The 85,632-nt window shown below is 57.3% G+C and carries 70 protein-coding genes, 2 tRNA genes, 1 other RNA gene and 1 pseudogene; 43 read left to right on the forward strand and 31 right to left on the reverse strand.

Features of this window, described 5'->3' with window-relative positions; genetic code table 11:
- Positions 1-81: 81 nt before the first annotated feature.
- Positions 82-729: a hypothetical protein gene (locus tag GHO41_RS05050; RefSeq protein WP_153433100.1), complete on the forward strand. Its 648-nt coding sequence runs from the start codon at positions 82-84 to the stop codon at positions 727-729.
- 142 nt (positions 730-871) lie between these two features.
- Here GHO41_RS05050 and GHO41_RS05055 read toward each other — a convergent pair whose 3' ends face one another.
- From GHO41_RS05055 to GHO41_RS05080, 6 genes and pseudogenes are all read right to left on the reverse strand, one after another.
- Positions 872-1,927, reverse strand: a complete 1,056-nt coding sequence (locus GHO41_RS05055; RefSeq protein WP_153433101.1) for an AAA family ATPase — start codon at positions 1,925-1,927, stop codon at positions 872-874.
- Positions 1,927-2,142: an AlpA family transcriptional regulator gene (locus GHO41_RS05060; RefSeq protein WP_054881519.1), complete on the reverse strand. Its 216-nt coding sequence runs from the start codon at positions 2,140-2,142 to the stop codon at positions 1,927-1,929. The genes GHO41_RS05055 and GHO41_RS05060 overlap by 1 nt, the downstream gene beginning before the upstream one ends.
- A 431-nt stretch (positions 2,143-2,573) precedes the next feature.
- Positions 2,574-5,729, reverse strand: a pseudogene (locus GHO41_RS05065) (DEAD/DEAH box helicase family protein); the annotation flags it as partial.
- 140 nt (positions 5,730-5,869) lie between these two features.
- On the reverse strand, positions 5,870-7,075 hold the full coding sequence (locus GHO41_RS05070; RefSeq protein WP_153433102.1) for an integrase arm-type DNA-binding domain-containing protein: 1,206 nt from the start codon (positions 7,073-7,075) through the stop codon (positions 5,870-5,872).
- Between the two features lie 173 nt (positions 7,076-7,248).
- Positions 7,249-7,640: a transfer-messenger RNA gene (gene ssrA, locus GHO41_RS05075) on the reverse strand.
- Between the two features lie 72 nt (positions 7,641-7,712).
- The gene (locus tag GHO41_RS05080; protein WP_123751760.1) at positions 7,713-7,991 is read right to left on the reverse strand and encodes a hypothetical protein; all 279 of its coding nucleotides are present in this window, start codon (positions 7,989-7,991) and stop codon (positions 7,713-7,715) included.
- Positions 7,992-8,474: 483 nt separating this feature from the next.
- Between GHO41_RS05080 and GHO41_RS05085 the strand changes: the two genes are divergently transcribed.
- The gene (locus GHO41_RS05085) at positions 8,475-8,825 is read left to right on the forward strand and encodes a DUF6124 family protein (protein ID WP_153433103.1); all 351 of its coding nucleotides are present in this window, start codon (positions 8,475-8,477) and stop codon (positions 8,823-8,825) included.
- A gap of 146 nt (positions 8,826-8,971) precedes the next feature.
- Here GHO41_RS05085 and GHO41_RS05090 read toward each other — a convergent pair whose 3' ends face one another.
- The 5 genes from GHO41_RS05090 to GHO41_RS05110 form a co-directional block, all read right to left on the reverse strand.
- A complete protein-coding gene (locus tag GHO41_RS05090; protein ID WP_153433104.1) occupies positions 8,972-11,776 on the reverse strand; it encodes an FAD-binding and (Fe-S)-binding domain-containing protein in 2,805 nt (934 codons plus the stop codon).
- Positions 11,773-12,444: a lactate utilization protein C gene (locus tag GHO41_RS05095; RefSeq protein WP_153433105.1), complete on the reverse strand. Its 672-nt coding sequence runs from the start codon at positions 12,442-12,444 to the stop codon at positions 11,773-11,775. Before GHO41_RS05095 ends, GHO41_RS05090 begins: the two co-directional genes overlap by 4 nt.
- Positions 12,441-13,892: a LutB/LldF family L-lactate oxidation iron-sulfur protein gene (locus GHO41_RS05100; RefSeq protein ID WP_048385682.1), complete on the reverse strand. Its 1,452-nt coding sequence runs from the start codon at positions 13,890-13,892 to the stop codon at positions 12,441-12,443. Before GHO41_RS05100 ends, GHO41_RS05095 begins: the two co-directional genes overlap by 4 nt.
- Positions 13,889-14,713 carry a (Fe-S)-binding protein gene (locus GHO41_RS05105; protein WP_153433106.1) on the reverse strand — a complete coding sequence of 275 codons (825 nt, stop codon included), beginning with the start codon at positions 14,711-14,713 and terminating at the stop codon, positions 13,889-13,891. The genes GHO41_RS05100 and GHO41_RS05105 overlap by 4 nt, the downstream gene beginning before the upstream one ends.
- Before the next feature lie 144 nt (positions 14,714-14,857).
- Positions 14,858-16,552, reverse strand: coding sequence for a lactate permease LctP family transporter (locus GHO41_RS05110; RefSeq protein WP_048373229.1), 1,695 nt, complete (start codon positions 16,550-16,552; stop codon positions 14,858-14,860).
- Positions 16,553-16,812: 260 nt separating this feature from the next.
- Here GHO41_RS05110 and GHO41_RS05115 point away from each other — a divergent pair, with 260 nt between their 5' ends.
- Positions 16,813-17,580 (forward strand): GntR family transcriptional regulator, encoded by a 768-nt coding sequence (locus tag GHO41_RS05115; RefSeq protein ID WP_048373231.1) that lies wholly within the window; start codon positions 16,813-16,815, stop codon positions 17,578-17,580.
- A gap of 123 nt (positions 17,581-17,703) precedes the next feature.
- Here GHO41_RS05115 and smpB read toward each other — a convergent pair whose 3' ends face one another.
- The gene (gene smpB / locus GHO41_RS05120; protein WP_048373233.1) at positions 17,704-18,186 is read right to left on the reverse strand and encodes an SsrA-binding protein SmpB; all 483 of its coding nucleotides are present in this window, start codon (positions 18,184-18,186) and stop codon (positions 17,704-17,706) included.
- A gap of 233 nt (positions 18,187-18,419) precedes the next feature.
- Here smpB and GHO41_RS05125 point away from each other — a divergent pair, with 233 nt between their 5' ends.
- Positions 18,420-18,854 carry a type II toxin-antitoxin system RatA family toxin gene (locus GHO41_RS05125; RefSeq protein WP_048373235.1) on the forward strand — a complete coding sequence of 145 codons (435 nt, stop codon included), beginning with the start codon at positions 18,420-18,422 and terminating at the stop codon, positions 18,852-18,854.
- Complete coding sequence (locus GHO41_RS05130; protein WP_153433107.1) at positions 18,847-19,164, forward strand: RnfH family protein; 318 nt, start codon at positions 18,847-18,849, stop codon at positions 19,162-19,164. Before GHO41_RS05125 ends, GHO41_RS05130 begins: the two co-directional genes overlap by 8 nt.
- A 59-nt stretch (positions 19,165-19,223) precedes the next feature.
- Here the strand turns inward: GHO41_RS05130 and GHO41_RS05135 are convergent, their stop codons facing one another.
- A complete protein-coding gene (locus GHO41_RS05135; protein WP_048373239.1) occupies positions 19,224-19,757 on the reverse strand; it encodes an outer membrane protein assembly factor BamE in 534 nt (177 codons plus the stop codon).
- A 98-nt stretch (positions 19,758-19,855) separates the two neighbouring features.
- Here GHO41_RS05135 and fur point away from each other — a divergent pair, with 98 nt between their 5' ends.
- Positions 19,856-20,269, forward strand: a complete 414-nt coding sequence (gene fur, locus GHO41_RS05140) for a ferric iron uptake transcriptional regulator (protein ID WP_153334081.1) — start codon at positions 19,856-19,858, stop codon at positions 20,267-20,269.
- A gap of 96 nt (positions 20,270-20,365) precedes the next feature.
- Here fur and recN read toward each other — a convergent pair whose 3' ends face one another.
- Positions 20,366-22,048, reverse strand: coding sequence for a DNA repair protein RecN (gene recN, locus GHO41_RS05145; RefSeq protein WP_153433108.1), 1,683 nt, complete (start codon positions 22,046-22,048; stop codon positions 20,366-20,368).
- A 253-nt stretch (positions 22,049-22,301) separates the two neighbouring features.
- Between recN and grpE the strand changes: the two genes are divergently transcribed.
- From grpE to greA, 7 genes are all read left to right on the forward strand, one after another.
- Positions 22,302-22,868, forward strand: a complete 567-nt coding sequence (gene grpE / locus GHO41_RS05150; protein WP_048373243.1) for a nucleotide exchange factor GrpE — start codon at positions 22,302-22,304, stop codon at positions 22,866-22,868.
- 100 nt (positions 22,869-22,968) lie between these two features.
- Positions 22,969-24,885 (forward strand): molecular chaperone DnaK, encoded by a 1,917-nt coding sequence (gene dnaK, locus GHO41_RS05155; RefSeq protein WP_153334022.1) that lies wholly within the window; start codon positions 22,969-22,971, stop codon positions 24,883-24,885.
- A 319-nt stretch (positions 24,886-25,204) separates the two neighbouring features.
- Positions 25,205-26,329, forward strand: coding sequence for a molecular chaperone DnaJ (gene dnaJ / locus GHO41_RS05160; protein WP_048373247.1), 1,125 nt, complete (start codon positions 25,205-25,207; stop codon positions 26,327-26,329).
- A gap of 10 nt (positions 26,330-26,339) precedes the next feature.
- Complete coding sequence (gene dapB, locus GHO41_RS05165) at positions 26,340-27,146, forward strand: 4-hydroxy-tetrahydrodipicolinate reductase (protein ID WP_048385673.1); 807 nt, start codon at positions 26,340-26,342, stop codon at positions 27,144-27,146.
- Between the two features lie 260 nt (positions 27,147-27,406).
- Positions 27,407-28,543 (forward strand): glutamine-hydrolyzing carbamoyl-phosphate synthase small subunit, encoded by a 1,137-nt coding sequence (gene carA, locus GHO41_RS05170; protein ID WP_153433109.1) that lies wholly within the window; start codon positions 27,407-27,409, stop codon positions 28,541-28,543.
- 114 nt (positions 28,544-28,657) lie between these two features.
- Positions 28,658-31,879, forward strand: coding sequence for a carbamoyl-phosphate synthase large subunit (carB, locus tag GHO41_RS05175; RefSeq protein WP_153433110.1), 3,222 nt, complete (start codon positions 28,658-28,660; stop codon positions 31,877-31,879).
- Positions 31,876-32,352, forward strand: coding sequence for a transcription elongation factor GreA (greA, locus tag GHO41_RS05180; RefSeq protein ID WP_048373254.1), 477 nt, complete (start codon positions 31,876-31,878; stop codon positions 32,350-32,352). Before carB ends, greA begins: the two co-directional genes overlap by 4 nt.
- 292 nt (positions 32,353-32,644) lie before the next feature.
- Here the strand turns inward: greA and yhbY are convergent, their stop codons facing one another.
- Positions 32,645-32,953: a ribosome assembly RNA-binding protein YhbY gene (yhbY, locus tag GHO41_RS05185; RefSeq protein WP_048373256.1), complete on the reverse strand. Its 309-nt coding sequence runs from the start codon at positions 32,951-32,953 to the stop codon at positions 32,645-32,647.
- Positions 32,954-33,058: 105 nt separating this feature from the next.
- On the opposite strand from yhbY, the gene rlmE reads away from it, so the two are divergent.
- The 16 genes from rlmE (at position 33,059) to GHO41_RS05265 (ending at position 49,077) form a co-directional block, all read left to right on the forward strand.
- Entirely contained in the window at positions 33,059-33,709 is a 651-nt protein-coding gene (gene rlmE / locus GHO41_RS05190; RefSeq protein ID WP_019410404.1) for a 23S rRNA (uridine(2552)-2'-O)-methyltransferase RlmE, read from the forward strand.
- A gap of 190 nt (positions 33,710-33,899) precedes the next feature.
- Positions 33,900-35,813, forward strand: a complete 1,914-nt coding sequence (gene ftsH, locus GHO41_RS05195) for an ATP-dependent zinc metalloprotease FtsH (protein WP_048373258.1) — start codon at positions 33,900-33,902, stop codon at positions 35,811-35,813.
- 8 nt (positions 35,814-35,821) lie between these two features.
- A complete protein-coding gene (gene folP / locus GHO41_RS05200) occupies positions 35,822-36,673 on the forward strand; it encodes a dihydropteroate synthase (RefSeq protein ID WP_153327489.1) in 852 nt (283 codons plus the stop codon).
- Between the two features lie 16 nt (positions 36,674-36,689).
- Positions 36,690-38,027, forward strand: coding sequence for a phosphoglucosamine mutase (glmM, locus tag GHO41_RS05205; RefSeq protein ID WP_153433111.1), 1,338 nt, complete (start codon positions 36,690-36,692; stop codon positions 38,025-38,027).
- Positions 38,028-38,093: 66 nt separating this feature from the next.
- A complete protein-coding gene (tpiA, locus tag GHO41_RS05210) occupies positions 38,094-38,849 on the forward strand; it encodes a triose-phosphate isomerase (RefSeq protein WP_153390577.1) in 756 nt (251 codons plus the stop codon).
- Between the two features lie 4 nt (positions 38,850-38,853).
- Complete coding sequence (secG, locus tag GHO41_RS05215; RefSeq protein WP_048373267.1) at positions 38,854-39,237, forward strand: preprotein translocase subunit SecG; 384 nt, start codon at positions 38,854-38,856, stop codon at positions 39,235-39,237.
- 29 nt (positions 39,238-39,266) lie between these two features.
- Positions 39,267-39,352, forward strand: a tRNA-Leu gene (locus tag GHO41_RS05220).
- A gap of 97 nt (positions 39,353-39,449) precedes the next feature.
- Positions 39,450-39,526 (forward strand) — tRNA-Met (locus GHO41_RS05225).
- A 142-nt stretch (positions 39,527-39,668) separates the two neighbouring features.
- Positions 39,669-40,127 (forward strand): ribosome maturation factor RimP, encoded by a 459-nt coding sequence (rimP, locus tag GHO41_RS05230; protein WP_048373269.1) that lies wholly within the window; start codon positions 39,669-39,671, stop codon positions 40,125-40,127.
- Positions 40,128-40,174: 47 nt separating this feature from the next.
- Positions 40,175-41,656 (forward strand): transcription termination factor NusA, encoded by a 1,482-nt coding sequence (gene nusA, locus GHO41_RS05235; RefSeq protein ID WP_153433112.1) that lies wholly within the window; start codon positions 40,175-40,177, stop codon positions 41,654-41,656.
- Between the two features lie 27 nt (positions 41,657-41,683).
- A complete protein-coding gene (gene infB / locus GHO41_RS05240) occupies positions 41,684-44,203 on the forward strand; it encodes a translation initiation factor IF-2 (protein WP_153334002.1) in 2,520 nt (839 codons plus the stop codon).
- A 158-nt stretch (positions 44,204-44,361) separates the two neighbouring features.
- Positions 44,362-44,760: a 30S ribosome-binding factor RbfA gene (rbfA, locus tag GHO41_RS05245; protein WP_048373275.1), complete on the forward strand. Its 399-nt coding sequence runs from the start codon at positions 44,362-44,364 to the stop codon at positions 44,758-44,760.
- 3 nt (positions 44,761-44,763) lie between these two features.
- Complete coding sequence (gene truB, locus GHO41_RS05250) at positions 44,764-45,681, forward strand: tRNA pseudouridine(55) synthase TruB (RefSeq protein WP_048385660.1); 918 nt, start codon at positions 44,764-44,766, stop codon at positions 45,679-45,681.
- A gap of 162 nt (positions 45,682-45,843) precedes the next feature.
- Entirely contained in the window at positions 45,844-46,113 is a 270-nt protein-coding gene (rpsO, locus tag GHO41_RS05255; protein ID WP_048373279.1) for a 30S ribosomal protein S15, read from the forward strand.
- A gap of 225 nt (positions 46,114-46,338) precedes the next feature.
- Positions 46,339-48,444, forward strand: a complete 2,106-nt coding sequence (gene pnp, locus GHO41_RS05260; protein WP_178110033.1) for a polyribonucleotide nucleotidyltransferase — start codon at positions 46,339-46,341, stop codon at positions 48,442-48,444.
- 279 nt (positions 48,445-48,723) lie between these two features.
- On the forward strand, positions 48,724-49,077 hold the full coding sequence (locus GHO41_RS05265) for a BON domain-containing protein (RefSeq protein WP_048373282.1): 354 nt from the start codon (positions 48,724-48,726) through the stop codon (positions 49,075-49,077).
- Positions 49,078-49,502: 425 nt separating this feature from the next.
- Here the strand turns inward: GHO41_RS05265 and GHO41_RS05270 are convergent, their stop codons facing one another.
- The 12 genes from GHO41_RS05270 to dksA all read right to left on the reverse strand — a co-directional run bounded on the left by GHO41_RS05270 (position 49,503) and on the right by dksA (position 67,162).
- Complete coding sequence (locus GHO41_RS05270; RefSeq protein ID WP_153433113.1) at positions 49,503-52,427, reverse strand: DUF748 domain-containing protein; 2,925 nt, start codon at positions 52,425-52,427, stop codon at positions 49,503-49,505.
- Positions 52,428-52,535: 108 nt separating this feature from the next.
- On the reverse strand, positions 52,536-53,549 hold the full coding sequence (locus GHO41_RS05275; RefSeq protein ID WP_048373285.1) for a class I SAM-dependent rRNA methyltransferase: 1,014 nt from the start codon (positions 53,547-53,549) through the stop codon (positions 52,536-52,538).
- Between the two features lie 74 nt (positions 53,550-53,623).
- A complete protein-coding gene (locus GHO41_RS05280; protein ID WP_153433114.1) occupies positions 53,624-54,493 on the reverse strand; it encodes an oxygenase MpaB family protein in 870 nt (289 codons plus the stop codon).
- Between the two features lie 47 nt (positions 54,494-54,540).
- Positions 54,541-56,205 (reverse strand): glucose-6-phosphate isomerase, encoded by a 1,665-nt coding sequence (pgi, locus tag GHO41_RS05285; protein ID WP_048373288.1) that lies wholly within the window; start codon positions 56,203-56,205, stop codon positions 54,541-54,543.
- A 267-nt stretch (positions 56,206-56,472) separates the two neighbouring features.
- A complete protein-coding gene (gene panC / locus GHO41_RS05290; RefSeq protein WP_153327497.1) occupies positions 56,473-57,333 on the reverse strand; it encodes a pantoate--beta-alanine ligase in 861 nt (286 codons plus the stop codon).
- Entirely contained in the window at positions 57,330-58,130 is an 801-nt protein-coding gene (gene panB / locus GHO41_RS05295; RefSeq protein ID WP_153390583.1) for a 3-methyl-2-oxobutanoate hydroxymethyltransferase, read from the reverse strand. Before panB ends, panC begins: the two co-directional genes overlap by 4 nt.
- A gap of 206 nt (positions 58,131-58,336) precedes the next feature.
- Positions 58,337-58,837 carry a 2-amino-4-hydroxy-6-hydroxymethyldihydropteridine diphosphokinase gene (gene folK / locus GHO41_RS05300; RefSeq protein WP_153433115.1) on the reverse strand — a complete coding sequence of 167 codons (501 nt, stop codon included), beginning with the start codon at positions 58,835-58,837 and terminating at the stop codon, positions 58,337-58,339.
- A 3-nt stretch (positions 58,838-58,840) separates the two neighbouring features.
- A complete protein-coding gene (locus tag GHO41_RS05305) occupies positions 58,841-60,232 on the reverse strand; it encodes a polynucleotide adenylyltransferase PcnB (RefSeq protein ID WP_048385644.1) in 1,392 nt (463 codons plus the stop codon).
- A 755-nt stretch (positions 60,233-60,987) separates the two neighbouring features.
- Entirely contained in the window at positions 60,988-62,427 is a 1,440-nt protein-coding gene (locus GHO41_RS05310) for a sigma-54 dependent transcriptional regulator (protein ID WP_048385642.1), read from the reverse strand.
- A gap of 22 nt (positions 62,428-62,449) precedes the next feature.
- A complete protein-coding gene (locus GHO41_RS05315; RefSeq protein ID WP_162208453.1) occupies positions 62,450-65,404 on the reverse strand; it encodes a sensor histidine kinase in 2,955 nt (984 codons plus the stop codon).
- Positions 65,405-65,643: 239 nt separating this feature from the next.
- Positions 65,644-66,540, reverse strand: a complete 897-nt coding sequence (gluQRS, locus tag GHO41_RS05325) for a tRNA glutamyl-Q(34) synthetase GluQRS (protein ID WP_153433116.1) — start codon at positions 66,538-66,540, stop codon at positions 65,644-65,646.
- Between the two features lie 178 nt (positions 66,541-66,718).
- Positions 66,719-67,162 carry an RNA polymerase-binding protein DksA gene (dksA, locus tag GHO41_RS05330; RefSeq protein ID WP_048373305.1) on the reverse strand — a complete coding sequence of 148 codons (444 nt, stop codon included), beginning with the start codon at positions 67,160-67,162 and terminating at the stop codon, positions 66,719-66,721.
- A 320-nt stretch (positions 67,163-67,482) separates the two neighbouring features.
- On the opposite strand from dksA, the gene GHO41_RS05335 reads away from it, so the two are divergent.
- Entirely contained in the window at positions 67,483-68,655 is a 1,173-nt protein-coding gene (locus tag GHO41_RS05335; RefSeq protein ID WP_153433117.1) for a pyridoxal phosphate-dependent aminotransferase, read from the forward strand.
- Positions 68,655-69,362, forward strand: coding sequence for a DNA/RNA nuclease SfsA (gene sfsA, locus GHO41_RS05340; protein WP_153327504.1), 708 nt, complete (start codon positions 68,655-68,657; stop codon positions 69,360-69,362). The genes GHO41_RS05335 and sfsA overlap by 1 nt, the downstream gene beginning before the upstream one ends.
- On the opposite strand, the gene GHO41_RS05345 is transcribed toward sfsA, so the two are convergent.
- The gene (locus tag GHO41_RS05345; RefSeq protein ID WP_048373312.1) at positions 69,345-69,683 is read right to left on the reverse strand and encodes a Rieske 2Fe-2S domain-containing protein; all 339 of its coding nucleotides are present in this window, start codon (positions 69,681-69,683) and stop codon (positions 69,345-69,347) included. The genes sfsA and GHO41_RS05345 overlap by 18 nt on opposite strands.
- Before the next feature lie 173 nt (positions 69,684-69,856).
- Between GHO41_RS05345 and GHO41_RS05350 the strand changes: the two genes are divergently transcribed.
- The 3 genes from GHO41_RS05350 to GHO41_RS05360 are packed head-to-tail and all read left to right on the forward strand — an operon-like array spanning position 69,857 to position 72,533.
- Positions 69,857-70,732 (forward strand): hemin ABC transporter substrate-binding protein, encoded by an 876-nt coding sequence (locus GHO41_RS05350; protein ID WP_153327506.1) that lies wholly within the window; start codon positions 69,857-69,859, stop codon positions 70,730-70,732.
- Positions 70,733-70,782: 50 nt separating this feature from the next.
- A complete protein-coding gene (locus GHO41_RS05355; protein ID WP_174479346.1) occupies positions 70,783-71,766 on the forward strand; it encodes an iron ABC transporter permease in 984 nt (327 codons plus the stop codon).
- Positions 71,766-72,533, forward strand: coding sequence for a heme ABC transporter ATP-binding protein (locus tag GHO41_RS05360; RefSeq protein WP_153327509.1), 768 nt, complete (start codon positions 71,766-71,768; stop codon positions 72,531-72,533). Before GHO41_RS05355 ends, GHO41_RS05360 begins: the two co-directional genes overlap by 1 nt.
- 329 nt (positions 72,534-72,862) lie before the next feature.
- Here the strand turns inward: GHO41_RS05360 and GHO41_RS05365 are convergent, their stop codons facing one another.
- From GHO41_RS05365 to GHO41_RS05375, 3 genes are all read right to left on the reverse strand, one after another.
- On the reverse strand, positions 72,863-73,135 hold the full coding sequence (locus GHO41_RS05365; RefSeq protein ID WP_048373320.1) for a TfoX/Sxy family protein: 273 nt from the start codon (positions 73,133-73,135) through the stop codon (positions 72,863-72,865).
- Between the two features lie 247 nt (positions 73,136-73,382).
- On the reverse strand, positions 73,383-73,724 hold the full coding sequence (locus tag GHO41_RS05370; protein WP_048373322.1) for a pentapeptide repeat-containing protein: 342 nt from the start codon (positions 73,722-73,724) through the stop codon (positions 73,383-73,385).
- 90 nt (positions 73,725-73,814) lie between these two features.
- Positions 73,815-75,371 (reverse strand): bifunctional aminoglycoside phosphotransferase/ATP-binding protein, encoded by a 1,557-nt coding sequence (locus GHO41_RS05375; RefSeq protein WP_048373324.1) that lies wholly within the window; start codon positions 75,369-75,371, stop codon positions 73,815-73,817.
- A gap of 116 nt (positions 75,372-75,487) precedes the next feature.
- Here GHO41_RS05375 and mrcB point away from each other — a divergent pair, with 116 nt between their 5' ends.
- The 9 genes from mrcB (at position 75,488) to msrQ (ending at position 85,302) form a co-directional block, all read left to right on the forward strand.
- The gene (mrcB, locus tag GHO41_RS05380) at positions 75,488-77,812 is read left to right on the forward strand and encodes a penicillin-binding protein 1B (protein WP_153433118.1); all 2,325 of its coding nucleotides are present in this window, start codon (positions 75,488-75,490) and stop codon (positions 77,810-77,812) included.
- A gap of 16 nt (positions 77,813-77,828) precedes the next feature.
- Positions 77,829-78,554, forward strand: a complete 726-nt coding sequence (locus GHO41_RS05385) for a M48 family metallopeptidase (RefSeq protein ID WP_048373329.1) — start codon at positions 77,829-77,831, stop codon at positions 78,552-78,554.
- 7 nt (positions 78,555-78,561) lie between these two features.
- Positions 78,562-78,891 (forward strand): YqcC family protein, encoded by a 330-nt coding sequence (locus GHO41_RS05390; protein WP_048373331.1) that lies wholly within the window; start codon positions 78,562-78,564, stop codon positions 78,889-78,891.
- A gap of 431 nt (positions 78,892-79,322) precedes the next feature.
- Entirely contained in the window at positions 79,323-81,047 is a 1,725-nt protein-coding gene (locus tag GHO41_RS05395; protein ID WP_371928842.1) for an acetolactate synthase 3 large subunit, read from the forward strand.
- Between the two features lie 2 nt (positions 81,048-81,049).
- Complete coding sequence (gene ilvN, locus GHO41_RS05400; RefSeq protein ID WP_048373333.1) at positions 81,050-81,541, forward strand: acetolactate synthase small subunit; 492 nt, start codon at positions 81,050-81,052, stop codon at positions 81,539-81,541.
- Positions 81,542-81,591: 50 nt separating this feature from the next.
- Positions 81,592-82,608, forward strand: coding sequence for a ketol-acid reductoisomerase (gene ilvC, locus GHO41_RS05405; protein ID WP_048373335.1), 1,017 nt, complete (start codon positions 81,592-81,594; stop codon positions 82,606-82,608).
- Positions 82,609-82,753: 145 nt separating this feature from the next.
- Positions 82,754-83,611, forward strand: a complete 858-nt coding sequence (gene pssA / locus GHO41_RS05410) for a CDP-diacylglycerol--serine O-phosphatidyltransferase (RefSeq protein ID WP_048373337.1) — start codon at positions 82,754-82,756, stop codon at positions 83,609-83,611.
- A gap of 63 nt (positions 83,612-83,674) precedes the next feature.
- Positions 83,675-84,688 carry a protein-methionine-sulfoxide reductase catalytic subunit MsrP gene (gene msrP / locus GHO41_RS05415; protein ID WP_153433119.1) on the forward strand — a complete coding sequence of 338 codons (1,014 nt, stop codon included), beginning with the start codon at positions 83,675-83,677 and terminating at the stop codon, positions 84,686-84,688.
- Complete coding sequence (msrQ, locus tag GHO41_RS05420) at positions 84,688-85,302, forward strand: protein-methionine-sulfoxide reductase heme-binding subunit MsrQ (protein ID WP_153327514.1); 615 nt, start codon at positions 84,688-84,690, stop codon at positions 85,300-85,302. Before msrP ends, msrQ begins: the two co-directional genes overlap by 1 nt.
- Positions 85,303-85,632: the final 330 nt, after the last annotated feature.

Genomic DNA, 85,632 nt, shown 5'->3' on the forward strand with positions numbered 1-85,632 from the left:
GGTTGCTTGTCTTGCCATGATTCACCTCGTTGCAGTTTATCGCTTAACGGGGTGTCCACTGGGACTGGGCAAGATCATGAAATGGTTGGGAATGAAGCAGATAACCTGAGCGCGCCGCGGTCTTCGGAAGGTTCTGGAGGTCTAGCGACGGCAGGTTTGGGATACCTGTCACCTCCAACTGGGTTTAGCAGCGCAGGAGCAGCCTCTCTTGGCGTCGGGTTGTTCTTGCTGGGTGGTGGCCGCGCTGGCCCTGTCTATCATTACCAGGTTGCTGCATGGGTGCCTGAGGAACTCGCGTCTAACCCAAAGGAGGCATCTGCGTTGGTCAGGTCGGCCTGGCTTGATGCGAGAGAGAAATACTTCGGTGGAAAAATCTCAAAGTTGCGTCATGAGCCGGCTAAGTACGCTGACGGATCAGGCAAGAAGTACGACAGGCTTGCAGATTTGGCTGCTGGGAACCCCGCGCCGTTCGACGCTCCGACGAGCGCTGCGCCAGCGTTCATTTCGGCCGAGAAAGCCTACGGCCCGATTTTCCTGACCGATCCCTCAGGCGAGCTATTTGCTGACGCTAGCAGAGCTGATAAGGACGGCATGGATGCGCTGGAGGGTATTGCTCGTCACCTGCCCGAATGGATGTATGCATACTATCCTGGAAGGAATTGGCCTAAGGACTTTCGACCTGCCGCGATTTACAACAAGAACGGCAATCTCTATTTCATTGGGAAGTAGTCGTGGTCGACCTGTGCGACTGGCGTGCCGGGATTTTATCTGCGGAATCAGGCATACAGACTCTCTCGCGAGTCGAAGGCGTTCAATAAAAACGAAGGTGCTCAAAACAAATATTGAGCACCTTCGACGTCGTTGAGCGCCTTCAGGAAGCGGTGGGAAGCTCCCATGCCCATCCGCCCTGCATACCTGTTTTGTATGAACGTATACCTAGCTGTTTCTGGGCTCTGCGAAGTGACGCCGAAGAAATGCAACGTTCTTCAGCTAAAACCATCAACGCATTGATTGCAACAGGCCCAGCTTGCAACGTCTCCTCGAGAAAGCTGCACGCCTCTTGAGTAGCTGATGCTGGTCTTTCGCCGTGCGCTCGCTCGATATCCGCCAAAATAGTTTCAGCACTACCTTCGACGGCCTCTCCCCACCGGATGCAGGTTGTTTCCAACTGCTCGTTTATCACTAAGGGCTCAACGAAGTACTCTATCCCCCCACTATTAATGGAGACGTTGGATTTCGGTCGGACAAGCACTCGCGCTTCGGAATTTTGAGCTTTCCCAGCCACCAGTACCGTGCGAGCAAGCGCTGAGAATGCCTGGCTGCCGATTACGCGATCAGCTACGGATGACTGGGATGTACCTTTGCTCAGGTGAGATATACCGAGGACAGCGCAACAATGCTGCTCTGCGAAACCCACTACCATTTGTAGCCCCTGCCGAACTTCGTTTGCCCGGTGCATATCCCCACGAATGAGATTGATCAGTGGGTCGAAAATCAGCAATGAAACGCCGTCAATCCTTGCGGCTGCTTCATCCAAAAGGGAAAAGTTGGCTGCAGGATCAAACTGTCGTCTGTTCCCACGTTGATCTCTGAGCCCCTCGATAACGTGCACGCGGGTTAGGTCTGCATCTGCAGCCGTAAGGCGGGGAATGATCGTATCAGCGATACCATCCTCGCCGCTCCAGATTACGATGTTGCCTGCTGCCTCACATTTGCTGCCGTCTGGCCAGTCACCACCTCTGCTGAGCGTGGCGGCCAGCGAGATTGCCAGCGTGGTTTTGCCGCATCCACCTGCGCCGGCAAGAATGGATAACTTTGCCTTTGGCAGCCAGCCTGGCCAAATCCACTGGATTTTTTCCGCTGGAATATCGACCGCTGCTGTGAGTTCTATCGTCCAGCCCGGTTGTTGAGGTGTTCGGCGCTGCATTACAGCGCCTCCCTTTGCCGAATCCAAGCCTGGACTTCGCTGTTACGCCAACCGACGCTGGAGCCGCACAAAAGGCGCTGTCGCGGGAAAAGGCCTTCCGATATTTTCCGATAGATCGTTGAACGTTTTAGGCCGACGATTGCTTCGACATCGCGCAAACGAAGAATCTTGTCATCGTCGCCGACGTCGTCAAAGTTGCTAACGTGCTTTGCCATAGGTTTTGAGTCCGAGGTTCTGAAGCGTGGGGCAGCGTCCTCCGGCACTACTGCTAAAAAGGGTAAAAAGACGGGTATCGGCTGGCTATATAGCGAGCAGGGGCCTTTGCCACACGCATAGGTATATGCGCGTTTCCGAGATTCATGGTCGGTAGCGTCGGAGGTCGTTGTGGGCTACAGAAGTTCTAGGGCACTAAGGCTTCTAGGGGCAGAACGCACTGCGAGTGTTCTGACCAGGTACGCAAATCAGCCAATGGCAGCTGATGCGGCCCGTTCAGCTGATGCGAACGAGGCGAAAGCTTTTAACGTCGTTACCGGGGCGACGTGGCGGCCCGTTGCGGATCGATAGGGAACGCTTGGGACGGACACTATTTAACATGAGAGTGCCGGGCTGGCAATCAGCAGGTGCTCTACCTTGGTTGGGAAAGGGTGCGCTCATCCAGACTTGGATAAGGGACGTTAGCGTTGTTAGCGTTGGCGTCACCTTGGCCGACTGAATAAGGCGGATTGCCCACAATCACCCGTATATCCAAATCCTTCTGCCGCTTACGCCGGGCGCTGTTGTCCTCCAGCAGTGCGTCTACCAGGTCGTCCTTCTCATACATTTGGAAGGTATCGGTCAGGCAGATGCCTTCAAACGGGGCGTATTCGTCGATCACTTCACCATGGTAAGCCGCTTCGATATTGATGGCGGCGATGTAGTAAGCCAGTAGCACCAGCTCGTTGGCATGGATCTCGTGTCTGTACTTGTGCGGTAGCTCTTCCGGCTTGATCAGGCCCGACTGGATTAGGCGTGTGATAAAGGTGCCGGTGCCGGTGAACGGATCGATGATGTGAACGCCCTTACTGCCTAGGGTTTGGCCGAACTCCTGTAGCAGCAGGTGGTTGACGCTGTGGAGGATGAAGTCCACCACTTCGACCGGGGTGTAAACGATACCCAAGCGCTCGGTCATCTTGGGGAAGGCGTTGCGGAAGAATTTGTCGTACAGCTCGACGATGATCTTCTGCTTGCCCTGGGTGTTGTTGATGCCGGCAGCACGCTGACGCACGCTGGCGTAGAACTTCTCTAGGGTGTCGGCTTCCTTGGCCAGGTGGTGCTCATGAAGCGCGTCCAGCACGCTTTGCATGGCCTTGGACATGGGGTTGTGGCTGGCGAAGCTGTATTCATCGAACAGTGCATCGAATACTGGCTTGGTTACCAGATGCTGGGCAAGCATTTCGACGATCTCGCCATCGCTGATGCTGTCGTTGAGATCATCGCGTAGCTCAGCGGCGAAGGCCGCGAAAGTAGCTCTCTCCTGGGTGTATTCAGGATTCTCCAAAATACCCTGGATGCGGTCGATGTGGGTACGGGCGATCTTGGCGATGTCGTTGGCCCAGTCTTCCCAGTGGTGGCGGTTGCCACACTTATCGACGATCTTGGCGTAGATGGCCTTCTCGATTTCCCCGACCTCATAGGCCAGCTCGGCCTGCTGGGTCATCTGGCCTTCGACATCGTACTTAGCGCGTTTCTCACCAATGCCGTACTGGCCTTTGCCTGCCTGGCCGTTGCTGGTGCCGCTAGTTTTCCTTACCTTTTTATCGGCCTTGTCGGTGATAGCAATGACTTCCATCTTGCGCGGGTCAGAGCCGATCAGGTCGAGCTTGTTGACCATGGCGTCGAAGCTGTCGTCGTGCGAGCGCAGTGCCTGAAGCACCTGCCAGACCACCTTATAGGTCTGGTTGTCGTTGAGCGCTTCGTGGGGCTCCATACCGGCAGGAATGACCACCGGCAGCACCACATAGCCACGCTTCTTTCCCGGTGCGTTGCGCATTACCCTGCCAACGGATTGCACCACGTCGACTTGGGAATTACGCGGGGTGAGGAAGAGCACGGCGTCCAGCGCGGGCACGTCCACACCCTCGGACAGGCAGCGCACATTGCTGAGGATGCGGCAGGTATTCGCTGGCGGCTCTCCCTTGAGCCAGTTGAGCTTGGCTTCCTTGGCGCTGGCATTCATGCCACCATCGACGTGTGCGGCTTCGCATATGATGCGTGAGGCTTCATCGATGTTTTCTGACTCCTGATAAGCCTCCACCACCGATTGGAACATGCTGGCGATGTTGACAGAGCTGACCTTGTGCTTGGTGCCCTTGTAGTTGGGCGAGATGACCTGGCAGAAAGCTACAGCACGCTTCATGGGCTGATCATCACCCACCAGGTTTTCGGCCAGTCCCTGCTTGGCCAGCGCCTTCCAGCAACCGACTATCTTGGCGGCGTCGTCTACCTTGAGTTGGTTGTTCTCGTCCTTCAGCATCTCCTGAAGGCGGCGGCTGATGGTGCTCTCCTCGACGGTGAGTACTAGCACCTTGTAATCGGTGAGCAGGCCGCGCTGAACGGCCTCGGAGAAGTTGATGACGAACAGCTCTTTGCCGTAGAGCGCTTCGTCATCCATCGAGCACAGGGTGACTTCGCCAGACTCGGCCTTGAGCTTAGCGTTGTCACCATAGATGCGCGGCGTAGCGGTCATGTACAGACGTTTGGTGGCGCGGATGTAGTCGGCATCATGAACGCGCACAAAGTTGCTTTCGTCATCGTCGCCAAAGGTGGCACCCGTGGTGCGGTGCGCTTCGTCGCAGATCACCAGATCGAAAGCGGCCAGGCCATGATCAGCCTGGGCGCGGCTGATTACGTCGATGGAGTGATAGGTGGAGAACACCACGCTCATGTGTTCGGCATCGTGGCGCTTGAGCATTTCCGCTGCGAGGCGATCCGCCTTGGTGGTGGCCGGGTAGCGCAGCTCGTGGGTGAACACTTGAACCGCGTCATCCTCTGATTTGCGCTTCTTGCCTACATCGCTGTCGGAGCAGACGGCAAAGCTGTGGAGCGGGGTTGCGCTTTCCTGCGTCCACTCGGTGAGGGTTTGCGATAGCAGTGACAGGTTGGGCACCAGGAACAATACACGCTTGCCCTTGCCGGCCTGCTGCTCGGCAATTTTCAGGCTGGTGAAGGTCTTGCCGGTGCCGCAGGCCATGATCAGCTTGCCGCGCTCGGCGTCCTTGAGGCCAGCGGCCACGGCATTCAGCGCGGTTTGCTGGTGCTCGCGCAGCTGCTTCTTGGCCTTGAGCGCGACGGCTTGATTGGGCTGGTACTTGGCCCAGTCGATCTGGCTGTCTTCCAGGGCTTGCAGGTCGATCTTACTGACCGGGGGCTGCTGGCCCTGCAACGCGTCCTCGGCGTGCTCGCTCCAGTTGTTGGTAGTGGCTACGATGATGCGGTGCGAGAACGGCGCCTTGCCCGAGGCAGTGAAGAAGCTGTCGATGTCCTTCTTCTGAACGCGGTAATCCACGGCATACAGCTTACACTGGATGGCGTGGTACTCGCCGGTACCTTGGGTGCGCGCCACCAGGTCGATGCCCGCGTCCTTACCGCTAAGGCCCTGCTCCTTCGCCCACTCCGCATATGCCCATACCTTGTCGTACAGGTCGCGGTAGGTGGCTTCGTTGCGGAGGTAAGTGCAAATCAGCTCTTCGAAATAAGTACCTTTTTCGCGTTCGGTGACAGAAGCGCTGCGGTAGGTATTCAGCAAAGCTGATAAGGCTGACATCGGTAGGAATTCCTTTTGGACTGCGCCTGGCGCACTACAGGCGCCAAATCGGCGCAGTTTAGCAATTCAGCCAGTACTGGAGCGATAAGATAGTGCTTGTATTAGCTTGAAGGCTTGCTGGCTGATGGGGGCGCTTGCATTCAGCGTTTTATCGAGTCCAAAAAGTCGGCCCAGATCTGCATCATTTCACGCCGCTCCGGCAAAAAGGTGGTTCGATCGTACGCACGTCCCAGCGGATTTTTTACCGTGTGAGCAAGCTGATGCTCCAGAAGATCGGGGCGAAACCCCAGCACCTCAGCGCCTATGGTTCTCGCTGTCGCACGAAAGCCGTGCCCAGTCATTTCGTCGCCGCTGATGTCCATGCGGCGTAACGCGCTGAGTACGGCATTGTTGGACATCGGCCGGTCACCTCCCCGTGCCGAGGGGAAGGCATACCGATGTCTGCCGGTGAGTGGTTTCAGCTCGCGCAGAACAGCGATTGCTTGCTGGCTTAGGGGAACCAAATGATCCGGACGATCCTGTTTGGTGGCAGTGAGCCCTTTCATCTTGTGGCCGGGAATCAACCACTCGCCCGCATCCAGATTGACCTCCGACCACTCCATGTGGCGCAGGTCACCGGGCCGGCAGAACAGCAATGGGGCCAGTTTGAGTGCACAACAAACAGGCATTGTCCCCGTGTAGCTATCCAGTGCTTTGAGCAGTGCCCCGAGTTTTTCAGGATCGGTCACGGCAGCAAAGTGTTTCACCCGCTTGGCTGGGAGCGTACGTGAGAGATTGCCAATCTGGTTGGGCGGGGTGATACCGGCAGCTTCGGCGAACTCGAAAATCTGTTTGTAGATCTGGGCAACACGACGCGCCGTCTCGCGAGCGCCGCGCTTGATGATGCGCTGCAGGTTTTCGACCAGCATGGGTGTGCTGATGCTGCTGATCGGGAGTTTTCCCAACCAGGGGTAGGCATTGAGCTCAAGGCGCTGCCGTACCGTGCGGGTGTACTCCGGATTCCAGGTTGACTCGCGAATAGTGAGCCATTGCTTTGCGACCGATTCAAAGGTGTGTTGGTGATCGAGCTGGCTGACCACCTTGGCCATGCGTCTTTGCAGCGAAGGGTCTTGACCACCGGCAAGCTGAACGCGAGCGTCATCACGCTTGCGCCGGGCCTCCTGCAGGCTGACCTCAGGATAAACACCAAGCGCTAGGCGCTTTTCCTTTCCCAGAAAGCGGTACTTTACGCGCCAGTAACGGCCTCCGTTGGGCTGCACCTCTAAGTACAAACCTTGTTCGTCGTACAGGCGGTACGATTTCTCCTGGGGCTTAGCGTTGCGGCAGTTGGTGTCTTTCAGGGGCATTGGGGGCACATCCTCTACGAGCGAGCTGATGAGCGTTTTATGCCCCCATATATGCCCCCGTCAACTGTGGGATGCCCTGGGATTAGGTGGGAAAGCGCGGGCAAGAAAAAAGCCGTAAAGCTTTGATTTCTCTAGGCTTTACGGCTTTTCTGGGTCTTCCTGGGAAGAAGAAGTGGTGGAGCCGGGGGGATTTGAACCCCCGTCCGCCAGTACTCCGCTGTCGGTACTACATGCTTAGCCGTTTCTATTAAGTTAACCCTCAGCGACCCGAAGGGCAGGGTGCTTTGGGCGAGTTGTGTAAGTTTTAGCCGCTTCGTCCACAACGTACTGCACGGCGATCCTGTTCTATATGACAATCACTTCAGGTTTACAGGCATCCCCTAGTGATTGCTGGACCCGAAGGTACCAGGAGGATGGCTAAGGCAGCTTACGCTGCGAGAGCTTGACCCTCGTAGGTTTCGTCATTGGCAACTATAAGTAGTTGCAACAGTGGATTTACGAGTTCTGTTACCAACTCGGCATGCACCTAGAGTTTCGCAACCGGCGTCGAATCCTAAACGGCCCCGATGCTTGCTGGCCGTAACCAGCAAGCTGCGCAGTCTACGCCAATTCGGCGCAGAAGGCCAACCTCAAGGGTTTACTTATCGTCGCCGCCTTTGGTGAGGTTTTGCAGTTTCTGCAGGGCTTGGGTGGTGGTCGCGATGCAATCTTCTGTTTTACCCGCCGCTTGTTCGCCTTTGGCTTTTTCGACCAGGGCGTCGATGTCGCCTTTGGTGTTTTCGCTGGTGGCAATGAGGGTGGCTTGGGCATCGGCGATTTTTATCAGGTTGATCTGGCAGAGGTCATCTGCCGCAAACACCGGAGAGGCCAACATTGCAGCGGATACAAACAGACCAGCCAATGCGGTACGTTTCATAGGGTCAAGCTCCTTGTGCACAGTTAGGCCCGGTGGCTCCGGGCTCGGTTATATGCCCCAATCGTTAGGGCTCAAGCCAATTGACTATAGCCACGCTCTGGAGTTCTGCCTGTGTTTGGCCAGTATTTGATGAATTTTTTTGTGCCCAAAAAGGGGGCGTTTTCAGGCGGTTCGTAGGCCCGATCCCTTTCCTTCTTATGAAACTTCCTAGACACTCTCGTTCGCTTGCGCCTGTCCAGTTCGGGGCATAGTCTCGGCCCATCGCTGCACATCAGCGGTCGGGTTTAGTCGCCCGGCTTGTAAACTTGGCGCAAGGCGCTACCTCTACGAGGCCCTTTTCTAGGGCCTGCGTTTTATGGTGGCCGTGCGCAGGGCACTTTCGAGTGCGCCGGTTTCCAAGTTTGCCGGTCGACTAACCTGCGTACGGCTGCCTCCCCATCGTTAGTCGCGATTTAAGGCAGCTCCCTAAACTTGGAGAGCGCTATGAAAAAGATTGTCCCCGATCCACCTGTCTTACCCTCGCAAGAGGCTGTTCAGTGCGATGCACTGTCGTTAGACCGCGCGGCCACCGAGCGCGCCCTCAATTACTACCTGCACGACCATAAGCCTCCACGGCACGTGGATCAGGCCACGTATGCCATACCCGACAACGTCAATGTAGAAGCGGCTTTGGCCCAAGCGTCAGACTTGTTGCGCTGCGCGGGTGCTTCGGCGTGTGAGGCGGGGAATGGTTTGAGCGGGCATGCGCGCAGTTTGGTGTTGTCGAGCATGCATTTGGTGGAGTTGGCCAAAGCGTATGTGGATAAGTCGCTGGATGGGTTGACGACGCACTAGAGCAGCACGCGCCTGAGTGCAAGCAGGCGCGTCCTATTGACCTCATTTCTGTGGGAGCGGGCTTGCTCGCGATAGTGTCGGCGCGGTCTTCAGAACCACCGCGTCGTTTGTATCGCGAGCAAGCCCGCTCCCACATTGTTCACCGCTCAACGAGCGGTGCTGACGCGGTCTACCAGGTAGACAAGGCCGTGGTAGTCGATGCCGCCATGTTGGCTCAGGCCGATTTCACACGTGCGGCTGGTCGATATTCCTTCGCTGCAATGCTGCACGGCGTCTTTTAAGGTGCGCAGTGAGTGGGCGTTCAGTTCGGGGGTGGTAAAGCCCTTATCGCCCGCAAAGCCGCAGCAATGTATCCCTTCCTGTATCACCACCTCAGTGCTGCACAGCCGTGCGATGTCGATCAGCGCCTGGCTTTCGCCCAGGTGCTGGGTGCTGCAGGTGACATGCACGGCGATGGGGGCGGTTTGTGGGGTGAAGTTCAACTTATCCACAAGGTGGGTGCGGATGAAGCGCACCGGGTCGTAGAGGTCGAGGCGGGTTTCGCCCAGGTCCTGGACCAGGCGCAGGGTGCACGGGCTGGTGTCGCAGTAAATGGGGTCGACCCCGCCACGGCTGGCGTGCAGCAAGGCGCCGATGAGTTCCTGGCGTTTGTGTTCGGCCTGTTCGTTGTAGCCCTTGGAGGCAAACGGCTGGCCGCAGCACAGGCTGTCCATGTTCTCGGGGAAGACCACTTGGTAACCGGCTTTTTCCAGCAGGTTGCGGGTTTTGTCGAGCAACGAGGTTTGCTCTTTGTCGCCCGCCGCCGGGCCCATGACGCGGGACACGCAGGCCGCCAAATACACCACCCGCGGGCGAGCATCTTTAACCGGCGGGCTGAAGCGTATTGCTCGCTCGGGTTGCGGCATGGCGTTGGTCCAGAGCGGCACGCGGCCTTTGCTGGCTTTGGTCAGGGCTGCCGAGATTTTGCCCAGGCGCGGCGCACCCAGCAGGATGCGTGCGCCATTGGCCACGTGCAAAGTGAAGCGCGCGCCTTGCAGCGTGGTTGCAAAGTGGTTACCCAGCAGGTCGGCGGCTTTGAGGTGGTTGGCGCTGCGCGCACGCAGTTTTTTCACCAGTTCGCCGGTGTTGATGCCCACCGGGCAACGCTGGGCGCACAAACCGGTAGCGGCGCAGGTGTCGATGCCTTGGTAGGCGTAGGCGTTTTCCAGCTCGCGGGTGTCGACTCCGGCGCGCTTTCTGGCCTGAATGTCTCGCCAGATCACAATCCGTTGCCGTGGGCTAAGGGTCAGGCCTTTAGAGGGACACACCGGCTCACAAAAACCGCACTCGATGCACTTATCCACAATCTCGTCGGCGGCCGGCATCGGCTTGAGGTGTTTGAGGTGGATGTGCGGGTCTTCGCTGAGCACCACGTCGGGGTTGAGGATGCCTTGCGGGTCGAGCAAACGCTTGAGTGCCCACATTAATTGGTAGGCATCGCTGCCCCATTCCAGCTCAACAAACGGCGCCATGTTGCGCCCGGTGCCGTGTTCGGCCTTGAGCGAGCCGCCGAACTCCACGGCGATGAGCTGCGCCACGTCGTCCATAAACGCTTGGTAGCGGGCGACTTCTTCGGGGTTGTTAAAGCCCTGGGTGAATACAAAGTGCAGGTTGCCTTCCAGGGCGTGGCCGAACAGGATCGCTTCGTCGTAGTGGTGTTTGTCGAACAGTTCGATCAAGCGGTTTACGCCGATGGCCAGTTGCTCGACCGGGAAGGTCACGTCTTCGATGATCACCGTGGTGCCGGTTTTGCGCACCGCGCCGACGGCCGGGAAGGTGTCTTTGCGAATCGCCCAGAGTTTGGCGTTTTCGCCGGGGTTTTCGGTGAAGTCGACTTGTTTCTCGACCGCAAAGTCGGACAGCGACGCCATGATCTGCGCCAGTTGTTCGTGCAGCAAGGTTTGGCTGGCCGCGCGGGACTCGATCAGCAGAGCGCAGGCATTGGCCGACAGTTCTTTAACGAACGCGGGCATGCCGGGTTTGTCTTGCACCGAGCGCAGGCTGCGGCGGTCGAGCAGTTCGACGGCTGACACGGGCTGGCTTTTCAGCACGGTGACCGCGTTGCAGCAGGTCTCTACGTCGGGGAAGACGATCAGCGCCGAGGCTTTGTTGGGGTGGTCGATGACCGTGTCGTAGGTCACCGAGCTGATAAAGCCCAGGGTGCCTTCGCTGCCGACCAGCAAGTGGCTGAGGATATCCAGCGGGTCATCGAAGTCGACTAGGGCGTTGAGTGACAGGCCCGTGGTGTTTTTCAGACGATATTTGTGGCGGATTTTTGCAGCCAATTCAGTATTGGCGCGGGTCTCGCGGGCCAATGTCGCCAATTGGTCGAGCAGGGCGCCGTGGCTTTGACGAAAGGCGGCGATGTTGGCCGCGTCTTCGGTGTCTACCCGGGTGCCGTCTGCCAGTACCACGCGGATACCGGCCAGGGTGTGGTAGGTGTTTTGCGCAGTGCCGCAGCACATGCCGCTGGCGTTGTTGGCGACGATGCCGCCGATTTTGCAAGCGTTGATCGAGGCCGGGTCGGGGCCGATCTTGCGCCCGAACGGTGCCAGCCAGGCGTTGGCTTGCGCACCGATGACCCCCGGTTGCAGGCGGATTTGCGCGCCTTGCTCGCGAATGACTTTGCCGTTCCAGTTGTCGCCGAGCACGATCAGCACCGAATCGCTGATGGCCTGGCCCGACAGGCTGGTGCCCGCGGCGCGGAAGGTGACGGGCACCTGGTCGCGACGGGCAAGGTTGAGCAGTTCGACCACTTCGTCTTCAGATTCGACGCGGATCACCAGTTGCGGGATCAGCCGATAAAAGCTCGCGTCGGTGCCGAAAGCCAGGGTGGAAAGCGGGTCGGTGAAGCGGCGGTCGTCGGGGATCAGCCGCTCGGCATCACGGGTAAACGTCGCAGGCAGGCTCATGCGTCCTCCAGAATTAATACCACCAGGTCTTTCGGGCCGTGGGCGCCGTAGGCCAGTACTTGTTCGATGTCAGCGGTTTTTGACGGGCCAGACACCAACAATGCGTTAGTCGGCATGCCCGCGGTCCAGTTCATTTCACGTTGCACTGAATAAAAGTTGTCGCGGATTTGGCTGGCTTTGAGCAACGCAAAATGCACCGGCGGTACCAGGCTCATCAGGCGCGGTTCTTCTGGCGTTGGCCAGAGGATCAAACTGCCAGTGGCAGCAATCGCGCCCAAGGTGGTGGTGAAGCTGGCCGGGGTGTCATTGAACAGCTCGGCTTTCCATTCTTCCACGGGGCGGTCGTAGGCTTTGAGTGGGGGCAGCGCAGGGTTTTGTGCCCAATGCGCCGTCACTTTCTGCCCGTGCGCTGTGGTTGGGGCGATTAACAGGCTCGGCAATTGGCGGTCGCAGACTAATTGCGCCAGCAGGGCGGGCCAGTCGTGCTCGGTGGTGAGGTGGATTTCGGTGTGCACGGCTTCCATCAACTTGCGCAGTTGCGGGATGCGTTGCTCCGGGGTGTAGGTCCACGGTTCTGTCACCAATGCTTCGTCGAAGTTGTCAGGCACGGGTGTGGTGCCTGTCAGGCTTTTACGCAGTTTGTTGAGGATGTTTTGCTTGGCGCTCATCGCGAGGCTCCCGACTTTTTCGCCATGTGTTCGCGGGCCATGTCATGCAGCGAGCGGGCGGCAGGTGTGGGGGCGCTGTGGTTTTGGGTCCACGGGCCTACGTTGTTTGGCGTTAGCCCGCGCAGGCGGGTGGCAGCTTTGACGAACACGCGGTAGAGCGTGGGCGAGCTGTTGAGCTTGGCCCACAGGTTCCACATGAGGCGCTCTTTGCGAGAGTACTTGCTGCCTTGGCCGCGCATGATGCGTGGTACGGCATCGGGCGATTTTACGTTCTCTTCGCGTAGGCGACGCAACAACGCCGGGATCGGAATTTTTACCGGGCACACTTCGCCACAGGCGCCGCACAACGACGAAGCGCTGGGGTGATCCGGGACTTTGCCCAGGCCGACCATGTGCGGGGTGATGATTGCGCCAATCGGGCCGGGGTACACCTCACCGTAGGCATGACCGCCGATGCGGGTGTACACCGGGCAGTGGTTCATGCAGGCACCGCAGCGAATGCAGTTGAGGGTTTGGCGCAGTTCGCTGTCAGCAAACGCCTGGCTGCGACCGTTGTCGAGCAGCACCAGGTGGACTTCTTCAGGGCCGTCGAGTTCGCCGGGTTTGCGTGGGCCGGAGATCATGTTGACGTAGGTGGTGATCGGTTGGCCGAGTGCCGAGCGGGTCAGCAATGACACCAGCGGTACAACGTCACGCAGGTTTTCGACCACTTTCTCGATGCCGGTGACGGCAATGTGTACCGGCGGCACGGTGGTCGACATACGCCCGTTGCCTTCGTTTTCGACCAGCAGCAGGGTGCCGGTTTCGGCCACGGCGAAGTTGACGCCGGACACGCCGATGTCAGCTTCGAAAAACTTTTGGCGCAGCACGCGACGACCGATCTGGATCAGTTGGTCGACGTCTTTGGTGTATTCAACGCCGAGCTTGTTGTGGAACAAGTCGGCCACTTGCCCGGCGTTCTTGTGGATCGCGGGCATGATGATGTGGGACGGCTTCTCGTTGTCGAGCTGAACAATGTACTCGCCCATGTCGGACTCAAGGCATTCGATGCCCTGTGCGCCAAGCACGTGGTTCATTTCCATCTCTTCGCTGACCATCGACTTGCCTTTGATGACTTGCTTGGCGGCACGGCGGCGGGCAATCGAGAGCACGATGTCATTGGCCTGCTCGACGGTTTCGGCCCAGTGCACCTGCACACCGTTGCGGGTCAGGTTGGCTTCGAGGCGCTCCAGCAGGTCAGGCAGTTTGGACAGGGCGCGGGCGCGGACGGCATTGCCCAGCGCACGCAAATGCTCGCGTTCGTGGGCATCGCTGAAGGACACCGCGCGTTTGGTCATCAGCGAGTCCATGGCGTTGCGAAAGTTATTTCGCAATTGTTTGTCGGCCAATGCCTCGTGGGCGCGCTCGCGGAAGTCTTCTATGACGACAGCAGGGATCAACGCACTCATTGTGCACCTCCGGTGCGTTGCCACAGGAAGCTGGCCAGATGCTGACCGCGCAGGGCTTTTTGCTGTTTTTCGAGGGAGCCGTTGATGTTCATCAGGCAGCCGCAGTCGGCGGTTAGCACTTGGTGTGCGCCGGTTTCAATCAGGGCGCGGGTCTTGTCGGCGACCATGGCCCCGGAAATATCGGGCAGGCGTACGCTGAATGTCCCACCAAAGCCGCAGCATTCGCTTTCATGGCTGTGGTCGATGCGCTCGACGTTGCCCAGTTGCGCGAGCATTTCGCGGCCGTGCAGGTGGGTGTTCATTTCGCGGCGGGCAGAGCAGGAGGTGTGCAGCGCGACTTTGATCGGGGCGCCGCTGTCCTTGAAATGCACTTTGCACACAAACAGCAAGAACTCGGTGAGTTCAAAGGTGCGTTCGGCCAGGGCGTGGACCTTTTTCAAGGTGTCTGGCTCGTCTTTGAACAGGTCTTCGTAGTGTTCGCGCAGCATGCCGGCGCAGGAGCCGGAGGGCACGACCACGGGGTAATCTTCGGCAAACAGCGCCAATTGTGCGCGGGCCACTTCGCGGGCCTGGTCGGTGTAACCCGAGGTGTAGGCCGGTTGCCCGCAGCAGCTTTGGCCTTGCGGGTAGTCCACTTCGATGCCTTCGCGTTCTATCAGGTGGATCGCGTCCATCCCGGCTTCGGGGAAGAACAGGTCGACGACGCAGGTGCCGAACAGGTAGACCTTGCGGGGTTTGTGCGCAGGGTAATGGCGCGGGGTCGGAAGGGGTGGGGCGACACGGGTCGCGTTGGGCACGGCGTTGTAAAAAAGCTCGCTCATCAGGCGTCTCCGGGTGGTCCCGGTTATAGATCCACGGTAGCGGCTGAAAACCCTCTTCAGCCGCGAGGCAGACCGGGTAATAAAGTGTGGGCGCCGGGGACGTGCCCCGGCGCTTTTAACGTGGTGTAACCATAGCCCTGTTGCTTAATGCACCAGCATGCCGGTGAACCAATACGCCTGGGCGAGCGTGATCAGGCCAACGATGGTGGCGAAGAACAGGCTGTGCTTGAGGGTGAAGCGGAACAGGTCGGACTCTTTGCCCACCAGGCCGGTTGCCGCACAGGCGACGGCGATGGATTGTGGCGAGATCATTTTGCCAGTCACGCCACCGCTGGTGTTGGCGGCCACCATGAGGGTGTCGCTGACGCCGATCTGATGCGCGGTGGTGGCCTGCAACGAGCTGAACAGGGCGTTCGACGAGGTGTCGGAGCCGGTCAGGAACACGCCCAGCCAGCCGAGGAACGGCGAGAAGAACGGGAACGCGGCGCCCGTACCGGCCAATACCAGGGCCATGGTGGAGGACATGCCCGAGTAGTTGGTCACGAAGGCAAAGGCCAGCACCATGCCGATGGACAGGATCGGCCAGCGCAGCTCGTAGAGGGTCTCTTTGAAAGTGGTCAGACCGGTTTTGATGTCGATTTTCAGGATCAGCATCGAGATCAGTGCCGAGAAGAAAATCGCGGTGCCGGTGGCTGAAATCGGGTCCAGTTTGAACACGGCGGCAATGGCGGTTGGCGCGTTGACGATCGGCGCGGTTTTGATCACCAGTTGATCAAGGTGCGGGATCGCAAAGTTGAACACCCAGCCGTACATCGAGCCGCCTGGCGAGAACAGGGCCTTGAACGGTTTAAGGGTCCAGATGGTGACCAGTACGGTCAGGATCAGGAACGGTGACCAGGCCTTGAGGATTTGCATCAGGCTGTAAGGCGAAACCATCAAGTTGTTTGGTTTGCCGAAACCGCCTGCGCTGGCGGTAACAACTACGTCAGAGCTCACGCCCGGAATCTGCGCGCCGGCGGTGCGTTTTGGCTGCCAGATTTTCAGGAACAGGGTCAGGCTGATCAGGCTGGCCAGTGCCGAGGTGATGTCCGGCAGTTCTGGGCCAATGTAGTTGGAGGTGAAGTACTGGGTGACGGCGAAGCTCAAGCCGGCCACCAGTGCTGCCGGCCAGGTTTCACGCACGCCGCGCAGGCCGTCCATCATGAAGACCAGCCAGAACGGTACGAACAGCGACAGCAGCGGCAGCTGGCGACCGGCCATGGCGCCGATCTTGAACGCGTCGATGCCCGTGACTTGGCCTGCCACGATAATCGGAATGCCGAGGGCGCCGAAGGCCACCGGGGCGGTGTTGGCGATCAGGCACAGGCCAGCGGCGTACAGTGGGTTGAAGCCCAGGCCTACGAGCAGGGCGGCGGTAATCGCTACCGGAGCACCGAAACCGGCTGCGCCTTCGAGGAACGCACCGAAGCAGAAGCCGATCAGCAGCACTTGCAGACGCTGGTCATCGGTAATCGACAGGACGGAACTGCGGATGATTTCGAACTGGCCGCTTTTAACGGTCAGTTTGTAGAGGAACACCGCGGCAACGATGATCCAGGCAATCGGCCAGAGGCCATAAGCAAATCCATACCCTGCGGCGGCAATCGCCATGTCGACCGGCATCTGGAAGGCGAAGATCGCCACCAGAATCGACAAGGCAAGGGTAATGCTGCCAGCCACGTGCCCTTTGAGACGGAACACTGCCAAGGCCAGGAAGAAAAACACAATCGGGATAACGGCCGCGAGTGCGGACAAGCCGAGGCTGCCGAGCGGGCTGTAAAGCTGTTGCCAGGTTTGCATATGGGGTGGCCCCTAATTGTTATTGGTCGATGCTGCTGACTGCATTTGGGTAATTGGTAATACCAATTTACAATCGCTGTCGGCTAGGTTAAAAGCCTTGTATGGCGTGTGTCAATTTGCCGCTACTTAATCTTTAGTCGCGCTGTTCGTTGCCTGGGCAACTGATGGGGTAAAAGGCGGTTTTTCTGATAGGTGTTTGGCGAGCGCCAATCGGCGAGAATAGAGGGCCCGGCGCGTGGTCGGGTGCGTGGAGAGCAGTTATGGGGTTTGGTCAAATCCGTCAGCGCCGTTTGTCGGACGATATTGTCGAGCAGCTTGAGGGCATGATCCTTGAGGGCACGTTGAAGGCCGGTGAGCGCTTACCGGCCGAGCGTGCGCTGGCGGAGCAGTTTGGGGTGTCGCGCCCGTCGTTGCGTGAAGCGATTCAAAAGTTGGTGGCCAAAGGCTTGCTGATCAGCCGCCAGGGCGGTGGCAACTATGTGGCGACGTCGCTGGGCTCGACTTTCAGTGACCCGTTGCTGCAATTGCTGGAAAGCAACCCGGAGGCGCAGCGCGATTTGCTGGAGTTTCGCCATACCCTGGAGGCGTCTTGCGCGTATTACGCAGCATTGCGTGCGACCGAGATGGACCGTGAGCGGCTGCGGTTTGCCTTTGAGCGGTTGCAGGATTGCTATACGCGGGTGGATGAGGTGAGCCGGGCCGAGGAAGGGGAGGCCGATGCCAACTTTCACCTGGCGATTGCCGAGGCGAGCCACAACGCGGTGTTGTTGCACACGATTCGCGGGTTATTCGATTTGCTCAAGCGCAACGTGGTGACCAACATTGGCGGCATGTACAAGCAGCGCAGCGAAACGCGCGACATGCTGATTGATCAGCACCGCGAGTTGTATCTGGCGATTGTGGAGGGTCGGGCTGAGGATGCGCGGGGCGTTGCGAGCCGCCATCTCATGTACGTGCAGGAAGTATTGGAGGAGGTACGTCAGGAAGTTCAGCGCGTGGCGCGGGCAGAGCGACGTAATGGGCTGTGAACTGCTCTGTGGGAGCGGGCTTGCTCGCGATAGGATCAATGCGGTGTGCTAGAGACACCGCGTTGTCTGAATCGCGAGCAAGCCCGCTCCCACAGAATGTACGCCAACAGCCAGCAACAGGACTTAGTCGTCCTTGCCCTTGTTGCGCACCGCGCGTTGCAGCTCGCGATCAGAGTCGCGCTCACGCTCGGTATGGCGCTTGTCGTATTCCTTCTTGCCTTTACCCAGGGCAATTTCGCACTTGATCAAGTGCTTGCTCCAGTAAAGCGAGAGGCAGACGCACGCGTAACCCTTTTGCTGCACAGCGGCGGCCAGCTTTTCAAGCTCGCGCTTGTTAAGCAGCAGTTTGCGGCTGCGCACCGGGTCGGCGATAACGTGCGTGCTGGCGGTCGTCAGCGGCGAGATGTGGCTGCCGAGCAACCAGGCTTCACCGTCTTTGAGGAGCACGTAGCTGTCGACCAGCTGTGCCTTGCCTGCACGCAGACTTTTTACTTCCCAGCCGGCCAGGACCAGACCAGCCTCGAACCGATGTTCGATGAAGTAATCGTGTCGCGCTTTTTTGTTCTGCGCGATGGTCCCTGTGGGGTGCTTCTTCTGTTTAGCCATAGGGGCGGCATTATAGGCAGTTGCGAGCAAGTCGGCTACGGTCAACCTGTGTGCTTGAGCACGTAGTTTGATTCCCGGACAATACACGCTCATTTTTGAGTGCTTGGGCGTAATTTTCTTACCTCGCGTATCATGCTGCCCTTGTTCGTCCTGATTGTTTTCTTGATGCGCTTAAGCGGCGCCACTTGGCACCCCGAGGGTATATGCCGCCCAGCTGTGGAATTAACGCTGACATGACTACCCATATCCAACGTTCCGCCTTGCTGCCGTATCCGGCGCAGGCTTTGTATGACCTGGTTAACGACGTGGCGCGTTATCCGGAGTTTTTGCCGTGGTGTTCATCGGCCGAGATTATCGAAAGCACCGAGTCGCTGATGCGCGCCAGTCTGGGCGTGGCCAAAGGCGGCTTGAGCCAGCATTTTGTTACACGCAACACGTTGACGCCGGGGCAGTCGATTGAGATGAACCTGGAAGAAGGCCCGTTCACCAAGCTGCACGGCCTCTGGGTGTTCAAGCCGTTGGGCGAGAAGGCCTGCAAAATCAGCCTGGACATGACCTTTGATTACGCCGGGGCAATCGTAAAGGCGACCTTGGGGCCCCTGTTTAATCAGGCGGCCAATACCTTGGTCGACGCGTTTTGCCAGCGCGCCAAGCAGCTGTATGGCTGATTCTGTGATAGCGATTGAAGTGGTTTATGCGGCGGTTGAGCGTCAGCAATTGCTGGCGCTGACGGTGCCTGAGGGCACAACGTTGCGCGCGGCGGTGCTGGCGTCAGGGATTGGCCGGGCGTTTCCTGAACTGGACCTGGAGCATTGCCCTGTGGGGATCTTTGGCAAGCAGGTCATCGACCCGCAGGTGCGCGTGGTGCAGGCCGGTGAGCGGATCGAGATTTACCGCCCGCTGTTGGCCGATCCCAAAGAGATCCGCCGTCAGCGTGCTGCCAAAGCGGCCGAAGCCAAGCGATTGAGCGGGCTGTAAGTCGATTTTTTAGCAGGCAACAAAAAGCCCGGCATGCCGGGCTTTTTTGCAACGCGCGATTATTGGTCGCGGGTGTCCAGCGGTGTAGGCGTCGGGACGGGTACAGTTTTAACGCCGTCGACGTCTTTCTGGATTTGATCAAGCAACGAGCCCGGTTTGGCCGGCACTTCGCTCTTCTCGGCAGGTTCTGGTGCCGGATCCGTCGGTGAGATCACCTCGGTCGACCCTTCTTTGCCCAGAATCGCTTCGTCGCGGCTCACGCCCGGCTTGAAATCGCCTGACAGGCTGACGAGCTGATCGTTCTGGTTGAAGAACACACTGATGCGTTCTTGTTGGCGTTCACCGCCGCCGGGCTGCAGGCTATACAAATAATCCCAGCGATCAGGGTGGAATGTATCGGTCAGCAGGGCGTTACCCATAATAAACTTCACTTGCCGACGGGTCATTCCCGGGCGCAACTGGTTTATCATGTCCTGCGTGACGACATTGCCCTGTTGGATGTCGATTTTGTAAACCCCGGGGAATGAACAACCGGCGAGTGCGAGCAGTCCCACAAAGGTGAAACTGGTTAGCAAGAGCTTGGTGTTTTGCATCGGTGGGCGACTTCCACTATCTTGGCTGGGACAACGTAAACGCCGATCATACCCGTATTAAGAGAAGCTGCGAAGCCGCTTCCGCGAGAAAGCTAACCATGGTTGAAAATAGCGAACTACGTAAGGCCGGACTTAAGGTGACTCTGCCGCGAGTCAAAATTCTACAAATGCTTGACTCTGCTGATCAGCGTCACATGAGCGCCGAGGATGTTTACAAGGCACTTATGAACGCGGGCGAGGACGTCGGTCTGGCCACGGTTTACCGTGTGTTGACCCAGTTTGAGTCAGCAGGGCTGGTGATACGCCACAACTTTGATGGTGGTCATGCGGTCTTTGAACTGGCTGATGCCGACGGTGGCCACCACGACCATATGGTCAACGTGGACAGCGGTGAAGTGATTGAATTTTTCGACGAAGAGATCGAAAAGCTGCAGCACGCCATTGCCACTAAACATGGCTTTGAGTTGGTGGATCACAACCTGGTGCTGTACGTACGCAAGTCAGGTAAATAAGCATGTCGCGCGAATTTCGGTTCGCGAAACGATCGAAGGCGACCTCTGAGTCGCCTTCGTGCTGTCTGAAATGTAATTTTTTGTGACCGTTCGTCGCTAAGCGGCCAAATTCTTCGCCGTGACGACCATTTTCTTGGCGTGAGCCAACGATTCTTTGGTCAGGTCGATGCCGCCGAGCATGCGCGCCACTTCTTCTACGCGCTCTTTTTTGCTCAATTTTGAGACGGCGGTACGGGTTGTCTCGCTTTCGCGCACTTTGTGCACAAATAGATGTTGATGGCACTGCGCTGCCACTTGCGGCAGGTGAGTGACCGTCAGCACTTGGCCGCGTTCGCCCAAGCGGCGCAATAGCTGGCCCACGATCTCGGCGGTTGGGCCGCCAATGCCCACGTCCACTTCGTCGAATACCAATGTAGGGACACGTGAGGTCTGCGCGGTGATGACCTGGATGGCCAGGCTGATACGCGACAGTTCGCCGCCCGACGCCACTTTGGCCAGCGCCTTGAGGGGTTGGCCGGGGTTTGCACTGACCAGCAGCTCTACGTGTTCAAGGCCGTGAGGCATGGGGTCGCTGCTGCTCAGTGGGCGCAGTTCGATCACAAAGCGCCCGCCCGGCATGCCCAGGCGCTGGATTTCTTCTTCTACTGCGCTGCCCAGGCGGGTGGCGGCATGGCTGCGCAGGTCGCTCAGTTCACGTGCGCACTCTTGATAGTGGCGTGCGTAAGACGCCAGTTCATGGGTCAAACGTTCGATGTTTTCATCGTTGGCATTCAGGGTTTCGAGTTCATCGAGCAGGCGCTGTTGCAGTGCGGCGACCTCGGTTGGTTGCACACGGTGTTTGCGCGCCAGCGAGTAAATGGTGTCGAGCCGTTCTTCGAGGTACTGCAGGCGACCCGGGTCGGCATCAAAGTGATCAATGAAGCGGTTAAGTTCGCCCACGGCTTCTTCGACCTGAATTTGTGCGCTGGCCAACAGATCGGTGGCTTCGTTCAATGAGCCGGTATTGTTATGAATGCTCGCCAGACGGTTCAGGCTGACGGTCAGGGCGTTGAGCACATTGCCGGAGTCGTTTTCGCTGCACTGTTCAACAACCTGCCGGCAAATGGTCAGCAAGGTTTCGGCGTTGGTCAGGTTTTTGTGCTCCTGCTCCAGTTCTTCCAACTCGTGTTCACCGAGCGACAAGGTTTCGAGTTCTTCGATCTGGTAGCTCAGTAGTTGATGGCGTGCCCGCTGTTCATCACCCGAGTTGGACAGGTGTTCCAGCTCCTGGCGGGTCTGGCGCCAGCGTTGTGCGGCCAGTTGCACCTGACGGGCGAGATCGGTGGCGCCTGCGTATTCGTCGAGCAGGCGGCGGTGGGTGTCGGGCTTGAGCAGCGACTGGTGTTCATGCTGGCTGTGGATGTCGATCAGCAGTTCGCCCAGGGCCTTGAGGTCGCCTTGGGGGCATGGCGTGCCATTGATGTAGCCGCGCGAGCGGCCTTCGGCGGTAATGACACGGCGCAAGATGCACGGGCCATCGCACTCAAGGTCGCGCTCGGCCAGCCAGGCACGCGCTTCGGGAATGTCTTGCAGGTCGAAGGTGGCCAGAATGTCGGCTTTTTCAGCGCCGGGGCGAACCACCCCGTTGTCTGCGCGGTCACCTAAGGTCAGGCCCAGTGCATCGAGCATGATCGATTTACCTGCGCCGGTCTCACCAGTGATTACACTCATACCGCGATCCAGCTCTAGATCGAGATGTTCAACGATGGCGTAGTTATGTACGGACAGGTGCACCAGCATGGGAGCGGCTCCAAAACGTAATGTCTGGTTATTTATACAGTGTTTTGTTTCGTGCTGACAATGGCTGTGCTTAGTTCTATTTGCTTGGCATTGAGGCTTTTTTAGGCTGTTTTGTATGGGCGGGTGGGGTGCGCCGAGGCGTTAAAAGGCAATTGTTAGTGCTTTTTGGCTCTTGAACCTGAAAATTGCGACCCCATATACCGAGGCAGAAGCGCGAGTCGAGCTCGCGGACGAAGTTTGAAAGGAGAAATCTATGGCAGACGAACAGACTATGGATACGCAGAACCAAGACGCTAATCAGGCTGCTGATGTTGCAGGCGTAGATCTGGTGGCACGTGTGCAGGAGCTCGAAGAGCAACTGGCGGCAGCTAACGATCAAGCTTTGCGAGTGGCTGCTGATGTGCAGAACGTTCGCCGTCGTGCCGAACAGGACGTTGAAAAAGCACACAAATTTGCATTGGAAAAATTTGCTGGCGACCTGTTGCCGGTGATCGACAGTCTGGAACGCGGCCTTGAGCTGTCCAGTCCGGATGACGAAAGCATTCGCCCAATGCGTGAAGGGATCGAGCTGACGCTGAAAATGTTCCAGGACACCCTGAAGCGTTATCACCTGGAAGCGATCGATCCGCACGGCGAACCCTTCAATGCCGAGCACCATCAGGCAATGGCCATGCAGGAAAGCGCTGACCTGGAGCCAAACAGTGTGCTCAAGGTGTTTCAAAAAGGGTATCAGCTCAATGGTCGCTTACTGCGCCCGGCTATGGTCGTAGTCAGCAAGGCGCCAGCGCCGGTTTCGCCATCGATTGACGAGCAGGCTTGAAATCGGCCGCAAGGCCCCCATTTAGATGTCATGCGTTTAGAAATGCCGTAGTTGGTCATTACTGCTACGGCAAAAAAATTCAAATTTAGGGAGAGTGAAGATGGGCAAAATTATTGGTATCGACCTCGGGACCACCAACTCGTGCGTGTCGGTTCTGGAAAACGGTAAAGCAAAAGTTATCGAAAACGCTGAAGGCGCGCGTACTACGCCGTCGATCATTGCGTACGCCAACGATGGCGAAATTCTGGTTGGCCAGTCGGCCAAGCGTCAGGCAGTGACCAATCCGCATAACACCCTGTACGCGGTGAAGCGTCTGATCGGTCGTCGTTTTGACGAAGAAGTTGTACAGAAAGACATTCAGATGGTCCCTTACAAAATCGTCAAGGCAGACAATGGCGATGCGTGGGTTGAAGTGAACGGCCAGAAAATGGCTCCGCCACAAATCTCGGCCGAAATTCTGAAGAAAATGAAGAAAACCGCCGAAGATTACCTCGGCGAAGCAGTGACTGAAGCGGTTATCACCGTGCCTGCTTACTTCAACGACAGCCAGCGCCAGGCGACCAAAGACGCCGGCCGTATCGCGGGTCTGGACGTAAAACGCATCATCAACGAACCAACCGCAGCTGCTCTGGCTTACGGTATGGACAAAGCGAAAGGCGACCACACAGTCATCGTTTATGACTTGGGTGGCGGTACTTTCGACGTGTCGGTGATCGAAATTGCTGAAGTTGATGGCGAGCACCAGTTTGAAGTGTTGGCGACCAACGGTGACACGTTCCTGGGTGGTGAAGACTTTGACATTCGTCTGATCGACTACCTGGTTGACGAGTTCAAGAAAGAAACCGGCATGAACCTTAAAGGTGACCCGCTGGCGATGCAGCGTCTGAAAGAAGCTGCTGAAAAAGCAAAAATCGAGCTGTCTTCGAGCCAGTCGACTGACGTGAACCTGCCGTACATCACTGCAGACGCGACCGGTCCTAAACACTTGAACGTGAAAATCTCGCGCGCCAAGCTGGAATCGCTGGTTGAAGACCTGGTTCAACGCACTATCGAACCTTGCCGTATTGCGCTGAAAGACGCAGGTATCGACGTTGGCTCGATCAACGACGTGATTCTGGTCGGTGGTCAGACTCGTATGCCATTGGTTCAGAAGCTGGTGACTGAGTTCTTCGGTAAAGAAGCACGTAAAGACGTGAACCCGGACGAAGCGGTTGCCATGGGCGCTGCTATCCAGGGCGCGGTATTGGCCGGTGACGTTAAAGACGTTCTGCTGCTGGACGTGAGCCCGCTGACTCTGGGTATCGAAACCATGGGCGGCGTGATGACTGCTCTGATCGAGAAAAACACCACGATTCCTACCAAGAAATCGCAAGTGTTCTCGACGGCTGACGACAACCAGGGCGCTGTGACCATTCACGTGCTGCAAGGTGAGCGTAAGCAAGCGGCTCAGAACAAGTCGTTGGGCAAGTTCGACCTGGCGGACATTCCACCCGCTCCACGTGGTGTGCCTCAGATCGAAGTAACCTTCGACATCGACGCTAACGGTATCTTGAACGTCAGCGCGAAAGACAAGGCGACTGGCAAGTCCCAGTCCATCGTGATCAAGGCGAACTCGGGTCTGTCCGAGGACGAAATTGCTCAGATGGTTCGTGACGCTGAAGTCAACGCTGAAGAAGACCGTAAGTTCGAAGAGCTGGCAGCTGCACGTAACCAAGGCGACGCGCTGGTTCACTCGACTCGTAAAATGATCGTCGATGCTGGCGATAAAGTGACCGAGGAAGAGAAAACTGCAATCGAAGCTGCAGTAGTCGCATTGGAAGCCGCTGTTAAAGGCGACGACAAAGCCGCTATCGAAGCCAAGGTTGAAGAGCTGTCCAAGGTGTCTGCTCCAGTTGCACAGAAAATGTACGCTGAGCAAGCGAACCCGGCAGATGCAGCGGCCAAGCCAGCTGATTCGGCTGAAAAAGCGGACGACGTTGTCGACGCTGAGTTCGAAGAAGTTAAAGACAACAAGTAATCAGCTTGTTGGTCGGCCGGTTAACCGTGCATAAGCGGTGACTGGTAGGATGTCGCCGCGCGGGAGCTTGCTCCCGCGTTGGCGTGTCTGGAGCAAGGGAATTTTTACAGCATGCGACAAGCTCGGATGCTGGCGGTTGAGGCAGGGACTTCTTTGTGTTTCTGCCCGAGGTAACCGCTCCTGTCGGCCAATGCATTGGCTGTTAATCAGAAACCAATATCGTTGAAAAGACGTGAGTTGAGCCTTGTACGTTCAGGCTCAGCGGGTTTGGTGAGGCTCGGGAGGGTTCTTCCAAACGTCCTTGAGAGTGCAAAGAATTATGGCAAAGCGCGACTATTACGAAGTATTGGGTGTCGAACGGACCACCACTGTGGTCGAGCTGAAAAAAGCTTATCGTCGTCTCGCAATGAAACACCACCCGGACCGTAACCCGGGTGACAAGGCCTCTGAAGAGCTGTTTAAAGAGGCTAACGAAGCGTATGAAGTGCTGTCTGATACCAGCAAGCGTGCTGCTTATGACCAATACGGTCATGCGGGTGTTGATCCGCAAATGGGCGGCGGCGGTGCAGGTTTTGGTGGTCAGAACTTCTCCGATATTTTCGGCGATGTGTTCAGTGATTTCTTTGGCGGTGGCCGTGGCGGCTCCCGGGGCGGCGCGCAGCGCGGTAGCGATTTGCGCTATACGCTGGAGCTGAACCTGGAAGAAGCGGTGCGCGGGACTACGGTCAATATTCGTGTGCCGACGCTGGTCAACTGCAAGCCATGTGACGGTTCGGGCGCGAAGAAGGGTTCATCGCCTGTGACCTGTACCACCTGTGGCGGTATTGGCCAGGTGCGCATGCAGCAAGGTTTCTTCTCTGTGCAGCAGACCTGCCCGCGTTGCCATGGTCAGGGCAAGATCATTTCCGACCCGTGCGAAAGCTGCAATGGCGACGGTCGCGTAGAGGAATACAAAACCCTGTCCGTGAAAGTACCTGCGGGTGTTGATACGGGTGACCGTATCCGTCTGTCGGGTGAAGGCGAGGCGGGTGTTCAGGGTGGCCCGGCGGGTGACCTGTATGTGGTGATCGAGGTGCGTGAGCACGCGATTTTCCAGCGCGATGGCAAACATCTGTTCTGCGAAGTGCCTATCAGCTTTGCTGATGCGGCGCTGGGTGCAGAGCTGGAAGTGCCGACGCTGGATGGTCGGGTCAAGCTCAAAGTGCCTGAAGGTACACAAACCGGTAAGCAATTCCGTCTGCGTGGCAAGGGTGTATCCCCGGTGCGTGGCGGTGGCGTTGGCGACTTGATGTGCCGCGTCGTGGTCGAGACCCCGGTGAAGTTGAGCCGTCGTCAGCGCGAGCTGATGGAAGAGTTCCGCTCGACACTGGAAGGCGATAGCTGCCATTCGCCAAACGCGACCGGTTGGTTCGAAGGCGTGAAGCGCTTCTTCGGCGACTTATAAGGAGCGGGGCATGCGACGTATAGCTGTGATGGGCGCTGCCGGGCGCATGGGCAAAACCCTGATTGACGCGGTTCAGCAGCGCTCGCCGGTGTGCGGGCTGACGGCGGCAATTGTCCGTCCGGGCAGTTCGCTGGTGGGCGCTGATGCGGGTGAGCTGGTGTCGCTCGGGCGAATTGGCGTGCCGTTGTCTGCAAGCCTTGAAGACGTGGCAGATGAGTTCGATGTGTTGATCGATTTCACCCTGCCTGAGGTGATGCTCGGCAATCTGGCGTTCTGCCGTCAGGCGGGCAAGGCCATGGTCATTGGCACCACGGGCTTGAATGCTGCGCAAAAGCAGTTGTTGGTTGACGCAGCCAAAGACATCCCGGTGGTCTTTGCTTCGAATTTCAGTGTTGGCGTTAACCTATCGTTCAAGCTACTGGATATCGCAGCGCGGGTGATGGGTGATGATGCCGACATTGAAATCATCGAAGCGCACCACCGTCACAAAGTCGACGCGCCGTCGGGCACGGCCATGCGCATGGGCGAAGTGATTGCCGATGCGCTGGGGCGTGATCTGCAGAAGGTTGCCGTTTATGGTCGTGAGGGCCATACCGGTGCGCGTGAACACGAGACGATCGGTTTTGCGACCGTTCGTGGCGGTGATGTGGTGGGTGACCATACGGTGCTGTTTGCGGCCGAGGGTGAGCGTTTGGAAATCACCCACAAGGCATCCAGCCGCATGACCTTCGCCAAGGGCGCTGTTCGCGCTGCTCAGTGGCTCGATGGGCGCGAGCCCGGCCTGTACGACATGCAGGATGTACTCGACCTGCGTTGAATCATCTTTGTAAAATCGGGCTGTTGCAGCCGCAACAGTTCGATTTTCAACCGCTAAGCGATGATCTGTCGCATTCCTCTGCCTTTTGGGCTCTTTTAGCGGTAGACCAAAAAAGCCTTTTTCTGTAAGCTACAGCTTTAGTGTGTCCACTAAAAGCGCGCAGATAATTCGATGAAGAAGCGGGGTGACGTGTCCATACGTCACTCCGCTTTTTTACAACCTGCGATCGCCCTTTCAGGCTTTATTTACGGGAGGTCTTCTTGACTAAGCAAGCCATACTCGCCCTCGCTGATGGCAGCATTTTTCGCGGCGAAGCCATTGGGGCCGACGGTCAGACCGTTGGTGAGGTGGTGTTTAACACCGCAATGACTGGCTACCAGGAAATCCTGACGGATCCTTCCTACGCTCAGCAAATCGTGACCCTGACTTACCCGCATGTTGGCAATACCGGCACTACACCGGAAGATGCCGAGTCTGATCGTGTTTGGTCCGCAGGTTTGGTAATCCGTGATCTGCCGCTGGTTGCCAGCAACTGGCGTAACACAATGTCGCTGTCTGACTACCTGAAAGCCAACAATGTTGTGGCAATCGCCGGTATCGACACGCGCCGTCTGACCCGTATTTTGCGTGAGAAAGGCGCGCAAAACGGCTGCATCATGGCCGGTGACAACATTTCTGACGAGGCTGCGATTGCAGCGGCGCGCGGTTTCCCTGGCCTGAAAGGCATGGACCTGGCGAAAGTTGTCAGCACCGATAAAACTTATGAATGGCGTTCGAGCGTCTGGAGCCTGGCAACTGACAGCCATCCGACTATCGAAGCCAGCGATCTGCCTTACCACGTAGTGGCTTATGACTACGGCGTAAAGTGGAACATCCTGCGCATGTTGGTTGAGCGTGGCTGCCGCGTCACCGTTGTGCCGGCGCAAACGCCTGCCAGCGATGTGTTGGCGCTCAACCCGGATGGCGTGTTCCTGTCCAACGGCCCGGGTGACCCTGAGCCTTGCGACTACGCAATCACGGCTATTCAAGACGTGCTGAAGACAGAGATTCCGGTATTCGGTATCTGCCTGGGCCACCAGCTGCTGGCACTGGCTTCCGGCGCCAAGACGGTGAAAATGGGCCATGGCCACCACGGCGCGAACCACCCGGTTCAAGACCTGGACACCGGTGTTGTAATGATCACCAGCCAAAACCACGGTTTTGCGGTTGATGAGGCGACCCTGCCTGCCAACGTGCGTGCCATCCACAAGTCGCTGTTCGACGGTACCCTGCAAGGTATCGAGCGTACCGACAAGAGCGCTTTCAGCTTCCAGGGTCACCCTGAAGCAAGCCCTGGCCCGAACGACGTTGCGCCGCTGTTCGATCGCTTCATCAATGAGATGGCCAAGCGCCGCTGATCAGTCCTTTGTAATGAGTAGCCCAAGGCGGCCCCGAAATCGGCGGCCCCTTGTGCGGCTCAGGAACCTGATTGACGGCTTGCCGACTGACCTGCGGATTTGAGTGACAAACCCATGCCAAAACGTACAGACATTAAAAGCATCCTGATTCTCGGCGCTGGCCCGATTGTTATCGGCCAGGCGTGCGAATTCGACTACTCCGGCGCCCAGGCCTGTAAGGCTCTGCGTGAGGAGGGCTACCGCGTCATCCTGGTGAACTCTAACCCAGCCACCATCATGACCGACCCGGACATGGCCGATGCGACCTACATCGAGCCGATCAAGTGGCAAACGGTTGCCAAGATCATCGAAAAAGAGCGTCCAGACGCTCTGCTGCCCACCATGGGCGGCCAAACTGCTCTGAACTGCGCACTGGACCTGGAGCGCGAAGGCGTTCTGGAGAAGTTCGGCGTAGAAATGATCGGTGCCAACGCTGACACCATCGACAAGGCTGAAGACCGTTCGCGTTTCGACAAGGCCATGAAGTCCATCGGCCTGGATTGCCCGCGTTCCGGTATCGCGCACAGCATGGAAGAGGCCAACGCGGTTCTCGAAAAGCTGGGCTTTCCGTGCATCATTCGTCCGTCCTTCACCATGGGCGGCACCGGTGGCGGTATCGCTTACAACCGTGAAGAGTTCGAAGAGATCTGCTCTCGCGGTCTGGACCTGTCGCCAACCAAAGAGCTGCTGATCGACGAATCGCTGATCGGTTGGAAAGAGTACGAAATGGAGGTTGTCCGCGATAAGAAGGACAACTGCATCATCGTTTGCTCGATCGAAAACTTTGACCCGATGGGCGTGCACACCGGTGACTCGATCACCGTGGCTCCGGCACAAACCCTGACCGACAAAGAATACCAAATCATGCGTAACGCCTCGTTGGCGGTACTGCGTGAGATCGGCGTTGAAACCGGCGGTTCCAACGTTCAGTTCGGTATTTGCCCGAACACTGGCCGTATGGTCGTGATCGAGATGAACCCGCGTGTATCCCGCTCTTCGGCGCTGGCTTCCAAAGCCACTGGCTTCCCGATTGCGCGTATCGCCGCCAAACTGGCGATTGGCTACACCCTGGACGAACTGCAAAACGAAATCACCGGCGGCGCGACCCCGGCGTCCTTCGAGCCGTCCATCGACTACGTTGTGACCAAACTGCCACGCTTTGCTTTCGAGAAGTTCTCTAAAGCCGATGCACGCCTGACCACGCAAATGAAGTCCGTGGGTGAAGTGATGGCCATCGGCCGTACTTTCCAGGAGTCGTTGCAAAAAGCCCTTCGCGGTCTGGAAGTGGGCGTTAGCGGTCTTGATCCAAAGCTGGACTTGAGCAACCCGGAAAGCATGGCTGTGCTCAAGCGCGAGCTGACGGTGCCGGGCGCCGAGCGTATCTGGTACGTTGCTGACGCGTTCCGTGCGGGCATGACGGTCGAAGACATTTTCGGCATGAACATGATCGACCCTTGGTTCCTGGTGCAGATCGAAGATCTGATCAAGGACGAAGAAAAGATCAAGACCATGGGTCTGTCTGCGATCGATCGCGACACCATGTACCGCCTCAAGCGCAAAGGCTTCTCCGATGCACGTCTGGCTGTATTGCTGGGTGTGACCGAGAAGAACCTGCGTCGTCACCGTCACAAGCTGGAAGTGTTCCCGGTTTACAAGCGTGTTGACACCTGCGCGGCTGAGTTCGCTACTGACACCGCTTACATGTACTCGACCTATGAGGAAGAGTGCGAAGCCAACCCGTCGGACCGTGACAAGATCATGATCCTGGGTGGCGGTCCTAACCGTATCGGTCAGGGTATCGAGTTCGACTACTGCTGCGTTCACGCGGCGCTGGCGTTGCGTGCCGATGGTTACGAAACCATCATGGTTAACTGCAACCCGGAAACAGTTTCGACCGACTACGACACCTCGGATCGTCTGTACTTCGAATCCGTGACCCTCGAAGACGTGCTGGAAATCGTGCGTGTCGAGAAGCCTAAGGGCGTGATCGTTCAGTACGGCGGCCAAACTCCGCTGAAACTGGCGCGTGCGCTGGAAGAAGCCGGCGTGCCGATCATCGGTACCAGCCCTGACGCCATCGACCGTGCAGAAGACCGTGAGCGCTTCCAGCAAATGGTTGAGCGCCTGAACCTGCGTCAGCCGCCAAACGCCACTGTGCGCAGCGAAGACGAAGCGATTCGTGCGGCCGGCAAGATCGGTTACCCGCTGGTTGTTCGTCCGTCCTACGTGTTGGGCGGTCGTGCGATGGAAATCGTGTACGAAGAAGAAGAACTCAAGCGTTACCTGCGCGATGCGGTGAAAGTGTCCAACGACAGCCCGGTGCTGCTGGACCACTTCCTCAACTGCGCAATCGAAATGGACGTTGATGCGGTCTGTGACGGCACTGACGTTGTGATCGGCGCGATCATGCAGCACATCGAACAGGCTGGCGTTCACTCAGGTGACTCTGCCTGCTCGCTGCCGCCGTACTCGCTGCCGCTGCACATCCAGGACGAGATGCGTGAGCAGGTCAAGAAAATGGCATTGGAGCTGGGTGTAGTCGGCCTGATGAACGTGCAATTGGCCCTGCAAGGCGAAGATATCTACGTGATCGAAGTGAACCCGCGTGCTTCGCGTACCGTTCCTTTCGTGTCCAAGTGCATCGGTGTCTCCCTGGCAATGATCGCTGCACGCGTGATGGCCGGTAAGACCCTGAAAGAAATCGGCTTCACTAAAGAAATCATTCCTGACTTCTACAGTGTGAAAGAGGCGGTCTTCCCGTTCGCCAAATTCCCTGGTGTTGACCCGATCCTCGGCCCAGAGATGAAGTCCACCGGTGAAGTGATGGGCGTGGGCGACACCTTCGGTGAGGCCTTTGCCAAGGCGCAAATGGGCGCGAGCGAAGTGCTGCCGACTGGCGGTACTGCGTTTATCAGCGTGCGTGACGACGACAAGCCACTGGTGGCTGCTGTTGCGCGTGATCTGATCGACCTCGGCTTTGAAATCGTGTCGACGGTGGGTACTGCCAAGTTCATCGAAGCCGCCGGCTTGAAAGTGCGTCGCGTGAACAAGGTGACTGAAGGCCGCCCTCACGTTGTCGACATGATCAAAAACGACGAAGTGACGTTGATTATCAACACCACTGAAGGTCGTCAGTCGATTGCTGACTCTTACTCCATCCGCCGCAACGCTCTGCAGCACAAGATTTACTGCACCACGACTATTGCTGCTGGCGCGGCGATCTGTGAAGCGCTTAAATTCGGTCCTGAAAAAACCGTACGTCGCTTGCAGGATCTACACGCAGGATTGAAGGCATGATCAAATACCCAATGACGGTCCAGGGCGCGAAAGCCCTGGAAGAAGAGCACACTCATCTGACCAAGGTTGTGCGGCCCAAGCTGAGCCAGGATATCGGCACGGCGCGTGAGCTGGGTGACCTTAAGGAAAACGCTGAATACCATGCTGCCCGTGAGCAGCAAGGTATGGTTGAGGCGCGTATTCGTGATATCGAAGGCCGCATGCAGAACGCGGTCATCATTGATGTCACGACTATCCCGCATACCGGCAAAGTGATTTTCGGTACCACGGTTGAAATCGCGAACGTTGAAACTGACGAATCCGTGACGTATCAGATCGTGGGTGAGGATGAGGCTGACATTAAGCTCGGAAAAATCTCTGTGGGTTCGCCCATTGCTCGCGCCTTGATTGCCAAGGAAGAGGGTGACGTGGTCGCGGTGAAAACACCGAGTGGCGTCATTGAGTACGAGATTGTTGAAGTGCGTCATATCTAAGTAACAGCGCCCGCTTCGTGCGGGCGTTCTGCTTTGGCCGTCAGCCCGGATGTTGCGGGTTGGCAGCTGGCAGGTGCAGTACAACGAATGTGTACGATGCTGGTCACAACCGATTGGCATCGCTGATGTACAAGGCGCCCGTCAGTACGCGTTACAGCGTTTTGAGGGTGGCTGTCGGCGGGAGGTGTTGCGTTGGGCGGATCTTATTGTCTGATGCATTGCGCGGGCAGTTTTGCTATTGCTAAGCAAGAGTGTCAGGGCGCGCCAGGCGCACCCTTGACTCCTGTCGGCATCACTTGAAGCGATGGATGTTCGACAGGTTCTTGTTAACATTGACGTTCTTGCGGTACAGAAGCGCCATTTTGCCGATAATCTGTACCAGTTCCGCTTTGCCGGCCTTGCAGAGTTCTGCAATGGCTTCCAGGCGAGACTCGCGGTCCAGGATGTTGACTTTGATTTTAATCAACTCGTGATCGCCCAATGCGCGTTCGAGTTCGGCTAAAACACCTTCAGTCAAACCATTATCAGCCACAGTCAATACTGGTTTCAGATGGTGGCCAATGGATTTGTACTGTTTCTTCTGCTCTTGAGTGAGCGGCATAATCTGACCCCTGTGTCTGATCTTGTAAAAGCGGCGGCCAGTTTACCCGAGCGAGTCCGGGACCGCCCAGTTAATCACGACCCGTTTATATTTTTGAGGTGCCCCGTGGCCCGTTCCAAGACTAGCCTTAACTGGCTGAAAGAGCATTTCAACGACCCATACGTCAAAATGGCGCAAAAGGATGGGTACCGCTCGCGTGCAAGTTACAAGCTGCTGGAGATCCAGGAGCGTGACCGTTTGATCCGTCCGGGCATGACCGTAATTGACCTGGGCGCGGCCCCGGGTGGCTGGTCGCAGGTGACCAGTCGTCTGATTGGTGGCCAAGGGCGTTTGATCGCTTCCGACATTCTGGACATGGACAGCATCCCGGACGTGACCTTCATTAAAGGTGACTTTACTGAGGACGCCGTTCTGGCCCAGATTCTCGAAGCCGTCGGAAATACACAGGTAGACCTTGTGATTTCAGATATGGCCCCCAATATGAGTGGATTGGCCGCCGTAGATATGCCGCGTGCAATGTTCCTTTGCGAATTGGCACTGGATCTTGCCGGGCGTGTACTGCGTCCAGGTGGTGATTTCTTGATCAAGGTCTTTCAGGGTGAAGGCTTCGACCAATACCACAAAGACATCCGCAAACTTTTTGATAAAGTGCAGATGCGCAAGCCGACGTCGTCACGAGACCGGTCTCGCGAGCAGTATTTATTGGGGCGCGGCTTCCGCGGCATCGAAGGTTCGGCCAGCGATGAGCGTCTCTAACTGAAGTGATAGCTTTTTTTGTATCGCTTTACAGAACTGACATAACGAATATTGTGTAGGCAAGTTTCACAAAGGGTTACAGACGGAGCCTGCAAGGGTTGTAGGCAATGTAGTAAGTTATGCCGGTGAATATCATGCGAAGCACGCTTCAATAGCGGGGCTTGCTTCAGAGGGTAGCTAATTGAACGATATGGCAAAGAATCTGATCCTGTGGTTGATCATCGCAGCTGTCTTGGTGACGGTGATGAACAACTTCTCCAGTCCAAACGAGCCACAAACCCTCAACTATTCCGACTTCATCCAGCAAGTTAAGGATGGCAAAGTCGAGCGCGTTGCCGTGGATGGCTACGTGATCACCGGCAAACGCAGTGATGGCGATACCTTCAAAACCATTCGTCCTGCTATTCAGGACAACGGTTTGATCGGCGATCTGGTTGATAACCATGTGACCGTAGAAGGCAAACTGCCTGAGCAGCAAAGCATCTGGACTCAATTGCTGGTAGCGAGCTTCCCGATTCTGGTGATCATCGCGGTCTTCATGTTCTTCATGCGTCAAATGCAGGGCGGTGCCGGCGGTAAAGGCGGCCCGATGAGCTTTGGCAAGAGCAAGGCGCGTCTGTTATCAGAAGACCAGGTCAAAACGACCCTGGCTGATGTAGCAGGCTGCGACGAAGCGAAAGAAGAAGTGGGCGAGCTGGTTGAGTTCCTCCGTGATCCGGGCAAGTTCCAGCGCCTGGGCGGCAAAATTCCTCGTGGCGTGCTGATGGTTGGCCCGCCGGGTACCGGTAAAACCTTGCTCGCCAAGGCGATTGCTGGCGAAGCGAAAGTACCGTTCTTTACGATTTCTGGTTCTGACTTCGTTGAAATGTTCGTGGGTGTCGGTGCAAGCCGTGTTCGCGACATGTTTGAACAAGCTAAAAAGCACGCACCTTGCATCATCTTCATCGACGAAATCGACGCTGTCGGTCGTCACCGTGGCGCCGGTATGGGCGGCGGTCATGATGAGCGTGAGCAGACCCTCAACCAGTTGCTGGTTGAGATGGACGGCTTTGAAATGAATGACGGCATCATTGTGATTGCCGCAACCAACCGCCCTGACGTACTCGACCCTGCGCTGCTGCGTCCAGGCCGTTTTGACCGTCAGGTGGTGGTGGGCCTGCCGGACATCCGTGGTCGTGAGCAGATCCTCAAAGTGCACATGCGTAAAGTGCCGGTGGGTGATGACGTTCAGCCGGGTGTGATTGCACGGGGTACGCCAGGGTTTTCGGGTGCAGACCTCGCGAACCTGGTGAACGAGGCTTCCTTGTTCGCTGCGCGTACCGGTAAACGCATTGTTGAAATGAAAGAGTTTGAGCTGGCCAAAGACAAAATCATGATGGGCGCCGAGCGCAAATCGATGGTGATGTCGGATAAAGAGAAGCGCAACACGGCGTATCACGAAGCGGGCCACGCTATCGTCGGTCGTGTGGTGCCAGAGCATGACCCGGTTTACAAAGTTTCGATCATTCCGCGTGGTCGTGCCCTGGGCGTGACGATGTTCTTGCCGGAAGAGGATCGCTACAGCCTCTCCAAGCGTGCTTTGATCAGCCAGATCTGCTCGCTCTACGGCGGTCGTATTGCTGAAGAGATGACCTTGGGCTTTGACGGTGTTACCACCGGCGCCTCCAACGACATCATGCGTGCGAGCCAGATTGCGCGGAACATGGTGACCAAGTGGGGCTTGTCCGAGAAGCTGGGCCCGTTGATGTACGCCGAGGATGACGAGTCTTACCTGGGCCGTGGCGGTGGTGGTCAGGGTGCGAACGTTTCGGGCGAGACAGCCAAGCTGATTGACTCTGAAGTGCGCAGCATCATTGATGAGTGCTACGGCACGGCCAAGCAGATCCTCACGGACAACCGTGACAAGCTTGAAGCCATGGCTGATGCACTGATGAAGTACGAGACGATTGATGCTGATCAGATCGACGACATCATGGCGGGACGCACGCCACGCGAGCCGCGTGATTGGGATGACAGCGGCAAGGGCACTCCGACGCCTCCGCCGACCCTGGACAAGACCGATCGTCCAGAAGCGCCTATCGGCGGTCCTGCAGCTGATCACTAAGGCTTGAAATGACTTCTGTTCAGTCCCTGACCCGGTTGCCTTGCGGCAACCGGGTTCTTGATTTGGCCCATACGCATGTTATGGGTATTCTCAACGTTACCCCTGATTCCTTTTCTGACGGTGGTCGCTTTGCGCCGGCGGATTCGGCTGTGCGCCATGCAGAGTCGATGGTGCTGGCGGGCGCAACCCTCATTGATGTCGGGGGGGAGTCGACGCGTCCGGGTGCCCGTGTAGTCCTGGCACAGGAAGAGCTTGATCGGGTCGCCCCTGTAGTTGAGCGCATCAGTCGTGAACTAGATGTGATTATCTCGGTCGATACCTCCACGCCAATCGTCATGACGGAAGTTGCGCGCCTCGGTGCGGGGCTTATCAATGATGTTCGCTCGTTACGTCGTGAAGGTGCCTTGCAGGCTGCTGCAGCTACAGGTTTGCCGGTGTGCTTGATGCACATGTTGGGCGAGCCGGGCGATATGCAGGATAATCCGCAATACACGGATCTGGTGGGTGAGGTCTCGGCGTTTCTGCTGGAGCGTACCCGGCAATGCGTTGCGGCCGGTATTGCGCCAGAGCGTATTGTGCTGGACCCAGGGTTTGGCTTTGCAAAAACACTGCAACATAACCTCAGCTTGTTCAAGCATATGGAGGCCCTGCATGCGTTGGGGCGGCCTTTGCTGGTGGGTGTGTCGCGTAAAAGTATGATTGGTCAGGCGTTGAATCGGCCTGTCACTGAGCGCTTGTCTGGCAGCCTTGCGCTGGCGGCACTTGCCGTGACCAAGGGCGCGCGTATTTTGCGTGTCCATGATGTAGCCGAAACGGTTGATGTGGTACGGATGATCGCAGCGGTAGAGTCCGCCGACTAAGAATGATGGAGCACTTATGACGAAGAAGTATTTTGGCACCGACGGTATTCGCGGTCGCGTCGGCGTTTATCCGATTACCCCGGATTTCATGCTCAAGTTGGGTTGGGCAGCGGGTATGGCGTTTCGTAGCATGGGTGCTTGTCGGATTCTGGTGGGCAAGGACACGCGTATTTCCGGTTACATGTTTGAATCGGCACTGGAAGCGGGCCTGTCGGCTGCGGGTGCAGATGTCATGCTTCTGGGGCCAATGCCGACACCGGCCATTGCGTACCTCACGCGAACTTTTCATGCCGAAGCCGGCATCGTGATCAGTGCGTCGCACAATCCTCATGACGACAACGGCATCAAGTTTTTCTCGGGTGAGGGTACCAAGCTCCCCGATGAAGTTGAGCTGATGATCGAAGAGTTGCTCGACGCGCAGATGACCGTTGTGGACTCGGACAAGCTTGGCAAAGTGTCGCGTATCAATGATGCGTCCGGTCGCTATATCGAATTCTGCAAAAGCAGTGTGCCGACCAGTACCAACTTTAGCGGCCTGAAAGTGGTTCTCGACTGCGCCCACGGTGCGACCTACAAGGTTGCCCCTAGCGTGTTCAAAGAGCTGGGCGCCAACGTTACGGTGTTGTCGGCCCAGCCCAATGGTTTGAACATCAACGACAACTGCGGCTCGACGCATATGGAGTCGTTGCAGGCGGCTGTGCTGGCTGAAAAAGCAGACCTGGGTATCGCCTTCGACGGCGACGGTGACCGCGTGCTGATGGTGGATCACACGGGCGCCATTGTTGATGGTGACGAGTTGCTGTTCATCATTGCGCGAGACCTGCATGAGCGCGGCAAGCTGCAGGGTGGTGTGGTGGGCACGCTGATGAGCAACCTGGGGCTTGAGCTGGCCTTGGCTGACCTGGGTATTCCGTTTGTACGTGCCGGTGTCGGTGACCGTTATGTGATTGCTACACTGCAAGAGCGTGACTGGCAGATCGGTGGTGAAAACTCCGGACATATCGTTTGCTTCCAGCACACCACAACCGGCGATGCGATTATTGCGGCGCTGCAAGTGTTGTTGGCGCTGCGCCGTCGTGGTGAAAGCCTCGCTCAAGCGCGTCAAGCGCTGCGCAAATGCCCGCAAGTACTGTTGAACGTGCGTTTTAGCGGGGGCGTCAATCCAGTTGAGCACCCGGCTGTAAAAGAAGCGTGTGCACGTGTTACCGATGAAATGAAAGGCCGTGGCCGCGTGTTGCTGCGCAAGTCTGGCACTGAGCCTTTGGTGCGTGTCATGGTCGAAGGTGACGACGAAAACATGGTTCGCGGCTACGCAGAAGAGCTGACAAAGCTAGTAAGTGAAGTTTGTGCCTGATTTCGGCTTGCAAGCGTTGATTTGGTTGGGTAACATCTGCGCCCACTTTGACCGACGAGGTAAAGCATGCGTCGCACTATGGTAGCTGGTAACTGGAAGATGCACGGTACCCGCGCCAGCGTCGCTGAGCTGATCGATGGTCTGCGTAATCTGGACTTGCCGAGTGATGTTGAAATCGCGGTATTCCCGTCTGACTTGTTTATTGATCGTGTAATCAATGGCTTGGAAGATACGCCAATATCGGTTGGCGCTCAGGATGCTGCGATAGACTCCAAGCAAGGTGCGCTGACTGGGGAGATATCTCCAAGCCAGTTGGTGGATGCGGGTTGTGAGCTGGTGTTGATAGGGCACTCTGAGCGACGCCTGATTTTAGGTGAGTCGGACGAGACGCTGAATCGCAAGTTTGCAGCTGCTCAAGCTTCTGGCTTAACGCCGGTGTTGTGCATAGGGGAGACTCTGGCGCAGCGCGAAGCGGGGCAAACGCTTGAGGTTGTAGAGCGTCAACTGAACGCTGTCATTGATGAGTTCGGTATTGATGTCTTTGCAAGCGCAGTGATTGCATACGAGCCGGTCTGGGCTATTGGTACCGGGCTGACTGCAACACCGCAGCAAGCGCAAGATGTGCATGCGGCCATTCGCGCACAGCTGGCGCAGAAGAATCCTGAAGTGGCACAAGGTGTGCGGCTTCTATACGGCGGCAGCGTGAAGGCGGCCAATGCGGTCGAACTGTTCAGCATGCCGGATATCGATGGGGGGCTCATTGGTGGGGCTTCCCTGAATGCAGATGAGTTCGGTGCGATTTGTCGCGCCGCGGGAAACTGAGAAAATGCTGGAAACAGTCGTAGTGGTTTTTCATCTGTTGGCTGCATTGGGTGTAATTACCCTGGTATTGCTGCAACAGGGTAAAGGTGCGGATGCTGGAGCATCTTTCGGAGCAGGTGCATCAAATACTGTGTTCGGAAGCCAAGGTTCCTCTACCTTTCTTAGTAAGTTTACTGCTATACTTGCCGCAGGTTTTTTCATAACCAGCTTAGGGTTAGGTTACTTTGCTAAAGAGAAAGCTCATGAGCTGACTCAAGTAGGTTTGCCAGATCCAGCAGTGTTGGAAGCACCAAAGCAAAAACCGGCTTCAGATGATGTGCCGGTGCTTAATGAGCAAAAGTCGGCTACTCCAGCGACTGACGTACCTCCAGCTCAAGAGCAAAAGTAAAACGGGTTTCATGATGTAACTGTAGTATTGCCGAGGTGGTGGAATTGGTAGACACGCAACCTTGAGGTGGTTGTGCCCATAGGGTGTAGGGGTTCGAGTCCCCTTCTCGGTACCAATTATCAAGAATGCCCGCAGTTGCGGGCTTTCTTGTATGTGGAAGGCTGGAATTGACCCTGCAAAGGATCAGCCGTATACTTCCGCTCCAGCTTTGTCGCGGGATGGAGCAGTCTGGTAGCTCGTCGGGCTCATAACCCGAAGGTCGTCGGTTCAAATCCGGCTCCCGCAACCAGTTTTAGCGGAGCCCCTTTTTCAGGGGCTTTTTGTTAACTGGACACTTTATAGCGTCGATATTCAGCGACGTTTCAGAGATGGGCGATTCGCCCATTTTTTTATTTTGCACAGCATGCACAAACATGCACTAGGGGGTTCAGGTGTCGAGCAAGCTAGAAGAGTTGCAGGCCTTGTTGGCCCCGGTGGTCGTGGCCCTTGGCTATGAATGCTGGGGTATTGAATTTTCGGCTCAGGGCCGCCATTCAATGTTGCGTGTGTATATCGACAAAGAAGGCGGCGTATTGGTGGATGACTGCGCAATTGTCAGTCGTCAAATCAGTGGCGTTCTGGATGTCGAAGATCCTATCGCTGTTGAATACACCCTTGAAGTTTCCTCTCCTGGCATGGAACGCCCTCTGTTCACACTTGAACAGTTTGCCAAGTTTGTCGGTGAGCAAGTAAAGATCAAGCTGCGCTCACCCTTTGAAGGGCGACGCAACTTTCAGGGCCTTCTACGCGGTGTAGAGGAACAGGACGTTGTGGTGCAAGTGGATGACCACGAGTTCTTGTTGCCGATCGATATGATCGACAAGGCCAACATTATTCCCAGTTTTGACTGAGACGCGGATCCCGCGGATCCAATGGCTTGCGAAAGGCGAGGCGTACGATGAGCAAAGAAGTACTGCTGGTTGTTGAGTCGGTGTCCAATGAAAAGGGCGTACCGGCAAACGTAATTTTTGAAGCGCTGGAGCTGGCTCTGGCCACCGCTACCAAAAAGCGTTTTGAGGACGAAGTCGATCTGCGTGTGGAAATCAACCGCCACACCGGTAACTATGAGACTTTCCGTCGCTGGACTGTGGTCGAAGACGAAGATCTGGATGATCCAGCAATCGAGTTGGCGGTAGACCAGGCCCAGGCAAAACGGCCAGGTGCTGTAGCCGGCGAAGTTATCGAAGAGAAAATCGATTCCATCGAATTCGGTCGGATTGCTGCTCAAACGGCCAAACAGGTCATTGTGCAGAAGGTCCGCGAAGCTGAGCGTGCACAAGTAGTCGATGCTTATCGCGAGCGTTTGGGCGAGATCATTTCTGGCACCGTTAAAAAAGTGACACGTGACAACGTGATCGTCGATCTGGGTAACAACGCTGAAGCGTTGCTGGCCCGTGAAGACATCATCTCGCGTGAAACTTTCCGTGTTGGCGTACGCCTTCGCGCATTGCTGAAAGAAATTCGCACCGAGAACCGCGGTCCTCAACTGATTCTGTCGCGTACTGCGCCAGAGATGTTGATCGAGCTGTTCCGTATCGAAGTTCCAGAGATCTCCGAGGGCCTGATCGAAGTGATGGCGGCCTCCCGCGATCCTGGATCACGCGCTAAAATTGCCGTTCGCTCCAAAGACAAACGCATCGATCCGCAAGGTGCCTGCATTGGTATGCGTGGTTCACGCGTTCAGGCAGTGTCCGGCGAGTTGGGCGGAGAGCGAGTGGATATCGTCCTGTGGGATGACAACCCGGCGCAGTTCGTGATCAACGCGATGTCGCCAGCAGAAGTAGCGGCAATTATTGTCGACGAAGATGCCCATGCAATGGACATCGCCGTTGGCGCAGACAATCTGGCCCAGGCGATTGGTCGCGGCGGTCAGAACGTACGTTTGGCTAGCCAGTTGACTGGCTGGACCCTGAACGTGATGACCGAATCGGACATCCAGGCTAAGCAGCAAGCAGAAACCGGCGACATCCTGCGCAACTTCATCGAAGAGTTGGAAGTTGATGAAGAGTTGGCGCAGGTGCTGGTTGATGAAGGCTTCACCAGCCTGGAAGAGATTGCCTACGTACCGGTGGAAGAAATGCTCAACATCGACGGCTTTGACGAAGATATCGTCAACGAGCTTCGCGCTCGGGCCAAGGATCGTTTGTTGACTAAAGCCATCGCTACTGAGGAAAAGCTGGCAGACGCCCATCCGGCCGAAGACCTGCTCTCGCTTGAGGGTATGGACAAGGATTTGGCGATGGAACTGGCGGTGCGCGGCGTAATTACCCGCGAAGACCTGGCCGAGCAGTCTATTGACGACCTGCTCGACATCGACGGCATTGACGATGATCGTGCCGGCAAGTTGATCATGGCCGCCCGAGCCCATTGGTTCGAGTAATTAGGCGCGGCCTGAGGAGAGAAATGCATGACGCAAGTCACGGTGAAACAACTGGCCGATGAGGTCAAAACACCGGTTGAGCGCCTGTTGCAGCAGATGCGTGAGGCAGGTCTGCCGCACACCGCCGCCGAGCAGAATGTGACCGACAGTGAGAAGCAAGCTCTGCTGACTCACCTGAAAAGCAGCCACAAGGCGAAAGTGGAAGAACCGCGCAAAATCACTTTGCAGCGTAAAACCACCAGTACCCTGCGTGTTGCTGGAAGCAAAAGCATCAGCGTTGAAGTACGCAAGAAAAAAGTCTTCGTACAGCAAAGCCCGGAAGAAATCGAAGCCGAGCGCAAGCGCGAGCTGGATGAACGCCGCGCAGTAGAAAATGCTGCACGTCAAAAGGCTGAAGAAGAGTCCAAGCGTCGCGCCGAAGAAGAAGCGCGTCGTCAGCCTGCGGCTGTTTCGGCTCCTGCACCTGCTCCTGCTGCCGCCCCTGCACCTGTGCAAGCTGCACCGGCAGCAGCGCCTGCGCCAGCTTCGGCTCCTGCAGCCGATGCACGCAAGCGTGATGAACAGCGCCGCCCTGATAAACCACGTGCTGACGACAACAATCGTCGCGGTGGCGGCGGTGATGGCGAGCGCAAAAACGCGCCGCATCGTGCTTCTGTTAAAGAAAAAGCGCCGGCTCCACGCGTTGCTCCTCGCACTTCCGAAGAAGAAAGCGATGGCTTCCGTCGCGGTGGTCGTGGCAAGAGCAAACTGAAAAAGCGCAACGCTCACGGTTTCCAGAGCCCAACCGGCCCTGTGGTTCGTGACGTACAGATTGGCGAGACCATCACTGTCGGCGATTTGGCTGCACAGATGTCGGTCAAGGCTGCCGAAGTGATCAAGTTCATGTTCAAGCTGGGTACTCCAGCCACCATCAACCAGGTACTGGATCAGGAAACTGCCCAACTGGTTGCTGAAGAACTGGGCCACAAAGTCACTCTGGTCAGCGACAACGCCCTGGAAGATTCCCTGGCCGAGTCCCTGAAGTTTGAAGGTGAGTCGTTCTCCCGTGCACCGGTTGTGACCGTAATGGGCCACGTTGACCACGGTAAAACGTCCCTGCTCGACTACATCCGTCGTGCCAAGGTTGCTGCTGGCGAAGCCGGTGGTATTACTCAGCACATCGGTGCATACCACGTTGAAACCGAACGCGGCATGGTCACGTTCCTCGACACCCCGGGTCACGCCGCGTTTACCGCAATGCGTGCACGTGGTGCCAAGGCCACTGACATCGTGATTCTGGTTGTGGCTGCAGACGACGGCGTGATGCCGCAAACCATCGAAGCTGTTCAGCACGCGAAAGCGGCTGGTGTGCCGCTGGTGGTTGCAGTGAACAAAATCGACAAGCCAGGTTCTGACCTCGATCGCATCCGTAGCGAACTGTCCGTTCACGGCGTGACCTCGGAAGAGTGGGGTGGTGACACTCCGTTTGTTCCGGTCTCGGCGAAAATGGGTACCGGCGTTGACGAGCTGCTTGAAGCTGTCTTGCTGCAAGCTGAAGTTCTGGAACTCAAGGCCACTCCATCGGCTCCTGGCCGTGGCGTAGTGGTTGAGTCCCGTCTGGACAAAGGCCGTGGTCCTGTTGCGACTGTTCTGGTTCAAGACGGTACCCTGCGCCAAGGCGACATGGTACTGGTCGGTTCCAACTACGGCCGCATCCGCGCCATGCTTGATGAGAACGGCAAGGCCATCAAGGAAGCCGGTCCATCCATCCCAGTCGAGATCCTCGGCCTGGACGGTACGCCAGACGCTGGCGACGAGATGAGCGTAATGACTGACGAGAAGAAGGCACGTGAAGTGGCCCTGTTCCGTCAAGGCAAGTTCCGCGAAGTGAAACTGGCGCGTGCTCACGCAGGCAAGCTGGAAAACATCTTCGAGAACATGGGCCAGGAAGAGAAGAAGACGCTTAATATCGTCCTCAAATCTGACGTCCGTGGTTCGTTGGAAGCTCTGCAGGGCGCTCTGAGCGGCCTGGGTAACGATGAAGTGCAAGTGCGCGTAGTGGGCGGCGGTGTCGGTGGTATCACCGAGAGCGACGCTAACCTGGCACTGGCCTCCAACGCTGTATTGTTCGGCTTCAACGTGCGTGCCGATGCCGGCGCTCGCAAGATCGTCGAGCAAGAAGGCCTGGACATGCGTTACTACAACGTCATCTACGACATCATCGAAGACGTCAAGAAAGCCCTTACCGGCATGCTTGGCAGCGACGTTCGGGAGAACATCCTGGGTATTGCTGAAGTCCGCGACGTGTTCCGTTCGCCTAAGTTCGGTGCAATCGCCGGTTGTATGGTTGTGGAAGGTGTTGTTCACCGTAACCGTCCAATCCGTGTACTGCGCGACGACATCGTTATCTTCGAAGGCGAGCTGGAATCCCTGCGCCGCTTCAAGGATGACGCGTCTGAAGTACGTGCCGGCATGGAATGCGGTATCGGCGTCAAGAGCTACAATGACGTCAAAGTCGGTGACAAGATCGAAGTGTTCGAGAAGGTCCAGGTTGCTCGCAGCCTCTAAATCGCGAGCTTCAAGAGCAAGGACGAGCCATCGCATGCCCATGCGTTGTGCTCGGTCCAGACTCTAAACGCAACGCCCGGTCCGGCTTCTGTCTGGCCGGGCGTTTGCCGCTTTCAGAACGCATGGGTTTCCCATGGGTGAGTAACAGGTAACAAGACATGGCAAAAGAATACAGCCGTACCCAACGTATCGGCGATCAGATGCAGCGCGAGCTGGCCCAGCTGATCCGTCGCGAAGTCAAAGACCCGCGCGTAGGTCTGGTCACCATTACGGCGGTGGAAGTGAGCCGTGACGTCGGTCACGCCAAAATCTTCATCACCGTCATGGGCCAGGACAACTCGCAAGACATCGCTCAGACCATCAAGGTGTTGAACGCTGCTGCGGGCTTCCTGCGTATGCAACTGGCACGTGAAATGAAGCTGCGCAGCGTTCCTCAATTGCACTTCCACTACGACGAAAGCGTCGCACGTGGTGCTCACCTGTCCGCTTTGATCGAGCGCGCAGTGGCTGAGGACAACCAGCACGACGCCTCTGCTCCTGAAGACACCAAGGAGTAAGCGGTGGCTCAGGTCAAGCGTATCCGTCGTAACGTCAGCGGCATCATCCTGCTCGACAAGCCGCTTGGATTCACCTCCAACGCGGCCTTGCAGAAAGTTCGCTGGCTGCTCAATGCCGAGAAGGCAGGGCACACCGGTAGCCTCGATCCATTGGCCAGCGGCGTATTGCCGTTGTGCTTTGGCGAAGCCACCAAGTTTTCGCAATACTTGCTCGATTCCGACAAGGGTTATGAAACCCTGATGCAATTGGGCAAGACCACCACCACCGCCGATGCGGAAGGTGAAGTTTTGCAAACGCGCCCAGTGACCGTTGGTCGCGCCGATATCGAAGCGGTTTTGCCTAAATTTCGTGGGCAAATCAGTCAGATACCGCCGATGTACTCGGCGCTCAAGCGCGATGGCCAGCCACTTTACAAGTTGGCGCGTGCGGGTGAAGTGGTGGAGCGTGAACCGCGTTCTGTTACTATTACCCGCCTCGAATTACTGGCCAGCGAAGGCGACACCGCGCGCTTGTCGGTTGACTGCACCAAAGGCACCTATATCCGTACCCTCGTGGAAGATATCGGTGAAGAACTGGGCTGTGGTGCATATGTTGCAGAGTTGCGTCGCACACAAGCCGGACCTTTCAGCCTCGCGCAGACCGTGACGCTGGAAGAGCTGGAAGCTGTACACGCCGAGGGCGGCAATGAAGCGGTTGATCGCTTCCTGATGCCATCGGACAGTGGTTTGCTCGACTGGCCGCTGCTGCACTTTTCGGAGGCCAGCGCGTTCTATTGGCTCAATGGCCAGCCGGTACGTGCTCCCGATGCACCCAAGTTCGGTATGGTGCGGGTACAAGATCACAACGGTCGCTTTATCGGTATCGGTGAAGTGAGCGAAGACGGGCGTATCGCGCCACGTCGACTGATTCGGTCAGAATGACCGGAGCAGCTCGGTTCGAGGCTTAACGGTCGCGGGCCGAACTGAAAGAGGGTGGCTGTTATTAGGCACGGTCACATCTCACTTTTTTAATACGAGGATTTGTCCTCGGCCTATTGGATCTGTCTTGCTTGCAAGCAGAGCCCTAAAGAAAGGAAATGCCTCATGGCACTGACAGTTGAACACAAAGCAGAAATCGTAAAAGACTACCAGCAAGCTCCAGGTGATACTGGTTCTCCAGAAGTGCAAGTTGCACTGCTGACCTTTAACATCAACACGCTGCAAGGTCACTTCAAGGCCAACGGTAAAGATCACCACTCCCGTCGTGGTCTGATCCGCATGGTAAACCAGCGTCGTAAGCTGCTGGACTACCTGAAAGGCAAGGACATCAGCCGTTACGCTGCGCTGATCGCTCGCCTGGGTCTGCGTCGCTAATAGCGATGTTGCTAGAGGCTGGTTGTTTGTTGTGCGCCTGTGGGGTTCCCACGGGCGTGCGGCAGGCTTCCAGCCTCAAGTTTTATCTGGACCAGACGGATTCTTACGAAAGCTCACCCTAACGGCTGCTTTCGTAAGCATCTTGAGTCGGGCACGCCCCGGCGGTGCACACGTTTTTCGCAAGAAACCCGTTCCCCAAGAGTCACAAAGAGAAGGTAGGACACCGTGAACCCGGTTATCAAAAAATTCCAGTTCGGTCAGTCGACCGTCACCCTCGAGACTGGCCGTATCGCCCGTCAGGCTTCCGGCGCAGTATTGGTCACCGTTGACGACGACGTCAGCGTGTTGGTGACCGTTGTCGGTGCCAAACAAGCTGATGCAGGCAAGGGCTTCTTCCCTCTGTCTGTTCACTACCAAGAAAAAACCTACGCCGCGGGTAAAATCCCGGGCGGTTTCTTCAAGCGTGAAGGTCGCCCTTCCGAGAAAGAAACCCTGACCTCGCGTCTGATCGACCGTCCGATCCGCCCGCTGTTCCCGGAAGGCTTCATGAACGAAGTGCAGGTTGTCTGCACCGTTCTGTCCACCAGCAAGAAAACCGATCCGGACGTCGCTGCGATGATCGGTACCTCGGCTGCGCTGGCCATCTCCGGTATTCCTTTTGATGGTCCAATCGGCGCTGCCCGCGTTGCTTACCACGAAAGCACTGGCTACCTGCTGAACCCGACTTACGAGCAACTGGCCGCTTCGAGCCTGGACATGGTTGTTGCCGGTACGTCGGAAGCCGTGTTGATGGTTGAATCGGAAGCCAAAGAGCTGACCGAAGACCAGATGCTGGGCGCGGTACTGTTCGCTCACGACGAGTTCCAGGTTGTTATCCAGGCCGTTAAAGAGCTGGCTGCTGAAGCTGCCAAGCCAACGTGGGACTGGGCTGCTGCCCCAGAAGCCACCGCACTGCTGGGCGCTATCCGTGCCGAGTTCGGCGAGGCGATCTCCCAGGCTTACACCATCACCATCAAGGCCGACCGTTACGCTCGTCTGGGCGAACTGAAAGACCAAGTGGTTGCCAAGCTGTCCGGTGAAGAAGGCCAGCCTTCTGCCAGCGAAGTTAAAGCTGCCTTCGGCGAAATCGAATACCGCACCGTTCGCGAAAACATCGTAAACGGCAAGCCGCGTATCGATGGCCGTGACACCAAGACTGTTCGCCCTCTGAACATCGAAGTTGGCGTTCTGCCAAAAACTCACGGTTCGGCACTGTTCACCCGTGGTGAAACTCAGGCGCTGGTGGTTGCAACGCTGGGTACTGCCCGTGATGCACAACTGCTGGATACCCTGGAAGGCGAGAAAAAAGACCCGTTCATGCTGCACTACAACTTCCCTCCGTTCTCGGTAGGTGAGTGTGGTCGTATGGGTGGTGCAGGTCGTCGCGAAATCGGTCACGGCCGTCTGGCGCGCCGTTCGGTTCAGGCCATGTTGCCTGCTGCTGACGTGTTCCCGTACACCATCCGTGTGGTATCGGAAATCACTGAATCCAACGGTTCCAGCTCCATGGCTTCGGTCTGTGGTGCATCCCTGGCACTGATGGACGCGGGTGTTCCGATGAAGGCACCGGTTGCCGGTATCGCCATGGGCCTGGTTAAGGAAGGCGAGAAGTTCGCAGTTCTGACCGACATCCTGGGTGACGAAGACCACCTGGGCGACATGGACTTCAAAGTAGCCGGTACCTCCAAAGGTGTTACCGCGCTGCAGATGGACATCAAGATCAAAGGCATCACCGAAGAAATCATGGAGATCGCCCTGGGCCAAGCCCTGGAAGCTCGCCTGAACATCTTGGGCCAGATGAACCAGATCATCGGTCAGTCGCGTAACGAACTGTCGGCTAACGCGCCGACCATGATCGCGATGAAAATCGACACCGACAAAATCCGTGATGTTATCGGTAAAGGCGGCGCGACTATCCGTGCCATCTGTGAAGAAACCAAGGCTTCGATCGACATCGAAGACGACGGTTCGATCAAGATCTTCGGCGAGTCCAAAGAAGCAGCAGAAGCGGCTCGTCAGCGCGTTCTGAGCATCACCGCTGAAGCTGAAATCGGCAAAATCTACATCGGTAAGGTTGAGCGCATCGTCGACTTCGGCGCATTCGTCAACATCCTGCCAGGCAAAGACGGCCTGGTTCACATCTCGATGCTGAGCGATGCTCGTGTTGAGAAAGTGACTGACATTCTGAAAGAAGGTCAGGAAGTGGAAGTACTGGTACTGGACGTGGACAACCGCGGCCGTATCAAGCTGTCGATCAAAGACGTAGCTGCTGCCAAGGCGTCGCAAGCTTAATCGCTGCGAACGCCTGCTTTGAAAAAGGATCCTTCGGGATCCTTTTTTTATGCCTGCACAAAAAACAGTGCAAAAGGCCATGATCGAAAACCCGCAACTTGCATGCTGATTTGAATGGCGTCATGCAATCTGCACGACAGACTAAAACTGATCGATGCGTAAGTCGTTGATAATAAAGGATTTTATTGTTTTAAAGAGTTGGCACAGGCCCTGCAATAGTACTGGTAACCCTGCTGCTGTGAGACGGCGCAGATTTTTAAGAAGACAGGAGTTACTTGTATGAAGAAGTTCGCTATTGCTGCCGCAACTGCCACCGCTCTGACCATGACTCTGGCCAACGCTGCGTTCGCAGCTCAAGCAACGACTCAAGCGCCAATGGTTGTTGCCGCGGGTGAAGTCACCAAAGCCAAGGAAGCTACTTCTGATACTTGGATCACGACCAAAGTTAAATCTGACCTGCTGACCGAAAAGGGCATTCCAGGTTCGGACATCAAAGTTGAAACCAACAAAGGCGTGGTGTCCCTGTCCTCGACAGTCGCGATCACCGAAGCCCAGAAAAAGATCGCGGTCGACATCACCAAGAAGATCAAAGGCGTTAAAGCTGTTTCGGCTGACGGCCTGAAAGCAGAGTAATCCCGCTAATTCGTAGAGCCGGGGGAAAGCAGGAGCAGGTGATTTAAGCGTTACGCCTGCAGCTTTCAGAATAGGTTCATGCGACGGCCACACGGATGTGGTCATTACAGCCCTCGGCGTACTGCGCCGGGGGCTGTTCTATTTTGCGGGCCAACGCCCAAGATCAAAAGATCGCAGCCTGCGGCAGCTCCTACAGGCCGGGTGGATAGCCGCAAGGTGCCGCCCGTCTTCGGTGCCCAGGCCACCGATAATCGTCAGCATCCCCCAATCGGTTCCCTCTCCTGCGGGAGAGGGCTAGGGTGAGGGGGCTTTTAGATCAAAAGCCAGATCAAAAGATCGCGAGACAAGCTCGCTCCTACAGGGCGCTCAGAATCTATCGCTTATTTTTTGTGTGATGACTGTCGAGGCACGAAGGTTTCAGGCCTTTACTCGCTGTCCAAGTGCAGCGGTGAAATCACCCGGCCATCGCTTTCGGCTTCGCCCAGGGTGGCGTCGATGAAGTACACGCGCTCATCAGCCAAACCGCCTTTGTCGACGAGGTAGTCCTTGATACTGCTCGCCCGCTCCTGGCCCAGTTGGCGCAGTAGCACGTCGCTTTTACTCCAGAAGTCGATCAACGCGGCACTCATCTTGGCAGCGCGTTCATCGCGACTCAGCTTGGCCCACTCCGCAGGGGGTTGCTGCTTGAGACGTGCCCGGTAGATGCCTTCCAGCAAGGGGCCTTTTTCATCCTCAGGGACCTTCAGCAACGATGCCTGAGCAGGCACTTTGTCGCCACGGCGCTGGAGGATCTTGTAGTAGTTGTACTGGTACTCACGCTCCAGACGTTCTTGGGCAATCAGCGGGCCGTCGCTGCTGCGGGCAGCCGTGCCTTCAATCTCCAAACGCAGTGCCGGGCGTTGTTTCAAGGCTTGCGCCAATGTGTTCAGGGCCTTTTGCGCTTCCGGGCTCAGTTCGCTCGAGCCTGGCGCGAATGACACTGTGCCAAGGTCTTCAGAGCCGCCGCCGGTGATCAGCCCGCCAATAAACTTGAACGGCGCTTGGGCGGCACGCAGGACCAAGTTGCGCAAGGTTTGCCAAACAATCGGCATCACACTGAACTGCGGGTTGTTCAGGTCGCCTGTTACCGGCAATTCGATCGAAATCGTCCCGTCGGTATCTTTAAGCAAGGCCACCGCCAGTTTCAGCGGCAGATTGACGGCGTCGGGGCTATCGACCTTCTCACCCAGTTGCAACTGCTCAATCACCACCTTGTTCTCAGCCTTAAGCTGGCCTTTGGTAATCAGGTAGTGAAGGTCCAGGCTCAGTCGGCCCTTGCGAATGCGATAACCGGCGAATTTGCCTGAATAGGGCGTCAGCGTGGTCAGTTCGACGCGTTTGAAGCTGGTGGCGATATCGAGGCTGGCCATCGGGTCAAAAGGATTGACGTTACCCTTGATCGTGACCGGCGCGTAGCGGTCAACCTTGCCCGCCACATTCACACTGGCCGGTTTGGCCTGACGGCTGTCAATGGTGCCAATCTCACCGTTGAGCTGTTGAATGGCCGTGGCAAAAAACGGTGTCAGGGTGAAGTCGGCAAAGTTGGCCGAGCCGTCATTGATCGCAATGCCGCCCACATGAATGGCCAAAGGCTTGCTCGCGCTTGCTGCCGGTTTGGTCGCGCTTTTCGCGTCCTTGGTGGGGGCTTGCGGGATTAACAAGTCATCAATGTTGGTGGTGCGGTCATCGTTGATCATGAAGCGCACGTAGGGCTGTGTCAGGTTGACCTTGGCAATCGACAGGCTGTCGTCGTGCTGGTACTTGAGGTTTTCGAGTACCAGGCGCTGCCACTTCAGGAAATCACGGTTTTTCATCGTGTCCAGCGTGTGCAACTGATCGACCTGGGCACGGCCCTCTACGGTAAAGGCCAGCGGTTCGGTGCCTTTGAGGTCCACCGCCAGGTCACTGCCAAGCATGCCGCTGCGCAGTTCGAGGCGCAGAAACGGGTCGATGTAGGCTTGGGCGACCCGCAGGTCGATGTCTTTGGTGGTGACTTTGAGTTTCGCGCTGATCGGGCTCAGGTTGACGTCGCCGCTGGCTGTCAACTTGCCTTGTTTGCCCACTCCGGTGTCGAGTGTGACCGTGAAGGGCGAGCGGTTAAGGCTGTCAAAATTCTTCAGGTTGAGGTTCAGCGGGCCAACATCCAGCGCGACGGGTGTCTTGGGCTCTTTGTCGGCCAGGTGCACACGGTAGTCGCGCAACTCAACATCCTTGAGCAGCACTTGCCAGGGTTTGCTGGGCGCTACCGGTGCCGGCTTTGGAGCTTCAACGGTGACGACTTCATCGGTTTTTTGTGCCGGTTTGGCCGGTTGGCTGGCAAACAGCTTTTGCCAGTCGAGCTGACCATCTTTTTCACGGGCGGCCCAGGTCTCCAGGTTGTTGCTCTGGATTTTACCGACCACCACCTGCTGTTTGGCCAAATCGACAGTAGTGTCGCTGACCGTCAAACGTTCCAGGCGCGCCAGCGGACGACCATCCGGGGCATTGACCTTAAACGGCGCAATGCTGGCTGTGAGGTTGTTCAGGACCAGTTCGGTGTCTTTGGCCAGGTTCAGCGTGTAGTCCGTGCTGAAGTTCAGCACGCCGTTTTCAAGCACCAAGGGCAGTGCATCGCGCACATACGGCCACCAGGCTTTCATTTGGCTGTCGGTGACGCTGAGCTTGCCGCTGGAGGCAATCGGCACCAGGCTCAGCGTACCGGTCCAGTCGATGCGCCCACCCGCTGGACCGTTCGCCACCAGCGTCATGTTGGCGTTGTCTTCGGGCAGGGTGCTGAGGTTTTTCAGTTCAAGGTTCATCGAGTCATACAGAAACTCGATCGGCTCGCTGGGCCGCTGATCAATAAAATGCAGGTAGCCGTCAGCGAGCTTGATGGTGTCGATACGTACCGGGAAAGGCTTGCTGTCGGGGTTGTCAGGCGTTGGCTCGCTGGCTGGCAACTTGAACAGCTGGGTCAGATTGAACGTGCCGTCCTTGTTGAACAGTAGTTCGGTCTTGGGCTTGTCCAGTTGCACGTCGGTCAGGTGCAGGGCTTTGGTCCACAGGCTGTCGACTTGCAGGTTGGTGTAAAGGCGGTCGAACCCGACTTGTTCCTTGCCGGGTTCGCCCACTCTAAAGCCCCACAGCGTCAGCTCGAGGCTGAAGGGATTGAACTCCAACCGGTCGAGTTTGGCCGGGACAGTAGCGTAGTTGGCTAGCTGCTGATTGATGATGCGCAAGCCGACGCCGGGCACGATAAAGAAGCCCAGCACGCTATAAATCGCGATAGCCGTTAACACTGCGCCAATGGCGCGTAACAATCCTTTGAGCATGTGAGGCGTCGTCTTTACGTTCAGGAGTGCCTTTGAGTATGGCACGCGTTTCCGGTTCCGATATGAGCGCCTTATTTCGGGTAGGACTTTTCCCTTTGGTGCCGCGTTTTAGAACTGCAAAATAAGCGTTTTCAGCGGCGGCTGGTTATCCATGGACGGGAAGTCCGCAGCGGGTGTCAGGACCTGCCAGTCGCGCACGGGGCGGCCAGCCTTCTCGGCGCAGCGCAAGACTTGCTCACGCCAGTCGTCCATGCTGACTTTTGCCAGGTTGTTACAGCAGATCAGCACCCCGTCCTTGGCGGTGGTGAGTACCGCAGGCTTGAGCAGGCTTTGATAGTCGCGCAGCAGGTCGACGGTGCCGAATGCACTTTTGGCCCAGGCGGGCGGGTCGAGCAGCACCAGGTCGTATTCACGCTGATCGAGGTGCGGGTAGGCCGGCAGTTTGTGACGGCGTTGTACGATAGGCAGCCCGGCCAGTTGGCGGATCGCGGCGAAGTAGTCGGACTGCACAAACTTCATTTTTTTCAGTTCCGGGTTCAGCAGGCCATTTTCACGGCCAACTGCCAGATTACCCTCGGCAAAGTCCAGGTTGCAGACTTCACTGGCCCCGCCCGCGGCTGCGCTCAGGCCCACACCGCAGGTGTAAGCAAAGAGGTTGAGGACGCTTTTACCGGCGCTGTGTTGCTTGACCCAGCCGCGTGCATTACGCAGATCGAGAAACAACAGCGGGTCCTGGCCAGCATGGCGACCGCGTACGCGGTAGTTGAGCCCCCATTCGTGACCGACCATGTCAACCAGCGCAGCGTCTTCAGCGCGGTACACCGTGTCTTCGCGATCGATGCGCGAGTTGCCCTGGGAGCGGTCGTTGTAGACCAGCAGTAATTCGAGGCCCAGGTGTTGGTTGATGGCGTCATGCAGTTGCAGCAGATCATCGCGCTCAAGGCGCTGATGGAAGCTTTGCACCAGCAACTGCGGGCCGTAGCGGTCGATGGTTAAACCGCCAGCGCCTTCCTGGCTGCCGTGGAACAGGCGATAGCAATCAGTGCCCTGGCTGTGCAGCTCGGCCAGCAGATCGTGACGATTATCGAGGGCGGCGCGCAGCGCCTGATTCAAGGAAGACATGCGTTGCGCCTTGGGGGACAGATAAGGCGCGGCAGTTTAACAGAACAGACACTGTCACCGCTGCCTGGCGCCAGTCATTCAAGCCCCATGCGCCGCCGTGCACGTTGCACCGAGCCATTGCGCACGGCCCAGCGCAAAATCGGCGCAGTGCTGTTCACGCACGTGCGCACGAGCTGGCGGGTGACAGGACGTTGTTCAAGCCCAAGTTGATCACTGGCCCAATTGGGCAGCAAATCAATCCCGGCCTGCATCATCAATGCGCCAAACGGTTTGGCCAGCAGGCTGGGGGCGGGGGCATTGAGCAGCAGGCGAATCACTTCATGGCTGCGTTCATCGCACAGCAACTGCGGGCGAACACGGTCGAGGTACTCGGCGATTTGCTGGCGTGAGCGCGGCACCTGCGTAGCGCCCAGGCGTTCAGCGACCAAGGCTATTTCGTCGTAGTAACGGTCTTGATCTTCGCCAGACAAGTGCGGATTACGGTAGCGAAGATGGGCCGCAAGGAAGTTGCTGACTTCGGCCACATGCACCCAGGTGAGCAGTTCAGGGTCGCTGGCGGCATAAGGCCGGCCATCAAGCCCGGTGCCGGTCACTTGCAGGTGAATGGTGCGTACTTTGTCGATCAACCAGTTGGCGTCCGCGGTGGAGCCAAAGGTGGTGCCGGAAATAAACTGCCCGGTGCGACGCAACCGGCCCAGCATGTCCTGGCGGAAATTGGAGTGGTCCCATACCCCGGCCAGGGCCAGTGGGTGCAAGGCTTGCAGCATCAAGGCGCTGATGCCGCCAATCAGCATGCTGGTGAAGTCACCGTGCACACGCCAACTGATCGAGTCCGGGCCAAACAGGCCAGGGTCGCCTTTAGGGTTTTCGAGGTCGAGACGTCCGAGCGAAAGCCCAGTCAGGCTCATGATCTGGCGTTCGATGGGGCGGCGGATAAGTTCCATGGGGCCTCGGTTGAGCCAGCCAGTCGGGAAGACTGGCTGGCTATCAATCAACCGCGATGACGGCCGCGGAAGTAGTTGATCAGACCTTGGGTCGATGCGTCTTCAGCTGGCTCTTCGAGGTTGCCGGTCAGGCGGTTGTAAACGCCTTTGCCGAGTTCTTTGCCCAGCTCAACGCCCCACTGGTCGAACGCATTGATGCCCCAGATAACGCTTTGTACGAAGACTTTGTGCTCGTACAGCGCCACCAGCGCACCCAGACGGCGCGGGCTGATGCGTTCAACCACCAAGGTATTGCTCGGACGGTTGCCCGGGATGACCTTGTGCGGCGCGAGCTTTTGTACTTCGTCTTCGCTCATGCCCTTGTCGCGCAACTCGGCTTCGGCTTCTGCACGGGTTTTACCCAGCATCAGCGCCTGGCTTTGCGACAAACAGTTGGCGTACAACCACTGATGGTGATCGGACACCGGGTTGAAGCTGACAATCGGCACGATAAAGTCGGCCGGAATCAGCAGGGTGCCTTGATGCAACAACTGGTGATAAGCGTGCTGACCGTTGCAGCCTACGCCGCCCCAGATCACCGGGCCGGTGTCGGTCGAGACCGGTGTGCCGTCCTGGCGTACGCTCTTGCCGTTGGATTCCATGTCCAGCTGTTGCAAGTGCTTGGTGATGTTACGCAGGTAGTGGTCGTACGGCAGGATCGCGTGGCTTTGCGCGCCCCAGAAGTTGCCGTACCACACACCCAGCGCGGCCATTAGCACCGGCATGTTCTGTTCGAACGGGGCGTTCTGGAAGTGCTGGTCCATGCTGTAGGCGCCGGACAGCAGTTCTTTGAAGTTGGACATGCCGATGGCCAGTGCAATCGGCAAACCGATGGCTGACCACAGCGAGTAGCGACCGCCTACCCAGTCCCACATCGGGAAGATGTTTTCTTCGCGAATACCGAACGCTACGGCCGCCGCGTTATTGCTCGACACGGCGATAAAGTGGCGATGCAGTTCAGCCTCCGAACCACCCTGAGCCAAGTACCAGGCCCGCGCTGCTTGAGCGTTCTTGAGGGTTTCGAGGGTGTTGAAGGATTTCGACGAGACGATAAACAGCGTGGTTTCGGCGCGCAGTTTTGCGGTCAGTTCGTGGAACTCACTGCCGTCGATGTTCGCCAGATAGTGGCAGCGAACGCCTTTTTGCGCGTAGGACAGCAGTGCTTCAGACACCAGCTCAGGGCCGAGGAACGAGCCGCCAATGCCGATGTTGACCACGTCAGTGATTGGTTTTTCGGTATAACCACGCCACAGACCGTCGTGAATCCGGCCGACCAGCTCGGTCATTTGGTTCAGGACTTTGTGCACCTGCGGCATGATGTTGACGCCGTTCACCGACAGTTTGTCGGCCACAGGGCGACGCAGTGCCGTGTGCAGGGCCGGGCGACCTTCGGAGGCATTGACGATGTCGCCTTCAAACAGCGACTTGATCGCGTTTTTAAGGTCGGCTTCGTTGGCCAGATTGACCAGCAAGCTGCGGGTCTGGTCGGTGATCAGGTTTTTCGAGTAATCCAGAAACAACCCGCAGCTGCTGAGGGTGAAATCCTCAAAGCGCTTGGGGTTGCTGTTGAACGCATCGCGCATGCTGAAATGTTGCATGTCGGCGCGGTGAAGTTTGAGCGCTTGCCAGGCGGGCAGAGCGGTAACGTCGTGAGGAGTGCGGTAGTACGCCATCGCTGCGAATATCCTTTTGCTTGAACTGCCTTTTGGACACTGAAAACACCGAAACCTTCGATCTGAGGTCAAGATTTCGGCTGGTCTGATTCTGCGCTTCATTCAGAAGCAGGGCGATTACAGTAAACCTCGCGCCTGCTTCTGTCTCGGCTTTGTCTGACACTGCTGCGTAACTTTTGTCACGAGCATGTTACTCGGGTACTACACAGTTTTCAGTGATAGGTGAAGGGTTAGGCGGCGGATCTGCTGTTCCGTGCAGTCTGCTTGTTAAAAAGAACCTTCAAGGTTCAGGTGAATGTTGTCGATCAGGCGTGTTGCCCCGAGGAACGCCGCAACCAGAATCACCAGATCGCGGTCATCGGCAGTGGCTGGCAGCAGGGTGTGTGCCTGGCGGATCTCCAGGTAGTCGGGGCGAAAACCTTTGGCTTCGATCAGCGCCAAGTGGTGGCGAACCAGACCGGCGTAATCGCGCTCACCGGCCTTGATGGCCTGGGCGATTTCGTTCAGATGGCGATACAGCGCTGGCGCGAGCTGGCGCTGTTCTTCGGTCAAATAGCCATTGCGCGAAGACAACGCCAGGCCGTCTTCAGCACGTACAGTCGGCTCGCCAATAATCTGCACCGGGATGTTCAGGTCAAGGACCATGGCGCGGATAACGGCCAGTTGCTGGAAGTCCTTTTGGCCAAAGATGGCCAAGTCGGGCTGAACCATATTGAACAGCTTGCTGACGACAGTGGTGACGCCGTCGAAATGCCCCGGACGGCGGCTTCCGCACAGTTCATTGCTCAGTTGCGCGGCGGTCACGCGGGTCAGGCCCGTCATGCCGTTGGGGTACATTTCTTCTACGGTCGGCGCGAACAGCAGGTTGCAGCCCGCTTGCAGGAGCGTTTCCTGGTCGGCCGCGAGCGTACGCGGGTAGGTGTCGAGGTCTTCATTGGCACCGAACTGCAGCGGGTTGACGAAAATGCTCGCCACCACGAAATCGGCTTGCTGAGCAGCGGTGGTGACCAAAGCCGCATGGCCGCTGTGCAGGTTGCCCATGGTGGGCACCAGGCCGATTTGTTTGCCTTCGCTGCGAGCGCGTGCGACGGCTGCGCGCAACTCGCGAACGGTTTTGACTGTGTTCATGCAGAGAATCCGTGTTCGGTGCCAGGAAAGCTGACGGCTTTGACTTCAGCCACGTAAGCGCTGATTGCCGACTGGATGTCGGGTTGACCCGTCATGAAGTTCTTCACGAACTTGGGAACGCGCCCGGTCAGTGACAGGCCGAGCATGTCGTGCAGGACTAGCACCTGGCCGTCGGTGTCACTGCCCGCGCCAATACCGATCACCGGGATTTTCACCGCGTGGGTAATTTCCTTGGCCAATTCGCTGGGGACGCATTCGAGCAGCAACATGGCTGCACCTGCTTGCTCCAGGGCAATGGCATCGGCGCGCATCTGGCGGGCCTGGTTTTCGTTACGGCCCTGGACTTTATAACCGCCTAGAACGTTGACGGTTTGCGGTGTCAGGCCCATGTGGGCGCACACTGGAATACCGCGCTCGGCCAGCAAGCGGATCGACTCGGCAAGCCACACGGCGCCTTCCACTTTGACCATGTGCGCACCCGCCTGCATCAGTTGGGCGCTGTTGTTCAGGGTTTGTTCGGTGGTCGCGTTGGCCATGAAGGGCAGGTCGGCGAGGATCAGTGCGTCCTGGTTGCCGCGTTTGACGCTGGCCACGTGGTACGCCATGTCGCGGGTCGTAACTGGCAGAGTGCTGTCATGCCCTTGCAGAACCATGCCCAGGGAGTCGCCCACCAGTAACACTTCCACACCCGCCTGATTACAGACGTGGGAAAAGGTGGCGTCATAGCACGTCAGCATGGTGATTTTTTCACCTTTTTGCTTAAGGCTTTGCAGGGTGGTCAGGGTAATAGCCGGCATGAAAAAGGATCCTCGTCAGGCAGTGTGGTAAACACTGCGTGTCACGCATGTGATTCATCGTAGAAGCAGGCACACCTTTTAGTAACGGTGCTTATAACGCCTGCTTTTCACATTGCGCCGTCGAATGGACGGCAGCGGGATGCCTATAGTCGTGACGGGGACACTGGAAGTCAATTAGAGGTGTTACCGCGTGGGTGTTACCGCGGTTATTGATTCGTTTCAGCGAATGGCGCCATACGCTCAAGGCCGACGAATGGGCAGTCTGCAAGCAATTGCTCAAGACGGCGGCCGTCAGCGAGTACCAGCGCTGCGGGCGCGAGTTCGGCCAGCGGGTACAGCACGAAAGGGCGGGCGTGCATATGGTAGTGCGGGACGTTGAGGCGAGGTTCGTCGATCAGGCGATCGCCAAAGAGCAGGATGTCCAGATCCAGCGTGCGCGGACCCCAGCGTTCGTGACGTTCGCGGCCTTGATCAAGCTCGATGGCCTGCAGGGCATCCAGCAGTTCCAGCGGTGCCAAGGTGCTGTCGATGGCCGCCACGGCATTGGTGTAGCGCGGCTGGCCGGGCAGTAACGAGTCGCTTTGATAGAACGCCGAAACACCGGCCAGAGTTGACTGCGGCAGTTGCGCCAGCGCCTGGACAGCGCTGCGCAATTGCTCTGTGGGCTCAGCCAGATTGCTGCCCATGCCGATGTAGATACGTTCCATCACTTACTCGTCTGCGCCTGCACGTTTACGCTTGCTACTGCTGGTACGGCGACGTTTGCGCGGGGCAGGGCCGGTGCCGTCATCCTTGGCATTGCTCAGTTCGCGGATCATCTCGCGGCGACCGCTGTCGTTGGCGTCCTGGTAGTCGGTCCACCACTCGCCCAGGCCGTGGGTCTGTTCGCCAGCGCTTTCACGCAACAGCAAAAAGTCATAGCCGGCACGGAAGCGCGGGTTATCCAGTAATGCATCGGCGCGTTTGCCACTGCGGCGCGGTAGGCGTTCTTGCATGTCCCAGATCTCGCGGATCGGCAGCGTGAAACGCTTGGGGATGGCAATGCGCGTGCATTGTTCTGCGATCAGGTCATGCGCTGCTTCCTGCATGGCCGGGATGGCGGGCATGCCACGGTCTTGCAATTGCATGACGCGTGTCGGCAGGGCTGGCCACAACAAGGCGGCAAAGAGGAACGCCGGAGTGACCGGTTTGCCTTGTTTGATCCGCAGGTCAGTGTTGCGCAGGGCTTCGCTGATCAGGGTGTGGGTGTACGTCGGGTTGTGCTCAAGCGCTTCGGCACTGGCCGGGAACAGTTGGTCGAACAACTGCAGGTCAACCAGCATCTCGAAGGTGTCTGCCGCGTTGCCCGACAGGAACAGTTTGAGGACTTCTTCGAACAACCGCGCAGACGGGATCTCGCGCAGCATCGGCGCCAGGGCCTGGATCGGTGCGGCGGTGTGTTTTTCGATACCGAAGTCGAGCTTGGCCGCGAAGCGCACCGCACGCAGCATGCGCACCGGGTCTTCCTGGTAGCGCTGCTGAGGGTCGCCGATGAGGCGAATCAGGTGATTGCGGATGTCGTGTACGCCGTTGGCGTAATCAAGAATGCGCTCGCTGACCGGGTCGTAATACAGGGCGTTGATCGTGAAGTCACGACGCTGGGCGTCTTCTTCAAGGGTGCCGTAAACGTTGTCACGCAAAATGCGCCCGCTTTCGTTACGCGAGGACTGGTTGCTGTCTTCCTCTTCGTCGTTTTGCGGGTGGTTGGCGCGGAAGGTCGCGACTTCGATGATTTCACGGCCAAAGTGGATGTGAACCAACTTGAACCGACGGCCAATGATCCGCGCATTGCGAAACTCTGCACGCACCTGTTCAGGGGTGGCGCTGGTGGCAACGTCGAAGTCTTTTGGCGTGATGTTGAGCAGCATGTCGCGCACACAACCGCCGACCAGATAGGCCTCATAACCGGCGTTCTGCAGACGTTCGACGATGTTGACGGCGTAACGGCTGAATTGAGCGCGTTGCAGCGAGTGTTGGCCGCTGTTGAGCACTTCTGGGGTGCTACGCAGTTGTTGCGTGCGACGCTTGGGAGTACGGAGTGACTGGAACAGCTTCTTCAGCATGGGATGCACTGTTTGAAGGAATGTTCGGCCAAAACGAAGAATGACCGCATGATGGGCGGGGATTCTAGCATTTAGTCAGGGGATGGTGTAGGAAGCTGAGCCGCTCTTGCGCGCGAAGCTACAAACGGCATGCGATAAATAGCTACCAGAGGCTTGAGTTAGAGCGTGTAAGCGATTTTTTCTGAATCGCAGCAAGCACAAGGGGAGCCGAAGCTCCCCCAGAATTAGTTGCATGCTCTATTTTTATTATGAGTTTCGGGCTTTTTGTTTTTGTTAAGTGCCCTGGTTACCAGGTTTTAGCCTGTGTAACCCTCTCAAATTGAGAGATAAGAGCAAACGGATTGCTTTGGTCGCTGTGTTGATGTGATCAATGATCCAACTAGTTCAGGCTCTGCTTTAAGTGCAGTTTTTGTTGTTCTCTGCCTAGCCGTGGGGCAAGCCCCATGTACAACGCCTCTCCAAAACAATCAGTTAGCTGCGCCTCCGCCGTGTTGTTTTTGTTATGCGTGAGCCGATACGTCTTATTTTTATTGTGTGTTGCTGTGATTCTTATTGTTCTTGTACGAATACATATAGCAGGGGTCGTGCCAACTTTTGCGCGGCCCAGCAAAATAAGGGGTTTTCTGGCTTTTCACTTTTTGACAGGCCAAAAAAAGCCGGGGTTTCGTTACCGTAAACCCCGGCTTTTGTTACGTGATTAATCAGCGGTAACAGTTTTCTCTCGGTGTGAGGTGTTACCTGCAGCGTTACCCGTTTCAGTTTTCGCTGGCGACACCGGTTTTTCTGCGTGGAATGCCCAGGCGTTGGCGACGTTCCCACAAACATTTACGACTCACGCCAAGCTTGCGGGCCAGTTCGGTCTCGGTCATGTGGTCTTGATGTTCCAGAACGAAGTGCTGGAAGTAGTCTTCCAGTGACAGGTCTTCGGTCGGGTCCAGGCTGGTGTTACCGCTGCTGATGCTCTGTTGCGGCGCCAGGCCGATAAAATCGTCGTCTTGCAAGTCGCTCAGCTCGATGTCGATACCCAGCAGGTCGGCCGAGATTTCCGGGCTTTCGCACAGGATCACGGCGCGCTCTACGGCGTTTTCTAGCTCGCGGACGTTACCCGGCCATGAGTAATGGCTGATGGCGCGCTCTGCGTCAGGGGCGAACTTGAGGTCGGTACGGCCAATACGGGCGCTTTGACGGGCGAGGAAAGCGCGGGCGATTTCGATAACGTCAGCGCCGCGTTCGCGTAAAGGCGGCAATTTGAGCGCGATAACGTGCAAGCGGTAGTACAAGTCTTCACGGAACTGGCCAACCTTGGCCAGGTTCTTGAGGTCTCTGTGGGTCGCAGCGATCAGGCGCACATCGACTTTTTGCGACTGCACCGAGCCCACGCGGCGGATCTCGCCTTCTTGCAGCACGCGCAGCAAGCGCGCCTGGGCTTCCAGGGGCAGCTCACCGATTTCGTCGAGGAACAGTGTGCCGCCGTCGGCGGCTTCGACCAGCCCGGCACGCCCGGCGCTGGCGCCGGTAAACGCGCCTTTTTCGTGGCCGAACAGTTCGGATTCGATCAGGGATTCAGGAATGGCCGCACAGTTGACCGAGATCATCGGGGCCTTGGCGCGTTTGGACAGGTTGTGCAGGGCGCGGGCAACCAGTTCTTTACCCGTGCCCGACTCACCTTGAATCAGCACATTGGAGTCTGTGGGCGCGACTTTGCGGATCTTGCTGTACATGTCGAGCATCGGAGGGCATGAGCCAATGATGCCGATTTCACCGTTGCTGTTGTCCACCGTGTTTTTGTCGGTGTTACCGGGCTTGGCGGCCGGGCGGTCAGCGGCGGCCACCGTCTGGCTGTTTTGACGATCGCGCAGAATGCGCGCCACAGCCTGAAGCATTTCGTCGTGATCAAACGGCTTGGCGATGTAGTCGACCGCGCCCATTTTCATTGAGTCGACGGCTGAGCGCAGGCTGGCGTAGCTGGTCATGATCAGCACTGGCTTGCCTTGCCCCAGCTTGATCAGCTCGGTGCCGGGCGCACCGGGCAGACGCAAGTCGCTGACTATCAAGTCGAACGAGGGAATGCTGAAACGCTCTTGCGCTTCCTGTACCGAGCCGGCTTCGCTGACCTGGTACTGATTACGCTCCAACAGGCGGCGCAACGCGGAGCGGATGATTGTTTCGTCTTCGACGATCAAAATATGCGGCATTGATTCAGTTCTCTCGACGGTCTCAGTTCACAGCGGACGTCGCTTCGACATGACGCGGTAGTGTCACCCGAATACGGGTCCCGCGTTGGCTCTGAATGTCAGCCGGGCTGTCGATGGTGATTTGTCCATAATGCTCTTCAACGATGGAATAGACCAGTGCAAGGCCCAAGCCGGTGCCTTCGCCAGGGTCCTTGGTGGTGAAGAAAGGTTCGAACAATCGGTCCATGATGTTCTTCGGAATTCCGCTGCCCTCGTCTTCAACGATCAGGTCGACCGTGTGCTCGCTGGCTTCGCTCTTGACCCGCACGGCGCTGCCGGCAGGCGAGGCGTCGCGCGCGTTTGAGAGCAGGTTGATCAACACTTGCGCCAAGCGCTGCGGGTCACCGTCGACCCAGTGATCGGGGTCGCACAGGTTGTAAAACTGCACCTCAAAGTTGCGCCGGTTCAAGGCCAGCAGACCAATGGCATCCTGCGCCACTTCGGCCAGACAGACGGGCTCGTCATTGTGCTGATGGCTACCCGCGTGGGCGAAACTCATCAGCGACTGCACAATGCGTGAGATGCGCTTGGTCTGCTCAAGGATCTGGCTGCTGATCTCGGTCAGTTCGCCGTCGTCCTCGCGCTCTTCGCGCAGGTTCTGCGCCAGGCAAGCGATGCCGGTTACCGGGTTACCGATTTCATGGGCCACGCCCGCGGCCAGTCGCCCAATGCTGGCCAGCCGCTCGGAATGCACCAGTTTGTCTTCGAGCATCTGTGTTTCGGTCAAGTCTTCGACCAGTAACACCAGGCCACTGTTACCCGGTGCCAGCGGTTCATCAATGGCCGCTTTGTGCAGGTTCAACCAGCGAGTTTGGCCGTCGAGGGCCAGATGCTGCTTGTGCAAGTGCTCGTCGGGCAGGTCGATAAAGCCCTGCAGCAATTCGCGCCACGGGTTGCCCAGGGTGTTCAGGCGTGAACCGACCACCCGCTGGGCGGGAATGCTGGTCAGTTCTTCCATGGCTTTGTTCCACATCAGGATCTCTTGATCCTTGGCCAGCGAGCACACGCCCATCGGCAGTTCTTGCAGCGTTTGGCGGTGATAGCGGCGCAAGGCATCGAGCTCGGCGGCCAGGCCGGTCAGGCGTGAGTGATAGTCCTCAAGCCGACTTTCGATGAAGTGGATGTCTTCGGTGACGTAGTTCTCGCCGCCTGATTTGTAAGGCAGAAAGGTTTCAACCATGTCTTGGGCAACGCTGGGGCCCATCAGGCCCGACAGGTTGGCTTCGATCCGGTCACGCAAGCGCCGCAAGGCGTACGGCCGCCGCTCGTCGAAGGGCAGGTACAGGTCACGCAAGGCTTGCTCGACTTCCTTTTGCGCGGCCTTGGCGCCCAGAGGTTTGGCCAGTTGGGTGGCAAATTCTTGCGGGGAGGCGGCATGCAGTTCGCGACGTTGCGGGCGACGCACGTTGTCTACCGCACAGGCTTCGGCGGCGCTGGCTTCTTCGGGGCTGGCGTTGGTGAACAAGGAGATCAGGGTGAACATCAGAACGTTGGCGGCGAGCGAGGCGATGGCCGCCATGTGCCAGCTGGTATCGTCCAGCACGTAGATCATGTCTAGCCACGGGATGTAGAAGCCCTGGAAGTTACCGATTAGCGGGAACAGCATACTGCCCATCCACACCACGATCCCGGCCAGCAACCCGGCGATAAAGCCGCGGCGGTTTGCCGTTGGCCAGTACAGGACCGAGAGTACGCCCGGCAGGAACTGCAAGGTGGCGACAAAGGCGACGATGCCCAGATTAGCGAGATCTTGCTCGGCGCCCAGCAGCAGGTAAAACCCGTAGCCGGCCATGATGATGGCCACAATCAGCGCGCGGCGGGTCCACTTCAGCCAGCGGTAGATATTGCCTTCTGCGGGCGGTTGATACAGCGGCAGCACCAGGTGGTTGAGCGCCATGCCCGACAGCGCCAGGGTGGTGACGATGATCAACCCGCTGGACGCCGAAAGCCCGCCGACATAGGCCAGTAACGCCAGGGCTTTGCTGTTGGCTGTGATGCCAATCCCCAGGGTGAAGTACTCGGGGTTGGTGGTGACGCCCAGCTTGAGCCCGGCCCAGAGAATCAGCGGCACGGCCAGGCTCATCAGCAGCAGGAACAGGGGCAAACCCCAGCTGGCGCTGACTAGCCCGCGCGGGTTGAGGTTTTCGGTGAAGGTCATGTGATACATGTGCGGCATCACAATGGCCGAAGCAAAAAACACCAGCAGCAAGGTGCGCCAAGGGCCTTCTTGCAGCGGGGTGTGCAGGGCGGCGAGGGCGGTCTGGTTTTGCAGCAGCCAGACTTCCAGTTGCTGCGGGCCACCAAACACGCCGTACAGCGCATAAAGGCCAACACCGCCGATGGCGACCAGCTTGATCACCGATTCAAAGGCAATGGCGAACACCAGCCCTTCGTGCTTCTCACGCGTGGCGATGTGCCGTGAACCGAAGAAAATCGTGAACAGGGTAATCATCGCGCAGAAACTCAGGGCTACGCGGTGTTGCACCGGTTCTCGGGTCAGGATGCTGATGGAGTCGGCCACGGCCTGAATTTGCAGGGCCAGCAGCGGTAACACGCCGATCAGCATGAAAATCGTGGTCAGCGCGCCCGCCCATGAACTGCGAAAGCGAAACGCAAAAAGGTCTGCCAGTGAAGATAACTGGTAGGTGCGGGTGATTTTTAAGATGGGGTAGAGCAACACGGGCGCCAGTAAGAACGCGCCGGACACCCCGAGGTAGCTGGATAAAAAGCCGTAACCGTATTCGTACGCCAGGCCCACGGTGCCGTAGAACGCCCAGGCGCTGGCGTAAACACCCAGTGACAAGGTGTAAGTCAGCGGGTGGCGGATGATCGCGCGCGGGATCATGCCGCGCTCACTGATCCACGCCACCGCAAACAGCACCAGCAAATACGCGGCGCTGACCAGCACCATCTGGGTCAGGCTAAAGCTCATCGGCATCTTTTTGGCTCTGAAGAATAAAGGTCACAACGATCAGAATCAGCCAAAGCAGATACGGCCTGTACCAGGCCCCCGTCGCGTCAATCCACCAATCCATGATGGCGGGGGAAAACAGGTAGATCCCGACAACCAGCAACAGGACCAATCGATAGATATACATCCTGCCCTCACTTTTGCTGGCCGCATGCCCTAAAAACGTGCGGCGATGGTAACGGATGGCTGGCAACCTGCAAGGGCTGTCAGCGTAATTGCGCTTCGGCCAGGGTGAGCGTGCGCGGGATCAGCCCGGCATTCCAGTGCGCAATGCCCCAATCGAGGATCTCACGCGGGCTGGCGCCATCAAGGCTTTCGTCCGGAGCCTGGCCCAGTGCTCGCAGGGCGCGAAGCAGCAGGGGCGAGGCTTGATCGGGTGTCAGCGGCGGCGAGCGGTACGATTTGCCCAGCTTGTGGCCGTCGGGTTGAACGATCAGCGGCACGTGCAGGTAGCGAGGCTGTGATAACCCGAGCAACTCTTGTAGGTATAGCTGACGCGGTGTGGAGTCGAGCAGGTCGGCGCCGCGTACGATATCGGTGACCCCTTGCCAGGCATCATCGAGCACCACCGCTAACTGGTAGGCGTACAGGCCATCGCGGCGGCGGATGACAAAGTCACCTGCGTCACGGCCCAAATGCTGACGGAAGGTGCCTTGTACGCGGTCTTCAACGGCGTACTCAAGTTCGGGCACGCGCAGGCGAATGGCGGCGTTCTCCATCGAGTGGCCGGCATTGCGGCACAGCCCGGGGTAAATCCCGTTATAGCCTTCGAGTTGTTTGCGCGAGCACGTGCAGGCATAGGCCAGGCCCTGGCTAAACAAGCGGTCCACAACCTGTGCGTAGGTGTCATGGCGCTCGCTTTGGCGGACCAGTTCGCCGTCCCACTCAAACCCATAGCGTTGCAGAGCGTCGAGTATGGCTGCTTGAGCGCCGGGCATTTCACGCGGTGGGTCGAGATCTTCCATACGCAACAACCAGCGCCCGCCTACGGAGCGTGCGTCAAGGTACGAGGCGAGGGCAGCCACCAGCGAGCCGAAGTGCAAATGACCGCTGGGCGTCGGGGCGAAGCGCCCGATATAGGAGGGGTTTGGAGAGGCTGTCATGGGGTCATGCATTTTTTGTGGGAGCGGGGTTGCTCGCGAGGGTTTCGGCGCGGTCATTCAGGCTTGTCATGGCGTCTGCATCGCGAGCAAGCCCGCTCCCACAGGGGGGGCCACGTCAATGTGTAAATCCAGAAACAAAAATGGGGCGTTCGCACGCCCCATTTGGTCAGGCCGGCGATTACTTGCCGACTTGTTTTTCCTTGATTTCAGCCAAGGTTTTGCAGTCTACGCACATGTCCGCCGTGGGGCGGGCTTCGAGTCGGCGAATGCCGATTTCGACGCCGCAAGACTCGCACCAACCGTACTCTTCGTCTTCGATCAGTTGCAGGGTCTTGTCGATTTTCTTGATGAGTTTGCGCTCACGGTCGCGGGCTCGCAGTTCCAGGCTGAACTCTTCTTCCTGGCTGGCGCGATCAGCTGGGTCAGGAAAGTTGGCCGCTTCGTCTTTCATATGATCAACGGTGCGGTCGACTTCCTGCATCAAGTCCTGTTTCCACTTTTGCAGAATCTTGGTGAAGTGCTTGCGCATAGGCTCGCCCATGTACTCTTCACCCGGCTTTTCAACGTAGGGCTCGAAGCCGCTAAGCGATTGAGTATTCTGTTGCTGTGCTTGTGTGGGCATGAAATGGACCGCCTCTGTTCTTCTAATCCATTGCGCAGGATTGCAACATCACCGACACCTGCCGGCCCTGCGGCTGCAAGCGGGCGAACTTACCAGATCAATTCGGGCCGCGCTACTCCCGGTTGTCTAGCCTGTTGTCAGCGATCGTGTACAAAGCCTGTCGTACTTAAGATTAGTGGCAAATTAATATTTTAGCCGAGCTATGACCGGGGCTTGCGCCGTTTGGTTCTACGCACGGGCAGTCTAAGACTCTATTTCGCTCTCCCTTGTGACAGTGCTTGGGTAGAATCGGACTTTTGCTTACCCAGGAAGGCAGGCTCATGGCTCAGTCTTACAGTGCGCGCAGCCGCGCGATCGAACCATTCCACGTCATGGCGTTGTTGGCGCGTGCCAACGAGTTGCAGGCGGCGGGGCACGATGTGATTCACCTGGAGATTGGCGAGCCCGATTTCACCACGGCCGAGCCGATTATTGCGGCGGGCCAGGCGGCCCTGGCCGCGGGTAAAACCCGTTACACCGCAGCACGCGGCTTACCGGAGTTGCGCGAAGCAATTTCCGGGTTTTATCAACAGCGTTACGGCTTGAACATCGACCCTTCGCGCATTCTGATCACCCCAGGCGGCTCTGGTGCTTTGCTTTTAGCCAGCAGCCTGCTGGTTGATCCGGGAAAACACTGGTTGCTTGCAGATCCGGGCTACCCCTGTAACCGGCATTTCTTACGCTTGGTTGAAGGGGCCGCGCAGCTGGTACCTGTCGGCCCTGATGTTCGCTACCAGTTGACGGATGACCTGGTTGAGCGCCACTGGGATCAAGACAGTGTGGGCGCGCTGGTCGCGTCCCCGGCGAACCCGACCGGGACACTCTTGAGCCGTGATGAGCTGGCCGCCTTGTCGGCCGCGGTCAAGAAGCGTGGTGGGCATTTGGTGGTGGACGAGATCTATCACGGCCTGACCTACGGATGTGAGGCCGCCAGCGTGCTTGAGGTGGACGACAGCGCCTTTGTGCTCAACAGCTTCTCAAAGTATTTCGGCATGACCGGCTGGCGCCTGGGCTGGCTGGTGGCGCCGCCGGAGGCCATCGCTGACCTGGAAAAGCTCGCGCAGAACCTCTACATCAGCGCTCCGAGCATGGCGCAATATGCGGCGCTGGCGTGTTTTGAGCCACAAACGCTGGCCATTTTGGAAGAGCGCCGCGCCGAGTTTGGACGCCGTCGCGACTTTTTGTTGCCCGCGTTGCGAGCGTTGGGATTCGGCATTGCCGTGGAGCCTGAAGGTGCGTTTTATTTGTACGCTGATATCAGCGCGTTCGGCGATGATGCCTTCGCTTTTTGCCGTCATTTCCTCGAAACCGAGCACGTTGCCTTCACCCCGGGCCTGGATTTCGGGCGTTATCAGGCCGGGCATCACGTGCGCTTTGCCTATACCCAGAGTTTGCCGCGCCTACAGGAAGCGGTTGAGCGAATTGCCCGTGGCCTGCAGAGCTGGAAAAACTGATGCAGTTCTCTCCAGCCTTAGAAGAAGGGCGTCTGATAAAGCGTTACAAGCGTTTTTTGGCCGACATCGAAACCGTCAACGGCGAGCTGCTAACCATTCACTGTCCCAATACCGGTTCGATGCTTAATTGCATGGTCGAAGGCGGGCAAGTCTGGTTCAGTCGCTCCAATGACCCCAAGCGCAAATTGCCGGGCACCTGGGAGATCAGCGAAACCCCGCAAGGCCGTTTGGCGTGTGTGAACACCGGGCGTGCCAATCGTTTGGTCGAAGAAGCGCTATTGGCCGGGGTGATCACCGAGCTCAATGGTTTTACCGCGCTCAAGCGTGAAGTGGCTTACGGGCAGGAAAACAGCCGGATTGATTTCCGCCTGGAGTACCCGGAGGGCTTTGCCTTTGTCGAAGTCAAAAGTGTCACCTTGGGTTTTGACGACACCCGTGTGGCGGCGTTTCCGGATGCGGTCACTCAGCGCGGCGCCAAGCATTTGCGTGAGCTGGCCAGCCTGGCCCGTGAAGGCGTGCGGGCGGTGCAGCTGTATTGCGTCAACCTGACCGGGATCGACGCAGTGCGCCCGGCGCAAGAAATCGACCCGGGCTATGCGGCGGCTTTGCGTGAAGCGGTGGCGGCAGGTGTGCAAGTACTGGCTTATGGTGTCAGCCTGACGTCTGACGCGGTGGTGGTTGACCGCCGGTTAGACGTCATCCTCTGACTCATCGAGTGTCAGCCAGATCCCTTGGTTGTCTTCATGGCAGCCAAGGGCGGTCAAGAATTGCCCGGCGCAAGGCCCGGCAACGCATTCCCCGCTCTCAATCAAAAACAACGCAGCATGGGTCGCGCACTGGATCAGGCTGGCGCTGGGGTCGAGGAATTGGTTGGGCTGCCATTCCAGCGGCACACCGCGATGCGGGCAGCGATTTTTATAGGCGTAGACCTGACCGGCCCGGCGCACGACAAACAGGCGGATACCGTGCTGTTCAAAGCCCAGGCTCGCACCTTCGGTCAGCGACGCTGAGGGGCACACATATTTCATTACAATCCTTAACCTACCCTGATGTATGAATCGATCCGCGTGATGGCGCACGTTAAGAGGTTGACGTGCAAATGCAAACAATTATCAAATGGCGGGCTGCTCTGTGATGTGCTGTTTTGACTGGCGGCACTGCCGTTGCTCCGTTGAGCCCACTTATCAAGGAACGCCCCCGTATGCGCCTGAGTACCCGCCTGATAATGCTTTGTGCAGGCTTTATGATCAGTCATGTCAGCCTGGCTGACGAGTTGCCCCAACGCTGGGTCAGTGCCGGGGGCGCGCTTTCGGAGTGGGTCAGCGCTTTAGGCGCGGAGTCTAAATTGGTTGGGGTCGATACCACCAGCCAACATCCAGAATCACTTAAGTCGCTGCCCAGCATCGGGTATCAGCGGCAACTGTCGGCAGAGGGGATTTTGAGCCTCAAGCCGGATGTCTTGATCGGCACCGAGGAAATGGGGCCACCACCGGTGCTGGCGCAGATTCGTAACGCCGGTGTGCCGGTTGAAATGTTCTCGGCCGAAGCTGATCTGCCCACCCTTGAGGGTACTCTCGCGCACTTGGGGCGCCTGCTGGGGGATGAGGCTAAAGCGGCGCAAGTGTTCAAGGCGTATCAGCAGCAACTGGAAGCGCTGCAACAGCAGGTCAAACAGGCACAAGCCCAGCACACATCGCCGGGCGTGCTGCTGCTGTTGGGGCATGCAGGCGGCAAGCCACTGGTTGCGGGCAAAGACACGGCGGCAGACTGGTTGCTGACACAGGCCGGTGGTCACAACCTGGCCACGCACACGGGCTATAAAACCTTTTCCGTAGAAGCGCTGGCAGGTTTGAACCCTGACGTGCTGGTGTTTGCAGACCGTAGCCTGACTGGCGACGAGGCGCGCAAAGCACTGATGAAGGAAAACCCGATTCTGGCCTCGCTCAAGGCGGCCAAAGACGGGCGTATTTATGAGCTGGACCCAACGCTACTGGTAGGCGGCCTGGGCCCGCGCTTGCCGGATAGCTTGAAGCAACTGACGGCTGAATTTTACCCAGCGGCTCCGGCTAACCCATGAGGACATTGGTTAAGCCTCGCCCGTTGTTTATCGGGCTGAGTGCGCTGTGTCTGATAGCCATCTGGTTGTCGTTGGCGTTGGGGCCGGTGAGTTTGCCGTTGCTCGACACCATGCGTGCGGCCTTGCGCTTGATCGGCGTGCCGATAAATGGTGACGGGCTGGAACAGGCTGAGTTGATCCTGGGGCAGATTCGCTTGCCCCGCACGTTGCTCGGTTTGGCCGTGGGCGGTGTGCTGGCGTTGTCAGGTGTGGCCATGCAGGGCTTGTTTCGTAACCCTCTGGCTGACCCCGGCCTGGTGGGGGTGTCCAGTGGTGCGTCACTGGGCGCGGCGATTGCGATTGTCGGCGGCTCAGCCTTTGGCGGTTTGCCCGACGCGTTTGGCCCTTATTTACTGTCGATCTGTGCGTTTCTCGGTGGGTTGGGGGTGACGGCACTGGTTTACCGGCTTGGCCGCCGTAACGGGCAAACCAGCGTGGCAGTGATGCTGCTGGCGGGTATCGCCCTCACGGCGCTGGCCGGCTCGACGGTGGGGTTGTTCACGTACCTGGCCGATGACGCGACGTTGCGCACCCTGACGTTCTGGAACCTGGGCAGCTTGAACGGCGCCAGTTATGCCCGATTGTGGCCTCTGCTGTTTGTGACCGTGGCGGTATCCCTATGGTTGCCACGCCGGGCCAGCGCGCTTAACGCTTTGTTGCTGGGCGAGTCCGAAGCTAATCACCTGGGCATCAATGTAGAAGGGCTCAAGCGCGAGTTGGTGTTCTGCACCGCGCTGGGCGTTGGGGCGGCAGTGGCTGCGGCGGGCATGATCGGCTTTGTCGGTTTGGTGGTGCCGCATTTGGTGCGGCTGCTGGCCGGGCCGGATCATCGGGTGTTGTTGCCCGCGTCGGTACTGGCGGGCGCTGCTTTGCTGCTGTTTGCCGACCTGATTGCGCGCTTGGCCTTGGCCCCTGCTGAAATGCCGATTGGTATCGTGACCGCATTTTTGGGCGCGCCATTCTTCCTTTACTTGCTGTTGCGAGGCCGCCACTGATGCTGCGTACAGAAAACCTGCAGATTCGTCGTGGCCCTAAAAGGGTGCTGACTGACATTACCCTTGAGGTGCGGCCGGGTGAAGTGCTGGGAGTTCTGGGGCCCAACGGTGCCGGTAAAAGCACCTTGCTGGCGGCGCTGTGCGGGGAGTTGGCGCCAACCGAAGGGCAAGTCTTGCTGGATGAGGATGCATTGAGCCAGTGGAAGGGCGCTGAGCGGGCGCAGCGTCTTGCCGTGTTGCCACAGACATCGACCCTCGATTTTGCCTTTCGTGTTGAAGAGGTGGTCGGTATGGGGCGTTTGCCCCATCAGACCGGCACCGTGCGCGATGCCGAGATTATCTGTGCGGCGCTGGAGGCGGCTGATGTCGGGCATTTGGCGGGGCGCAGTTACCTGGCGTTGTCCGGCGGCGAGCGACAGCGGGTTCACCTGGCACGGGTGCTGGCGCAGTTGTGGCCGGGACAAAATGGGCAGACGTTGCTGCTCGATGAACCGACCTCGATGCTTGACCCTTTGCATCAGCACACAACCTTGAAAGCCATTCGTGCCTTTGCCGATCGGGGCGCTGCGGTGTTGATCATCCTGCACGACCTGAACCTCGCCGCGCGTTACTGCGATCGTCTGTTGTTGCTTGAAGACGGCTACCCGCGTGCCTTGGACAGCCCGCAAGTGGTGTTGCAGCCGCAGTCGCTCAAAGACGTGTTCGGGCTGGATGTGTTGGTGCAGCCACATCCGGAATTAGGGCACCCGGTAATTATTGCGCGCTAACAACTTAAGCGGGCTGACGAGATATCGCCGAGTAGGAGCTGCCGAAGGCTGCGATCTTTTGATCGTGAAAGTCAAAAGATCGCAGCCTTCGGCAGCTCCTACAGGAGGCGGCGGAGTAATCGGGTTTTTTACAGGCAAAAAAAGACCCGGCAAGAGCCGGGTCAAATAACCGTGATTAGCCTGATGAGGAGATTTTCTGAGAGTCCGAACCAAGGGCCTTCCAGAAGATCGACTGGCCTCGCGACCAGATGGCGTAATAATAACAATTCTCATTTTCATGTCAACAGCTGTTTTTCAGCTTTTTTTGCGCCACCGATAAACGGTGCGGGTTAGCCTTTTTTCAGCTTGAACAAATCTTCTACTTGCTCATTCAAAAACGCCTTTCTGTGCGGGGGGATGTCGTTCCAGTGAACGTCCAGCAGCGCGCCCTCAATGGCATAAAGCAGCACTTTGGAGGCCCGAAAGCCTCTGGCCTTGACGGCCCGGTAAGCCTCGACCGCCCCGCGGCGCCTTAAATCCGAAGCGCTGTGGATACCGACAGCGTGCAACCATTGCGCCGAGGTTTTCCCAAGGTTTTTTAGATGCTGGAGTTCATCTTGCATCAGCTCTCCTTGCGACGGCGTGAGCTCAGCGCTTATGAGTCAAGACAGGTGAGCTGAAGTGTAGCGGCTGATAAGAAAGCCGCCGTCCGTTAGTCGTTTTTGGAACAAGCAGCCGCAAAAAGTGCAGGAGATGGCGTTAGGGCTGTTAGAGGGATTGATGCAAAGGCCCGAGCCAGAGCGCTTGCCTCAAATTGCAGACAACAGTCGCCAACGCCGGGCGGGCGTTGGGGCGAATGTCGTATTTGGTTTATTTGGTGCGGTAGCGCAAGCGTGTGCCGAAGTTGACCGACATCAGGATTTCATCCGCGGTCAGTTCGACCGGAAAGTAGGCGCCTGAAATTTGCGCATGGGCCAGGCTGGCGCCTTCGATACAGGCGTTACGCAAGTCCAGGCCACGTAGATCGGCAGAACGGAAATAGGCGTCGGTAAAGTCCACGCTGTCCGCATTTAACTCACGCAAATCCAGCCCGCGAAAGTCGCCGCCTCGCATATCAATGTGTCCGGATGGACGCTGTTGGTTAAACCCGCTGATGTTGTCTTCATGCAGTAACGTGTAGAGCGCCGATTGAAGCAAGGCTGGGCGGCTCATGGGGCGTCTCCTGATGGATGTACACCAATATTATAGTGCCACTATTGGCGTGCCGCGAAACCCTTGCAGTTTCGCGGCACGGGCAAGCACTTACAGCCCTGGCAGGCGTTGACGGATATCGCTGATCAGGGTGTCCAGGCTTTTGCTGTTGTTGGTTTCAACCGGTTTGCTGCGCAGGACTTCATCTGCCCCGAGTGGCTCCCGGCTGGCTTGTTGCGCTCGGACAACGTCCATGGTCGCGTCAGACGGGTCGTTGCCAAGGCTATTGCGATGAGCCAGCCAGCCTTCGATTACGGCGTCGGGTGCGGTGCAGTCGAGGATCAGGCACGGTACGCCCGTTGCTTCGGCAACTTTGGCGGCAGCGTCGCGTTGTTCGCGTTTGAGGTAGGTGGCATCAATGACCACCGGGAAGCCCGCGCGCAGCACGATGCCGGCCAGTTCATGCAGTTTGTCGTAGGTCGCGGCACTGGCGTCAGCGCTATAAATGCCATGGCCAACGGTGTTGTCGCCGGTTTGCTCGCCAAACAATTGCTTGCGAACGACATCGGAGCGCAAACGAATGGCACCCAGGGACTCAACCAAACGCATCGCAACAGAGCTTTTACCGACGGCTGAAACGCCGTGGGTGATGGTCAGGAAGCGTGAAGGGATGGTGCTGTAGCTTTCGGCCAGGTTAGCGTAGTTGCGGTACTGGCGCAGGGTGGCCGCGCGTTGCACTGCGCTGGCTTCTGCCGGCATGCTGAACAGGCTGACTTTGGCACGAACCAGGGCGCGATAGGCTTTGTAGAAGTTGAGCAGCTCAAGCCCTTGATAGTCGCCGGTCAACTCCAGGTACTGGCTGACAAAGCGGCGCGCCAGGCACTTGAGGCCGCGATCTTCAAGGTCCATGGCCAGAAAGGCGGTGTCGGCGTACACGTCGGTAAAACGGAACGGCTCGTTGAATTCGATGCAGTCGAAAATCACCACTTTGCCGTCGATCATGGTGGCGTTGCCCAGGTGGATGTCACCATGGCATTCGCGGATAAACCCTTGGGCCTTGCGTTGTTCGAGCAGTGGCTGGAGACGGGTGAAGCTGGCTTCGGCCCAGGCTTGAAGGGCATCGAGTTGCAGCAGGTCAGCCTTGTCGGACAGGAAAGGGCGGATCTGCTCGAAGTTCTGACGCACGGGCTCCATGACGGCTTCAGGGGTGCCTTGGTGATGTTCCAGCGGGACATGCGGGGCGTGTGTGTGGAAATGGGCAATTTGCTGGGCCATTTCGTCGATGTGCGCAGCAGTCAGTTCGCCATTGGCCTGCAGCGTGCTCAGCAGCTGGCTTTGCGGGAATTGGCGCATTTTCAGCACGTACTCGATAGCCGGGCCTTCGCCGCCGAGTTGAGGCGCGTCGGCACTGCCGGTGATCGGCAGTACGTCCAGGTACAGGCCTTCGGTCAGGCGCTGGTTGAGGCGCAGTTCTTCATTGCAGAAGAATTCGCGGCCACTGAGTTCGGTGAAATCAAGAAAGCCGAAGTTAACCGGTTTTTTGATTTTGTAGGCGTAGGGCCCGGTGAGGATAACCCAGGAAATGTGGGTCTCGATAACCTGAAACCCGTCGACTTCATGCGGGTATAAGCTCGGATTTTGTAGCGCGGTAATCAGGTTCTGGCTCACGGTCGGTCCTTCTAAAGGCGGGAAAATTCAATGCGCCATTATGGCTGTTGACAGCGGTCGTGCAAACCGCCGGACGCGCATGATGAACATGAGCAAAGTGCGTATAATCCCGCGCCATGACTCGAACTCGATCCCCCCGCTCCCGTTCCAAACGTCCTTCTGGTGGCCTGCGGCCCTGGCTGGGTTGGGCCCTTAAGCTCAGCCTCGTCGGCCTGGTGGTGCTGGCAGGTTTTGCTGTTTACCTCGATGCCATCGTGCAAGAGAAGTTTTCTGGCAAGCGCTGGACTATCCCGGCCAAGGTGTATGCCCGGCCGCTGGAGCTGTTCGTCGGCCAGAAACTCAGCAAGAACGACTTTTTGACTGAACTCGATGCACTCGGCTATCGCCGCGAAAGTGTGGCCAATGGCCCCGGTGCAGCCTCGGTGAATGGCAACACGGTTGACCTGAACACCCGTGGTTTCCAGTTTTATGAAGGTGCTGAGAAAGCGCAGCCAGTACGGGTACGTTTTTCTGGCGATTATGTGTCGGAACTGACCTCGACCAACGGCGCCAAGTTGCCCGTGGTGCGGCTTGAGCCGTTGCTGATTGGCGGCCTTTATCCGAAAAACCTCGAAGACCGGATTCTGATCAACATTGATCAGGTACCGCCGTACCTGCTCGATACGCTGGTAACGGTAGAAGACCGCGATTTTTATCATCACTTTGGCGTATCGCCCAAGTCGATCGTCCGTGCCCTGTGGGTCAATACCTCGTCCGGGCAAATGCGTCAGGGCGGCAGTACGTTGACTCAACAATTGGTCAAGAACTTCTTCCTGACCAACGAGCGCAGCCTCAGCCGCAAGCTGACTGAAGCGATGATGGCGCTGCTGCTTGAAATGCATTACGACAAGCGCGAGATCCTTGAGGCTTACCTCAACGAAGTGTTTGTGGGGCAAGACGGCCAGCGTGCGGTGCACGGCTTTGGTCTGGCCAGCCAGTTCTTCTTCAGCCAGCCGTTGTCTGAACTCAAACTGCATCAGGTGGCGTTGCTGGTGGGCATGGTTAAAGGGCCGTCGGCGTATAACCCGCGTCGTTACCCTGAACGTGCGCTTGAGCGGCGTAACCTGGTGCTCGACTTGCTGGAGCAACAGGGCGTGGCGACGGTCGAGCAAGTCGCTGCGGCTAAAAAGATGCCGCTGGGCGTGACCAAGCGAGGCAGCCTTGCAGACAGTTCATTCCCGGGCTTCCTGGACCTGGTTAAACGTCAATTGCGCGAAGACTATCGCGACGAAGACTTGACCGAAGAGGGGCTGCGGATCTTCACCAGTTTTGACCCGATCTTGCAGATGAAGTCTGAAGCGGCTGTGGGTGACACCTTTAAGCGTCTGGCTGGACGCAAAGGCGCAGACGAAGTTGAAGCGGCGATGGTGGTTACCAACCCTGAAACCGGTGAGGTTCAGGCGTTGATTGGTAGCCGTCTGCCGGGCTATGCAGGCTTTAACCGTGCGCTGGATGCGGTGCGCCCGATTGGTTCGCTGGTCAAGCCTGCGGTGTATTTGACCGCACTTGAGCGACCAAGCCAGTTCACGCTGACCAGTTGGTTGTCGGATGAGCCGATTTCGATCAAAGGGGCAGATGGCCAGGTCTGGACGCCGCAGAACTATGACCGTCGCTCTCACGGCACGATCTTCCTTTATCAGTCGATGATGAACTCTTTCAACCTGGGGACTGTGCGGCTCGGGCAGCAGGTTGGCGTGCCTAACGTGCTCAAGACGCTGGCGCGGTTGGGAGTAGAGCGTGAATTTCCGGCCTTCCCGTCCATGTTGCTGGGCGCTGGTGCGCTGAGCCCGATGGAAGTGGCAACGATGTATCAGACGCTGGCCAATGGCGGCTTCAATACACCGATGCGCGGCATTCGCAGTGTGCTGACGGCTGAAGGCGAGCCGCTGAAACGTTACCCGTTCCAGATCCAGCAGCGCTTCGATCCGGCCTCCATTTACCTGATCCAGACGGCAATGCAGCATGTGATGCGCGAAGGCACCGGGCGTTCGGTCTATAACGTATTGCCGAAAAGCCTCACGCTGGCGGGTAAAACCGGCACCAGTAACGACTCGCGTGACAGCTGGTTCGCAGGCTTCAGCCAGGATCTGCTGGCGGTGGTGTGGCTGGGGCGTGATGACAACGGTAAAACCCCGTTTACCGGTGCGAGCGGCGCCTTGCAGGTTTGGACCAGCTTTATGAGTAAAGCCGATCCATTGCCGCTGGATATGCCGCAGCCGGACAACATTGTTAAAGCCTGGATTGATCCGCATACCGGGCAAGGGTCTGATGCGAGCTGCCCGGGCGCTGTGCAGATGCCGTATATTCGCGGCAGTGAACCGCCTGCTGGAGCCGGTTGTGGTGCGCAAGCACCCGCGACAGGTGAAGCGGTGATGGATTGGGTCAAGGGCTGGTTGAATTAAGCAAAGAGGGTGTGACGTGAACAAGTGGTGGATTCCGGCTGTTTCAGCCCTGGCTTTGCTCAATGGTTGCGCGAGCGTACCGCAGGGCTCGATCCCTGTTGTCGACTCCGGTGTTCGGGTGTCGAACAGCGAACGTGTTTCGGCGCAGCGTACGACCCGTAATTATCCACAGGCCACTGCGCCGCGTGCTGCTCAGACTCAGGCAATCCCTCAGGATTCAGGTGTGGTGGTGATGGTGCCGGGTGGTGGAGCGGCGGTTTCGACGCCGATTCAGACCCAGCCGATCACGCCGGGGCCGATTACGCCTGGCCCGGCTGCGCCGATCAGCACCGGCAGCTATGCGCCGACAACGACTTACACCGCGCCGGCACCGATTACGCCGAGTGGCATTCCGTCCAGCAGTGGCGGCTTGGCAGCAGATGAACAACTGGATGGGCCGGTGTTGGCGCTGCTGACCACTGCTCAACAGCAGCAGGCGAGTGGCGACCTGAATGGCGCCTCGTCGAGCCTTGAGCGGGCACAGCGCGTGGCACCACGCGAGCCGCAAGTGCTCTACCGTCTGGCAGAAGTGCGTATGGCGCAAGGGGATGCGGCTCAGGCTGAGCAGTTTGCCCGCCGTGGTTTGACCTTCGCGAGCGGTCGTCCGGACTTGCAGGCGAGCTTGTGGGGCTTGATTGCTCAAGCGCGTGATAAACAAGGTGATGCGGCTGGCGCTGCATTGGCCCGTCAAAAAGCCAGGTAAGTTTCTGATGGATGCTCGTTTTGCGGCGATTGCCGAACAATTATTGCTGATTGAACGTGAACTGCGCGTACAGGGCTGGTGGGACGATGTGTCTCCCAGTGCTGAGGCGCTGAGCAGTGTTGAGCCTTTTTCGGTCGACACGCTGGACTTTCACCAGTGGCTGCAATGGATTTTCCTGGTGCGGATGAAGCAGATCCTTGAACAGGATCTTCCTCTGCCCAAGGTCTCGGGCATTCTGGAGATGGCCGAGATGGTGTATGCCGAGCGCCCTCAAGAGAGCCTTGGGTTGCGGGCTGAGCTGAAAAAGTTCGACCAACTGATCACTGACGCTGGTTAATTGCATGGCTGCCGGTTTTTCCGGCAGTCTTGCGCATATTTCTACCGCTTTGCGCCATCTAGGCGAGTTTTATCCCTTCTCAAGCCCCTTTCTTCTACGTTCTCATGCGCTTAGTTGGAAAAAAGCGCAATTATTGCTTGACTTGGAGGGGCTGAAACACAAGAATCCAGACACCGCTGTACAGGGACTGCCAGAAGCAGACCCTCTCAGCAGATCATGAGGCGCATACCCGCGCCGACCTGTTACACCCGCAACGCGTTACCTCGCGCTGGGTGGGAAAACCCCGCAATATTTGGGGCGCTCCCAATACTTGCTCAGTCAGTGCTGACGTAGTCGGCGACCACCGTCGCTCATGCTCTGCTGAGAAGTAAACCTATTAAGACCCGTTCGTATTTTGTGAGCGGAATTCTGGCGTTTTAGAGGTGAACAACGTGGAGCTTTTATCTGGCGGTGAGATGCTCGTCCGCTTTTTGCGCGACGAAGGTGTCAACTATATCTACGGGTACCCTGGTGGTGCTCTCCTGCATGTCTACGACGCACTGTTCAAAGAACCGGAAGTTACCCACATCCTGGTTCGTCACGAACAAGCTGCTACCCATATGGCTGACGGTTACGCCCGTGCCACCGGTAAAGCCGGTGTGGTACTGGTGACTTCCGGGCCGGGTGCTACCAACGCTATCACCGGTATTGCTACTGCCTACATGGACTCCATTCCGATGGTGATCATTTCTGGCCAGGTGCCTAGCACTATGGTCGGGACCGATGCCTTCCAGGAAACCGACATGATCGGTATCTCGCGTCCTATCGTGAAGCACAGCTTCATGATCAAGCACGCGTCGGAAATCCCGGAAGTCATGAAAAAGGCGTTCTACCTCGCGCAATCCGGTCGTCCTGGTCCGGTCGTGGTCGATATCCCGAAAGACATGACCAACCCGGCTGAAAAGTTCGAATACGTTTTCCCTAAAAAAGCCAAACTGCGTTCTTACAGCCCGGCTGTACGCGGGCACTCGGGGCAAATTCGCAAAGCAGTAGAAATGCTCTTGGCGGCCAAGCGTCCGGTTCTTTACGCAGGCGGCGGCGTTATTTTGGGTGGCGGTGCTGCACCGTTGACCGAACTGGCGAAAATGCTCAACGTCCCCGTGACCAATACGCTGATGGGCTTGGGTGCCTACCCTGGCACAGACCGTCAGTTCATTGGCATGCTCGGCATGCACGGCAGCTTCACTGCCAACATGACCATGCACAACTCGGACGTGATTCTGGCGGTGGGTGCGCGCTTTGATGACCGTGTTATCAACGGTGCCTCCAAGTTCTGCCCTAACGCCAAGATCATCCATGTTGATATCGACCCGGCATCCATCTCCAAAACCATCAAGGCAGACGTGCCAATTGTCGGCCCGGTCGACAGCGTGCTGACCGAAATGGTTGCGATCCTCAAGGACATTGGCGAGAAGCCAAACCCTGAAGCGGTTGCCACCTGGTGGAAGCAGATTGATGAGTGGCGCGGCGATCGCGGATTGTTCCCTTACGACAAGGGCGACGGCAGCAAGATCAAGCCACAAGCTGTGATCGAAATGCTCTGCGAAGTGACTAAGGGCGATGCGTATGTCACGTCCGACGTGGGCCAACATCAGATGTTTGCGGCTCAGTACTATCGCTTCAACAAGCCTAATCGCTGGATCAACTCTGGCGGTCTGGGCACGATGGGCTTCGGTTTTCCGGCGGCAATGGGTGTGAAGCTGAGTTTTCCTGATGATGACGTCGCGTGTGTAACAGGCGAGGGCAGCATCCAGATGAACATTCAGGAATTGTCGACGTGCCTGCAGTACGGTCTACCGGTCAAAATCATCAACTTGAACAACGGTGTTCTGGGGATGGTTCGTCAGTGGCAGGACATGAACTACGGCAGCCGTCACTCGCACTCTTATATGGAATCGCTACCTGACTTCGTCAAGCTGGCTGAGGCCTATGGGCATGTGGGTATCCGGATTACCGACCTCAAAGACTTGAAGCCGAAAATGGAAGAAGCCTTTGCCATGAAAGATCGCTTGGTATTCCTGGATATTCAGGTGGATACCAGTGAGCACGTTTACCCGATGCAGATCAAAGATGGCTCCATGCGCGACATGTGGCTGAGCAAGACGGAGCGTACTTAATCATGCGGCACATTATTTCTTTGCTTCTTGAAAACGAACCCGGTGCTCTGTCTCGCGTTGTTGGGCTTTTCTCGCAACGTAACTACAACATCGAAAGCCTGACGGTGGCACCAACGGAAGACCCGACTTTGTCGCGTCTGACGCTGACCACGGTGGGTCACGACGAAGTGATTGAGCAGATCACCAAGAACCTGAACAAGCTGATCGAAGTGGTCAAGCTGGTGGATCTGTCAGAGAGCGCTCACATCGAGCGTGAGCTGATGCTGGTCAAAGTCAAGGCAACCGGTGCCCAGCGGGCAGAAATCAAACGCACTACAGACATATTTCGTGGGCAAATTGTCGACGTCAGTAGCAGCGTTTATACCGTACAGTTGACGGGCACTAGCGATAAGCTCGACAGTTTCATCCAGTCGATTGGTACCGCCTCGATCCTGGAAACAGTTCGCAGTGGCGTGACGGGTATTGCCCGTGGCGACAAAGTACTCAGCATCTAAAACTTACAAGTGCTAACGGCCTGAATGGCCTGGATACATAAAGGAAAATCATGAAAGTTTATTACGACAAAGACTGCGACCTTTCGATCATCCAGGGCAAAAAAGTAGCCATTATCGGTTACGGCTCCCAGGGTCACGCTCAAGCGTGCAACCTGAAAGACTCCGGTGTAGACGTTACTGTTGGTCTGCGCAAAGGTTCGGCCACTGTCGCTAAAGCTGAAGCTCACGGTCTGAAAGTAACTGACGTTGCCAGCGCTGTTGCCGCTGCTGACCTGGTCATGATTCTGACCCCGGACGAGTTCCAGTCGTCTCTGTACAAGAACGAAATCGAGCCGAACATCAAGAAGGGCGCTACCCTGGCCTTCTCCCACGGTTTTGCGATTCACTACAACCAGGTTGTTCCGCGTGCTGACCTCGACGTCATCATGATCGCGCCAAAAGCGCCGGGCCACACTGTACGTTCCGAATTCGTTCGTGGCGGCGGTATTCCTGACCTGATCGCGATCTACCAGGACGCTTCGGGCAACGCCAAAAACGTTGCACTGTCTTACGCTTCGGGCGTGGGCGGTGGTCGTACCGGTATCATCGAAACCACGTTCAAAGACGAAACCGAAACCGACCTGTTCGGCGAACAAGCCGTTCTGTGTGGCGGTACTGTTGAACTGGTTAAAGCCGGCTTCGAAACACTGGTTGAAGCAGGCTACGCGCCAGAAATGGCTTACTTCGAGTGCTTGCACGAGCTGAAGTTGATCGTTGACCTCATGTACGAAGGCGGTATCGCCAACATGAACTACTCGATCTCCAACAACGCTGAATACGGCGAGTACGTGACCGGCCCAGAAGTGATCAACGCTGAATCCCGTCAAGCAATGCGTAACGCTCTGAAGCGCATTCAAGACGGTGAATACGCGAAGATGTTCATCAGCGAAGGCGCTACTGGCTACCCTTCGATGACTGCCAAGCGTCGTAACAACGCTGCACACGGTATCGAAGTGATCGGCGAGCAACTGCGCTCGATGATGCCTTGGATCGGTGCTAACAAAATCGTCGACAAAGCTAAAAACTAAGTCAGTACGATCTTGAAAAAACGCGGCCCTGGCCGCGTTTTTTCGTTTAAGCGGCAGCTTCTGGTATAAAGCAGGAACGTTTGCGGGTGAAAGTTGGTCTGCAAGCTTCTATTGAAACTTTCCATATCGTTGCAAGGTAATGTCCATGAGCGAACGTCCCGAAGAGCCAAAACAGGCTTCTGACGCCGATAGCCTGCTGCCTATCGATGAGCATGTCGAAGAAGGGCATGACGCTGAAGGCCGTAAGGTCCGGCATCGTGGTATCTATCTGCTGCCCAATCTTTTTACAACGGCAAACCTGTTTGCCGGTTTCTACTCCATCATCAGTTCAATGAGTGCGCAAAGCGCAATGAGCGCTGGTGATGCTGCGGGCGCAAGCAAGTATTTTGCATTTGCCGCCATCGCGATTTTTGTCGCCATGGTGCTGGACGGCCTTGATGGCCGGGTCGCTCGTATGACTCATACCGAAAGTGCCTTTGGCGCCGAGTATGATTCCTTGTCTGACATGGTTGCTTTTGGCGTGGCGCCAGCGCTGCTGGCGTTTGGTTGGGCGCTGGGCGACATGGGCAAGGTCGGCTGGATGGTGGCCTTCATTTATGTAGCAGGCGCGGCGTTGCGTCTGGCTCGCTTCAATACGCAGGTCGGTACAGCAGACAAGCGTTATTTCATCGGTCTGGCCAGCCCGGCTGCGGCAGGTGTCGTAGCCGGTATTGTTTGGGCGTTCAGCGATTACGGGATCCAGGGATCGAAAATGTCCTTCCTGGTGGCCTTGTTGGTGGCTGCGGCGGGCATGCTGATGGTCAGCAACATCAAGTACAACAGCTTCAAGCAGCTGGATTTGAAAGGGCGCGTGCCGTTTGTGGCGATCCTGGCGGTGGTGTTGGTGTTCGCTGTGGTGTTCAGCGATCCGCCGCGTATTCTGCTGCTGGCTTTCCTGGTGTATGCCGCTTCGGGCCCGATTCAATATTTATTGCATTTGCGCCGTAACAAAACCGGCGAGTGATGTAATTTCCCCCAAACTCCGTAGTCTATTGGTGCATCAGCCCTCCAATACTGCGGAGTTGTCATGCTCATCAAGTTGCCTAAAGCGTCCGACTGCAAAGAGTCGGACGTCACCCCTGAGTCCTTCTATTTATCTCGCCGTGCATTGCTGGGCAGCTCGCTTGCAGGATTAGCCGTGAGCGCACTGCCGCGTTGGGCAAATGCCACTGATGCTTCGCGCTACGCTGATGTTGAACCGGGCAAGGCGCCGGGCTGGTTTGCCGAGAAACTCCCGCAGACCCAGTGGCAGGTAGTGACAGTCAAAGGGGAGGCCATTACGCCTTTCAAAGACGCTACTCACTACAACAACTTCTATGAGTTTGGTACTGATAAAGGCGATCCGGCGCAATACGCGGGTGCTTTGAAAACCGAGCCATGGACGGTGGTCGTGGATGGCGAGGTGGGTAAGCCTGGGCGTTATGCCCTTGAGGACTTCATGAAGCCTTACCAGTTGGAGGAGCGGATCTATCGGTTGCGCTGTGTAGAAGCGTGGTCAATGGTCATTCCCTGGATGGGATTCCCCCTGTCAGCGTTGCTTAAGCAGGTTGAGCCCACTTCGAAAGCTAAGTTCATACGCTTTGAAACCTTGAAGGACCCGAAAGTCATGCCGGGCCAGCGCTCTGACTTTGCGTTGATTGATTGGCCCTATGTAGAAGGATTGCGTCTGGATGAGGCGATGAACCCGTTGGCCATATTGGCGGTGGGAATGTATGGCCGCGAGTTGCCTAATCAGAACGGCGCGCCACTTCGTTTGGTTGTGCCGTGGAAGTATGGCTTCAAGAGTGTGAAGTCGATTGTGCGAATCAGCCTGGTTGAGGAGCAGCCGAAAACCACCTGGCAGAGTATTGCGGCCAATGAATATGGCTTCTATGCCAATGTGAACCCGCAAGTCGATCACCCTCGCTGGACACAAGCGCGGGAGCGACGCCTGCCGAGCAGTTTGTTTAGCCCTAATGTGCGGGATACGCAGATGTTCAATGGCTATGCGGATGAAGTCGCTTCTTTATATACCGGCCTGGATCTGCGGAAGAATTACTGATGAAGTTTGCACTGTGGCGAATCGGCGTATTTATAGCGGCTGCCATCTGGCCTTTGTATTGGCTCTATGAGGCGTGGAGCTTTGCCTTGGGGCCGGATCCCGGAAAGGTGTTGGTTGATCGGCTGGGGCTTGGGACTCTGGTTCTGTTGCTGGTGACCTTATGCATGACGCCCATGCAAAAACTGACGGGCTGGCCGGGGTGGATTGCGGTCCGTCGTCAGATCGGGTTGTGGTGTTTTGCCTATGTGGTGTTGCACCTGTGCGCCTACTTATTCTTTGTACTTGGGCTCGACTGGTCGCAGTTGGGGGTTGAGCTCAGCAAGCGGCCTTACATTATTGTCGGCAGCTTGGGCGCTCTATGTTTGTTGGCGCTGGCGGTGACCTCCAATCGTTACAGTCAAAGGCGGATGGGAGCGAGCTGGAAGAAGTTGCATCGCTTGGTATACGTGGTTGTAGGGTTGGGTCTTTTGCATATGTTGTGGATTGTGCGTGCAGACCTGAAAGAGTGGTCGATCTATGCCTTTATAGGGGCGTGCCTTTTACTGCTGCGCATCCCGCCGGTGATGCGTCGGATCCCTCGTCTATATAAGAAGAAACCAGTAGTGGCCACTTAATTCAAATTAAGGCTTGACTCAGAATTCTAGCGGCCTATAATTCGCACCACTTCCGGCGCAGTCGAAACGGAAAACTCCTTGAATATCAATGAGTTGGATGATTTTGACGGTGCCAGCTTCAATTCATCGAAGCAGGAAATGAGGTGTTGACAGCAGCGTGTAACGCTGTAGAATTCGCCTCCCGCTAACGAGAGATCGAAAGCGCAAGTGGTTGATGTTACAAAGGAAACTTTGAAAACATCTTAAAATAACCGCTTGACAGCAACAGAGGCTGCTGTAGAATGCGCGCCTCGGTTGAGCGAAAGCTTAACCAACCGCTCTTTAACAACT

Source organism: Pseudomonas sp. FSL R10-0399 (assembly GCF_009600165.1).
GTDB lineage: Bacteria > Pseudomonadota > Gammaproteobacteria > Pseudomonadales > Pseudomonadaceae > Aquipseudomonas > Aquipseudomonas helleri.

Bases quoted from the DNA above. Each gene is read 5' to 3' on its own strand.
- GHO41_RS05050 (WP_153433100.1), top strand. From the start codon at position 82: ATGGTTGGGAATGAAGCAGATAACCTGAGCGCGCCGCGGTCTTCGGAA.
- GHO41_RS05055 (WP_153433101.1), bottom strand. From the start codon at position 1,927: ATGCAGCGCCGAACACCTCAACAACCGGGCTGGACGATAGAACTCACA.
- GHO41_RS05060 (WP_054881519.1), bottom strand. From the start codon at position 2,142: ATGGCAAAGCACGTTAGCAACTTTGACGACGTCGGCGACGATGACAAG.
- GHO41_RS05070 (WP_153433102.1), bottom strand. From the start codon at position 7,075: ATGCCCCTGAAAGACACCAACTGCCGCAACGCTAAGCCCCAGGAGAAA.
- GHO41_RS05080 (WP_123751760.1), bottom strand. From the start codon at position 7,991: ATGAAACGTACCGCATTGGCTGGTCTGTTTGTATCCGCTGCAATGTTG.
- GHO41_RS05085 (WP_153433103.1), top strand. From the start codon at position 8,475: ATGAAAAAGATTGTCCCCGATCCACCTGTCTTACCCTCGCAAGAGGCT.
- GHO41_RS05090 (WP_153433104.1), bottom strand. From the start codon at position 11,776: ATGAGCCTGCCTGCGACGTTTACCCGTGATGCCGAGCGGCTGATCCCC.
- GHO41_RS05095 (WP_153433105.1), bottom strand. From the start codon at position 12,444: ATGAGCGCCAAGCAAAACATCCTCAACAAACTGCGTAAAAGCCTGACA.
- GHO41_RS05100 (WP_048385682.1), bottom strand. From the start codon at position 13,892: ATGAGTGCGTTGATCCCTGCTGTCGTCATAGAAGACTTCCGCGAGCGC.
- GHO41_RS05105 (WP_153433106.1), bottom strand. From the start codon at position 14,713: ATGAGCGAGCTTTTTTACAACGCCGTGCCCAACGCGACCCGTGTCGCC.
- GHO41_RS05110 (WP_048373229.1), bottom strand. From the start codon at position 16,552: ATGCAAACCTGGCAACAGCTTTACAGCCCGCTCGGCAGCCTCGGCTTG.
- GHO41_RS05115 (WP_048373231.1), top strand. From the start codon at position 16,813: ATGGGGTTTGGTCAAATCCGTCAGCGCCGTTTGTCGGACGATATTGTC.
- smpB (WP_048373233.1), bottom strand. From the start codon at position 18,186: ATGGCTAAACAGAAGAAGCACCCCACAGGGACCATCGCGCAGAACAAA.
- GHO41_RS05125 (WP_048373235.1), top strand. From the start codon at position 18,420: ATGACTACCCATATCCAACGTTCCGCCTTGCTGCCGTATCCGGCGCAG.
- GHO41_RS05130 (WP_153433107.1), top strand. From the start codon at position 18,847: ATGGCTGATTCTGTGATAGCGATTGAAGTGGTTTATGCGGCGGTTGAG.
- GHO41_RS05135 (WP_048373239.1), bottom strand. From the start codon at position 19,757: ATGCAAAACACCAAGCTCTTGCTAACCAGTTTCACCTTTGTGGGACTG.
- fur (WP_153334081.1), top strand. From the start codon at position 19,856: ATGGTTGAAAATAGCGAACTACGTAAGGCCGGACTTAAGGTGACTCTG.
- recN (WP_153433108.1), bottom strand. From the start codon at position 22,048: ATGCTGGTGCACCTGTCCGTACATAACTACGCCATCGTTGAACATCTC.
- grpE (WP_048373243.1), top strand. From the start codon at position 22,302: ATGGCAGACGAACAGACTATGGATACGCAGAACCAAGACGCTAATCAG.
- dnaK (WP_153334022.1), top strand. From the start codon at position 22,969: ATGGGCAAAATTATTGGTATCGACCTCGGGACCACCAACTCGTGCGTG.
- dnaJ (WP_048373247.1), top strand. From the start codon at position 25,205: ATGGCAAAGCGCGACTATTACGAAGTATTGGGTGTCGAACGGACCACC.
- dapB (WP_048385673.1), top strand. From the start codon at position 26,340: ATGCGACGTATAGCTGTGATGGGCGCTGCCGGGCGCATGGGCAAAACC.
- carB (WP_153433110.1), top strand. From the start codon at position 28,658: ATGCCAAAACGTACAGACATTAAAAGCATCCTGATTCTCGGCGCTGGC.
- greA (WP_048373254.1), top strand. From the start codon at position 31,876: ATGATCAAATACCCAATGACGGTCCAGGGCGCGAAAGCCCTGGAAGAA.
- yhbY (WP_048373256.1), bottom strand. From the start codon at position 32,953: ATGCCGCTCACTCAAGAGCAGAAGAAACAGTACAAATCCATTGGCCAC.
- ftsH (WP_048373258.1), top strand. From the start codon at position 33,900: ATGGCAAAGAATCTGATCCTGTGGTTGATCATCGCAGCTGTCTTGGTG.
- folP (WP_153327489.1), top strand. From the start codon at position 35,822: ATGACTTCTGTTCAGTCCCTGACCCGGTTGCCTTGCGGCAACCGGGTT.
- glmM (WP_153433111.1), top strand. From the start codon at position 36,690: ATGACGAAGAAGTATTTTGGCACCGACGGTATTCGCGGTCGCGTCGGC.
- tpiA (WP_153390577.1), top strand. From the start codon at position 38,094: ATGCGTCGCACTATGGTAGCTGGTAACTGGAAGATGCACGGTACCCGC.
- secG (WP_048373267.1), top strand. From the start codon at position 38,854: ATGCTGGAAACAGTCGTAGTGGTTTTTCATCTGTTGGCTGCATTGGGT.
- nusA (WP_153433112.1), top strand. From the start codon at position 40,175: ATGAGCAAAGAAGTACTGCTGGTTGTTGAGTCGGTGTCCAATGAAAAG.
- infB (WP_153334002.1), top strand. From the start codon at position 41,684: ATGACGCAAGTCACGGTGAAACAACTGGCCGATGAGGTCAAAACACCG.
- rbfA (WP_048373275.1), top strand. From the start codon at position 44,362: ATGGCAAAAGAATACAGCCGTACCCAACGTATCGGCGATCAGATGCAG.
- rpsO (WP_048373279.1), top strand. From the start codon at position 45,844: ATGGCACTGACAGTTGAACACAAAGCAGAAATCGTAAAAGACTACCAG.
- GHO41_RS05265 (WP_048373282.1), top strand. From the start codon at position 48,724: ATGAAGAAGTTCGCTATTGCTGCCGCAACTGCCACCGCTCTGACCATG.
- GHO41_RS05270 (WP_153433113.1), bottom strand. From the start codon at position 52,427: ATGCTCAAAGGATTGTTACGCGCCATTGGCGCAGTGTTAACGGCTATC.
- GHO41_RS05275 (WP_048373285.1), bottom strand. From the start codon at position 53,549: ATGTCTTCCTTGAATCAGGCGCTGCGCGCCGCCCTCGATAATCGTCAC.
- GHO41_RS05280 (WP_153433114.1), bottom strand. From the start codon at position 54,493: ATGGAACTTATCCGCCGCCCCATCGAACGCCAGATCATGAGCCTGACT.
- pgi (WP_048373288.1), bottom strand. From the start codon at position 56,205: ATGGCGTACTACCGCACTCCTCACGACGTTACCGCTCTGCCCGCCTGG.
- panC (WP_153327497.1), bottom strand. From the start codon at position 57,333: ATGAACACAGTCAAAACCGTTCGCGAGTTGCGCGCAGCCGTCGCACGC.
- panB (WP_153390583.1), bottom strand. From the start codon at position 58,130: ATGCCGGCTATTACCCTGACCACCCTGCAAAGCCTTAAGCAAAAAGGT.
- folK (WP_153433115.1), bottom strand. From the start codon at position 58,837: ATGGAACGTATCTACATCGGCATGGGCAGCAATCTGGCTGAGCCCACA.
- GHO41_RS05305 (WP_048385644.1), bottom strand. From the start codon at position 60,232: ATGCTGAAGAAGCTGTTCCAGTCACTCCGTACTCCCAAGCGTCGCACG.
- GHO41_RS05310 (WP_048385642.1), bottom strand. From the start codon at position 62,427: ATGCCGCATATTTTGATCGTCGAAGACGAAACAATCATCCGCTCCGCG.
- GHO41_RS05315 (WP_162208453.1), bottom strand. From the start codon at position 65,404: ATGCCGATGAGCTTTAGCCTGACCCAGATGGTGCTGGTCAGCGCCGCG.
- gluQRS (WP_153433116.1), bottom strand. From the start codon at position 66,540: ATGACAGCCTCTCCAAACCCCTCCTATATCGGGCGCTTCGCCCCGACG.
- dksA (WP_048373305.1), bottom strand. From the start codon at position 67,162: ATGCCCACACAAGCACAGCAACAGAATACTCAATCGCTTAGCGGCTTC.
- GHO41_RS05335 (WP_153433117.1), top strand. From the start codon at position 67,483: ATGGCTCAGTCTTACAGTGCGCGCAGCCGCGCGATCGAACCATTCCAC.
- sfsA (WP_153327504.1), top strand. From the start codon at position 68,655: ATGCAGTTCTCTCCAGCCTTAGAAGAAGGGCGTCTGATAAAGCGTTAC.
- GHO41_RS05345 (WP_048373312.1), bottom strand. From the start codon at position 69,683: ATGAAATATGTGTGCCCCTCAGCGTCGCTGACCGAAGGTGCGAGCCTG.
- GHO41_RS05350 (WP_153327506.1), top strand. From the start codon at position 69,857: ATGCGCCTGAGTACCCGCCTGATAATGCTTTGTGCAGGCTTTATGATC.
- GHO41_RS05360 (WP_153327509.1), top strand. From the start codon at position 71,766: ATGCTGCGTACAGAAAACCTGCAGATTCGTCGTGGCCCTAAAAGGGTG.
- GHO41_RS05365 (WP_048373320.1), bottom strand. From the start codon at position 73,135: ATGCAAGATGAACTCCAGCATCTAAAAAACCTTGGGAAAACCTCGGCG.
- GHO41_RS05370 (WP_048373322.1), bottom strand. From the start codon at position 73,724: ATGAGCCGCCCAGCCTTGCTTCAATCGGCGCTCTACACGTTACTGCAT.
- mrcB (WP_153433118.1), top strand. From the start codon at position 75,488: ATGACTCGAACTCGATCCCCCCGCTCCCGTTCCAAACGTCCTTCTGGT.
- GHO41_RS05390 (WP_048373331.1), top strand. From the start codon at position 78,562: ATGGATGCTCGTTTTGCGGCGATTGCCGAACAATTATTGCTGATTGAA.
- ilvN (WP_048373333.1), top strand. From the start codon at position 81,050: ATGCGGCACATTATTTCTTTGCTTCTTGAAAACGAACCCGGTGCTCTG.
- ilvC (WP_048373335.1), top strand. From the start codon at position 81,592: ATGAAAGTTTATTACGACAAAGACTGCGACCTTTCGATCATCCAGGGC.
- pssA (WP_048373337.1), top strand. From the start codon at position 82,754: ATGAGCGAACGTCCCGAAGAGCCAAAACAGGCTTCTGACGCCGATAGC.
- msrP (WP_153433119.1), top strand. From the start codon at position 83,675: ATGCTCATCAAGTTGCCTAAAGCGTCCGACTGCAAAGAGTCGGACGTC.
- msrQ (WP_153327514.1), top strand. From the start codon at position 84,688: ATGAAGTTTGCACTGTGGCGAATCGGCGTATTTATAGCGGCTGCCATC.